The organism is Gabonibacter massiliensis (assembly GCA_001487125.1).
GTDB classification, from domain to species: domain Bacteria; phylum Bacteroidota; class Bacteroidia; order Bacteroidales; family Marinifilaceae; genus Gabonibacter; species Gabonibacter massiliensis.
In genome coordinates this window covers 1,095,757-1,211,099 of sequence record LN913013.1, presented here as the reverse complement: position 1 = coordinate 1,211,099, position 115,343 = coordinate 1,095,757, and the positions used below count along the sequence as shown (strand labels likewise).

At 42.6% G+C, this 115,343-nt stretch carries 103 protein-coding genes, 6 tRNA genes, 2 pseudogenes and 1 riboswitch (2 of these 112 only partly in view); of the genes and pseudogenes, 60 read left to right on the top strand and 51 right to left on the bottom strand.

Going from position 1 to position 115,343, the window contains the following annotated elements; all coding sequences use genetic code 11:
• Positions 1 to 923, bottom strand: partial view of a TolC family protein gene (locus BN3283_RS09410; protein ID WP_059026490.1) — the 5' portion only. The gene continues 403 nt to the left of window position 1, outside the view; 923 of the gene's 1,326 nt are visible here — the first part of the coding sequence; it begins with the start codon at positions 921 to 923; its stop codon lies off the left edge, out of view.
• Between the two features lie 157 nt (positions 924 to 1,080).
• Positions 1,081 to 1,154: transfer RNA gene (locus BN3283_RS09405), tRNA-Asn, on the bottom strand.
• Between the two features lie 703 nt (positions 1,155 to 1,857).
• Here BN3283_RS09405 and BN3283_RS09400 point away from each other — a divergent pair.
• The 8 genes from BN3283_RS09400 (at position 1,858) to BN3283_RS09365 (ending at position 11,682) form a co-directional block, all read left to right on the top strand.
• Positions 1,858 to 2,994: a FecR family protein gene (locus BN3283_RS09400; RefSeq protein WP_059026489.1), complete on the top strand. Its 1,137-nt coding sequence runs from the start codon at positions 1,858 to 1,860 to the stop codon at positions 2,992 to 2,994.
• Positions 2,995 to 3,264: 270 nt separating this feature from the next.
• On the top strand, positions 3,265 to 6,744 hold the full coding sequence (locus tag BN3283_RS09395) for a SusC/RagA family TonB-linked outer membrane protein (RefSeq protein ID WP_059026488.1): 3,480 nt from the start codon (positions 3,265 to 3,267) through the stop codon (positions 6,742 to 6,744).
• 4 nt (positions 6,745 to 6,748) lie between these two features.
• Entirely contained in the window at positions 6,749 to 8,266 is a 1,518-nt protein-coding gene (locus BN3283_RS09390; protein ID WP_059026487.1) for a RagB/SusD family nutrient uptake outer membrane protein, read from the top strand.
• Between the two features lies 1 nt (position 8,267).
• Positions 8,268 to 8,879, top strand: a complete 612-nt coding sequence (locus tag BN3283_RS09385) for a fasciclin domain-containing protein (RefSeq protein ID WP_070807498.1) — start codon at positions 8,268 to 8,270, stop codon at positions 8,877 to 8,879.
• A 20-nt stretch (positions 8,880 to 8,899) separates the two neighbouring features.
• Positions 8,900 to 9,340 carry a hypothetical protein gene (locus tag BN3283_RS09380; RefSeq protein WP_059026485.1) on the top strand — a complete coding sequence of 147 codons (441 nt, stop codon included), beginning with the start codon at positions 8,900 to 8,902 and terminating at the stop codon, positions 9,338 to 9,340.
• A gap of 1 nt (position 9,341) precedes the next feature.
• Positions 9,342 to 10,613, top strand: coding sequence for a thioredoxin family protein (locus tag BN3283_RS09375; protein WP_059026484.1), 1,272 nt, complete (start codon positions 9,342 to 9,344; stop codon positions 10,611 to 10,613).
• 89 nt (positions 10,614 to 10,702) lie between these two features.
• The gene (locus BN3283_RS09370; protein WP_059026483.1) at positions 10,703 to 11,128 is read left to right on the top strand and encodes a hypothetical protein; all 426 of its coding nucleotides are present in this window, start codon (positions 10,703 to 10,705) and stop codon (positions 11,126 to 11,128) included.
• Between the two features lie 14 nt (positions 11,129 to 11,142).
• Positions 11,143 to 11,682, top strand: coding sequence for a DUF6705 family protein (locus BN3283_RS09365; RefSeq protein WP_059026482.1), 540 nt, complete (start codon positions 11,143 to 11,145; stop codon positions 11,680 to 11,682).
• A gap of 91 nt (positions 11,683 to 11,773) precedes the next feature.
• Here the strand turns inward: BN3283_RS09365 and BN3283_RS09360 are convergent, their stop codons facing one another.
• Positions 11,774 to 12,313: an RNA polymerase sigma-70 factor gene (locus tag BN3283_RS09360; RefSeq protein ID WP_286137627.1), complete on the bottom strand. Its 540-nt coding sequence runs from the start codon at positions 12,311 to 12,313 to the stop codon at positions 11,774 to 11,776.
• 703 nt (positions 12,314 to 13,016) lie between these two features.
• On the opposite strand from BN3283_RS09360, the gene BN3283_RS09355 reads away from it, so the two are divergent.
• From BN3283_RS09355 to ribH, 9 genes are all read left to right on the top strand, one after another.
• Positions 13,017 to 15,113 carry an alpha-L-fucosidase gene (locus tag BN3283_RS09355; protein WP_059026480.1) on the top strand — a complete coding sequence of 699 codons (2,097 nt, stop codon included), beginning with the start codon at positions 13,017 to 13,019 and terminating at the stop codon, positions 15,111 to 15,113.
• A gap of 17 nt (positions 15,114 to 15,130) precedes the next feature.
• On the top strand, positions 15,131 to 15,448 hold the full coding sequence (locus tag BN3283_RS09350; protein ID WP_041504432.1) for a 50S ribosome-binding protein YggL: 318 nt from the start codon (positions 15,131 to 15,133) through the stop codon (positions 15,446 to 15,448).
• Between the two features lie 149 nt (positions 15,449 to 15,597).
• Positions 15,598 to 17,634 carry a M13 family metallopeptidase gene (locus BN3283_RS09345; RefSeq protein WP_059026479.1) on the top strand — a complete coding sequence of 679 codons (2,037 nt, stop codon included), beginning with the start codon at positions 15,598 to 15,600 and terminating at the stop codon, positions 17,632 to 17,634.
• 317 nt (positions 17,635 to 17,951) lie between these two features.
• Entirely contained in the window at positions 17,952 to 18,692 is a 741-nt protein-coding gene (locus BN3283_RS09340; protein ID WP_059026478.1) for a DUF169 domain-containing protein, read from the top strand.
• A gap of 6 nt (positions 18,693 to 18,698) precedes the next feature.
• Positions 18,699 to 20,510 carry a DUF3810 domain-containing protein gene (locus BN3283_RS09335; protein WP_059026477.1) on the top strand — a complete coding sequence of 604 codons (1,812 nt, stop codon included), beginning with the start codon at positions 18,699 to 18,701 and terminating at the stop codon, positions 20,508 to 20,510.
• A 54-nt stretch (positions 20,511 to 20,564) separates the two neighbouring features.
• A riboswitch (FMN riboswitch) is annotated at positions 20,565 to 20,686 on the top strand.
• Positions 20,687 to 20,723: 37 nt separating this feature from the next.
• Positions 20,724 to 21,872, top strand: coding sequence for a bifunctional diaminohydroxyphosphoribosylaminopyrimidine deaminase/5-amino-6-(5-phosphoribosylamino)uracil reductase RibD (ribD, locus tag BN3283_RS09330; protein ID WP_286137626.1), 1,149 nt, complete (start codon positions 20,724 to 20,726; stop codon positions 21,870 to 21,872).
• Between the two features lie 57 nt (positions 21,873 to 21,929).
• Entirely contained in the window at positions 21,930 to 22,580 is a 651-nt protein-coding gene (gene ribE, locus BN3283_RS09325) for a riboflavin synthase (protein ID WP_059026476.1), read from the top strand.
• 27 nt (positions 22,581 to 22,607) lie between these two features.
• Complete coding sequence (locus BN3283_RS09320) at positions 22,608 to 23,870, top strand: bifunctional 3,4-dihydroxy-2-butanone-4-phosphate synthase/GTP cyclohydrolase II (RefSeq protein ID WP_041504154.1); 1,263 nt, start codon at positions 22,608 to 22,610, stop codon at positions 23,868 to 23,870.
• Between the two features lie 15 nt (positions 23,871 to 23,885).
• Positions 23,886 to 24,347 carry a 6,7-dimethyl-8-ribityllumazine synthase gene (gene ribH, locus BN3283_RS09315; RefSeq protein ID WP_041504155.1) on the top strand — a complete coding sequence of 154 codons (462 nt, stop codon included), beginning with the start codon at positions 23,886 to 23,888 and terminating at the stop codon, positions 24,345 to 24,347.
• 77 nt (positions 24,348 to 24,424) lie between these two features.
• Here the strand turns inward: ribH and tpx are convergent, their stop codons facing one another.
• The 4 genes from tpx to BN3283_RS09295 all read right to left on the bottom strand — a co-directional run bounded on the left by tpx (position 24,425) and on the right by BN3283_RS09295 (position 30,609).
• Positions 24,425 to 24,934, bottom strand: a complete 510-nt coding sequence (tpx, locus tag BN3283_RS09310; RefSeq protein ID WP_041504156.1) for a thiol peroxidase — start codon at positions 24,932 to 24,934, stop codon at positions 24,425 to 24,427.
• 137 nt (positions 24,935 to 25,071) lie between these two features.
• A complete protein-coding gene (gene yidC / locus BN3283_RS09305; protein ID WP_059026475.1) occupies positions 25,072 to 26,916 on the bottom strand; it encodes a membrane protein insertase YidC in 1,845 nt (614 codons plus the stop codon).
• 55 nt (positions 26,917 to 26,971) lie between these two features.
• Positions 26,972 to 28,567 carry a CTP synthase gene (pyrG, locus tag BN3283_RS09300; protein ID WP_059026474.1) on the bottom strand — a complete coding sequence of 532 codons (1,596 nt, stop codon included), beginning with the start codon at positions 28,565 to 28,567 and terminating at the stop codon, positions 26,972 to 26,974.
• A gap of 182 nt (positions 28,568 to 28,749) precedes the next feature.
• Positions 28,750 to 30,609: a DUF349 domain-containing protein gene (locus BN3283_RS09295; protein WP_059026473.1), complete on the bottom strand. Its 1,860-nt coding sequence runs from the start codon at positions 30,607 to 30,609 to the stop codon at positions 28,750 to 28,752.
• Between the two features lie 212 nt (positions 30,610 to 30,821).
• Between BN3283_RS09295 and BN3283_RS09290 the strand changes: the two genes are divergently transcribed.
• The 10 genes and pseudogenes from BN3283_RS09290 to BN3283_RS14815 all read left to right on the top strand — a co-directional run.
• Positions 30,822 to 31,730 carry a lysophospholipid acyltransferase family protein gene (locus BN3283_RS09290; protein ID WP_059026472.1) on the top strand — a complete coding sequence of 303 codons (909 nt, stop codon included), beginning with the start codon at positions 30,822 to 30,824 and terminating at the stop codon, positions 31,728 to 31,730.
• 37 nt (positions 31,731 to 31,767) lie between these two features.
• Positions 31,768 to 32,772, top strand: a complete 1,005-nt coding sequence (locus BN3283_RS09285) for a glycosyltransferase family 2 protein (protein WP_059026471.1) — start codon at positions 31,768 to 31,770, stop codon at positions 32,770 to 32,772.
• Between the two features lie 76 nt (positions 32,773 to 32,848).
• The gene (locus tag BN3283_RS09280) at positions 32,849 to 33,412 is read left to right on the top strand and encodes an RNA polymerase sigma factor (protein WP_059026470.1); all 564 of its coding nucleotides are present in this window, start codon (positions 32,849 to 32,851) and stop codon (positions 33,410 to 33,412) included.
• A 21-nt stretch (positions 33,413 to 33,433) separates the two neighbouring features.
• A complete protein-coding gene (locus tag BN3283_RS09275) occupies positions 33,434 to 33,829 on the top strand; it encodes a hypothetical protein (RefSeq protein ID WP_059026469.1) in 396 nt (131 codons plus the stop codon).
• Positions 33,830 to 33,840: 11 nt separating this feature from the next.
• Positions 33,841 to 34,302, top strand: coding sequence for a hypothetical protein (locus tag BN3283_RS09270; protein WP_052634785.1), 462 nt, complete (start codon positions 33,841 to 33,843; stop codon positions 34,300 to 34,302).
• 90 nt (positions 34,303 to 34,392) lie between these two features.
• Positions 34,393 to 34,483, top strand: a tRNA-Ser gene (locus BN3283_RS09265).
• 100 nt (positions 34,484 to 34,583) lie between these two features.
• A tRNA-Pro gene (locus BN3283_RS09260) sits at positions 34,584 to 34,657 on the top strand.
• A 102-nt stretch (positions 34,658 to 34,759) separates the two neighbouring features.
• On the top strand, positions 34,760 to 35,062 hold the full coding sequence (locus BN3283_RS14765) for an Arm DNA-binding domain-containing protein (RefSeq protein ID WP_147625573.1): 303 nt from the start codon (positions 34,760 to 34,762) through the stop codon (positions 35,060 to 35,062).
• The gene (locus tag BN3283_RS14515) at positions 34,960 to 35,535 is read left to right on the top strand and encodes a site-specific integrase (RefSeq protein ID WP_059026468.1); all 576 of its coding nucleotides are present in this window, start codon (positions 34,960 to 34,962) and stop codon (positions 35,533 to 35,535) included. Before BN3283_RS14765 ends, BN3283_RS14515 begins: the two co-directional genes overlap by 103 nt.
• 295 nt (positions 35,536 to 35,830) lie before the next feature.
• Positions 35,831 to 35,992, top strand: a pseudogene (locus BN3283_RS14815) (PRTRC system ThiF family protein); the annotation flags it as partial.
• Positions 35,993 to 36,139: 147 nt separating this feature from the next.
• On the opposite strand, the gene BN3283_RS09250 reads toward BN3283_RS14815, so the two are convergent.
• Positions 36,140 to 37,006 (bottom strand): AraC family transcriptional regulator, encoded by an 867-nt coding sequence (locus BN3283_RS09250; protein ID WP_059026467.1) that lies wholly within the window; start codon positions 37,004 to 37,006, stop codon positions 36,140 to 36,142.
• Between the two features lie 130 nt (positions 37,007 to 37,136).
• Between BN3283_RS09250 and BN3283_RS09245 the strand changes: the two genes are divergently transcribed.
• The 7 genes and pseudogenes from BN3283_RS09245 (at position 37,137) to BN3283_RS09215 (ending at position 43,089) form a co-directional block, all read left to right on the top strand.
• Positions 37,137 to 37,763 (top strand): nitroreductase family protein, encoded by a 627-nt coding sequence (locus tag BN3283_RS09245; RefSeq protein WP_059026466.1) that lies wholly within the window; start codon positions 37,137 to 37,139, stop codon positions 37,761 to 37,763.
• Positions 37,764 to 37,771: 8 nt separating this feature from the next.
• Complete coding sequence (locus BN3283_RS09240; protein WP_082667091.1) at positions 37,772 to 38,695, top strand: DMT family transporter; 924 nt, start codon at positions 37,772 to 37,774, stop codon at positions 38,693 to 38,695.
• Between the two features lie 167 nt (positions 38,696 to 38,862).
• A complete protein-coding gene (locus BN3283_RS09235) occupies positions 38,863 to 39,804 on the top strand; it encodes an ADP-ribosylglycohydrolase family protein (RefSeq protein ID WP_059026465.1) in 942 nt (313 codons plus the stop codon).
• Positions 39,805 to 40,029: 225 nt separating this feature from the next.
• Positions 40,030 to 40,326 carry a nucleotidyltransferase family protein gene (locus tag BN3283_RS09230; RefSeq protein WP_013613503.1) on the top strand — a complete coding sequence of 99 codons (297 nt, stop codon included), beginning with the start codon at positions 40,030 to 40,032 and terminating at the stop codon, positions 40,324 to 40,326.
• A gap of 42 nt (positions 40,327 to 40,368) precedes the next feature.
• Positions 40,369 to 40,668 (top strand): nucleotidyltransferase family protein, encoded by a 300-nt coding sequence (locus tag BN3283_RS09225; protein ID WP_059026464.1) that lies wholly within the window; start codon positions 40,369 to 40,371, stop codon positions 40,666 to 40,668.
• Positions 40,661 to 41,001: pseudogene (locus BN3283_RS09220) on the top strand (HepT-like ribonuclease domain-containing protein). The gene BN3283_RS09225 and the pseudogene BN3283_RS09220 overlap by 8 nt, the downstream one beginning before the upstream one ends.
• Before the next feature lie 822 nt (positions 41,002 to 41,823).
• A complete protein-coding gene (locus tag BN3283_RS09215; protein ID WP_147625570.1) occupies positions 41,824 to 43,089 on the top strand; it encodes a hypothetical protein in 1,266 nt (421 codons plus the stop codon).
• Positions 43,090 to 43,150: 61 nt separating this feature from the next.
• Here the strand turns inward: BN3283_RS09215 and BN3283_RS09210 are convergent.
• The 14 genes from BN3283_RS09210 to BN3283_RS09145 all read right to left on the bottom strand — a co-directional run bounded on the left by BN3283_RS09210 (position 43,151) and on the right by BN3283_RS09145 (position 54,612).
• Positions 43,151 to 43,226 (bottom strand) — tRNA-Gly (locus BN3283_RS09210).
• Positions 43,227 to 43,422: 196 nt separating this feature from the next.
• Positions 43,423 to 43,504 (bottom strand) — tRNA-Tyr (locus BN3283_RS09205).
• Positions 43,505 to 43,734: 230 nt separating this feature from the next.
• Entirely contained in the window at positions 43,735 to 44,412 is a 678-nt protein-coding gene (locus BN3283_RS09200; RefSeq protein ID WP_059026462.1) for a NigD1/NigD2 family lipoprotein, read from the bottom strand.
• Positions 44,413 to 44,556: 144 nt separating this feature from the next.
• Positions 44,557 to 46,317 carry a sensor histidine kinase gene (gene phoR, locus BN3283_RS09195; RefSeq protein WP_059026461.1) on the bottom strand — a complete coding sequence of 587 codons (1,761 nt, stop codon included), beginning with the start codon at positions 46,315 to 46,317 and terminating at the stop codon, positions 44,557 to 44,559.
• A 20-nt stretch (positions 46,318 to 46,337) separates the two neighbouring features.
• The gene (gene phoB / locus BN3283_RS09190) at positions 46,338 to 47,009 is read right to left on the bottom strand and encodes a two-component system response regulator PhoB (protein ID WP_041504166.1); all 672 of its coding nucleotides are present in this window, start codon (positions 47,007 to 47,009) and stop codon (positions 46,338 to 46,340) included.
• Positions 47,010 to 47,013: 4 nt separating this feature from the next.
• Positions 47,014 to 47,718 (bottom strand): phosphate signaling complex PhoU family protein, encoded by a 705-nt coding sequence (locus BN3283_RS09185; protein WP_059026460.1) that lies wholly within the window; start codon positions 47,716 to 47,718, stop codon positions 47,014 to 47,016.
• A 36-nt stretch (positions 47,719 to 47,754) separates the two neighbouring features.
• The gene (pstB, locus tag BN3283_RS09180; RefSeq protein ID WP_041504168.1) at positions 47,755 to 48,525 is read right to left on the bottom strand and encodes a phosphate ABC transporter ATP-binding protein PstB; all 771 of its coding nucleotides are present in this window, start codon (positions 48,523 to 48,525) and stop codon (positions 47,755 to 47,757) included.
• 18 nt (positions 48,526 to 48,543) lie between these two features.
• The gene (gene pstA / locus BN3283_RS09175; RefSeq protein WP_059026459.1) at positions 48,544 to 49,407 is read right to left on the bottom strand and encodes a phosphate ABC transporter permease PstA; all 864 of its coding nucleotides are present in this window, start codon (positions 49,405 to 49,407) and stop codon (positions 48,544 to 48,546) included.
• 4 nt (positions 49,408 to 49,411) lie between these two features.
• Positions 49,412 to 50,263 (bottom strand): phosphate ABC transporter permease subunit PstC, encoded by an 852-nt coding sequence (gene pstC, locus BN3283_RS09170; RefSeq protein ID WP_041504170.1) that lies wholly within the window; start codon positions 50,261 to 50,263, stop codon positions 49,412 to 49,414.
• A gap of 57 nt (positions 50,264 to 50,320) precedes the next feature.
• Positions 50,321 to 51,337 (bottom strand): phosphate ABC transporter substrate-binding protein PstS, encoded by a 1,017-nt coding sequence (gene pstS / locus BN3283_RS09165; protein WP_286137692.1) that lies wholly within the window; start codon positions 51,335 to 51,337, stop codon positions 50,321 to 50,323.
• 162 nt (positions 51,338 to 51,499) lie between these two features.
• Positions 51,500 to 52,486, bottom strand: a complete 987-nt coding sequence (locus BN3283_RS09160) for a hypothetical protein (RefSeq protein WP_059026457.1) — start codon at positions 52,484 to 52,486, stop codon at positions 51,500 to 51,502.
• A gap of 95 nt (positions 52,487 to 52,581) precedes the next feature.
• Positions 52,582 to 53,118, bottom strand: coding sequence for an RsmD family RNA methyltransferase (locus BN3283_RS09155; RefSeq protein WP_059026456.1), 537 nt, complete (start codon positions 53,116 to 53,118; stop codon positions 52,582 to 52,584).
• A complete protein-coding gene (locus tag BN3283_RS09150; protein WP_059026455.1) occupies positions 53,106 to 53,948 on the bottom strand; it encodes a DUF3822 family protein in 843 nt (280 codons plus the stop codon). The genes BN3283_RS09155 and BN3283_RS09150 overlap by 13 nt, the downstream gene beginning before the upstream one ends.
• 19 nt (positions 53,949 to 53,967) lie before the next feature.
• Entirely contained in the window at positions 53,968 to 54,612 is a 645-nt protein-coding gene (locus tag BN3283_RS09145) for a hypothetical protein (protein ID WP_041504175.1), read from the bottom strand.
• Positions 54,613 to 54,793: 181 nt separating this feature from the next.
• On the opposite strand from BN3283_RS09145, the gene BN3283_RS09140 reads away from it, so the two are divergent.
• Positions 54,794 to 56,215 (top strand): ATP-dependent DNA helicase, encoded by a 1,422-nt coding sequence (locus BN3283_RS09140; RefSeq protein WP_059026454.1) that lies wholly within the window; start codon positions 54,794 to 54,796, stop codon positions 56,213 to 56,215.
• Between the two features lie 126 nt (positions 56,216 to 56,341).
• Here BN3283_RS09140 and BN3283_RS09135 read toward each other — a convergent pair whose 3' ends face one another.
• The 8 genes from BN3283_RS09135 to BN3283_RS09100 form a co-directional block, all read right to left on the bottom strand.
• Positions 56,342 to 58,087 carry a phospho-sugar mutase gene (locus tag BN3283_RS09135; RefSeq protein ID WP_041504177.1) on the bottom strand — a complete coding sequence of 582 codons (1,746 nt, stop codon included), beginning with the start codon at positions 58,085 to 58,087 and terminating at the stop codon, positions 56,342 to 56,344.
• 98 nt (positions 58,088 to 58,185) lie between these two features.
• The gene (gene rplS / locus BN3283_RS09130) at positions 58,186 to 58,539 is read right to left on the bottom strand and encodes a 50S ribosomal protein L19 (RefSeq protein WP_041504178.1); all 354 of its coding nucleotides are present in this window, start codon (positions 58,537 to 58,539) and stop codon (positions 58,186 to 58,188) included.
• A 172-nt stretch (positions 58,540 to 58,711) separates the two neighbouring features.
• A complete protein-coding gene (locus BN3283_RS09125; protein WP_059026453.1) occupies positions 58,712 to 60,409 on the bottom strand; it encodes a dipeptidase in 1,698 nt (565 codons plus the stop codon).
• Between the two features lie 27 nt (positions 60,410 to 60,436).
• Positions 60,437 to 60,892, bottom strand: a complete 456-nt coding sequence (locus tag BN3283_RS09120; RefSeq protein ID WP_041504180.1) for a DUF4293 domain-containing protein — start codon at positions 60,890 to 60,892, stop codon at positions 60,437 to 60,439.
• Between the two features lie 19 nt (positions 60,893 to 60,911).
• On the bottom strand, positions 60,912 to 61,790 hold the full coding sequence (locus BN3283_RS09115) for a nucleoside phosphorylase (protein ID WP_059026452.1): 879 nt from the start codon (positions 61,788 to 61,790) through the stop codon (positions 60,912 to 60,914).
• 167 nt (positions 61,791 to 61,957) lie between these two features.
• Positions 61,958 to 63,493, bottom strand: coding sequence for a ribonuclease Y (rny, locus tag BN3283_RS09110; protein WP_041504182.1), 1,536 nt, complete (start codon positions 63,491 to 63,493; stop codon positions 61,958 to 61,960).
• A gap of 269 nt (positions 63,494 to 63,762) precedes the next feature.
• Positions 63,763 to 64,050: a cell division protein ZapA gene (locus BN3283_RS09105; RefSeq protein ID WP_041504183.1), complete on the bottom strand. Its 288-nt coding sequence runs from the start codon at positions 64,048 to 64,050 to the stop codon at positions 63,763 to 63,765.
• A 2-nt stretch (positions 64,051 to 64,052) separates the two neighbouring features.
• Positions 64,053 to 64,343 (bottom strand): coiled-coil domain-containing protein, encoded by a 291-nt coding sequence (locus BN3283_RS09100; protein ID WP_041504184.1) that lies wholly within the window; start codon positions 64,341 to 64,343, stop codon positions 64,053 to 64,055.
• Between the two features lie 103 nt (positions 64,344 to 64,446).
• Here BN3283_RS09100 and BN3283_RS09095 point away from each other — a divergent pair, with 103 nt between their 5' ends.
• The 16 genes from BN3283_RS09095 to BN3283_RS09025 all read left to right on the top strand — a co-directional run bounded on the left by BN3283_RS09095 (position 64,447) and on the right by BN3283_RS09025 (position 81,340).
• A complete protein-coding gene (locus BN3283_RS09095; protein WP_059026451.1) occupies positions 64,447 to 66,105 on the top strand; it encodes a M23 family metallopeptidase in 1,659 nt (552 codons plus the stop codon).
• A 27-nt stretch (positions 66,106 to 66,132) separates the two neighbouring features.
• Complete coding sequence (locus BN3283_RS09090; protein WP_041504186.1) at positions 66,133 to 66,414, top strand: hypothetical protein; 282 nt, start codon at positions 66,133 to 66,135, stop codon at positions 66,412 to 66,414.
• 292 nt (positions 66,415 to 66,706) lie between these two features.
• Complete coding sequence (gene rpsU, locus BN3283_RS09085; protein WP_041504187.1) at positions 66,707 to 66,898, top strand: 30S ribosomal protein S21; 192 nt, start codon at positions 66,707 to 66,709, stop codon at positions 66,896 to 66,898.
• A 68-nt stretch (positions 66,899 to 66,966) separates the two neighbouring features.
• Positions 66,967 to 67,872 carry a tyrosine-type recombinase/integrase gene (locus BN3283_RS09080; protein WP_316929918.1) on the top strand — a complete coding sequence of 302 codons (906 nt, stop codon included), beginning with the start codon at positions 66,967 to 66,969 and terminating at the stop codon, positions 67,870 to 67,872.
• Positions 67,873 to 67,890: 18 nt separating this feature from the next.
• Positions 67,891 to 68,187, top strand: a complete 297-nt coding sequence (hpf, locus tag BN3283_RS09075; RefSeq protein WP_041504188.1) for a ribosome hibernation-promoting factor, HPF/YfiA family — start codon at positions 67,891 to 67,893, stop codon at positions 68,185 to 68,187.
• 173 nt (positions 68,188 to 68,360) lie between these two features.
• Complete coding sequence (tuf, locus tag BN3283_RS09070) at positions 68,361 to 69,548, top strand: elongation factor Tu (protein WP_041504189.1); 1,188 nt, start codon at positions 68,361 to 68,363, stop codon at positions 69,546 to 69,548.
• Positions 69,549 to 69,641: 93 nt separating this feature from the next.
• Positions 69,642 to 69,714 (top strand) — tRNA-Trp (locus BN3283_RS09065).
• Positions 69,715 to 69,736: 22 nt separating this feature from the next.
• Positions 69,737 to 69,928, top strand: a complete 192-nt coding sequence (secE, locus tag BN3283_RS14760) for a preprotein translocase subunit SecE (RefSeq protein WP_082027514.1) — start codon at positions 69,737 to 69,739, stop codon at positions 69,926 to 69,928.
• A gap of 20 nt (positions 69,929 to 69,948) precedes the next feature.
• Entirely contained in the window at positions 69,949 to 70,497 is a 549-nt protein-coding gene (nusG, locus tag BN3283_RS09060) for a transcription termination/antitermination protein NusG (protein WP_041504190.1), read from the top strand.
• 21 nt (positions 70,498 to 70,518) lie between these two features.
• Positions 70,519 to 70,956 carry a 50S ribosomal protein L11 gene (gene rplK / locus BN3283_RS09055; RefSeq protein ID WP_041504191.1) on the top strand — a complete coding sequence of 146 codons (438 nt, stop codon included), beginning with the start codon at positions 70,519 to 70,521 and terminating at the stop codon, positions 70,954 to 70,956.
• Between the two features lie 24 nt (positions 70,957 to 70,980).
• The gene (gene rplA, locus BN3283_RS09050) at positions 70,981 to 71,676 is read left to right on the top strand and encodes a 50S ribosomal protein L1 (protein WP_041504192.1); all 696 of its coding nucleotides are present in this window, start codon (positions 70,981 to 70,983) and stop codon (positions 71,674 to 71,676) included.
• A 30-nt stretch (positions 71,677 to 71,706) separates the two neighbouring features.
• Complete coding sequence (rplJ, locus tag BN3283_RS09045) at positions 71,707 to 72,225, top strand: 50S ribosomal protein L10 (protein ID WP_041504193.1); 519 nt, start codon at positions 71,707 to 71,709, stop codon at positions 72,223 to 72,225.
• Between the two features lie 42 nt (positions 72,226 to 72,267).
• Positions 72,268 to 72,645, top strand: a complete 378-nt coding sequence (rplL, locus tag BN3283_RS09040; protein WP_041504194.1) for a 50S ribosomal protein L7/L12 — start codon at positions 72,268 to 72,270, stop codon at positions 72,643 to 72,645.
• A gap of 94 nt (positions 72,646 to 72,739) precedes the next feature.
• On the top strand, positions 72,740 to 76,552 hold the full coding sequence (rpoB, locus tag BN3283_RS09035) for a DNA-directed RNA polymerase subunit beta (RefSeq protein WP_041504195.1): 3,813 nt from the start codon (positions 72,740 to 72,742) through the stop codon (positions 76,550 to 76,552).
• Between the two features lie 76 nt (positions 76,553 to 76,628).
• On the top strand, positions 76,629 to 80,879 hold the full coding sequence (rpoC, locus tag BN3283_RS09030; protein WP_059026450.1) for a DNA-directed RNA polymerase subunit beta': 4,251 nt from the start codon (positions 76,629 to 76,631) through the stop codon (positions 80,877 to 80,879).
• A gap of 146 nt (positions 80,880 to 81,025) precedes the next feature.
• Entirely contained in the window at positions 81,026 to 81,340 is a 315-nt protein-coding gene (locus BN3283_RS09025) for a DUF3467 domain-containing protein (RefSeq protein ID WP_041504197.1), read from the top strand.
• A gap of 200 nt (positions 81,341 to 81,540) precedes the next feature.
• Here BN3283_RS09025 and crcB read toward each other — a convergent pair whose 3' ends face one another.
• The 10 genes from crcB to BN3283_RS08975 form a co-directional block, all read right to left on the bottom strand.
• The gene (gene crcB, locus BN3283_RS09020; protein WP_059027225.1) at positions 81,541 to 81,918 is read right to left on the bottom strand and encodes a fluoride efflux transporter CrcB; all 378 of its coding nucleotides are present in this window, start codon (positions 81,916 to 81,918) and stop codon (positions 81,541 to 81,543) included.
• 38 nt (positions 81,919 to 81,956) lie between these two features.
• The gene (locus BN3283_RS09015; protein ID WP_286137621.1) at positions 81,957 to 83,336 is read right to left on the bottom strand and encodes an MFS transporter; all 1,380 of its coding nucleotides are present in this window, start codon (positions 83,334 to 83,336) and stop codon (positions 81,957 to 81,959) included.
• A 95-nt stretch (positions 83,337 to 83,431) separates the two neighbouring features.
• A complete protein-coding gene (yut, locus tag BN3283_RS09010; protein ID WP_059026449.1) occupies positions 83,432 to 84,403 on the bottom strand; it encodes an urea transporter in 972 nt (323 codons plus the stop codon).
• 18 nt (positions 84,404 to 84,421) lie between these two features.
• Positions 84,422 to 85,339 (bottom strand): urease accessory protein UreD, encoded by a 918-nt coding sequence (locus BN3283_RS09005; protein ID WP_041504200.1) that lies wholly within the window; start codon positions 85,337 to 85,339, stop codon positions 84,422 to 84,424.
• The gene (ureG, locus tag BN3283_RS09000) at positions 85,336 to 85,986 is read right to left on the bottom strand and encodes an urease accessory protein UreG (protein ID WP_059026448.1); all 651 of its coding nucleotides are present in this window, start codon (positions 85,984 to 85,986) and stop codon (positions 85,336 to 85,338) included. Before ureG ends, BN3283_RS09005 begins: the two co-directional genes overlap by 4 nt.
• A 19-nt stretch (positions 85,987 to 86,005) precedes the next feature.
• Positions 86,006 to 86,698 carry an urease accessory protein UreF gene (locus BN3283_RS08995; RefSeq protein WP_059026447.1) on the bottom strand — a complete coding sequence of 231 codons (693 nt, stop codon included), beginning with the start codon at positions 86,696 to 86,698 and terminating at the stop codon, positions 86,006 to 86,008.
• 12 nt (positions 86,699 to 86,710) lie between these two features.
• Positions 86,711 to 87,304, bottom strand: a complete 594-nt coding sequence (locus BN3283_RS08990) for an urease accessory protein UreE (RefSeq protein ID WP_059026446.1) — start codon at positions 87,302 to 87,304, stop codon at positions 86,711 to 86,713.
• An 81-nt stretch (positions 87,305 to 87,385) separates the two neighbouring features.
• Positions 87,386 to 89,104 carry an urease subunit alpha gene (locus BN3283_RS08985; RefSeq protein ID WP_041504204.1) on the bottom strand — a complete coding sequence of 573 codons (1,719 nt, stop codon included), beginning with the start codon at positions 89,102 to 89,104 and terminating at the stop codon, positions 87,386 to 87,388.
• Between the two features lie 6 nt (positions 89,105 to 89,110).
• The gene (locus BN3283_RS14810) at positions 89,111 to 89,614 is read right to left on the bottom strand and encodes an urease subunit beta (protein WP_059026445.1); all 504 of its coding nucleotides are present in this window, start codon (positions 89,612 to 89,614) and stop codon (positions 89,111 to 89,113) included.
• 6 nt (positions 89,615 to 89,620) lie between these two features.
• Positions 89,621 to 89,923, bottom strand: a complete 303-nt coding sequence (locus tag BN3283_RS08975; RefSeq protein ID WP_059026444.1) for an urease subunit gamma — start codon at positions 89,921 to 89,923, stop codon at positions 89,621 to 89,623.
• Positions 89,924 to 90,142: 219 nt separating this feature from the next.
• Here BN3283_RS08975 and BN3283_RS08970 point away from each other — a divergent pair, with 219 nt between their 5' ends.
• From BN3283_RS08970 to tsaA, 5 genes are read left to right on the top strand one after another with little or no spacing between them, the layout of a single operon-like run.
• Positions 90,143 to 92,185: a TonB-dependent receptor plug domain-containing protein gene (locus tag BN3283_RS08970; RefSeq protein WP_059026443.1), complete on the top strand. Its 2,043-nt coding sequence runs from the start codon at positions 90,143 to 90,145 to the stop codon at positions 92,183 to 92,185.
• Positions 92,182 to 93,264 carry an ABC transporter substrate-binding protein gene (locus BN3283_RS08965; protein ID WP_059026442.1) on the top strand — a complete coding sequence of 361 codons (1,083 nt, stop codon included), beginning with the start codon at positions 92,182 to 92,184 and terminating at the stop codon, positions 93,262 to 93,264. Before BN3283_RS08970 ends, BN3283_RS08965 begins: the two co-directional genes overlap by 4 nt.
• Positions 93,261 to 94,325 (top strand): FecCD family ABC transporter permease, encoded by a 1,065-nt coding sequence (locus BN3283_RS08960; RefSeq protein WP_059026441.1) that lies wholly within the window; start codon positions 93,261 to 93,263, stop codon positions 94,323 to 94,325. Before BN3283_RS08965 ends, BN3283_RS08960 begins: the two co-directional genes overlap by 4 nt.
• On the top strand, positions 94,316 to 95,074 hold the full coding sequence (locus BN3283_RS08955; RefSeq protein ID WP_059026440.1) for an ABC transporter ATP-binding protein: 759 nt from the start codon (positions 94,316 to 94,318) through the stop codon (positions 95,072 to 95,074). The genes BN3283_RS08960 and BN3283_RS08955 overlap by 10 nt, the downstream gene beginning before the upstream one ends.
• Positions 95,075 to 95,076: 2 nt before the next feature.
• The gene (gene tsaA / locus BN3283_RS08950; protein ID WP_059026439.1) at positions 95,077 to 95,967 is read left to right on the top strand and encodes a tRNA (N6-threonylcarbamoyladenosine(37)-N6)-methyltransferase TrmO; all 891 of its coding nucleotides are present in this window, start codon (positions 95,077 to 95,079) and stop codon (positions 95,965 to 95,967) included.
• Positions 95,968 to 96,182: 215 nt separating this feature from the next.
• Here tsaA and BN3283_RS08945 read toward each other — a convergent pair whose 3' ends face one another.
• Positions 96,183 to 97,190: a 2-oxoacid:ferredoxin oxidoreductase subunit beta gene (locus tag BN3283_RS08945; protein ID WP_041504211.1), complete on the bottom strand. Its 1,008-nt coding sequence runs from the start codon at positions 97,188 to 97,190 to the stop codon at positions 96,183 to 96,185.
• Positions 97,191 to 97,192: 2 nt separating this feature from the next.
• The gene (locus BN3283_RS08940) at positions 97,193 to 99,037 is read right to left on the bottom strand and encodes a 2-oxoacid:acceptor oxidoreductase subunit alpha (protein ID WP_059026438.1); all 1,845 of its coding nucleotides are present in this window, start codon (positions 99,035 to 99,037) and stop codon (positions 97,193 to 97,195) included.
• A 448-nt stretch (positions 99,038 to 99,485) separates the two neighbouring features.
• On the opposite strand from BN3283_RS08940, the gene BN3283_RS14680 reads away from it, so the two are divergent.
• The 4 genes from BN3283_RS14680 to BN3283_RS08925 all read left to right on the top strand — a co-directional run bounded on the left by BN3283_RS14680 (position 99,486) and on the right by BN3283_RS08925 (position 104,860).
• Positions 99,486 to 99,620 carry a hypothetical protein gene (locus tag BN3283_RS14680; RefSeq protein ID WP_286137620.1) on the top strand — a complete coding sequence of 45 codons (135 nt, stop codon included), beginning with the start codon at positions 99,486 to 99,488 and terminating at the stop codon, positions 99,618 to 99,620.
• 24 nt (positions 99,621 to 99,644) lie between these two features.
• The gene (locus tag BN3283_RS08935) at positions 99,645 to 101,144 is read left to right on the top strand and encodes a catalase (protein WP_059026437.1); all 1,500 of its coding nucleotides are present in this window, start codon (positions 99,645 to 99,647) and stop codon (positions 101,142 to 101,144) included.
• Positions 101,145 to 101,294: 150 nt separating this feature from the next.
• Entirely contained in the window at positions 101,295 to 102,356 is a 1,062-nt protein-coding gene (gene corA / locus BN3283_RS08930; protein ID WP_059026436.1) for a magnesium/cobalt transporter CorA, read from the top strand.
• 350 nt (positions 102,357 to 102,706) lie between these two features.
• Positions 102,707 to 104,860 carry a cation:proton antiporter gene (locus BN3283_RS08925; RefSeq protein ID WP_059026435.1) on the top strand — a complete coding sequence of 718 codons (2,154 nt, stop codon included), beginning with the start codon at positions 102,707 to 102,709 and terminating at the stop codon, positions 104,858 to 104,860.
• Positions 104,861 to 105,077: 217 nt separating this feature from the next.
• Here the strand turns inward: BN3283_RS08925 and BN3283_RS08920 are convergent, their stop codons facing one another.
• The 9 genes from BN3283_RS08920 to BN3283_RS08875 all read right to left on the bottom strand — a co-directional run.
• Positions 105,078 to 106,475 (bottom strand): monomeric [FeFe] hydrogenase, encoded by a 1,398-nt coding sequence (locus tag BN3283_RS08920; protein WP_286137619.1) that lies wholly within the window; start codon positions 106,473 to 106,475, stop codon positions 105,078 to 105,080.
• Between the two features lie 10 nt (positions 106,476 to 106,485).
• On the bottom strand, positions 106,486 to 106,740 hold the full coding sequence (locus BN3283_RS08915) for an NAD(P)H-dependent oxidoreductase subunit E (protein ID WP_059026433.1): 255 nt from the start codon (positions 106,738 to 106,740) through the stop codon (positions 106,486 to 106,488).
• 32 nt (positions 106,741 to 106,772) lie between these two features.
• Positions 106,773 to 107,957, bottom strand: a complete 1,185-nt coding sequence (locus BN3283_RS08910) for a SpoIIE family protein phosphatase (RefSeq protein WP_059026432.1) — start codon at positions 107,955 to 107,957, stop codon at positions 106,773 to 106,775.
• Between the two features lie 13 nt (positions 107,958 to 107,970).
• Positions 107,971 to 109,689, bottom strand: coding sequence for a [Fe-Fe] hydrogenase large subunit C-terminal domain-containing protein (locus tag BN3283_RS08905; protein WP_059026431.1), 1,719 nt, complete (start codon positions 109,687 to 109,689; stop codon positions 107,971 to 107,973).
• A complete protein-coding gene (locus BN3283_RS08900) occupies positions 109,680 to 109,928 on the bottom strand; it encodes a (2Fe-2S) ferredoxin domain-containing protein (RefSeq protein ID WP_041504220.1) in 249 nt (82 codons plus the stop codon). The genes BN3283_RS08905 and BN3283_RS08900 overlap by 10 nt, the downstream gene beginning before the upstream one ends.
• Before the next feature lie 236 nt (positions 109,929 to 110,164).
• Entirely contained in the window at positions 110,165 to 113,149 is a 2,985-nt protein-coding gene (secDF, locus tag BN3283_RS08895; RefSeq protein ID WP_059026430.1) for a protein translocase subunit SecDF, read from the bottom strand.
• Between the two features lie 96 nt (positions 113,150 to 113,245).
• On the bottom strand, positions 113,246 to 113,680 hold the full coding sequence (locus BN3283_RS08890) for a retropepsin-like aspartic protease (RefSeq protein WP_041504440.1): 435 nt from the start codon (positions 113,678 to 113,680) through the stop codon (positions 113,246 to 113,248).
• A 466-nt stretch (positions 113,681 to 114,146) separates the two neighbouring features.
• Positions 114,147 to 115,157: a Kelch repeat-containing protein gene (locus BN3283_RS08880; RefSeq protein WP_059026427.1), complete on the bottom strand. Its 1,011-nt coding sequence runs from the start codon at positions 115,155 to 115,157 to the stop codon at positions 114,147 to 114,149.
• Between the two features lie 2 nt (positions 115,158 to 115,159).
• Positions 115,160 to 115,343: the end of a hypothetical protein gene (locus tag BN3283_RS08875; RefSeq protein ID WP_059026426.1), read on the bottom strand. 953 nt of this gene lie beyond the right edge of the window; only the last 184 of its 1,137 coding nucleotides appear in the window; the start codon falls outside the window, past its right edge; its stop codon occupies positions 115,160 to 115,162.

Below are 115,343 nucleotides of genomic sequence, written 5' to 3'. Positions count from 1 at the left end.
TTCAGCTGTTTCCTGAAAGAGTAATCCGAGTCGGAATCGTGGTCGGTTCCCACCGAAGCATTAAACGTGATGCTGGGCAGGCGGTCGGCAGCTGCGATCTTTTCATCCAGATAAGCCGCATCAACGTTTAATTTGCTGCTTTTCATTTCCGGCATAACTTTCAACGCCGTTTCGTACACCTCTTTCAAAGAGGGAACGAGCGTAAGGACGTCGGCATCGGACAGCTCCGGAAAATGGATTTCAAAAGATTCTTCCAATTCTAATTCCAGTAATTGTTTTAATTGTAATTTCGCTAATGCTAACGTGTTTTCCGCTAACGTGACTTGGTATTGATCGTTACTGTATTGAGCCCTGATCTGAGAGCGGTCACTGACAGCGATAGAGCCTGCCTTGTATAATTCTTCGGCTCGGTCTAACTGTGCCTTGGACGTCTCGAGTGTTTGTCTGTTGGTTTTGAGAGCCTCGTTAGCATATAAAATCTGTAAATAACCTTCGGTTACGGAAATTTCAATATCGTTTTCGGCAACGGAAGTTTCATATTCCAATGCTTCTGCCGCAATCTTTTGTTTTTTCACGGAACGAGTCAGTTTACTTCCGTTATACAGGGTCATACCGGCATTTAACGAATAGCTTCCGGTATAAGCACTTCGAGAAGTGAATTTATTACCGGTGTCTTGTGTTTTTTGATGGGACCAACCTTGTGTGCTGGAAAAAACCAATGACGGGAATAATTGGGCTTTGGACTCTAACAAGTTGACAACTCCTGTTTGATTGTTGATGCGGGATGATTGCACCTGAATATTATTTTTTCTGGCATAGTCAATGCATTCCCGGAGAGTCCAAAGGGCCGGCCTTTCTTGGGTAAAGCCGGCCGTGGATGAAATGACTATGAAAAAAGTGGTAAATAATCGTATGTAATTCATGTTACTCCTACCTTAATTGTTTATTTCTGAGACGAATTTAGGTATGTCCGGAAAAGGAAACAACTGAATTAGACAGACGGGATGGTTTTGTCGACTACCAGACGTTATTTGCCGATGAAATAAAAAAGCCTTACAGTTCTGCTGTAAGGCTTGGGAGCTCCTCAGGTAGGACTTGAACCTACGACCTACGGATTAACAGTCCGCCGCTCTAACCAACTGAGCTACTAAGGAATTTTTCAAAAGCGATGCAAATATAGAAGTTAGTTCGAATTATACCAAATAAAAATGAAAGTTTTTCTTGAAAAACTATGATTAAACGAGGATGGACCTTTCTGTAAAATGTTTCTGGTATCTTTTAGATACAAGAGTTATTTTTTCAAGGATAATTTTCATTTGTCCTAAGATTTTTCATCCATTTGTTTGTGAATGATGTAAAGCAAAGCGTGTGTTAACTTGGATTTGTTGCAGGATCCGCGAGAGGGAAAAGAGACCGCGTTAAAGCAATTATATCTTTTATTCTTTCATGCGTCGTGTGCTTTCGGGACACATAAAAGGTTTTTCATTTAACCTTGATGGATGAATCCATTCAGGAAATCGCTGAAGCATTGAAAATCTTGGTTCGAAATCAATGGGGGTCGGGAAATCTTAAAATCCCGTTTGAAAGATAAAATGGCCTTATTGTTTCTATGAGTCGAACAGGGATTATTGGACGACAAGCTAACGATTATCAAAAGTTGTATACGTTTTTTCTAATTGCAAAAATATTTTTTTTATTGGCAGTCAGTCAGGTTTATACAAATGAAATAGAAAATATTGGCAGGTATAGATAAACGGATAGTCAATTCTATTTCAATTTCCATATGTTATTTTTTTATTGTTTCTCGTACCCTGTTTTCTTCCAATGTTGTCTTATATATAAAGATGATTAAAAAACATGGAGATAGATAAAATCAAACGGGTCGTTTCGGATAAAGCTTCGGGGGAGGAACGGGAAGAAGTGAGAGCGTGGATGGAAGGTGCGGAGGAACGGAAATGTTTTTTGGAAAATGCCAAGGCGTATTATCGGGAAGAGATTGCCTCGGATCGTATGGAAAACCAGTCATTGAAACGGATACGACAGCGTATACCGTTGTTTTGGAATAGACGGCACACGATCGGTTGGTACGAATGGTTTTCTGTGGTTGCGTGTGCGGCTATTGTGATATGGATATTTATCTGGTTGGTTCCGGCGGGGAAACAAGACGAACAAAGGCTTGTTCACTCGGCGATGCCGCCTCGATCTGCAGCCGTACAATTAATTTTGTCAGACGGAAGTTTGCATCGGTTGTCTTCGTTAGGGGCGGTACAGGCTCGGATTCCCGGTTTTAAGGTAGGACAAGGCGTTACGGTACAAGAAAGGCAATTCATCGATTCGTCCGTTGTGCGATCGTTATGCTATAATGAAATCATCGTGCCCTCGGGAGGAGAGTATTCCTTGTTACTTGCCGACGGTACAACGGTAATATTAAACTCGCAAACGAGGTTGAGATTTCCTGACTCTTTTACGGGAAAAGTGCGGAGAGTATATTTAAGCGGGGAGGCTTATTTTGACGTTGTCCGGAATGAAAACCATCCCTTTCTCGTTGAGTTTGAAGGGGGAAAAGTATGTGTTCTTGGGACCCGGTTCAACGTGAAGGCATATCGCGGAAAAAATACTTTTACCACCTTGGTTTCGGGGAAAGTGAAAGTCGCCTCTGCCAGGGATTCGGTCCTATTGCAACCCGGAGAGCTGTGTGAGATGGATGCGTCTGATTTTTCCCTTGCCGTGCGGGAAGCGGATATGATGGTAGAGTTAGCTTGGAAGAACGGGGAGTTTGTTTTTAAGAATGTGTCATTGGGACAAATTATGGATGAATTGGCTCGTTGGTATGATGCGGAGATAGAATACGATTCTTCTGAATTGCAAGGAATAAAGCTTCATGTGTATATGGATCGAACTAAAACTTTAGATGAAGCTTTGGAAATTATCGCCAAGCTGGGAAACATATCTTACGATAGGGAGGGAAAAAAGATTATGATTAAAAAGAGATAAAAGCAACGAGAGATGTTGGTCCATCTCTCGTTTACGGAGTCGCTGTATATTTCAACAGTCACATTAATAATTGCAAAAGTATGAAAAATAATCTACAAAACATCAAAGAAGTTCCTTGAAAAGATTTTCAGTGATTCTTGGAACTGATTCAATATGCTTCTCATAAGCGTATCCGGAAGATAAATAAACAATGGAATGGTAAAGGGATGTTGGTCCATCTCTTTAAGGGTGAATTGTTGTGTATAAATGTCACATTAATAACAGAATTTTATGAGAAAAAATCGGCAAAAATTTCTTAGGGATTCTCTCGGAACCGGGAGAAAAATATTCAAGTGGAGCGTCTGTTTACTGTCTGTATGTTTCTTTGAAATTACAACCCTTCAGGCGCAGACGGACGGAACGCCCAAAGTAAATATAGATGTTCAAAATACATCTTTGATAAAGATTATTGAAAATCTACGCGTACAGACTCGTTACAATTTTCTTTTTAATTCGGACGAATTGAGTCGATATACCGGAATTACGGTAAAATTCCAAAACATAACTCTGAAGCAGGTTCTCGATTCTTTATTGACCGGACGTAAAACGGGATTGGAGTATACGATTGAGGAAAAAACAGTGGTCATAAAGGGAACCCGGCAAAAAGTAAAAACGGTCACTCGAATTACCGGAATAGTTCTGGATGATAAAAAACAGGCTATGGCAGGGATAACTGTAAAAGTGGTAGGGACAACGTTAGGTACGGTCACGAATAACAAGGGAGAATTTTTATTGGTGTTACCGATAAAAGAGGGAAAATTGGAATTTTCGTTCGTGGGATTCAAAACGAAAAGCATACCGTTTACACCGGGAAAAAAGATGGTCGTGACCTTGGAAGAAAAGGTGTCTGATTTGGATGAGGTAACGGTTATTGCATATGGCGAGAGAAATAAAAGAGAGATGGTTAGTTCTGTCTCTTCGGTGAAAGGGGATGAGATCAAGGAGATTCCGACCAGTAGTTTTACAAGCCTGTTGCAGGGGCGTATGGCAGGAGTACAAATTACAAGTCAGTCGGGTTCTCCCGGCGGTGGAGGAAACTTTGTGGCTGTGCGCGGCTACAACTCGTTGATGGTATCCGGTGCCAGTGACGGACAACCGCTTTACGTGATTGACGGGGTTCCGATGCACTCTTTTACTTCCCCGATAACCGGAACGAACGCGTTAGCGGAGCTGGATCCTAATACGATTGCTTCCGTGGAAGTATTGAAAGATGCGGCTGCGGCAGCTATTTACGGTTCCCGTGCGGGAAATGGAGTTATATTGATTACCACGAAAAAAGGAAAACTGGGAAAAGCCGTTTTTTCAGCAAATGTATCCTATTCGGCATCAATCATGCCTAAATTCCCTTTTCAGTTGGGAGGACGCGAGGAACGTTGGTGGCGGATTTTACAAATGCGGAATGCTCGGGAAGCACAGTATGATTGGGATACGGAGTCAAGTTTTTATCCGCAGTCTTACCGGGAAGCCTATGAAAAAGGCGGACACTATGATTACTTTTGGAACGCGGGAATGAGAACCGAGACAAACCGTGTTCTACAAGACAGTTTGAACCCTTTTTATAATAACCAAACGAATTGGTGGAAACAAGTTTTCCGGGTAGGTAAGGTGTTGAATGCTAATATACAGGCTTCCGGAGGAAGGCCGGGAATTCGATATATGGTAGGAATGGGCTATTACACGGAAAACGGTATCATGTACGGCAGTGATTTCAAACGAGCGAATTTTATCGCTAATTTATCATTGCAACCTGCCAAACGGATTAGTTTCGATACTCGTTTTTATTTGGCTTATTCGGACAAAAGCCGGAATACGAAGGATAATTCTTTCCAAACTGCTCATAAAATTGAATCCATGACAGCCGATCCCATGAAGACGGAGACGCTGCTTCCGGCCGGAGGGGCGGTTGAAAGGCAGATATTAGAGCAATTAAATGGGACAGTTTCAAGGGATGACAGTTATCGTATGATGCTGAATGCGGTGCTTGGGATCGATATTATTAAAGGGTTACAATTCACGGCCTCATTGGGATTGGATTTTTCACAAAATAACACGAACGTTTTTGAACCTTCCTATTTGGATCGTGAGGGTGAAAATAAATCCACGGGATGGATAAACCGGAACATTGGTATTACTCAGGAGAATTTACTAAAGTATACCCGGAATATCAATGATATCCATCGGTTTGAGTTATTGGCTGGACTGACTTATACGGAAAATCAAGCTCATGAAATAAAAGGATACGCGAAAAGAGGTTCCAGCGATAACATTTATTACGTGGACGGGAATCATCCTTCGACGCATGATTATGGAACTCCGGATCGTCCTAATGTACAGGCTTTAAAAGAATATATGTCCTCCTACACCCAGCAAGTCATGATAAGTTATTTCGGACGGGTAGCTTATAACTATAAATTGAAATATTTGATGGAATTTACCTACCGGCGGGATGGATCGTCGGCTTTTGGTGAAGATGTTCGTTACGCGAATTTCCCGTCGGTAGCCGTCGGATGGAGTTTCGGCGAGGAGTCTTTTATCAAAAGTTGGGCGCATTGGTTGGATATGGGTAAATTCCGGGCAAGCTGGGGGACTTCCGGGCAGACATTAAGTGATCCTTATTTGGCTCACGGATTAATTAACAACGGACGATCTTTTATGGGAAACCAAGGGACGACAGCTCCTATGATCAACCGAAATTTGAGCTGGGAAAAATCGGATCAGTATGACTTCGGTTTAGATCTCGATGTATTTAATTATCGGTTGAAATTGAAAGCGGATTATTATTACAAGTACACCAAGTCATTGCTTTATAAAGTTTATCTGCCCGGAGATGTGCTGGGAAGCAGCGAACAATGGCAAAATGCCATGGAAGTGTCGAATGAAGGAATCGAGTTGGAGTTGATCGGCGATATTATTCGAAACAAGCGGGATTGGAGTTGGCGGACTCGGTTTAATATTTCCAGAAACTGGAACCGTTTTGAAAAAAGTTACTCGGGTATGGACGAGCAGGATCTAATTATTGGCAGACCTCTCCGCGGTATATATGTCTATGATGATTCCGGTTTTGTTCAAAACCAAAAAGATGTCCCTCGGTACAGTCGTCCGGATGGTACTGTTTATTATATGGAAACACCGGAATTCGGACAATACTATATCCCTGGAATGCGGCGAATCAAGGATGTCAACGGGGACGGCATGATAAGTACCAGCGATAAATATTACGCGGGTTCCACGTTGCCCGTGGCTCACGGGGGATGGGTACATGAAGTACGTTGGAAAAATTTCGATCTGAATCTTCTTTTTACCTATACTTTGGGACGGAAAATGATCAATGCTTATGCTCGAAATTCCTTGTATTACGGTGAACCGTTGCTAATGGATTATAAAAAACGGACATTCTGGCAAAAAGAAGGGGATAACCCGGATTTAGTGGCTATTGGTTTTGATGATAGCGATATCGTGCGTTCGAGGATTGAAAAGGTAAATTATTTACGGCTGAAAACGTTGAGTTTGGGATATAATGTTCCTGCACGTGTTTTGAAGCGTTCCGGTTTATCGGGTGTCCGGGTTTTCTTCACGGGTGAAAATCTTTTCTTATGGCACAATTATTCCGGATTGGATCCGGAGACCGTGAATTTGGCGGATGGAATCGACGGATTGAATAGCTATCCTTTGGATCGGAAATTTACATTGGGATTAACAGTTAATTTTTAGTGATATGAAACGATTTATAATATATCTTATCATGGTGCTTCAGCTGGTGGCGTGCGATGCTATGCTGGATGTCGAACCTGAGATTAAAACGACCTATACAAATTACTTTAAAGGAGAGAAAGATGCAGCAGCTTTATTGTATGATATTAATGCCAGTCTATTCAATAGCTTGTATAGTGAGGATCAACGTCATGAAATAATTGGCTTGAAAGCGGATAAAATAAATGCTTGGGATTATGATAACATACGTAATTTAGTGCCTGATGTTTATAAGAATGAATGTTCCTGGAGCCGATATTACGGGTTGATTTATTCTGCGAATGTTATTCTGGATAATGCTTATCGTTTCACGGATATTGATGAAGAACGATTGGAATACTATAAACGTCAGGCGTGTTTCGTGAAAGGATTTTCTTATTTTCAGGTTGCAAGGCAGTGGGGAGATGCTCCGATCGTACCCAACAGTACGATCGTGGCGGCGTTCCCGCGGGAGAAGGTTACGAAGGTATTGGAAGAGGCGATCCGGAATGCTGAAATCGCTTTGGAGTTACCGAGATTTGAAGATTTGGTAGATGAACACGGAGCGAAGATTACGGCAAAACAATATGGATGTAGAGGAGCCGCAACGGCATTGCTCGCCCATATATATGCTTGGCGCGCCGGATTGCTGGGTGATAATAAAGATTGGGAAAAGGCAGAACGATATTGTACGGAGATCATTGATGGAAAAGTAGGGAATTATAAGTTGGCGGAGAATCCGGCAGAAGTATGCAAAAGTGTTATGAAAGGGAATAGTGCGGAGGGCATATTTGAGGGAGAATATTATCTTCAGGGTGATAGGGTTTTCATGTATAAACCTTGTGTTGCGACAACGGTGTTCCTGACTTATCCTGTTAAAGCGGATGATTTACCCACTACTACAACAAGGTTTGAAATATACAAAACTACGGTTAAAGAGATATACAAGGAGGGCGACCGACGGCGGGATGCTTATTTCTTCAAAATTGACAGTGTGTACATGAATCCTTCGGGAGAAGAGATCCCGGTAAAAAAAGCTTTTCTGTATAAATGGAATTACTCTGTCTATCGATATGATAAGTATTCTCAAAAAGAGGTGTATAAGACACAGGACGTAAATCGGATTGTATGGCGATTGGCTGATATCGTGTTGTTGCGTGCGGAATGTCGGGCAAGATTGGGTGCAGGTAATGCCGCGGATGATTTGAACGAAATCCGAAAACGGGCATACGGTAATTATGATCATAACTATACGGCGGCCGAGGGAGATTTGCGTTACGTGATATTCAAGGAGAGGGAAAAAGAATTACTGTTCGAGGGGCATCGTTTTTATGATGTTATGCGGAATGGGTATTGGAAAACGGAATTGACCGGGGTCTATTCGCGTATGAGTGAGGCGGAATTTAATCTGGGTGCTCAGTATTACCCCGTGCATGGTAATGCTTTTGAGAAAAATGATTTGATGCGTCAGAATGAATATTGGCAATCTAAAGGTATTAAATGATATGAAAAAGATATATTGGGTAATGGGAATCGTGTTCCTGGTTATCGGAACCTCCTGCACGAAAAACGAGTTTCAGAAAACGGGCATTAGTTACGGTCGTTTTGACGGTACGATGTTGGAGTATATGAGGGCACACGGCTATGATTGGGATTCCACCGTGATCATGATAGAGCATGCGGGGTTGGAAAGCCTGTTTAACGGAAATGAAAAGATTACTTTTTTCGGACCGACGAACTTCTCCATTCTTCGCTATATGTTTGAGAATGGATTGGAACGGGTACGGGATATGGATCCGGATTTTTGTCGGCAGACATTACTCCGTCACGTGTTGAAAGGAAAAATAATGCGTACCGAGTTTAAGCTTGGTGTCGAGTCCACGGATGGCGAATTGATAGGCAAAGGAGGTGATACCTATACGATGATGGGAGGTAATGAGATTTGGGCATATACCTTTAAGCATGAATATAATAAAGTACCGGAAATGGGGCTTCTTCTGCTTCATATATCATCTGTCGATACCTATCAGAGAATCGAGATCGCCTCGAGCGATATCGAACCGGATAATGGAGTGGTTCATTCCCTGGCTTATAATTTCACTTTAGGAGAAATGTAGAATCTGAAAATTAGAGAAATATGAAACGATTGATAATAGTTGTTATAGGAATGTGTATCCTGGGATTACACGGGTGTCACGAGACCACGGTCGGATATCTGAAAACGAAGAATGCCGAGTATGCTCCGGATTCCATGCAAGTACGTCGGGTTTTGGATCCCGACAGGATCCCTGATGCGAATATGATTGTTACCGGTGCTGATTGGGTGTCCAATGAGATGGCAGGTGTTCTGGGGACGAATCCGTTAGTGTTCACCCTTGAAAACGTGACGGCGGCCGACGGGGGAAATGCCGAACTGTTCAAAGAACAGGTCCGAATTTTCGGTGGCGGACGGGTATATTTCCCCAGCAAGGATATTAAAGCCCCCAACGGGACTTACGTGCTTTCCATCCGGGTTTCGAATATCGGATACTCTGCCGTTGTAGAAGATGTGTTTACCGTAATTATAAAGGATCATTGATATGAAATATGCTTATTTGTTTTTAATTGTATTTTCTTTGAGCAGCCTGCGAGGGGTTGCTCAGGAAATGACTTTCCTGAATGAAGGTTACGAACAGGCTTTGTTAAAAGCCAAACAGGAAAATAAGCCGGTGTTTGTTGATTTTTTTGCCACTTGGTGCGGACCGTGTAAACAATTGGAAAAGACTGTTTTTATCGATCCTGAAGTGAAGGCTTATTATGACAAACATTTCGTGTGCGTACGAGTGGACGTGGACAAAGAACCGAAACTTGCTCAGAAGTATAGGGTTCAAAGCATTCCCACGTTGATCTTCCTGAATAGTAAGGGGAAAGAAATAAGGCGGGTGACGAGTTTGGTGAGTAAAGAGCGTTTTCTGCATATGGGACAAGAGATCACGGGAGAGCGTCCGACCTATCCGGAGTTGTATAAACAGTACATCGAAGGGAAGAAGGATACCGGTTTTATGCAAACATTACTGTTGGAAGCTCCCTCTCACGTGAGCGAAGTCGGAGGGACGGAAGGAATGAAGTGGAAAGACCGTGCTTTTAAGATTTATCAGGAATACCTCTCCTTGAAAGGATTGGATCGGATGATTAATAATGCTGATTTTCAGATTATCATGCTTTTTCAGGAAAATGCCAAGCGGAATGATCCCGTGCTGAATTTCGTGAACGAGCATCGCGAGGCGTTCGAAAAGGTGATCGAACCTCACGTGGTTTGGGAGTTTATTCTGTCGCGACAGAATGGTTTGATTAACTCGCTTGCCAGAAATGGGGACATGGCTTATCTGGAAGAGTTGAAACGTATCACCGGAGATATGCAGTACGTATATTCCAAGATAAAACACGAGAAGCTATCCGTGTATGATGCCATGAAAAACCAGGCCGACGGCAACTATGCCCTTTATGCCGAAAAAGACGAGAGTAAGTTTTTGGATTTGAAAGAAGCTTATTTTCAACAAGTCGGGGAATTGTTATCGTTCAATGATTATCAAAGTGCGATAGGAGAATTGGTGACCGCCCGTAACGGCATGTTGAAACCTGAATCGTACGAGCGTTGTTTAGTTTGGCTGGATCGGGCTTCACGATTAAACTTACAACCCCGTGAGCAGCTGGATATAAGTTGTTTGATGGGGAATTGTTTCCGGGGACTGGAGAATTTCAGAAAAGCAAGGGCGTGTTTCAATCAAGCTTATATCTTGGCGATGCAATTGGATGATGAACGTATGCAAGCCCAAATCAAAGCGGTATTGGAGCAATTACCTGAAGAGTAATCGTACGTGTTAAAGCTGATTACCTTTCTTTATAGGCTGGAGGAGATTTCTTGTGCGTGAGGAAATTATTTCTCCGGCCTTTTTTATACATGAAATACCTACCTTCTATTGACGGAATCATTCATACCCATAACAGGAACGGCTTACCCGTTTTTTCCGTGGACGACTTAATTGTCCCGTACAAGTTACATCAAGATGGAATGATCGTGGATGTTCAGCGTTTTACCATGGGGTTGATTACACCTAATACCACGTTATTCTTGTTTTTTGACGGAAGTGTGTATTTCGATTGGATGAGGGAAAATATTGGGAATATGACGGATTATTCAGATATGTATGAAAAAGTATACAGGATAACAAAGGATACCCCTTCCGATTTGGCAGTGGAATATTTTACGTCACTTTTAGACAGTTGGAAAATCGGAATTACTTTGATGGAAAAGGATCCCGAAAGTAATCGTTACAAACGTGTTGAGCGTAAAGGAGGAAAAGTGTTAAAAACAATATGTGAATAATTAAATTAAATATTATGAAACTGATTTTTTTATTAATGATATTTTTGATGATTAATGAAACTGCGTATTCGGGAATCAAAATAGATAGTTTAGCATTAAAAGATACGGTTATAAATGAATTTGATCGTTATAACGATAATTTTTTAGGAACTTGGATAGCAGTTCATGAAGAGGAAATTTATGAACTAAGGCTTGAAAAGCGAATGATCTATTATGTTCAAATAGACACATATACCATGATGATTTTAGGTTCAATAAAAAAAATATGTAATGGTAAGGTTATTTATGATCGAAAAATCCCTGATACCAATGTACGAAAAGATACTCATTTCCCTTTGTGTGGAAGTCCTTGGTCATCGAAAACTCTATCTATGATTTATGAAGAGCCTGGCGAAAACAAGGAGTTGGGTAAAGTTGAATTTACGTTGAGAGATGACAAGCAAACAGCGACGTGGAAATTGCGAGGAATGGCGGATTTTAAATTGAAAAAATATGAACGTTTCGAGATTCCTTACGAGATGATTTTTAAGCGGAAACGAGATCATGAGAAGTGATATGTAAAGTACCGGTAAAAGCTATTTAAAAATATTTTGAATATAAAACGGGTTGATTGTTAAATATTTATGCGATAAAATGGATTCGAAATCAAATCATTCTCTTCACAACTAAAAAGACATAGAGCAAAGGTACGGATTCACGTATGAATTTGTAGGCTCGTTTTACATGGGTATGGACGGAAAGTTCCGAAATAGCAAGCTCTCGGGCTATTTCTTTGTAACTCATTCCCTGAAATATCTTCAATTCCAGAACTCTTCGTTGTTGTTCCGGTAATTGTTGCAAATATTTTTGCACGTTATTAAACAGAGCATGATTATCCTCGTATTCCAATGTTCCGGAATAAATCAAAGCCTCTGTTAATTTGGTTTTGTTGGAATCCTCCACCTGAAGGTGCTTATAGTAGTTTAAGCATGCATTTTTCACGGAAGAATAAAGATAACTATTGATATTCGTGTTGTCCGGTAAGGATGAAGTCGCCGTCCATAGCTTCATAAACACATCCTGCACGATATCTTCGGCAGCATAAGTATTCATCAGGTAGGTTAGAGCAAATCTATATAATCTTGGACTCATAGTTCGGAATACTTGTTCAAAAACTTCTTGAGAATTCTCCTTTAATCCCTTCATCCAGCTTTTATCTGATATGTTACTCTCGTTAGACCTCATTTGTAAAGTAAGTATTTTCTCAAAAAATTAAAAAAAATAGATACACGGTAATTTCATACAAATAGCTGTTCATTCGTCGTTTGCTTGATGATTTGTTCGTGTATTCATGATTACCGATAAATAAATCTTATCAACAGACCCAAGCGATAGCTAATGATACAATATTAGATATTTTAAGTGACAAACGCAAACACTTTTTGATGGATATTTCGATATAATCTGTTATTTTTGCATTTAAAAGTAAATACCTTTTTCTTTGCCTTTACGAATCTAATTAAATAGGAATATTTGAAGAGATGAAAAATTTTGGGGCATTAATAATGGCGGTGTGCATACAGCAGAGGGGAGAGTAAAGGGGTGATACGATGAATACGGAGATGCGGGCTTTAGAAGGAAAAATTTACGAGAGTATAGGAATCGGGCCGGATGTGGAGAGTCTGCGGTAAGGGGTAGATACGCGATTGGAAAAGGCGATCGGGGAGATAAGAAAAGTCTCGGAATGAGGTAAAGCTGCGATCTTAAATTACATAAGCAGGAAAAATCGAGAAGATTCTATGCTTTGTCTCTATTGGCATGTAAATGGAGGTCAATAAAAATAATTTGTACAATCGATTTATATCCTGTATATTTATATGCTTAAAAATGTTGTAAATATTGGGGGATTATGTATAGATGTCTGTTGCTGTTATTGTTTGGTTTTCAGTTTGTTTGTGCGCAAGAGAAGCCGAATGCTGAATGGTTGAATCAGAAATTTTCCATGTTTATTCACTGGGGATTGTATTCGGAATTAGGAGGAGTATGGAAAGATCAGCCGGTGCTTACTGGGTATAGTGAACAAATCCAATCTTTCGCCTCTATTCCGGCGGATGAATACGAAGCTGTCGCCGCTCGTTTTAATCCTGAAAAATGGGATGCGGAGGCTGTTGTGCGGTTAGCCCGGTTGGCCGGGATGAAGTCTGTTATTTTTACTTCGAAGCATCATGACGGATTTTGCATGTATCATTCGAATTATACGGACTATAACGTGGTAGATGCCACTCCTTTCAATCGGGATGTCATGAAGGAGTTGTCTGAAGCTTGTAGGAAATTCGGGATAAAGTTCGGTGTATATTTTTCATTGATAGACTGGCACTTTCCCGGAACGAAAATATCTTCGCATAATGCAGACCCGATTTCACCGGAGCACCATGCTTTCAATTTGAAGCAAGTGGAAGAGATTCTGACCAACTACGGCCCCGTCTCGGAGCTTTGGTTCGATATGGGATCCTTGACGCCGGAACAGAGTAAGGAGTTATACGATTTGGTCAACCGTTTACAACCGGAATGTATGGTTAGCGGGCGTTTGGGAAATAATCAAGGCGATTTCTGCGTGATGGGAGATAATCAGTATCCGGATTATAAAATCGGGATTCCCTGGCAAACTCCCGCATCTTTCTTTCCGGAAACATGGGGATACCGTTCCTGGCAGGAGAGGGGAGATCTGGAGCAAAAAATAAATGAAAAGCTACTCGGATTGGTAAAGGTGGTCAGCCGGGGAGGAAATTATTTGTTAAATATCGGTCCCCGGGGGGATGGCTCTATCGTGGAGTACGAGCGGGATGCTTTGTTGAAGATGGGAAGATGGTTGAATAGATACGGTAGAGCTATTTACAATACGCGAGCCAATCCTTTTGAACATGCCGGAGAGTGGGGGGATATGACGATGAAAGGGAACAGGCTCTATTTATTCATCGAACGAATGCCGGACGATCGTTTGATTCGTTTGTCCGGAATTCAGGGAGAGGCCGTTAGGGCTGTTCTTGTCGGAAGGGAAGATCCGTTGCGATTGGATCAGCACGGGAATGACATAACTCTTTATATTCCGGAGACGGTATATCCCGACCGGCATATGATTGTGGCCGAAATCGCATTTGCAGAACCGTTTCAGGTTCTTCCTGTCCGTATGGTCCCTGCAGAGCGTTTAATCGCCTCGAATGCCGTTCCCGCGTACGGGTATTCCTGCATGGATTATTATTCCAGTTTCAGATGTATTGTCGGAAGATCATGGGGATTTCTGTTTGATAAAACATACGCGGAACCGGTTGTCGTTTATACCGATAACGATCGATATAAGACGATAAAATTAGCGATCGACAATATAGAGCAAGAGCTCCTTTTGCAAGGAGGAGAGGTAAAACATTTACAAGTTCAGCCGGGTTCGGTACGCTGGGAATCCGTTTATCAAACCAAAATTTTCGATGATCGTTTCGGGAGTTTTTGTTTGGGAGAAAATCATCGTGTTGATCCTGCCCGGGAAGAGAATGGGGTGATTTGGAAAAAAATACCTCGTTTCGGTTTCGGTACTCATTATGTTGTCGCGATGACTCCGAAACAATCTCTTTATTTGTTGTGTTTGATTGAGAGCGATACCGCTCAGTCGATTTTGGTTGAATTGTCTAACCCGGAAGGATTACAGGTCGTGTTAAATGGAAAAACGCTTCGTAAACAAATTTCTGTGGGGGATAAATTCAAGGAGCGGGAAATAGTGATGTTACCTTTGGATAAGGGTGATAATCAGTTAATCGTGAGGTATTATAATCGGAGTGGGGAAACCATGGAATATGGAGTTAACCCGGATGTTCCTCAAATAGTTTATCAGCTTCGATTGAAGCCGCTTCCCCTGTTACCGAGGGAGGTGCACTCTTGTGAACTCAGGTTGCTTAAACCGGAAAACCGGAATTGCGATATGGGATTACAGGATGTATGGATCAGCATGGATTAAATTGTAATGATAAAGAGATGAAAAAGAGATTGCGGAAAAAATTGCATAAAGCAGAATTTCAAGAGTTAGGATTTTCGTTTGAGATAAGATTTAAAGAGAAGGGAGAAGATGCAAAAACTTTTTTGAAGGAGTTTATCGAATTGTTGCGCAGCCATCATCTGGAAATGGGCGGCGGGTGGAATGCGGAAGTCTGCGGCGGATTTGTTACGAGGGAAAAAGGTAGTGTTACCTTGGAGGAATACCATGCGGTAAAGAGTTGGTTGGAGGCTAAAAGCTCCGATATTTACGGCTTTACGATAGGTGAACTGAGGGACGCCTGGTATGGATGGGCATAAGCATAGGAGTATAAGACAGATTCGTATTCGTTTGAAAAAGATATTTCCTATTTACGTTTTATATAAGGGGTAAAATATTAATTTTGCCGGTCTTCGCGCGAATGGAGTTCGACGGGAGTGAGTTATTTTAAAGAATTGATATATTACGTATGAGAACAAAATGTTATTTATCTTTTATTGCTTTAGCATTGATGATTACAGGTTGCAATAGTAAAAAAGAGACCGTACAAAAAGGAGGTATCGTTATCGCCAATCTTGATACGGCAGCAACGCCTAATGCTGATTTTTATCAGTATGCATGTGGCGGCTGGATGAAAAATCATCCTTTGACCGATGAATACGCCAGATTCGGTTCTTTTGACCTTTTGGCGGAGAATAACAGACAGCAGATAAAAGGTCTGATTGAAGAGTTGGCTGTACAGAAATCCGCTTCCGGAAGCATAGCCCAAAAGATAGGCGATTTATACAATATGGCGATGGATAGTATGCGGCGGAATGCAGACGGAATGAAACCGATTAAAGCCGAATTGGAAAGAATCGCTGCTATTAGGGACAGGGGAGAGTTATCGAAAACGATTGCCGAAATGCGTCGTGACGGTTTTGATCCCTTTTTCGGACTTTACGTGGGTTCCGACGATATGAACAGTGCCATGAATTTGATTATCCTGTATCAAAGCGGTATCAGTTTGGGAGAACGCGAGTATTATTTGGATGATGACGATCACACGAAAGAGATACGGGAAAAGTATCGGCAACACGTTGCCAAGATGTTTCAGTTAGCCGGTTTTTCTGCATCGGAGGCGAATAAGGCGGCTTCCGACGTTATGACCGTGGAAACACGCTTGGCCGAGAGTGCCAAGAGTGCTGTCGAATTGCGCGATCCGCATGCCAATTATAATAAGATGTCGTTAGCGGATTTGAAAAGAGAGATTCCCGGTATTCAATGGGATCTTTATTTCTCGACATTGGGACTGAAGGAGGTGGAGGAGCTGAATGTGGCGCAAATGGCTGCGGTTAAGGAGAGTGCCGATCTGATGAACGAGATGGATATGAATGTATTGAAGTCTTATTTGGAATGGAAGGTGATTGATGCGGCGGCAGCTTATTTGAGTGACGATTTTGTGGCCCAGAACTTTGAATTTTACGGGAAAACGCTTTCCGGTAAAAAAGAGATGCAACCTCGTTGGAAGAGTGCGGTAAGTGCGGTCAATGGCGTACTGGGAGAAGCCGTGGGACAAATGTACGTGGAAAAATATTTTCCGGCAGAGGCTAAAGAACGTATGTTGAAGCTGATTTCCAACTTGCAAAGTGCTTTAGGAGAACGGATTCAAAATCTGTCATGGATGAGTGATGAAACAAAAACGAAGGCCTTGGAAAAATTATCTACCATATACGTGAAAGTCGGTTATCCCGACAAGTGGAGGGATTATTCCGGTTTGGAGATTAAGAATGATTCCTATTGGAATAATATTGTACGTTCCAATAATTTTGATTACGATTACCTGCTTGCGAAAGCCGGAAAACCGGTCGACAAGGACGAGTGGCATATGACCCCTCAAACGGTAAATGCCTATTATAATCCGACGACGAATGAGATATGCTTTCCAGCCGGGATTCTTCAATATCCTTTCTTTGACATGAATGCTGACGATGCCTGCAATTATGGAGCTATCGGTGTGGTTATCGGTCATGAAATGACGCATGGGTTTGATGATCAGGGACGTCAGTTTGATAAAGATGGAAATCTAAAAGATTGGTGGACGGAAGAGGATGCTAAAAACTTTGAAGAGCGTGCTCAGGTTTTAGTGGATTATTTCGATGGTATCCAAGTATTACCCGATTTGAAAGGTAACGGGAAATTGACGTTAGGAGAAAATATTGCCGATCACGGAGGGCTACAAGTGGCCTATGCGGCTTTACAAAAAGCGATGAAAACCGACCCTCTTGGAGTAGATGCGTATGGTTTTACTCCGGCGCAACGTTTCTTCCTGTCTTACGCAAATGTTTGGGCGGGTAATATCCGCGACGAGCAGGTTCGTTTGCAGACAAAATCTGATCCTCATTCTTTGGGTCGCTGGAGAGTGAATGGGGCTCTTCCTCATATCTCAGCCTGGTACGAGGCTTTTAATGTGAAAGAGGGAGATCCTTTGTTCCTTCCGGTAGAAAAACGGGCTTCTATTTGGTAAAAAAGAGTTGTATTGTCATAAAAGGGCTGTCCGTCGATTTCGAGGATAGCCCTTTTGGCTGTAAATGGCGGGTCAATAGGATTCCGCGATTCCATGATTCAATTTTAATTCTGCAATCGCCAATCTTTCTATTGTAAATTTTAAATTGTAGATTTTAAATTGGACGTAGTTTTTTAATTTACAATCTACAATCTACAATCTACAATCTACAATCGTCAATCCCTTTTAATCTCTTAATCTCAAAATCATTTCACCTGTGCTATTGGTTTAATCGGAATAATCTGTAACTTTCGGAAAAATGGAGTAGAAATTGACCTATGGATGTTGTTAAGCGAGACCGATTTATAGCTCTTTGGCGTCGTTTTTTTAATGATGCGGAGTTACCGATTACTTTTTATTATTCGAAGGATAATTGCCGGATACCCTTAGTGCGGGAGGCAAAAGGACACACGTGTATCATTGCCCAATTGTTGAAAGTCCGTCGGGGAGAATCGCTCTGTTTTTCGGAGTCTTCTATCGGCTGTGGCGGGGGAAAACATTATTTGGGATATAAGGAAGTCGTAAATGGACGGTTTAATTATTTTTTGTCCCATGGAGAGGATGGGGAATATGGAGAGCGCTATAAGCGTACTCCGGGGCAAGTCGAGGCAATCATGAAAGAATTACCCTTGCTTCCTCGGGAAGGAGATTTTATTGTGTTTAAGCGATGGGATAGATTGGAAGAGGAAGATCGTCCGGAAGTCGTTGTTTTTATGGGTAATCCGGATGTGATTTCGGGGCTTTTTACCTGGGTTAACTTTGATAGTACGGTGTCGGATGCTGTCATTGCTCCTTTCGGAGCCGGGTGTACTTCCATAATATACCACCCGTATCGGGAACAGATAGAAGGGCGTAAACGGGCCGTGATCGGAATGTTTGATCCTTCGGCTAGAAAATGTATGGATGCCGATTTGCTTTCGTTAGCTATTCCGATGAACAAGTTTATGGAGATGATCGATCAGATGGATGAGAGTTTTTTGATTACGGATACCTGGATGAAAATACAGCGGCGTATTTAATATCGTATGATAAAAAAAAGTGTGAATAAAAAACGGATTATTAGATGGTCCGTATTGGTTTTGCTTATTGCCGGAATCGGATTGGTACGCGGAAATTCTTCTTGGGGGGAGTGGTATGCTCTTCATTTATATCCTGTTGTTTCGGCTTTTTTCTCTTTCTTTTCTTCATGCGTCCCGTTTTCTTTGGGGGATCTTTTTATTTTGCTGATTGTTTCGGGAGGAGTCGGTTATGCGGTATACGGTTTATGGAAAGGCAGGTCTGTAAAACTTATGTTTGTGCGCTTACTTGAGGGGGCGGGGTGGATATACGTGTGGTTTTATATGGCATGGGGAATGAATTATTTTCGTGAGGATTTTTATACTCGATCGGGTGTAGGGCAAGTGCGTTATAATCCCGCGAATTTTCAACAGTTTTTGGAAAACTACCTGACGGGTTTGAATGCGGCCTATGAGTCGGCCGGAGATACGGTGACTCTTTTTTATCCGACGATAGAGTTGCAGGAGGTTGCGGCAGAGATAAAGAAGGGCTATAGCGAGGTGGATTCTTGTTTCGGGTTACTTTCTCCTCGAGAGGAAATGTTACCTAAACCGATGTTGTTTAGCCGTTCCATGTCAAAGATGTCGATTCTGGGGTATATGGGACCTTTTTTCTCAGAATTTAACCTGAACACCGAATTGCCATTTATACAGTACCCTTCGTGTTATGCTCATGAATTGGCCCATCGATTGGGAATCGCGAGTGAAGCGGAAGCAAATTTATATGCTTATATGATCTGCATACGTTCATCTTCCCCGATAGTTCGTTTTAGCGGGTATTTCTCTCTATTGGGTTATGTAATGCAGAGTGCCCGGAATCTATTACCTGAATCAGAATTTCAAAAAGTGGTAAAGCAATTGAATCCCGGTATTGTCGCTTTATACAAAGAGGAGAGTGCTTATTGGCGTTCACGGTATAGTGCTTGGATCGGAAATGCGCAGGAATATCTGTATAATCTTTTTTTAAAGGGAAATCGAGTTCAAAGCGGGGTAAAGAATTATTCGGAGGTTATAGGATTATTAATCTCTTACGAACAATATCGAATCGGGGAAACCGGATACGCGGATCTGAGAAGATTAGAGAAGGAGTATTTGAAAGCAGTTGAAGATGCCCGGATGGTTGATTCTACAAAATTGTGGAATGGTTTGGTTCCTATTATAAGAAAACAGGGTGACTCTCGGATTCAATGGCGGGATCTGGATACGAATCAGATGTTACTGGTCGTATCTATGATGGGGAAGAACGAATTGAAGTACTGGCCCGAGGGGGATGAATTTAAGACTTCGTCTCATGTTAGCTGGGTCGTATTGCCTTTTGAATTGAAGCAGAGAATGGGGGCTCGGTTACTAAAAGATTCTTTGGAGGTTCGGATGCGAATGCTTCAACTTTTGGGGTTGCCACCGACCCGTTCGTATGACATGCTGGTATTCTTTTGGGTAAAAAAGGAGGGACTTCGCCGACCTTCCCGGGATCCTGAGATTGACGATACCGTGGCTTCTTTGGATTATACGATTCGTGCCGATAAAAATTACAGGGAATGGTTCGAGCAAAATAGGCTTCGTTCTTATACGGGTAATCCTCCTTATCCTTGGACGCAGATGGGATATACGTATGATTGGAATCGTTCTGCCGGTCGTTATGGAGTAAGCGAGTTTATTGTATGGCCGGGGTCATTGGTGAAGGTCGAGCAGATTTTAGGCTGCTGGCAATACTATAAACGATTGAGGCAGGAGGAGAGGGATAATTTGGGTGTTGTTGAAATTGCAGAAAAAAATCATTAATTACATCCGGTAAGTTTGTTATTTTTCGGAATAATCTGTACTTTTGTAAAGTAAATGTTTCTTCGGGGCAGGGTGCAATCCCCTACCGGCGGTAATAGTCCGCGACTCTCCTTTAGGAGACTGATTTGGTGCGATTCCAAAACCGACGGTTAAAGTCCGGATGATAGAAGAAATGTAGATTAGGATTATAATAAATTATAGTAATAATGATATATGCCCCGAATATACGATATTCGGGGTTTTTGTATGATGGGAAAAGAGGATTTGATTTATATGAGGCGGGCAATTGAGCTTGCGGATCGGGGATGCGGATTTGTGAATCCGAACCCGTTGGTAGGTGCTGTCATTGTAAAAAACGGAAAAGTGATAGGAGAAGGATGGCATGAGCGATTCGGACAATGGCATGCCGAACGAAATGCATTGCATGCTGCCGAAGAAGACACGACAGGAGCAACGCTGTATGTAACACTTGAACCCTGTTGTCATTACGGGAAAACTCCTCCTTGTACGGAAGCGATCATAGAACATAAGATTGCCAAAGTTGTTGTGGGCATTGCCGATCCCAATCCTTTGGTTGCGGGAAAGGGAATGGCGCTTCTCCGAGAAGCCGGTATCGAGGTCGTTTGCGGTGTGGAGGAAGAACGTATTCGGGAACAGAACCGGATATTTTTGAAATATATTGAAACAGGAATGCCTTGGGTCGTTTTAAAGACGGCATCGACTTTAGACGGGAAGATTGCTACCTATACGGGAGATTCAAAGTGGATCACGGGGGAGGAGTCCCGGGCGAAAGTACAGGAGATGCGGGCTTGCCTGATGGCTGTTGTGGTTGGTATCGGTACGGTTTTGACGGATGACCCCATGCTAAATTGCCGGATCGTCGACCGGGAGGTGCGGCAACCCGTCCGGATTATTGTGGATAGTAATGCCCGTGTTCCATTGAGTAGTAAGATTGTACGGACGGCAACGGTTTATCGGACTGTCGTGGCTCATACCCGATTTGCAAAGGAAGAACGATTGCGGCAATTGAGAGAGTGTGGTGTGGAGACTTTGTTGTGTGACGAGGAGAAAGGATTGGTACGGATAGGGGATTTATGTAGAAAATTGGGAAAATCAGGCATTGACTCTGTTCTGTTGGAAGGAGGCGGTTCGTTGAATTTTTCTTTTTTAGACGAGGGGCTTGTAGATGAGGTTTATGCTTTTATCGCTCCGAAAATGATAGGAGGAATGAATGCCAAAACAGGGGTTGAAGGAGAGGGAGTTCCCAGGATGGCCGATGCGGTCGATTTGAAGATAACCGATGTGCAGCATGTGGGGCAGGATGTGCTTTTGAAATTGAGAATAAACGGGAAAATAAGATAGATAATTGTAAAGGTGGTTATGATGCATCTAAGGTGCTAAATATAAATTGAAACTGCTATGTTTACTGGAATTATAGAAGAAATAGGCACGATAAAAGGGGTGAAAAGAGGAGATCGTAGCGTCGTACTCGAGGTGGAGGCGCGGAAGATATTGGAGGATGTAAAAATCGGGGATAGTATCGCCACGAACGGAGTTTGCTTGACAGTGGCTGCCATAAAGGGAGATCGTTTTTTTGCAGATGTTATGCCGGAGACCGTTACGAGGAGTAATCTGGGGTGTTTACGGGCCGGAGACCGGGTAAATCTGGAGCGGGCATTGTGCTTGAACGGTCGTTTGGGAGGGCATATTGTATCCGGACACATAGACGGTACCGGAAAGATTGTAAACCGGGAGAAGGATGAGAATGCGATCTGGATAACGATAGAGGCTTCCGCGGCTTTGTTGCGATATGTCGTGGATAAAGGTTCGATAACGATAGACGGGATCAGCTTGACGGTTGCCGGTGTGTCTGAAGACCGTTTTCAAGTGTCGATCATTCCTCATACGCGGGATGAGACTACTTTGGTCAAAAAGGCAATAGGCGAGGTTGTTAATTTAGAAAATGATATTGTTGCGAAATATATTGAGAAATTGTTAAAGCCGACCTCTCCCTCGGATGAAAGGAAGCCGGGATTGACATTGGACTTTTTGTTGGCTAATGGTTTTTAGAGGTGTAGTTTATTTACAGATAAAGATATGAAAGAATTTGAATTTAGTACGATTGAAGAGGCTGTCGCGGACCTGAGAGCCGGAAAGATGATTATTGCTGTTGATGATCCCGATCGGGAAAACGAAGGGGATTTGATATGTGCGGCTGAACATGCTACGTTGGAAAATGTAAATTTTATGGCTTCCTATGCCAAGGGGCTGATATGTATGCCGATGAGTCGTGAATTAACGACCAAACTGGGGTTAGAGCAGATGGTGGCTACGAACACGGACAATCACTGTACGGCTTTTACTGTTTCGATAGATCATGTTTCTACAACAACGGGAATTTCTGCATTGGAGCGTTCCGTGACGGCGATGAAATGTGTGGAGGAGGGGGCGAAACCGACTGATTTCCGTCGTCCCGGCCATATGTTCCCTTTGGAGGCAAAACCCGGAGGAGTGTTGGAACGTATGGGACACACGGAAGCGACAGTCGATCTGATGCGTATCGCCGGATTGAAAGAATGTGGATTGTGTTGCGAGATTATGCGGGAAGACGGGACTATGATGCGGACTCCCGAATTAAAAGAATTTGCCCGCAGGCATGATATGAAAATGATTACGGTATCGGATTTGATTACCTATCGCCGCCGGACTGAAATTTTGGTAGAACGGGTAACGGAAGCGGAAATGCCCACAAAATACGGTTACTTTAAGGCATACGGTTACGTGAATAAAATCAATGGAGAACATCATGTCGCCTTGGTTAAGGGAGACGTGACGGATGGCGAACCCGTGTTGTGCCGAGTACATTCGGAGTGTTTGACGGGAGACGTTTTCGGTTCTCTGCGTTGTGATTGTGGAGATCAGTTGGCTGAAGCTATGAGAAGAATAGCCGAGAATGGACGCGGAGTTTTATTGTACATGCGGCAAGAAGGAAGGGGTATAGGTTTGATCAATAAATTGAGAGCCTACCATCTGCAGGATGAGGGAATGGATACGGTAGAAGCAAATCTGGCACTCGGTTTCAAGGCCGATTTACGGGAGTATGGTACAGGAGCGGAGATTTTGGCCGATTTAGGTGTGAAAAAAATGATATTAATGACCAATAATCCGCAGAAAATTAGCGGACTGGAAGGATATGGCATTGAGATCGTCGGACGCGAGCCTATTGAGATGACTTGTAACGAGAAAAATGAATTTTACATGTACACGAAGTACAAGAAGATGGGACATATCCTTCATGTCCGCGGACGTGAAGAGGTCGAGAAATTGATACAGGAAAAGGAAAACGAAGTAAATAAATAATAAAAAATAGAGACAATGAACTTATTGGAAGGAAAATTATTGGCAGAAGGACAACGTATCGGTATCGTGGCCGGACGTTTTAATGAGTTTATCACCAGTAAATTGCTCGGTGGTGCGATTGATGCTTTTAATCGTCATGGCGGTGATGAGAAGAATATCGATTTGGCTTGGGTCCCCGGGGCGTTTGAGATTCCGTTAGTAGCTAAAAAAATGGCTGAGACTCACCGATACGATGCCGTTGTATGTATTGGAGCCGTCATACGCGGAGCTACACCGCATTTTGATATGGTTGCCAATGAAGCGACTAAAGGTATTGCTAACGTGGGACTTCAAACGGGAGTACCTGTTATTTTCGGAGTTTTAACGACCGACTCGATAGAACAAGCCGTTGAACGGGCCGGAACGAAAGCAGGAAATAAAGGTTTTGAAGCTATGACAACAGCTATTGAAATGATCAATTTATTAAAGCAACTGTAAGCTATTGAAGATTTTAATACAATAGGGTTTGAAAAGAGAAAATCGTTTCAAACCCTATTGTTTATAAGCAAAGCGAATCACTCTAAAAATTCGAGGGCTGCCAATAGTTTGTCGTAAGAGAGTTCCTGTGTGACCTCCGGAACGTATTCAACGTATTTTATTTTTCTCTCTTTACTTATGATAACGATTCCCTGGGTAAGTAAACGTAATTCGTCAATGAGAAAACCGTATTTCAAGCCGAAATCAATGTCTCTGTAATCGGATAACATGGTGATATTACGGATTCCCTCTATTTCACAAAAGCGTTCCTGTGCATACGGGAGATCGCAGGAGATCGCCACGATCATGAGATCTTTGCCTAAGCTTTTCGCTATGTTATCCAATCGATGTAACTGAGCAGCACATGCAGGAATATCAACCGACAGGAAAGAGGTAATAAGGACGTTTTTGTTTTTAAAATCTTCTAAACTAATGGTTTCCAATTGGCGGCCCATTCCGTAAAACCTCAATGCTTCTTCCCCTTTTCGGGTTGTTTTGCCGATTAGAGTAATCGGTTTTCCTTTCATTGTAACTGCTATTCTATTCATATCTTTTTTGTAGACATACGATAAGATAGGTTAAGGGGTTAACGTTTTTTACTATTTTCTACAAAAAAAGTTGTTCCTGATAACAGAAACAACTTTTTAGCATAGAAAGCCTTTTTTTAAAAGGGTACTGTAATCTTTTATTTTTTGTTTTGCCTCCTGTGTTGTTCTTGCTGCCGCTGCATTTCTTCTAATTTTTGTTGGAACCTGGATTTTTTCACAGGTTTTGCTTTGGCCATTTCGATTTGTTTTAAAAGCTTCTCGTCATTGACGAATTTGCGGATAACCCACGTTTGAACAATGGTGATCAAGGTCGCTATGAAGTAATAGTAACTCAATCCGGAGGAGTAGCTGTTAAAGATAAAAAGGAACATAACGGGCATAATGTACATCATCACCTGCATACCTTTCATTTGATCGTTTTGGGGCTGGTTTTTTTGATTCATGACCATATAGATGATGTTTGTGACAGTCATCAGCAAACAAAACAAGCTGACATGATTCCCGTAGAAGGGAATGTTAAAAGGTAATGTTGCGATGGAATCATAGGAAGCTAAGTCCGTAGCCCATAAAAAGCTTTTTTGTCTCAACTCGATTGCGCCGGGGAAGAAGTAGAAAAGAGCGATCAAAATAGGCATTTGTAATAACATGGGTAAACATCCTCCCATAGGATTCACTCCCGCCCGTTTATATAATTTCATCATGGCCTGTTGCCGTTCCATAGCCTTGTCTGCCGGAATCTTTTTATTGATCTCGTCGATTTGAGGTTTCAATACCCTCATCTTGGCTTGTGACATATAGGATTTATAGGTCAACGGGAAAAGAACCAATTTGATGATGAGAGTCAGTAAAAAGATAATTAATCCGTAATTGAGGGTTACGTGTGTTTCCAAAAAGTTGAAAATAGGAATTACCACGTAACGGTTGAACCAAGCGATCCATTTCCAGCCCAAGTCTACTAATTCGGGTAAGTCGATCTCTTTTCCGTATTCCCTTAAAATAGGATAAGAGTTGGGGCCGAAGAAGAAACGCATGTCGTATGCTTCGATAGCCTTGCCGGAATAGGGGAGAGGAATCTCCGCGTAAGCTGTTTTAAGATATCCGGGTGTGTTGTTGATGTTGGAGGATAACATTACGTTAGCGAACGCATCGTCAGCAATAAGTACCGATGAAAAGAACTGTTGCTTGTAAGCGACCCATTTGATTTTGGTCGGCAATTCCGTTTTTTCGTCACTCGAGGGAGAAAGGTGTTCCACGTCGTCGTCGGAGAAGTTGTAATAAACTCCCGTATACCTGTTCTCGAAATCTTTACTTTTTTCTAATTGAGGCATATCAACACCCCAGTATAGGGTCAGAAATGATGTATTTTGTGCGATAACTTCATTTAAGTTGTGCGTGTTGATGTTGAAATTCACCATGTAAGTATCCGGGGCTAATTTGTAAACAAACTCGAGGTATTTGTTGTCGTCGATGTAAGCCCTCATGCTTAATACTTGCTCTTGCCGGTCGGCAACCAATTTCTTTTGATCCGTATTGGGAGTGAAGATCAGCTCTTCCGTGTTGATCTGATGATTTTTTATATAGAAATTTAGCCCCAACGAGCTGGTTTGTGCCTGCCATAAGACCAGGGGTAAAGAATCGTGTGTGCGGTATCCTTTTAAATCGACGTAAGTGATTCGTCCTCCTTTACTATCGATGTGGAGTTTGATTTTATTATTTTCAAGGGTAAATTCTTCCGGAATCAGAGAATCCTGTTTGAATAAAGAAAATGGAGTTTCAGTTTTTGAACTGCTGTCCTGCTGGGAAAGAGCGAAGTCTTCTTTCTGCTGTTTTTCAATAGCTGCTAACCTTTGAGCTTCAACCCTTGCAATGGAATCCCGGACATGCATTTCCCGTAACTCCTCTTTTGACGGGCTCATAAAATAGGAATACCCAACTAATATTAAGGCAATGATAATTAAACCTGAGATTGAATTTTTATCCATAGGGTGATTTTAATTTTAATTTCGATTTCAAATTGATATTTCCAGGTTATTTATATTAAGATAAACAAGCTTTAATAAATGCCACGAATAGAGGATGGGGATTGGTTACCGTACTCTTGTATTCCGGATGGAATTGAGTTCCCACGAACCATTTCAGGGACGGGATCTCGATGATCTCCGTAAGTCCTGTTTCCGGGTTTATGCCTGTGGTGATCATGCCGGCTTTTTCGAACTGTTGGGTAAATTGTCCGTTGAATTCGTACCGGTGTCTATGTCTCTCCTCTATCTCTTTCACTCCATATGCCTCAAATGCTTTCGAGTTTTCTTTTAATACGCATTTGTAAGCTCCTAAACGCATGGTTCCCCCTTTGTTTGTAATCTCTTTTTGAGATTCCATCAGGTCGATTACGGGGTATTTGGTTTTGGGAGACATTTCGACAGAGTCCGCTCCTTCCAAATGGAGAACATTACGGGCGTATTCTATGACTGCCATTTGCATTCCCAAACATATGCCGAAGAACGGGATATTGTTGGTCCGGGCATATTCAATGGCTATTAATTTTCCTGTAATACCCCTGTTACCGAAACCGGGGGCGACCAAAATGCCGTCTACCCCTTTCATGGTCTCTTCTATGTTTTCTTTGGTTAAATTTTCACTATGTACCCATTTTACGTTGACTTTACAGTCATTGACCGCTCCCGCGTGTATAAAAGATTCCACGATAGATTTGTAAGCATCGTGCAGTTCAACGTATTTCCCTACCAAAGCGACGGTAATCTGGTGATTGTAGTTTTTGAATTTATATAGAAAACGCTCCCAAGATTCGAGATCCGGTTCGTGTTTCAGTGGTAATCCCAGTTGGGATAATACGATTTCATCTAATTTTTCGTCTCTCATTTTGATGGGCACCTCGTATATCGTGTCTACATCTATGGATTGAATGACGGCTTTCGGGTCTACGTTACAGAAAAGAGCCACTTTTCTCCTGAGATCGCTACTTAACTCGTGTTCCGTGCGTAATACCAAGATATCGGGTTGTACTCCTATTTCCAATAACGATTTTACGGAGTGCTGAGTCGGTTTGGTCTTTAATTCGCCGGATGCCGTTAAGTATGGAACTAATGTCAAGTGAATGAAAACGGATTTTTCTCCTAATTCCCAACGAAGTTGGCGAACGGCCTCGATAAACGGGAGAGATTCGATGTCTCCTACCGTTCCTCCTATTTCGGTAATAACTACGTCGTAATCGCCTTCTGCTCCCAGCAATTTGATATTACGCTTGATCTCATCCGTAATATGAGGAATGATTTGGACCGTTTTCCCTAAATAATCCCCCCGGCGTTCTTTATTAATAACATTTTGATATATTCTTCCGGTGGTTATGTTATTGGCTTGAGAGGTCGGACAGTTGGTGAAACGCTCGTAATGTCCCAGATCGAGGTCCGTTTCGGCTCCATCGTTTGTTACATAACATTCTCCGTGTTCATACGGGTTAAGAGTACCCGGATCGATATTAATGTACGGATCGAGTTTTTGATTCGCCACTTTATAACCTCTCGCTTGTAAAAGCTTTGCTAAAGAAGAAGCAATAATACCTTTTCCTAAAGAGGAGGCCACTCCTCCCGTAACGAAAACATATTTTGTTGACACGATATGTATAGTTTTATAATTATTTTTATTCTTTATTACAAATACCGAAAATCATTGTTACACAGAACTAAACAAAAATTTCCCCGGCAAATTAAAACTTAGACGCAAAAGTAAGAAAAAATATAATGTATCGCATAAAAAGAGGCGCTTTTTACAGCGCCTCTATATCATTTGCGTGCATGTCAGATCATGCTGTCTATTACTTTCAACTTTTCGTACATCAGGGATAACTTATGACGGGCAGCTTCTATTTTATTAGAAAATTCTTTGATTAATGAATCCGAGTTGCTTGATTTGGAGAAGAAACCGATGTTGTTTTCCCAAACGTGCAGATCCGTTTCGAGCTGTTTGATTTTGTTCACCAATTTTTCTCTTTCCTGGATGATTTTGGTGTCTTTATCTTCGCTGTTGTCGAACGTATTGACTTTCGACTTGAATTTCTCCAGGTTTTTATCAAATTCATTAATATCAAGTTGATCGAAATGAGAATTCAGCAAATTTCTGAATTCAGCCTGTATGGCATCTTTCTCTTTTATGGGAACGAAGCCGATTTCTACCCAACGGGCCTGGAAATTTTTAAGGGTTTCGATATTTGCTTCATTATTGTCACTTAACGTGAAGTTGCGAACTTCTTCTATCAACGCTTTTTTCATCTCCAGATTTTTTTGCTGGTCGGAATCTAAATTCTTTAAATGAGCGTTTTTATTGTTGAAGAAAAAGTCGCAGGCCGTTCTGAAGCGATTCCATACCTTGTTCGAGTATTTCTTGGGTGCGGGACCTATTTTTTTCCATTCCCGTTGATAAGCAATGATTTTATCGGTTGTAGTCCTCCATTCCGTGCTGTCCTGGATAGCTTCGACTTTTTCGCACAGAGCGATTTTTAATTCCAGATTCTTCTGTTGAACTTCCTGGGTCTGTTGATAAAATCTGCGTTTCTTTTCAAAAAAGGCATCACAGGCTGTTCTGAAACGTTTATAGATTTTGTTTCTCTCTTTTTGAGGAATGGTTCCCGAATGTCTCCACTCCTCTTGCAATTCGAGAATTGCTTTCGTCGCATCATTCCAAGAGGATAAATTATTGTATTCCCCCGTTGAAATATTTTCAGCCTTGATACATATTTCCTCTTTGATTTTCAGGTTGTTTTCCTGTTCTTTCTTTAAAGACTCGAAAAAGTTGTGATAGGCATCGTTTATTTTATTGGTAGCCTCTTTGAATCGATCCCAGATGGTCTCTTTTTGATCATTGGGGACGGGACCTATTTCCTTCCATTGCTGGTGGAGCTGTTGTAATTGTTTGAATGCGTTTCCTATATTATTCTCTTCGAGCAACTTCTCTGCTTGTTCGCATAAATTGATCTTGCTGTCCAAGTTCTTTTTAAGATCCAGATCCCTGAGTTCTTTGTTGATTTTTATGTAGTTGTAGAAATTCTCCACGTGCAGATGATAGGTCTCCAATAAGTCATTTACATTGGCTTGAGGGACCATCCCCGTGTTTCTCCATTTTTCCTGTAAAGATCTGAATTCTTGAAATGTTTTATTCAATGACTCTTCTTTTTGGACCAATTCCTTTAATTCTTCAATGATTTGAAGTTTGATTTTCAGATTCTCCTCTTTCTCCTCTTCCGTTTTTTTGTAGTATGCCGTTTTCTTTTCCCGGTATTGCCGGTATACACCGTAGAAACGTTCTTTAGAGTCATTCGGGTAATTGAATTCTTCGACGGGATGTCCTGCCTGAACAAATTCATTCCGAGCTTTTTCTTGCTCTTTTTCGTATTGCGTTTCGAATATCTGGGGAAGAGTTTCTAAAACTTTCAACTGGTATACGGGAAAGTTCGTGATCAGTTCTTTGGCATGGGAAATGATCTCTTCGGTGTTAAAACTGGAAAAATCCCATACCGGCGGTTCCTTTACGGTGATTTTCTCTATCGGTGCGGGTTGCCCCTGAACTGAAACCTCGTTTTCTGTTTCGATGTTCGAAGTTTCCGGGGATACGTTATTGTTAACGTTTAATTCCTCGGATTGTTGTAAGTTATCTTGCTCCATATCTATTCGTGTTTTTAACGCATTCAACTCACGAAAATAATTATTAATTCTGAGAATCACAATTAATAATTGAAAATTGAACGTGAGAAGTTTAAAAATAGGGTAAGATTTGAATGCAGGATAAGGTATTTCCGAAATAGGGACGCATCATAAATTCTTTTTTGGAATTCATGTCGAAAGGATTTATCTTTGGCAAGTAATAAAATGCAGCCATGTTTTCATATATCCTGTATGGTATCCTTTGGATCATGAGTTTTTTACCTTTTCCTATTTTGTATCTGATAGCGGATATGAATTACGGATTGCTTTATTATGTTTTTCATTACAGGCGTTCCGTGGTCAGGAAAAACCTTTGTCGTTCTTTTCCGGAGAAAACCGAAAAAGAGATCAGACAGATAGAACGGAAATTTTATAGACACTTGTCGGACCTGTCCATAGAGTTGTATAAATTATGGCATATGTCGGAAAAAACGATCCGGAAACGGTGTGTATTTCGCCATACCTCTATTCCTCGGAAGTATTTTCAGGAAGGTCGTAGTGTTATCGGTGTTTTGGGGCATTACGGAAATTGGGAGTGGATGTCCTCGTATAGTTTATGGAGTGATGGTGTCGATTTTTTGCCTTTGTACAAACCGATTCATGATCGGATCATGAACAAAATGACCCTTCGGATCCGTTCTCATTTTGGCGCCAAGCCGATTCCCAGAGAGGACGTTTTGCGGGTAATTAATCGTTATCGTTCTGAGAAACGTCTGTTTTTGGCTGGTTTTATAGGTGATCAGACGCCGAATCGACGTAATTTGAATTTTTGGATGAACTTTTTAAATCAGGATACTCCTATTTTATTAGGGACGGAAAAGATTGCCCGAAAGTATGATTTTCCGGTTGTTTCCGTGCATATGAGGAAGATTAAACGGGGATATTACGAGGTCGATTTTGTCGATTTGTGTAGTCATCCGGCTAATTTGGCTCCCGGAGAATTGACCGAGATGCATACTCGTTTGTTGGAATCTTTTATTCGGGAGACACCTGAGTATTGGCTTTGGTCGCATAGGAGATGGAAGCATACGAGGCCTGAAGGCACGGGGGAAGACAAACGGGATTCGGGACAGACGCGTTAATAACGGATGAAGATCAATGAATTTTAAAACATGCCGGATGTATAAGGTCGCAGTTATCATATTGAACTGGAACGGGGAAAAATTATTGCGGGAATTTCTTCCTTCCGTTATTCGTAATACTGACGTGGCGCTGGGAGAGATCATCGTCGCGGATAATTGTTCGACCGACGCCTCCGTGGAGTTATTGAAACGGGAGTTCCCTCGGGTGAAACGGATTTTGTTGGATCGTAATTATGGTTTCGCTGGGGGATATAACCGGGTCATCGAAAAGGTGGAGGCGGAATACGTCGTTCTATTGAATAGTGACGTGGCGGTTACAGAAGGATGGTTAGAGCCTTTGATTGACTTGTTGGATAAAGAACCGAATGTTGTCGGTGTTCAACCGAAAATTCGTTCCTATCGCCAAAAAAATCGGTTTGAATATGCCGGGGCTTGTGGCGGTTTTATCGATTGGTTAGGGTTTCCGTTTTGTCGGGGCCGTATATTGGATAGTGTAGAAGCTGATACCGGACAATACGATGAGGTAATGGAGGTTTTTTGGGCCACGGGTGCCGCTTTGTGTATTCGGCGGCAAGAGTATTTGGATGCAGGCGGATTGGACGAAACGTTCTTTGCCCATATGGAAGAGATCGATCTTTGCTGGCGTTTGAAAAACAAAGGATATCAGTTGAAAGTGATTCCAGATTCTGTCGTTTTTCATTTAGGCGGAGGGTCCTTACCTATGAATCATCCCCGTAAATTGTTCCTGAATTACCGCAATAATTTATTAATGCTGTATAAGAATCTGGGAAGCGGGCATAGATTAAAGGTTTTTACCGTTCGTTTTCTGTTCGATCTATTGGCTGCTTTTCTTTTTTTATTAAAAGGAGAATTTGCCAATGCCCGGTCGGTGTATCGGGCTTATATCGCTTACTATGGACTAAAATCGAAATATGTTCCGGAAAGAAAAAATGTAGTTTGTAAAGGCGTATACGGGAAAAGTATCGTGATAGGCTACTTCTTGTTCGGGAAAAAGAAATTTTCGGATTTGAGGTTAAAATAATCGGGAGATATAATAAACCTTCGAAGGTATCTGTTGTCTCAAATAAAAAAGCGTATAGATAATATAGTGTAGATTAATGAGTGATGAAGAGATAATAGAATTGTTCCATTCTGAACGTGGAGAGGATCAGGCATTTCGGATGCTGATAAAAGAGTACGGGGAAAGACTGTATTGGCATATCCGGAAAATCGTGATCAGCCATGAGGATAGCAATGATATTTTGCAAAATGTTTTTGTGAAAATCTGGAAAGGGATTGAGGAATTTCGTTATGAAGCTAAATTATTTACATGGATGTATAAGGTGGCTACCAATGAAGCGATTAATTTTTTAAATGAAAAACGAAGAAAACCTTACGGTAATTCCGAAGAGATAACAGTAATGCTGGAAAATCGGTTGGAAAGCGATCCTTATTTTGACGGAGATGATATACAACGGGAATTGCAGAAAGCCGTTTTAAGGTTGTCGGAACGCCAGCGCCTGATCTTTAATATGAAATATTATGATGATATGAAGTATGAAGACATGGCAGAGATTTTGAATGTTGCTGTCGGGACATTGAAAGCGACCTACCATATGGCGGTAAAGAAAATAGAAGAGAGTCTGAAAATTTCAGATACATTGCAGGAATTTGAATATTGAAACGACTTAAAATGAACGATCATGGATGATTTGAATGATAAATATAAGAAAAAGAATCCTTTCGCGGTTCCGGAGGGATACTTCGATACGTTGGAATCCCGGATCATGGATCGGGTGGAGGAAGAGAAGCATCCGGTGAAAACGAGTTATATACAGATGGTAAAACCCTACTTGGGGTTGACGGCAACATTCCTGTTTGCCATTTTCGTTGTCCAATGGATTTTTCCTCGTTTTGTGGATGAAAATAAAAGGTTGCTGAGGGAGGGGAACAGCATTGTAAAGACCGATGAAAGCGGTTTGCACGAAACCGAATTGGACGAAGATTTTAATCCGACCCAGGAAGAAATTATAGAGTATTTGGCACAAGAGGTGGATATGGGTAAATATTTTTTTGACGGTATCAGATTGAGTAACTAAAGGGAATGTTTATGAAAAAAGTAGGTTTGATTATAGGAATGTTGGGAATTACGTTCTCACTTTTTGCGCAAGGAAAATTAAGTGAGGAGAAAAGAAAGGAATTCGAGGCTCAGAAAGTGGCTTTTTTTACTCAAGAGATGAACCTGACTCCGGAAGAGGCCGTTAAGTTTTGGCCTTTGTATAACGAGATGCAAAAGAAAATTCGAGAAGCGGGAAATGTCATTCGTGATTTGGCAACGAAGTTTTCCGGGGACATAACGGAAAAAGAGGCACAAACCAATATCGAAACGATCTTGAAAGCGGAAGAGCGAATGCAAAGCCTTAAAAGGGACTATTATCAGAAAATCGTAAAAGAGCTATCTGCCCGTAAATTGTGGTTAATGATGGAAGCAGAGCGGAAATTCCATCGTCAGTTGTGGAAAAAGTTGGGAAAATGTCCGGGGAATAAACCGGAAAAAACGACTATGAAGTGAAATATTTAGCGATTAAATCGAAAAATATATAAAAAAGTCCCGTAAAAACTTGCGGGAACGGTAAAAAACGCTACTTTTGTCTCCGCAAATGGAGAGATGGGTGAGTGGCTGAAACCAACAGTTTGCTAAACTGTCGTACGGGATTACTGTACCGGGGGTTCGAATCCCCCTCTCTCCGCCACTGATTTTGAAATCGAATCTTAAGTAATTAAGATTTCTATCCGGGAAGGTCAGGGGACAATCCTCAGAGGATTTTATTTAGGGGCTACCCAAAATTGATTCGGGGCGTAGCGCAGTCCGGTAGCGCATCTGCTTTGGGAGCAGAGGGTCGCAGGTTCGAATCCTGTCACCCCGACGGAAAATGAGACAGTTACGAAAGTAGCTGTTTTTTTATTGTCGTGATTTTTGGGAGGTTTAGCTGGTAAAAGTAAACCGAGAGTTAAACCAGAAATTTAACATGAATGCTTCTGTATCAGTTGTTTGCTATAAATCTATAACACTTTCTAATGGGGAACACCCTTTGATGCTTCGAATATCTAAAGATAATCGTAAAAAATATCTAAGTTTAGGCGTATCTATTTTGCCAAAATATTGGGATATTGAAAAGAATAGACCTACCTCTAAATGTCCTAATAAAGAATTAATGAGAAGATTATTTTGGATAAGCAAGTTGAGTATCAGCGTCAGATACTGGAATTTATTGCGGAACAAAAAGAATATAGGGTATCTTCTCTGGTGGAGAGTAAAAGAGAAAAGTTGAAGAATAAGACTGTAGAGGAATTCAAGAAATATTATCCTTTCAATGAATTTAAAATTAGCAAGTTCGATACTTCAACAAAAAAGAGAGCGGTATCTAAAGAGGATGTGATGAAAATTGTCAAAGCTGGTTTGGAGCAAGCTACATACTGGAGAATTTTAGCCAGAGATGTATTTATGTTTTCCTATTTAAGTGGAGGTATTTCTTTTACTGATATTGCTAATTTGACAATGGATAATATTGATAGAGGTAGACTTTTATATTCTAGGCAAAAAACACATGGTGCAATAGATTTCAAGATAAATAGTAATGCTTTAGACTTAATTGATAAATATGCCTATCATAGAAAGAAAGCAATTTATCTTTTCCCAATATTAGATGCTAATGTGCATAAAACTCCTTTGCAAAAGAAGAATCGTATTCATAAAATATTAGGTAGAGTCAATAAAGAATTGAAAGCTTTAGCATTTGAGTAGGTATCGATTCTGATATTACAAGCTATGTTGCAAGACATTTAAGTCCTATTTTGTGGTTGATATAAGCTGATTATAGAATTTACTCTCTTTAATAGATAACGATTTAGAAACGAGCGAACCACACATATTCGCCGTATTTTGCATTAAGTCAGAAGAACACTTTATTGTTATACAAAGATAGTATCTTTTTATTTATCTGCTATTTTTTCTTACCACAGTTTCAATAGCTAACCTATATAAATCTTATAAGTCTCGATTTTTCTCTTCTTAATTATTGTAATGTTGTTCAGTAGATTCACTGGTAGAGGTATTGGAGAAACAAGACCTGTTGGTTAGTTCCATGTTGGTGCAACTCGAGTGCAATATTCTCTGGAAGATGTTTCGTAATGGTATGGTTGAGCATCACGGGTTATTCTTGAATTTGGAAACAATGAAAGTGAATCCTATTACGGTATGAATATGTTTTTTTAAGAGGGCGAACAACTATATTCCTAGTAACGTACAAATAATACGATAAACTTCAACAATAAAATGGGTAACCAACGTCAAAAAGCAGCTTGAACGATAAATTCAGGCGGCTTTTTCACTGATTTTCGAATTGTATTTAATTGTTTCCAACCTTGAATTGCTTTCTATACTTGGAAGGCGACATTCCAATTGTACTTGTAAAGACCCGCACGAAATGCGGCAGGTCGTTGAAGCCTACAAGATAGCATATTTCCGACACTCCTTTTTGCGAATGTTTCAGCAAATCGCAAGCCGTGTTCAAACGGTATTGCGTGACAAACTGCGAAAAGGTCATCCCCTTGCACCGCTTGAAATAGGAGCAGAACGCCGAACGGTTCATACCCACCTCCACCGCAATGTCGTCCAACGCGATGGAATGAACGTAGTGCTTCATCACGTATGCGCAAATCTGCTGCATACGCCGAACATCCTTCTCAATGCGCATCGGTTTCCCTGCAAATATATGATCGGACGAGGTAAAAATGACAGGAAGCAGACGGAACATTGCACTTAAACGTCCCAGTTCGTCCATACCGTTTATTTCGGATAATGCCTTGCGTATTGTCCGTGAGCTCTCCGGTCCGAACTTCAACGCATCAGTCGGAAACATCACGCCCGCCAGTCTGTTCCGCAATTCGGGAAATACTTCCATGCACCGCTCCACCAATGAATGGCTGAAAGCCACCATCAGATAACGGACACAACCGTCCTCGTCCACATTGTCGGCTGCGTATTCCCAGCGATGAAGCATCGACGGAGGAATCAACGCCACATCGCCTGTCGCAAAAGGCTGTAATGTGTCGCCTGCCATTCGGTTGCCCTGTCCATGAACGACATAGTACAATTCCCACGCATCGTGCCGGTGGAGCTTGGCTTCGAGGCTCGGCTCCACCCGTTGTTCGATGAAGAAAAACGAATGATTATCCGTTTCGGGCAGTTCGTATGGTATGGCTGTATCTTCCATAAATAATTGCTTTAATTTATGTAGTTGCAAATTTACGACAATTATATGAAACAATAAAACAAATTCAAAACAATGAAGCGACGTAACTTTGCAACCGGAAACAAGAAATGTAACTTAAAAACGTATTGTTATGGAATTATACGAAGTATTGGAGAAACGTCGCACGTATCGCGACTACTCCGAGCGTGAAGTAAGTGATGAAATCCTTAAAAGAGTAATCGGTGCGGCATTCAAAGCCCCGACGAACGATCACCTGCGCCAGCTTGAATTCATCGTGGTGCGCGGGCGTAAGAATATTGCCCAAGTGATAGAGCCGCTTGCCAAAAACATGGAAGCGTTCAAAAATTTGGTGCATGAAGTGGATGAATCGGGCGATAAGGACAAGATGGATATGTTCGCCGATGCCCTGCCCAAGCAACAGCGTATGCTGATGCAGAGCGGCCTGCTGATCCTTCCCTTCTTCCGCCAGAAACAAAGTCCGCTACTACAACCCAAAGAGCAAAGCTCGCTCAACTACTTCGCTTCGGCATGGTGCGCCGTGGAGAACATGCTGCTCGCCGCCACTGCCGAAGGATTGGGAACCGTGTTCCACATTCCCGTTGCCGACGAAGTGGAAAAAATCAAGGAGATTGTCGGTGCTCCCGAAGACTACGAGTTCACCTGTCTGCTTACGATGGGTTATCCCGCGGAAAACGCCTTTCTGCCCAAACAAAAAGAAATCGACGTCGAGGAGCGGATACATACGAACCTCTGGTAACCCGGAATATGAAAGGACATATTCTGATATTGTCGGCAAACATCCTGTTCGGTGTCAGTATGCCGGTATTCAAATACCTGCTGACCTCGGATGTGCCGCCGGAAGCGATTACCATCATGCGGGCGATTTTCGCCTGCATAATGTTCTGGTGCGTGTCCCTCTTCATGCCGAAAGAAAAAGTCCTGCCGAAAGATTTGATGACACTTTTCATCTGCGCCTTGTGCGGTGTGGGCATCAACCAATGGCTGTTTGTCGTCGGGTTGAAAAGTTCTTCGCCTGTCGATGCCTCCATTATCGCTACCGCAGTGCCTATTTTTGTGTTGTTGCTGGCAGCCGTTGTCCTCAAAGAACCTATTACGGCAAAAAAATCATTCGGCGTATTTCTTGGCGTAAGCGGAGGGCTGTTGCTCGTGTTCAGCTCCGTACATACCACCAACGGAACCAATAGCCTTTGGGGAGATGCTTTGATGCTACTGAACCAGTTGATGTATTCTGTCTATCTGGTCTTGTCCAAATCTTTGTCCCGACACTATTCGTCCGTGACAATGATGAAATGGATGTTTCTGTTCTCCGCATTGGTACTCGCTCCGTTTTGTTTCCCGCACGTGCAGCACGTCCCCATATTCCATCGGGAAACTTTCAACATGACGCAACTGTGCGCACTCTTTTATCTGCTGTTCGGAGCCACGTTCGTTGCGTTCATGATTATCCCGATGGCATTGAAACACATCCGTCCCACTACGGTCAGCATGTACAATTATGTGCAGCCCATTGTTGCGTCCGTAATCACCATTGCTGTCGGGCAGGACACACTCTCGATACAAAAACTGTTGTCTGCGGTTTTGGTATTTGCCGGTGTTTACTTGGTGACGAAGAGTAAGAAAAAGGAAGAGATAAAAAATTTAGCGATTATTTGCATCACGAAGAGGTAATCCAAAATCCTCGGAATAAGATTCTTGGAAAAATGAACTACTCCAGACCATCTGTAAAAAGTAAAACATAATTTGGGTAAGAAAATTCATTTGGGATTTATATATATTTATATTTATATTTATATTTATATTTATATCGTAAAATAGACTTCATAGACATATAGAGTATGAATAACTTAAATAAAGATATATTATTAGGAACAGCCATAGGTGATGCTTTGGGATTGCCAATTCAATTTTTAGATAGAGAAGTTGTAGCAAAAAATCCAATCACGACAATGGAAGGACCCGATCGGTTTAATGTACCAGCAGGTACATGGTCTGACAATACTTCTTTATCCTTTTGTCTAGCAGAATCCCTTTGTAATGGTTATGACCTAAATGATATTATCAACAAGTTCACGAAATGGATGTATGAAGACTATTGGACACCAGCTAACGAAACATTTGATATAAACTATATAAATTATTTTGCCATTGTAAATTTAAGGAATAATGGATCTCCACATGTAGCAGGGATAGATAATAAACGAGGTAACAGTGACGGATCACTCATGAGAATTCTTCCATTAGTACCTTATATCCTTAACAGGGAGGAAGAGGAAAGATTTAGGATAATAGGAGAAGTATCATCATTAACCCTCAGGCATCCAAGAAGTATTTTAGCCTGTATCGCATTATGTGAATTTGCCATGCAGTATATCAACCTCCAATCAGTAGAGAAAGCCTACCAAACCATGCAGCAAACAATATTACAACTCTTGAAAAGAGATATGTTTATTGAAGAAGGTATTCCTTTTGAAAGGTTAGTTGGTTTATCTTATGAAGAATTTAAAACTATTGAATTGAAGGATATTTATTCTACAGAATATGTTATAGATACATTGGAAGCCAGCTTGTGGTGTATCTTCAACACTACTAACTATAAAGATGCTGTTTTAAAAGCAGTGAATTTAGGAGATGATGCAAATACCGTGGGTGCTATTACAGGAGGATTGACAGGTATTATATACGGTTATGATACTATTCCTTCTGAATGGTTGGAGGTATTAGCAAAGAAAGACGATATTATTGAATTGGCTGATAAACTGGATTCAATAATGAAATAGAAGTTTCAATACAACTATATATAGGGTTTGCTTGGAGAGAGGCAAGCCCTTTTTTATTCTATGTGAGTTTGATGTGTAATATTTTAATAGGTGAGGAATTATAAAGTATTAAGTTTTATATGCCAGTTCTGAGGAAAAATCACCGACTCAAATATTTAACCATTAGTTGCTCGTAACATTATGGTTTTCTCCTCAACATTCACTATTTTTGCAAAAAGAGCGAATATGAAGCAAGCTATTATCAATAAACTAAGAGAGTTCTTCACGCTACAACCAGTTGAGAAAGCATGGGTGTTTGGTTCTTATTCTCGTGGAGAAGAATCAAGGGAGAGTGATATTGATATACTTGTACGCTTTGATAAAAATGCGAATGTTACTCTTTTCAAGTATATCGGTATCGTGAACGCTTTACAATCTCTTTTGCACAAGAAAATTGATTTGGTGGAAGAGGGACAGTTGAAAGATTTCGCCAAAGAATCGGCAGAACAGGATAAAATATTGATCTATGAGAGAGAAGCCTAAAGATATTAACCGCTATCCCTTATAATAAAAGAGAATAATTATATGAATTTAATAGAATTAAATATTGATAGAATAATTGCCTTGTGTAAAAAATATAAGGTGAATAAATTATTTGTCTTCGGTTCTATTCTTACCAACCGATTCAACAAGGAGAGCGATGTTGATTTTATCGTTAATTTTGACAAAGCACAAGTAACAGATTACTTTAGCAATTTCTTTGATCTGAAATATGCTTTGGAAGATGTTCTGGGGAGAGAAGTCGATTTACTGGAAGAACACGCCATTCGTAACCATTACTTGAGAGAAAACATAGAGCAAACCAAAGCGTTAATATATGGATAACTTTACCAAGAAGCACTTGCAAGATATACTTAATGCGATTGATGATATTGAAACGTTCTTTGACGGGCAACCGAAGTTGTTTGAAGAATTTTGTCGAGATATTCGTTTGCAAAGAGCGATAGAGAGGTGTATCGAAATTATAGGCGAGGCGATGAATAGAATTTTAAAAGAGAACAAAGATATTGCGATCACCAACGCTCGTAAGATTGTGGACGCTCGTAACTATATATAATACATGGTTACGATAGTCTTTCAGTAGATATTCTTTGGAGCATTGTTGTCAACCATTTACCCCTTTTGAAGATTGAAGTGGAACAATTACTACGGGAATAAGTAACATTAAATACAGAAATAGTATTAAGGCAATGGATTCACCTCTATTGCCTTTTTTATTTGGTGGAAAATTGTAGCTGATTTAGTTATATATACCCAACAGAAATATTATTCACCGACTTACGTATTTCAATTAGAGATATGAATTAAGTTGGAATTTAATGTATAACCAATTAATAACAGGAAGTATGTGTATAAAAATCATATCCCAACCACCATAATTTAGTGGTAAATTACTTGTATATAAGCTATATGTTGCTTATATTTGAGTTTAAATAAGAGTGAGTTCATTAATAGTATTAATCCTTCTTGATTTACGTGATAAGTAAACTCAGCGTTAAACCACGATAAAAGAGTAAAGGAATAAAGAAACAGAATAAGTTTATATGTAACTGTTAATCAGTTTTTACTGCTACATTGAGGATGCAAGTAAAAAAATTAAGCGCATCTGCTTTGGGAGCAGAGGGTCGCAGGTTCGAATCCTGTCACCCCGACAGTTGAAAAACAGGCAGTTGCATGTAAATGTGGCTGCTTTTTTTATTGAAAAACGATGGTTTATTCCCTTTTTTTTACGCGTTTTTATTGATTTTAGGGCGATTTTTTGCAAATCATTTGCAAAAAAGAGAGTGTTCCTTCAAATGTACAGGCGATTTTTCTATTATTTTTATAGATATATAAGTTGTATATAATGTAATGCTTAATTGCATATATTTTCAGGATTTGTTGACTCTATAGGAGGTGATAATTGGTATTTCCATTTGAATGTATTGAAATTCGGATATAATTTTTAACTTTGATGCATGTTTGTCAATGGAAGTTAATATGAGTGTTTTTTCAAGGAAAAGGAGTAGAGATTTTAGATTATTCGTGGGGCGTGTTATGTTGCTGTCGGTTACTGTGTTTTTGTCCGTCAGCGAGCTAGAGGCCCAAACATGGTATAAAAAGAGAGTCTGGTATGCTCAACAGGATAGTGTCCCCGTTTATGAAGATAAAAAAATCGGCTCTCGTGTTGTAACGTATATCGTGGGTAAAGGTCGTGTGATTGATCTAAGGCTTTCTTACGATAGTAAATGGCTTATTGTACCTAAAAGAAGTGGTTCCCCTGGAGGCTTTATTCCCGTATCTGTCCTGGGAACCTATTTGGAGGGAGTGCGTAATTATGAAGTTGTACTCGATTCTGTCGTGGGGACGGTGGAAGTTGTTTATAGCAGTTGGTATGAAGGTCTTCCGTTGTCTGTTTCCCAAACCTTTTATAAAGGAGATGTCATACGATTGAATCGAGCCTATCCGGATTATTATGCCAATTATTTTAGCGTTTCGCCCGCGGATATATCTTACGCTTTTTTGGGAAAGATCGATAAAGAAGCGTTGGTTCCCACGGAGGTGGGATCGACCGTAAAATTTACAGTGCCGAAAGAGATGGTAAAAACCATTCGGGAGCATCATAAGAAATATTACAAGGAACTTACTGCTGCTAAGAAAAACGTTGCCGGTACGTCGTGGGATATTCGGAGAATAATTATCGGTATCGTGTTGGGTTTTATCATTATTGTTTGTATTGTCGGTTTCTACTATTTGAATGTGCGGGTTCTTCGGCGTTATTTATTTGATCGTTCCAAAAGTAATGTTTCCATTAGTGGGGCAATGATGATAGGATCGGGGGTATTGATGTATATAGCGGGACAATGTCTGTGGATACTTGCCGACGGATTCCTGGCCTTTTTGTTGGTTGTTATCTGTGTGTTGCTGTTTTTTGCTGCCCTTTATCATACGGAGTCCCGTCTTCAAAGAAGGTGTGCCAAATGTAATATTTACAATGATTTGAGTTTTCTCGGAATGACTAAAGACGGGACCAAATGGGAGTACGATCATCAATCCGACAGTGTAACTACCCGTTATTGGGAAGGGGATACCCTTGTAGAAGAAAGGGTGGATCGCAATCAATGGTTCCGTCGCCAATACCAAATATATGCTTTTAATTACAAATGCCGGCAATGCGGTCATACCTGGAAAGTACGTTACAAGGGAGGATTGATTACTTCTGAAAAACGTACGTTGGAGGAGACGGAAGAGACACGTTTTAAATAGATGATTAGATCCTAAATGATTAAAAATAAAAAAAGCACTTACTTTTGTAAGTGCTTTTTCGTGGAGCGGAAAACGGGACTCAAACCCGCGACCCCCAGCTTGGAAGGCTAGTGCTCTATCGACTGAGCTATTTCCGCAAATATAAGTTCCTCTCCCGTGTGGATGGCCTCACTTCGTTCGGCGATCCTGAGGGGGGCGACCTTACTAATTTTTAATACCGAAAAGATATGCTTTTCTTGTTGATTGAAAAATATTTAACCTTCCAAAAGCGGACTTTTGACGGTAAACTTTTTTCAATCACGGATGCTTTCAGCATCCGCTATTAAAAATTCGTGGGCAGTGATGGATTCGAACCACCGAAGGCTAAGCCAGCTGAGTTACAGTCAGCCCCATTTGGCCACTCTGGTAACTGCCCTTGTTCAAAGAACGTTTGCTTGTCGTTAGCGGGTACAAAGATAAGTAGTTTTTCGGATAATCCAAATGAATAAAAGGAAAAATTACAAATGGACGATCATGAAATGTTTCCGAATGGATGGTTTTACGGGTCTTGTAAATGTCGGGATGTCATGTTATTTATTGTAGAGGAGAATAGAAGAGCCGCCCGGAATGTCGGACGGCGTATGCACCTTTTCGTCAATTATGAGTTTATTTTCGGGGACGATAGGTTATATCGAAATGTTCTTCTCCGTCAAAACCTTTATACCGTACGCGAAGCTGGACGGAGTCGCCCGTCTCGTTGAAAATCTTGTTTAAGGGAAATGCAACGGCGCTATTGAGTTTATAACAATCCGGATCGTTATTGGCATTGTGATGAAATTCTAACAGTACTTTCCCGTCTTTCGTCAATCCCTGATGTTGCGTTAAGTTGATCAGGTGTTGCACAAGCCCTCCGGCGAAAAAAAATTCGATCGTGAGAAAATCTTGAGCGATCCAATAATCGTTCACGATAACGGGATCATTTCCTAAGCTATCTAAAATCTCTTCCGAATAGGGAAGTATATTTTTTGTTAAAATCCGTTCAATTCCATTGATCCTTACATAATAATCAAATTTGCTGCCGGGTATCGCATCCTGAAGAATAGTGAAATCAACCAATAAACGCGTGCTGTCCTGTAAATTTTGGGTCGGAACATCGGAGTAGGACGGATATATAACAGAACCGTTATCCAATTTTACGGTATAGCTATCCTCGGCTGATTTATGGATAACTCCATAACTAATCGAAAACTTGCTCAGGCTGTACCCATCGTCATCACAAGAAGCAACGACGAGAACGGCAATGATAAATAGTACGGTCAGACGTAATATTCTTTCGATTTTCATATCCTGTTTACTTGTCGGTTTATTCTGTTTTCTGTTTAATAGATGAGTGGGGAAATAAAAGGTTGCGTGTGTAAATCTTAAAATATAAAAAGGAAGTCTGAAAAATCAAAACTTCCTTTTTGCTTCGAGGCACATACGTGGGATTCAGAAGAGTTTTTTCCGTAAGGAGAAGAGGAATTCCAAACCTCCTTCTTTTCTGTTTTTGGCTGATATTTCTCCTTTATGGAATAACACGGCGTTCTTTACGATAGAAAGTCCTAAGCCCGATCCTCCCGTTTGGCGGCTTCTTCCTTCGCATACGCGGTAGAAACGTTCGAAGAGTCTGTGCAAGTGCATTTCGTCGACTCCTTGTCCTGTGTCATAATAAGAGAAATAACAAAATTCCTGATCGTTTGTATAGTTATCGATAACAATGATAATGTGATCTCCCGCGTAGTTGATGGAGTTGTCCATTAAGTTACGGAATATGGCGTAAATCAAGGTTTTGTTTCCTTCGATAAACAAATCTTCTTTGATATGGTTTTGTACGGTGATACTATGGGAGGTAAGTGCATCGTTCAGGTCTGCGATAACCTCTTGTACGGTCGTGTATACGTTAACTTCTTCTTTTTGGAAAAGCTCCGAAGCTTCTTCCGTTTTGGTGATTAAAGCGATATCCCGGATCAGGTCGGAAAGCCTGACGACTTGGGAATAGGTTCGCTCCAGGAAGAAATGTTGTTTGTCGGGAGTAATGTCCGGTTGTTCCAATAGGGTTTCGATATAGCCCCGAATGCTGCTTACGGGAGTTTTCAGTTCGTGTGCGATATTATTTGTCATCTCCTGTTTGAGTAATCTGTTTTTTTCATTGTCGGAGATGTTGTTCAGGGTAATCTCGTAACTGTTATCCGTAAACAAGAGTAATTTGAGGGCAAAATGTTTTCCTCCTTTGGAAAGTTTGCATTGAAACACGGGTATGGTATGTGCGTTCGGATTGACAGGCGTGTTGTTCTTTAAGAATTCGTTCAGTTTTATGAAATCGGGTTGCTCCAGAATCCCTTCGAGGCGGAATGTAGGTTCGTCCAATAAGGTGTTCAGGTATTGAATAAAGTGGGTATTGGCGTATATTTTTTCTCCGTTAGCAGCGAATATGGCGATCCCTTCATCCGAATAATGGAAATGGCGCAGCAGTTTATCCCGTTCGACATTAATTTGGCGGTTACTCTCTTCAAGCAATTGGTAGTTGCGAATGATTTTATTTCCGATCTCTCCGAGTTCCGTATGGGGGAAATGGATATGGTTGTAATCCACCTTGTGATGGTCTGCCGAAACGATGAAATCCTTTAAACCGGAGATGGCTTTTCCAAATCTGTCCGATAGGTAAATGAGGGAAATCAGGGCGATGAAAAACAGTAACGTGATGAAATACAGAAAAATATTATCTGTTTTTAGAAAATTCTGAACTTCAATATCATAGGGTAGTGCGACGCGAATAAAAAAATGAGGATACGCTTTTGCATAGTAGTAGTATTCTATGCCCAAGGTGGTCGAGTGGCGAACGGCAGCTCCCGTGGAGTGTATTAACGCTGCCTGGATCTCGGGACGTTGCAAATGGTTTTCGATCTCTTTATCCTGCTCTATGCTATTGTCGAATAATACTTTTCCCGTGCGATTAAGCAAGGTTACCCGTAGATTATGGGGAAGAATTTGTAATATATTCTGGATGGAATCGATACGATGATCCCGTACCAGCTGCTTCGTGTCGGCATATTGGGCAAGAATCGTCGCGTAGTCGTTGAGTGTCGTGCGTAAATTTTCTGTTTTATACGCTTTTTCTCTTTTTTGTTGGAAAAAAATAATTCCTATCGTGAAGATGGAAAATACGACAAAGAAATATAAAAATAATTTTTGTTTATAAGAGAGTTTCATCGAATGATGTTTTTAATGAGTTAAATTTCAATACAATACCCATAACCGGAACGGTTCACGATATAGTGTCCTTGTTCCCCGAGTTTTTTTCTCAGGCGCGTGATGTGTACATCTACCGTACGCTCTAAAACATAACCGTCATCGGCCCATACGTTACGGAGGATAGCTTCCCTCGAAAAGATTCGTCCGGGGGCTTTGGCTAACATATACAATATTTCGAACTCTTTTTTGGTAAGTGGAACGGATTGCTTGTTGACAATAACTTGTTTGGTCACCGCGTTGATAAGAATCTCGCCGATCTCTATCTGTTGTTCCGGGGTAGCGGCCACTCGCTTCAGAACGGCTTTTACCCGTGCGCATACCTCTTTGATGGAAAATGGTTTTGCAATGTAATCGTCTCCGCCGATACTGAACCCGGTAAGCATGTCATTTTCCGTATCCTTGGCTGTAAGGAAAATGATAGGTGTCGTGTTGTGAAGTTCTTTACGAAGCCTTTCCGCCATTTTAAATCCGGAGATTCCCGTCATCATGACATCTAACAAGATCAATTCGTGTTCTTTCGTTAATATTTTTAAGGCCTGTTCCGCTGATTCGGCCGTATCGACCATATAACCCTCGTTTTCCAAGTTGAATTGCAGGATTTCTCGTAAGTCCGCTTCGTCGTCGACGACTAAAATTCGTTTCTTTTCCATAGTTTTATTCGATTGGGAGTTCCGGAGTATCTTCGTTTTTATGTAAATGTTTTGCATTCTTCCCTTCCATTAAATAGATTGCCGCTTCTGCGATATTCGTCGCGTTATCTCCTATCCTTTCTATATTATAGGACATACCGCTTATGGAAAGAGCATCTAACATATCCTGTTCGTTGATCGTCTTACCGACAAAGCAAACCGGAATACCGTGGATGATTTCTTTGTGATGGAAATCCACCCTGTCATCCGTTTGAATGACTTCTTTTGCCAGTTCGGTATCTTCACAGGTGAAAGCAAAGATAGCATTTTGTGTCATTTTTTTTACTATGGCGAGTTGTTCCCGTATTATTTTTTCATGGGTCAGGAAACATTTGCCGTTTCGATCGGTCTCTTTTAAAAAATCGGCAATGTTGAGAATGAGATCTCCGATTCGTTCCAGATAGGCTGTCATATCGTGGTAGGACATGATCTTTCGGGAATCGGTAGCTCTCGGGGAATAAAGGACGATAGAACGAATCACTTCATCTCTGATTTTTATTTCCATGCCGTCGATGATCGTTTCGTTATGTTCTATTTCCGCGTGTATTTCGGGATTTTTATTATCTGCCGTAAGTCGGTTGATATAATCCATTTGAAGGAATACGATTTTGGAGAGTACTTCAAAATCTTCTCTTATTTTTTCTAAATAGTTTTCTCTGATGGTATTCATGTCGTAATGATTAAATGGTCTGACTCTTCTGATTGATTAACCGAATTGCCCGGTGAGATATTCTTCGGTCCGTTTGTCTTGCGGGGCGGTGAACATCTTTTGTGTTTCATCGTACTCGATTAATTCCCCCAAATACATAAACATGGAGTAATCGGAAATTCGGGCAGCCTGCGACATATTGTGAGTAACGATCAGGATCGTAAATTCTTTTTTAAGTTCCAAAAGTAACTCTTCAATCCGGTTGGTGGCGATGGGATCCAATGCGGAAGTCGGTTCGTCCATTAACAAAATTTGCGGTTTTAAAGCCAACGCCCTGGCGATACACAGGCGTTGTTGCTGTCCGCCGGAAAGGAAGGTTCCTTTTTTATAGAGAGCGTCTTTGACCTCTTCCCATAATCCGACATTTTGCAGGCTTTGTTCGACGATCTGATCTTTTTCTTTACGAGGTAAACGAATTCCGTTTAGTTTATAACCGGCAATGACATTATCATATATGCTCATGGTCGGAAATGGATTGGGCCTTTGAAAGACCATGCCAGCCATGCGCCTGACTTCCATGGGGTTCGTCTTTAATATGTTTTTCCCGTTTAAAAGGATTTCACCCGTAATGCGGATATCCGGATAGAGTTCGTGCATTCGGTTTATGGCTCGTAAAAGAGTACTTTTCCCGCAGCCGGAGGGCCCCATGATGGCCGTGATCTTTTTTTCTTCGATACGGGCATTCACGCGATTGACGGCGTTTTTGCCGGGGGTGTAGGAGATCGAAACCTCTTGTAGTTGTAATATGGGATTTGCTGTAGATACCATAGGTCGTTATTGATTATATTATTGATTTCTCCATTTATTGGCTATATGTTTGGCTATTAGATTGAGCGATAATATGAGTAACAGGAGGAAAAGCGAGGAACTCCAGATCATATCGATCAGGTTGGGATCGTTATAAAATTCCCAAATTAAAAGGGGAACGGCACTGGTCGGAGCTGTGACATCCCAATTGATGACCGTGCTTCCGAGGGCTGTCAGCATCAATGGAGCTGTTTCTCCCATTACACGGGAAACTGCTAACAATATACCTGTGAACAAACCTCCGAAAGCAGACGGGAGTAGTAGTTTTAAAATTACGCTCGTATAAGAGGCTCCGAGTGCGAGTCCGGCTTCTTTTAACGAACCCGGTAGCATTTTTAATGTCTCTTCGGTGGATCTTATGATCAGGGGGAGCATCATGATGCTTAAAGCGACGCTGCCTGCTAAGGCAGAGTAGCTGCTCAGCGGCTTTACGATCCAGCTGTAAGCGATAATACCGATAACGATAGAGGGACTTCCTTGAATCAGGTCGGTAAAGAAGCGGGTAGTGTTTGAAAATAGGGTTCTGGGTTTTTCCGAAAGGTGAATTCCGGCCATAATACCAACCGGTATGGCAATAACGGTAGCCATTCCTACCATGAGCAAGGTTCCGGTGATTCCGTTGGCGATACCCCCGGGAATGATTTCTCCCGTGCCTTTGGCGAGCATGGCGTCTAAGGTGCTGGGGGCTGTTTCGGTAAAGAAATTCCAGTTGATCTGTTTGTATCCTTTTTTTATCAATTCCCCGATGATCATAAATAGGGGGATGACGGTCAGGGAGGCTAATGAATAGATGGTATAGAAAAATATCCTGTCTTTGATCGTTCTGTATCTTATGGATGCCATCTTGTTAATGAAGTTTTTTGATGATGAGTTTGGCTATCATGTTGATGATAGCGGTAATTAAGAATAGTAATAAGCCGATGGCGATGAGGGAGCTGAGTTTGATTCCGTCGGCTTCCCCGAATTGATTGGCGATGATACTCGCCATCGTGTTTCCCGTGTCTCCCAACGAAAGGGGAACGTTGTTGGTATTTCCGATCAGCATGGTCACGGCCATGGTCTCTCCGAGGGCTCTTCCGAGTGCTAAAATGTAGCTTGCGAAAATACCGGAACCGGCAGCCGGGAACGTGACTGTCCGGATAACGTCATAGCGTGTCGCTCCTAAACTGTATGCCGCTTCTTTCAGTTCGTTGGGGACCATAGCAATAAATTCCCCGCTGAGGGAAGAGGCGTAGGGAATGATCATGATCGCTAATACGATGGAAGAGGTGAGGATACCGAATCCCTGTGAATTGATCCCCCATTCTACCATCAGCGGACGAAGGGTATAAAATCCCCATAGACCGTAGACGATGGAAGGAATCCCCGCTAATAGATCAATGGTGGAGCTGATGAAGACGGCTATTCTTTTGCCTTTGAAATATTCTCCGGTAAAAAGGGCTACGGGCAAAGAAAACGGGATGCAGAACAGTAACGCTAAAAATGAAGTAAGCAAGGTTCCTATAATAAAGGATAAAGCTCCGTAAGTTTCGTTGTCTGGATGAGGATTCCAGTCGGCCGTACCGATAAAGTTGAGGAATCCGTAATGATGAAAGGCAGGGAAGGCTCCGCTAACGAGGGAATAGACCATTCCCGCACATATTAAAAGTATGAAAATACAGCAGATGATTAGTAGACGTTTGAATAGATAGTCCGACATATCATTATGTTTAATGTAAGTCTTGTGGCGATAATACATCGCCACAAGATTTTAGTATTACTTCATTGTTTTTCCGTTGAACGTGACGGATTTTAAAAGGGCTTGTGCATTTTTAACGGCAGATGCAGGAAGGGGAGAGTAGTGTACTTTTGTGGTTAAGGCCTGTGCCTCGTCGCTTAGCATCCAGCTCAACAGATCGACGGTGGCTTGTGCTTGTTCTATTTTCCTGTCGTTGTAAGATTGTTCTTTATAGAGAATAATCCAGGTGAAACAACTGATAGGATAGGCATCGACGGCGGGAGAGTTGGTGATCATAGTGCGGGTGTCGGCAGGTATATCTCCGGAAGCGGCCGCGGAAATGCTTTCCGTTGTCGGACTGACGTAATTGCCGGCCTTGTTTTGTAATTGGGCCATGGGGATTTTAAGAGAGAAAGCATACTCCGATCCCACGTAACCGATAGACCCTGCCGTTTGACTGATCACTCCGGCTACTCCGGGATTTCCCTTGGCGGCAATGCCTGCCGGCCATTTCAACGATTTGCCGGTTCCTACTTGTTCTTTCCAGTCATTACTGATTTTTGTCAGGTAATCGCTGAATACGAATGTAGTACCGCTACCGTCGGAACGATACACCGGGGTGAGCTCTTTGTCGGGAAGAGCGACTCCCGGATTAGCGGCTTGTATCCGACGGTCGTTCCATTTCTTGATTTTTCCTAAGTAGATATCGGCAATGATTTCACCCGTAAGTTTCAAATCTTTTACTTCCGGTAGGTTATAAGCCATTACCACGGCTCCCATACAGGTAGGAATATGAATCGTTTCATAAGGCATCTCTTTCAGCTCTTTTTCGGAAAGAAAAGCATCTGTCCCGCCGAAATCTACGATTCTATCTTTTAGACTTCTGATTCCTCCTCCGCTGCCGATTCCTCCGTAGGTGACAGTCGTCCCGTTTTTTTGCTGATAAGTTTTAAATGCCAGGTTATAAAACGGAAGAGGGAAGGTGGCTCCGGCTCCCGTAACCTTTTCTTTTTTGTTTGATGCGGCATCTGCGGGGGTTGCATTGCCGGAGAGCATCGTGGAAATGATAAGAATACTGATGAGTAATAGATTTTTCATGTTTTTCAAATTATGTTTAACACATACTGTACTTTTTTAGACTTTACAATATTACGTTGATGTTATGACACGTTTGTTACGCGTTTGTTACATTTTTGTTAAGCCTGAACGGAGAAGTCGTTATAGTTTAAATTCGATATTCAAATAGCCGAAGGCCGTTGATTTTCCGGAATAAGGATTCCATGACGTGAAATTGGGAGCGATCTTTAAATATTTGATCGGGGAATACTGAATGCCGGCAAGTATTCTTTGGCCGTCGGCATTGCTCCAGTCGTCTTTGGATGTCAGGTTGTCGTATCTTCCGAAGAGGTCGAATTTGGAAGCCAATTTAACAGAGGTATAGATGGAATAACCGGATTGGTCCCGGTCTTTCTTAAATTTCGTGTTATACATTTTGTTGTATTCGGCTCCTAAGGAAAAATGCTCGTGTTTATAACCGGCGAAAAGAGCTAAGTTCTGTTGGTCTTTGGTCCCTTCGCCTTCGATGTTCTTGTTAGATATGTCAAAATATCCTCTGATCGTTAATGATTTGACCGGATTGAGAGTGACTCCCAAGCCATAGCGGTACTTATTGTCGTTGTTCAGTTTCTTGTACCCCTCTCCGTTGATAAAGGTAATGTCGGCCCGGAGCCAGTCGGTAAATTTGTATTTTCCGATGATTCCCATGTCTGCACTGGATCCGAACTTGTACTCGTCCTGGAAAGATTTCATAATGTAACGGTATCCCCAAAATTTCTCCTGAACATTGAATTGTTCGAGGCCGATCAGACCGAAATCGAGAGTGAGGTCTCCGGTTTTCCAGCTTAACATCGCGTTCTTCACGTAAGCGACTCTTTCCAGATCTGAACCCGAAACTTTAGTCGATCCGATATCGAATACCAATTTCCCGCTTAATTTCGGAGATAAGTTGAATTGGTAGCCGAGATAGGAACGGTCCAGAGCGAATCCGGATTCCTTGTTCGCACGCCCTAAGCCCACATGATAGTTTGCAAAAACGGTAACAATCGGTGAACCCGTGATTTTTAATTTGTTTTCTTTTTTTTCTTCTTGTGCAAAACTGCCGATAGATAAAGCAGTTAAAACGATAATAAATAAAATCCTTTTCATCTTGTCTAATTTTAAGGTTCTTTTTTTCGAAAGCGAAAGTAGACTGAAAAGGTTTCTTGAATATTAACGTTTAGTGACGAAATTGTTAAGGATGGTTATTTTCTGAAAAGGGAAAAATTTACACTACCGTATTGCCTATGTTCGAGGAAACGCGGGAAAGAAGAAAAGTCCACCGTTGCGGGGTGTTCTATGACAGCAATGCCGTCGGGGGAAAGTAGGTCGTTATCGAAAATAGCCGCGGGGATCTCTGTGATATTGGGTAGATCATAGGGGGGATCGGCAAAAATAAGTCCGAAATGTTGTCCTTTCAATTTTTTGCAAGCTATAAATGCGTCTGTTTTATATATGGCGATATTTTTGAATCCTAATTGTAGGGCTGTTCTTTTAATGAAAGAGAAGTGATTGTAATTTGCTTCTACAGAAACGATCTTTTCAGCACCGCGGGAAGCTAATTCGTAGCTGATGCTGCCGGTTCCGGAAAATAGGTCTAAGGCTCGAATGTTTTCAATATCGATATAGTTGTTGAGCACGTTAAACAAATTCTCTTTAGCGAAGTCCGTGGTCGGTCTGGCCTTAAAGTTTTTATCCGGGAATAGTTGTTTCCCTTTGTGTGTACCGCTTATAATCCGCATCTATGAAAGTTTAACAAGTGAATGAAATAAGAGTTATTGAATTCCTTATCCTGGAGAAGAGTGTTTAAGATCGGCTCCTGCGGGTAATAGATATGCGGGATATAACTTTCGAGTACCCCTCTGAATTTTTGATCCTTTACGGGTAAACCTGAAATGGAGAGGTGTACGTTGTCTTTTTCCGCACCGGATTCTCTAAGCACATTCAGGATAAAGTAAACGATATCTGTCTGGTGCTGGTAATGAAACGAATTGAAGAGCAGCAATCGGGTATCGCGAAACAAAAGGAGGTCGAAATAGCGGTCCTGAATGTCAACGAATAGTTGCTCCATCTGGCGAAGAGTTTTGGCACTCGCCTGTCTTATGAGATTATAGGCGCTATTGGCTATCTCTATTGCGGGATAATGTTCTCGAAGAAATTGATGAAACTTGTACGGGATACCCTCTACCAAGTAAGCATCGATGCGTTCGATATGATGATATATAAGCTCCTCTTCCGGATTCGTTTCCTGTTGGATCCGGTAGAGTAAACTTAGTTTATCTGTTTGGAAAAAATCGGAAGGGATCAGACTTTTGGCTTTGCTGCAAGGAATGACATAAACCTGTTTGAATTTTAAATTTAGGATGCGGTCGTTGACTATGTAGTTTTCCACTTTTGCCAGGACTGCGTCCGAAGAATCGACTTGAAAAGGCTGGTGAGCGAAAACAACCAACTGGTCTTTTTCGTCATGAACGCAAAATGAAAATCCATCCGTTGCATAACGGATGGATAATATCGATTTTACAGAAGATTCGTAAATATAATTTTTGTCTGTATAATAAACTCCTTGCATGGAATTAAGATTTTACGGATTATTCCCAATTCCCTACGTTATTGTTAGCCTCTTTTACACTTCCTACTTTTAATCCGGGGTATTTATGTAATCTGATTCTTTCACCGTTTTCTTCTAAAACTGCATCTCTAAAATCTTCCATTTTGTCGTCAAAAATAGTCATGTTGGAAGTACTGGCTTCAAAAACAGGGACATCCACGCCTGCTTCTGTCGGAATGATATCCGCTTTTAGAGAAAATTCATATTTTCTGTTGGTGAAGGGAACGTAACGAATGTCGTCGATAGGATAATTTTCTCCGAAGAGCTCCTGTAAGGCGGCTACTCTGATGGTATCACGGATAATAAGGCCTTTTTTCAACGCCTCTTGTTCGGTTATTCCTGCTTCAAGCTGATCGTCTGTCAGTTCGCCGATAGCGCGAACAGTCTTCAGGGAGTCGTGTTTCACAAAATAAATGAGGGTATCGAAACTACCTGTATATCTACCGTAAAGATTCTTATAAGATTCCTGAGCGGTTCTGATATCTTTCAGACGTTGAATGATTCTACTATATCTCTGGTCTTTTAACTTTTGGAATTCCAAAGGATTGTTTACGCTTTCGTAGCATTTGTATGCTAAAAAAATCGCTACAAGAGCTAAAATGACTTGAATAATAATCTTTTTCATTTTTTTTCGTCAGTATATTATTAATACGTTAAACAAGTTAGTTCTTTCTGTTTATGATGACGTTTTTATCTATCTTTGCATAGTTAAAAACGGCACAACACCTACACGATGAATGCGGTAGTGTCCGCAAATATAAGAAAAAAAAGATTCGTAGCCCATTTTTATACATTGAAATTTTGCTATGATCGCAAAACATTTTGAAAACATTGTATTAGAGAAGTTTGGGTTTGATTTTTCCCCGACTCAACAGCAGGCGATGGACTGTTTTCTCTCTTTTTTCTTTTCTCGGGAAGAAGAGAGTTTGTTTTTGCTGAAGGGATTTGCCGGTACCGGGAAAACGTCATTGGTTGCCGCGATCGTGAATACGTTATTGCAGTTGAAGTGTCAGGTGGTTTTGTTGGCCCCGACCGGAAGGGCGGCAAAGGTATTTTCGAGTTATTCGGGGCAGCCTGCTTTTACGATCCATAAAAAGATTTACCGGCAAAAATCAGCCCAGGAAGGAATCGGGTATTTTAATTTGGGATTTAACCCGAATGCCAATACTCTTTTTTTTGTGGATGAGGCTTCTATGATCTCTACCGCTTCTTCGGACAGTAATTTCGGTTCGGGTTCCTTGTTGGATGATTTGTTCGAGTACGTGTATAACGGTCGGAATAATCGCTTGGTTTTGATAGGTGATACGGCACAGTTGCCCCCGATCGGTTCGAGTGTCAGTCCCGCCTTGGAAGCGGAACTGCTGGGCCGTCAGTACGGGGTGAATGTATATGAGGCTCGTTTGACCGATATCATGCGGCAATCTGAAGCATCCGGAATATTGTATAACGCAACGCGAGTCCGGGAGATGATAGGTGCTGCTGGAAAATTTTTTTTGCTGAAGGTCGGCGGATTCCCGGATGTCATTCGAATAAGCGGGGGGAATCTGTTGGAGGAGCTGGATAGCTGTTACGGTCGTTACGGGGTGGATGAGACGATGGTTATTTGCCGTTCCAACAAAAGAGCCAACCGGTTTAACGAGGGAATCAGAGCCCGCATCCTTTATCGAGAGGAAGCTTTTACCGGGGGGGACAAGATCATGATCGTGAAGAATAACTATTTTTGGGGGGCGGAGTACGATCATGTCGATTTTATTGCTAACGGTGATATTGCCACCGTGGAACGAATCGGTAAACACAAGGAGTTGTATGGTTTTCATTTTGCGGAGGCTCGTTTGAGTATTTACGGGTACGAGGAGGAGATTACGGCATGGGTTATGCTGGATACGTTGACTTCGGAACAGCCTGCCTTGAGTTATGAAGAGCATAAACGGTTATACGCGGCGATAGAAGAAGATTATATGAATGATATCCCTTCCAAGCAAAAACGTTTTAAGAAGATTCGTGAAAATGAATTTTTTAATGCCTTGCAAATTAAATTCGCCTATGCGGTGACAGGGCACAAAGCGCAAGGAGGGCAATGGGATGCCGTGTTTGTCGATCCGGGGTGGATAACGGACGAATTGCCCGACGACGAGTATTGGCGCTGGCTCTATACGGCTATCACGAGGGCAAGGCAAAAAGTTTTCCTGATCAATTTCAGGGACGATTGGTTCGAGACAAGAGGATAAATGGGGGTGAATTGAAATCGGAAACAGACGCTTTTTCGGTTGCTATATTTGTAATAACAAAATAAGGAGATTGAATGATTCCATTAAATTCAATCTCCTCATCTTTTCGTTGACCATTGTAGCTTGTCAATCGTTCTTTGTCAGTTCTTTTGCGATCTCGTCTATTCTTGCGTTTGCCTGTTGCTGTGCTTTCTCGAAATCGTGAATATCCTTCATCTGTACTTTCGCTTCAAAATAGAACTTGATTTTGGGTTCGGTACCTGAGGGACGGACTGAAATTTTACTACCGTCGGCTAAAAAGAATTGGAGGACGTCGCTCGTCGTGCTGAAATCCAGGTGTGTTTTTTCCCCGCTACGGAGATCAGTTGCTTCTAAGGTAAGGTAATCTTTTTTAATCACGATATCGCTACCCGCGATTTGTTTCGGGGTATGATGACGCAACTTTTCCATCATAGCTTGGATCTCTTGAGCTCCGGATAATCCTTTGCGAACGATGTAAATCATTTTTTCCTGTGAGAAGCCGTATTTCGCGTAAATCTCTTTCAGGAAAGCGTAGAGAGATAATCCGTTCATTTTCGTCCAGGCGGCGATTTCTGCCATAAGAGAGGTTGCGGAAACGCCGTCTTTGTCTCTGGTGAACGAACCCGGCATAAATCCGAAAGACTCTTCTCCGCCTCCGATGAATTTTCCGGCATCTTTTTTCCGGATCATATCGGCAATCCATTTGAACCCGGTATATACATCGTAACACTCGATGTCGTTTCTTTCGGCAATTTCTTTGATCAATTCCGTGCTTACGATCGTTTTAATAGTATATTCTCCTCCTTTCAGAAGCCCTGATTCTCTTTTTCGACGGATGATGTATTCCGTGAAAATGATATTGGTCTGGTTCCCGTTTAACAAGATCCACTCTTCCCGATCGTTTTTTACGGCAATACCGATACGGTCTCCGTCCGGATCGCAGGCCATAGCCAGATCGGCATCGACTTTTCTTGCTAAATCAAGAGCCATTTTAAAGGCGGCGGGTTCTTCCGGGTTAGCGGAGGCTACAGTCGGAAAATCTCCGTTCGGAATGCTTTGCTCGGGTACGGGGTGGATGTTGGTAAATCCCCAGTTCCGGAGAGATTCCGGTACTAATTTGTAAGTGGTTCCGTGGAGAGGGGTAAAAACGATCTTCAAATCGTGTTCTTTCCGGATGGCTTCCGGTGAAAGACTTAAAGTTTTTACCTTGTCCAGGTAAATACGGTCGAAATCTTCGCCGAGTATTTTAATCTTTTCGGTGACTTTATCGAATTTGATGTCACCGACCTTTACTTTTTGGACTTCTCGAATCACGTTTTTGTCGTGGGGAGGAACTAATTGGGAACCATCGTTCCAGTATGCTTTGTACCCGTTGTACTCTTTGGGGTTGTGAGATGCGGTAATGATGACTCCCCCTTTGCATCCTAACTCGCGTATGGCGAACGATATTTCGGGTGTGGGGCGCAGGTCTTCGAAAAGATAGACGTAAATACCGTTGGCCGAAAAAATATGGGCGACGGTTTCTGCGAAATAGCGGGAGTTGTGGCGGCAATCGTGTCCGATACATACCGATTTTTCCTCGTTCGGGAAAGCCTGATTGATGTAGTTGGCAAATCCCTGGGTGGCGGCACCGACGGTATATATGTTCATCCGGTTACTTCCGACCCCCATAATTCCTCGCAATCCTCCGGTTCCGAATTCCAAGTCGTTGTAAAACGAATCGATCAGTTCGGCGGGATTTGTATCGTTTAGCATGCGGGAAACTTCGGTGCGAGTCGTTTCGTCGTAGTTTCGGTCCAACCATTTTTCTGCTTTTTCTTTTGCCGTTTTTATGATATCCTTGTTGTTCATATCGTCATTGTTTTTGGTTCAGATAACAAAGTTATGATATTTTGCGTTAATAAAAAAGGCCTTGCATTGCAAGGCCTTTTTTATTCCGTAAGCATGAATTAAAATCTCTTTTCTTTAATTTTTGCTTTCTTACCGGTAAGTTTCCGGAAATAGAATATTCTGGACTGTCTTACGGCACCTCTCTTGTTTACTTCAATCTCTTTGATATAAGGAGAGTTCAGAGGGATAATACGTTCAACTCCGACGTTACCGGACATTTTTCTCACGGTAAAAGTTTTCGTGGAACCCGTTCCGCTGATTTGGATAACGATTCCTTTGAATACCTGTACACGCTCTTTGTTTCCTTCGATAATTTTATAGTGTACGCTGATGGTATCACCTGTGTTGAATGAAGGAATTTCTACTCTGTTTTCATTTGCAAAAGCTTCCTCTGCAATTTTAATTAAATTCATCGTTTTAATTTTATAAAGTTCATTTATCGAACGCAGTATTACGACCAGAGTCTTTTTTGTAAGAGACTACGTACGTTTTTAATTCGAGCTGCAAATGTAAGGAAAAAAATAAACTCTGCAAATAATTCGAGGTTTATCCTTCGTAAAACAATTCAAGCTCCGATTTATAATTTTATTCAATCACTTCCAGTTTGTTTCCGGTCTGTTTGATCAACATGCGCAAGAACCAATCCGGAAGAGGTTTGTTTTCCACTTTGGGATTTTTTTCTCCCGGAACGGCTGTTTTAATGTTACCATCCATGTATTTGCAGAACAGATAACCGTAGAATTTTCTCCATTGGTCGACTAAACTGTTTCCCGTGTTGCAGGAGAAGTCCGTCAGGAATTGGACTGCTGTCGCTTTGTCTTTGGCCAACATCTCTTTGGCTCCGGCATCCGCGATCTGAACAAAGTTTTGATATTGCATTTCCAAGCCTTTTTGTTTTTCCCGGATTTCAGGATGAATCAGGTCGTAGCGTGTGTAGGCAAAATTGCTGACCTGACTGAATACCCAAAAGGCTGCTTCGTTCGTGAACTCCATCATGCTTCCGTTTCCTACGGCATAGGCTTCCGGAACGGCTGTAGAAGAGGTGTACATCGGGAAATAAACGGTATTGGCCGCATCGTCCACGGCAAACCAGAGTATGCCTCCGATTTCGTCCGGTAACCAGCTACGGCTTTGGGTTACGAACGTGAATCCGGTTTGTTGAGTAGCTGTCGTTCTCTCGTGTACGTACTCTTTTCCGTCTACTTTCCACTGCATGGGACGCCATCTGTAAGGACACCCGTAAGGACCGGCACCCAAATCCTTGCTCATATCCAATTCCGTGCCTTCCAAATGGTCACGCATGAAATCCATGGCATCCAGAACGTCTAATTTGCGATTAGGCTTAATCCATAACGGCATGCGGTTGGTTGCGTAACCTTTGGAGTCTTTCATGATGTTTCTTCCGGTAGCGTAGTCCCAGTATTGGGCCATGTCCGAGCTTACGGCATTGAAGAAGGCCCATACCCGGATTTCACAGAAACGGGCGGCACCGAAATCCACCGGAGCGTAACTGTCGGAAAAACTGAAATCGGAATTTTTAGCATCTTTGGGGTAAAATCCTTTTTCTTTGGCAAAAGAGATTACGTCTTTTGAATAGACGGTAGTTACTTCCGGATTGTAAATCTTATTCATTTTATCGGAAGAGATGGATGTTTTCCCTTCTAACGGGAAAGTGGTAATACGAGCTTGATTAGCATGAGCGGATACATATCCGTCCGGAACCATCCGGGCTACCCAAACGGCACCTTTTTCTCCTTCCCCTTTGCCGATAATCTCTAAGATCCAGACTTCATTGGGATCGCTGATAGAGATGGATTCTCCGGAACTGGCCCAACCGTATCGGGTGAAAAGGTCGGTCATAACCACGATAGCTTCGCGTGCGGTTTTGGCCCGTTGGAGGGTCAGATAGATGGCACTGCCGTAGTCGATGATAGCTCCGCTTTGGGTCTCTAACTCTTTACGTCCTCCGAAAGTCGTTTCGGAGATAGCCAACTGGTGTTCGTTCATGTTACCTACGACATTATAAGTATGGGCTACCTGGGGAATTTTTCCCAAAAATTTGCCGGTATCCCACTCGTAAACGTCCACCATGCTACCGGCGGGCCAATCTTGAGCGGGCCAATGGTAGAGCTCTCCGTACAATACGTGTGAGTCGGCGGAATAAGTGATCATGGTTGAACCGTCTTTGGTAGCTCCTTTCGTGAATAGAAAGTTCGTACAAGCCATAGTGTATGACGTGCAGCATAAAAATACTAACGTGACAAGTAGGTGAATTTTTCTCATATTCGTTTTATTTATTTTGTGAAAGAATTAACGGATCCGATCGTAAGATTTTAAAAGCTTTATATCTTTTACGATGCCTCGTATGGCCATGTAGGTGAAAATGATGCATACGACAGGAAGAATAAAGCTGAATTTATACAATACCGTTGCATCAGCTCCGAATTGCCGGATGTGATACCACATCAGAATGCCGGACCCGATCAACAGAACGATCTCTACGATGCAAAGCCTTACTTGTAAAAAGCGTTTTTTATACAGAAAGATCGTGATCAAAGGCAATAAAATGGTGAACAGGCTTAAAATGAACAACGCCCAGTAATAACTTACGAAGGAAGTTTCTGCGCTTTTTTCTACTATACCGTACGCGAAAAAGTCGTAATTCGTATCGTTGGGAACCACGACCCGGGCAATGGGAACACATAGGGGCAATACCATCAAAATGCCTATTACAAACAGGTATACGGATTGAATTCTTTGTATCATATCAAATGGCTGATTAATATTAACGTGTCAGTTTATCTAAAGTGTAGTTTACTAATTTTTCCATGTAAGGTTTATAGTCGGGAGAGGCGTCGCCTGTGGCCCGGTTGGCAATGATCAGGCAGATGGTGGCCGCATGGTGTCCCATGAGGGCAGACAGGCCGGCAATAGCAGCGCTCTCCATCTCGTAGTTTACGATTTTACGACCGTTGTAACGAAAATGGGCGATTCGGTCGTTTATTCCCGGCATTTGCAGCGGCAAACGGAGTACGCGTCCCTGGGGACCGTAAAATCCGTTGGCTGTCAATGTTACTCCCTTTACGGTCGTGCCTTCCGAGTGTAATTTGTTGACCATCTCCGGAGATGAGCTTACGGCATACGGGCGGGCGGCTTGCGGGGCCCATTGGCATTGATTGACGAATGCGTCTTCGAATGCCGCGTCGCATATTTTTTCGTTATCCTGATAAAAACGCAGAACCCCGTCAATACCCACGCTCATTTCCGAGATAACGAAGGCGTGTACGGGAACATCTGCCTGTACGGAACCGGAAGTGCCGATCCGTACTATATTCAATGCTTTTTTCTCCGGTTTGATTTGTTTGGTTTCCAGATCTATGTTGGCTAAAGCGTCCAATTCGTTCACTACAATATCAATATTGTCCGTACCGATTCCCGTTGAAATAACGGAGAAGCGTTTTTGGCGGTAGGTCCCGGTAATCGTATGAAATTCCCGATTCCCGCGTGTCAGTTCGATCGAGTCAAAACGGGAAGCGATCATCTCTACTCGAGAAGGATCGCCGACAAGTACCACGTTATCCGCTAAATCTTCAGCGTGCAGGTGAAGATGGAAAATCGTTCCGTCTTCGTTCGTGATGAGTTCCGATGATTTAATAGCATTCATAACCTTAATTTTGAGCTACCAAAAATAGTGATATTCATGGTATAAACCAATAAAGCTCCGGCAAAAAGTAAAATAAAAACGATTAATCTGCGGTTATAAAAAAACGAACCGGAATTTCCGGTTCGTTTTAGAGTGATTTATGCTTGGATCTGTTTTGGGCAGATCGGTTATTTCGCGTAGTTGATGGCCCGGGTTTCCCGGATAACGGTTACTTTTACCTGTCCGGGGTAGGTCATCTCGTCCTGGATGCGTTTGGCGATATCGTAAGAGATCTTTTCTGCTTCCGTGTCTGAAATTTTTTCGCTACCCACGACTACCCGAAGTTCGCGTCCGGCCTGGATGGCATAGGTCTTAACAACTCCGTTGTAGGAGAGAGCCAAATCTTCCATCTCTTTCAAGCGTTTGATATAAGATTCCACAACCTCTCTTCTGGCTCCCGGACGTGCACCTGAAATAGCATCGCAGGCTTGTACGATCGGCGCGATAAGGGTTGTCATCTCTACCTCTTCGTGGTGAGCGCCGATAGCATTGCAAATATCCGGTTTTTCCTTGTATTTCTCCGCTAATCGCATTCCCAATATAGCATGCGGCAGTTCCGGTTCATCATCGGGTACCTTACCGATATCGTGCAAGAGTCCGGCCCGTTTGGCTTTCTTCACGTTGAGTCCCAGTTCTGCAGCCATGATCGCACATAGATTGGCTGTTTCACGGGCATGTTGCAATAAGTTCTGTCCGTAAGAAGAACGGTATTTCATCTTACCTACCAAACGGATCAATTCCGGATGCAAGCCGTGAATACCCAAGTCTATGGTGGTACGTTTCCCGGTTTCTATGATCTCCTCTTCGATCTGTTTTTTTACTTTGTTAACGACCTCTTCGATGCGTGCCGGGTGAATGCGTCCGTCCGTTACCAATTGGTGTAGGGAGAGACGTGCGATTTCGCGGCGTACCGGATCGAAACCGGATAATACGATGGCTTCCGGAGTATCGTCTACGATGATTTCTACTCCCGTCGCAGCTTCCAATGCCCGAATGTTCCGGCCCTCGCGACCGATGATTCGTCCTTTTATTTCGTCCGAGTCGATGTGGAAGATGGAAACTGCATTTTCCGTTGCCGTTTCTGTCGCGACCCGTTGAATGGTTTTGATGACTACTTTTTTAGCCTCCATGTTGGCTGTCATTTTAGCCTCTTCCATGATTTCATTCACGTAAGAGATCGCTTCCGTTTCAGCTTCCTCTTTCAGGGAGTTGATTAATTTTTCTTTGGCCTGATCGGCAGACATTCCGGATATGGCTTCAAGCTGCTCTATCTGTTGTTTCTTTAATTTTTCTAACTCGGCATGTTTCTTTTCCCACAGCTCTTTTTGTCCTTCGAGAGTCTCCTGTTGGGTTTCGGCCTCTTTGATTTTCCGTTGGCACTCCTCTATCTTACGAGCTAATTCGGCATCCCGTTGTTTGAGTTTGTTCTCGGCAAGTAAAATTTTGCTGTTTCTGGCGTTGACTTGCTTTTCGTGTTCCGCTTTTATTTGTAAGAATTTTTCTTTGGCTTGAAGGATTTTATCCTTTTTGATCACTTCCGCTTCTGCTTCTGCTTCTTTGATGATATTCTTGCTTCTGTATTTAAGGGTCATGTTGATCAGTAAATATCCGATCGCCAATCCGACCAACAAAGCAATAACACCCGTAACTATTGTTGTTATCATATTTCGATAATTAGATTTGATGTTAATTATATATTGATTGGTTTTCTATTTTCATAATAAAAAACCCGCACTATTTCTCTTTAAAAAACCCCTGTTAGACACGGGTAGAGCTGCCGTCGGATTCAGATGTCCACCGTCCCGAAGGAACTCCGAAGAGTTGAGGCCTATCTTGTGCCAACTAAGCTTTGCTCTAATTGGTTAAGTGTTGAGTTTTCCAGTTAAATACGAAATAATGCGGGTATATCTATTTCTTTTCAAAGAACGCTTTTTCACTCTTTTACGAATTCGTCTAACCTTTTGTTCGCTTTTTCTATTTCATTCAATATCGGTTCGACATCATTCCGTTGCTCGGCTTCCAACATTTTGGCTGTAAATTGCAGGGCCGTGGCGACTAAAAAATCCATGGGGTCAATATTTGAATATTTTTCCCTATATTGAGAAATCTTACCATTAATCAACTGTGCCGCTTTTCTGATTTGCTCCTCTTCCTCTCTCTCTATCGTCAACGTGCAAATCCGTCCTGCAATGTTCACATTAATCGTAAGTTTATCATTCATATTTAGTTATTCAAAAGAGCAATACATTTGTCAATCTCCCGCACCAGTTGGCTGATTCTTATTTTGGCCTCAGAGCTTCCATCTCCGGTCGAAATAGCATTAGCCACTTTCAAAGCTTTTATGTTCTCGTTTAATCTGCTGTTCTCGCCTTTCAGCTGCTCAATCCGGTTTCTGAGAGCTTGGATCTCCGCTTCCAGATTTTTGTTTTTGTCCAGCGAGGATATATATCGTTTTATTAGTTGTTCAATTTTTAAGTTTAGCTCTTTTATTATGTTTTCTTCTTTTTCTGTCATAACCTAAACTTTACACCACAAAGATAGGACAATTTCTTTTAAATACCAAGAGTGTTGTTATTTTTGCAACGGTTTTGTCATTTTTAGTAGCCGATATAATATTATGAAAAAAGGAACGGTCATGATTGCGGGAGTTTTACTCCTTTTAACGTCAGCCGCTTGGGGACAATCGTCCGGGTGGCTAAATCCTTTACGCATCAAGCCCTTGTTGAGTGGTAATTTCGGAGAATTGAGAGATTCGCATTTTCATTCCGGATTGGATTATAAAACGGAGGGCCGGGAAGGATTGCCGGTAATATGCGTGAAAGACGGGGTGTTGGCCCGGGTTAAGGTTTCAGCGACGGGTTACGGAAATGCATTGTATATCGAACATGCTGACGGATACACGACGGTTTACGGGCACCTGCAACGTTTTGTCCCCCGGGTGGAGGAGATCGTTCGGGATATGCAATACGCGAAAGAGTCATTCGCTATCGACGAAAATTTAGAAGCGGAAGCGATTGTTTTCAAAGCGGGGGATACTATTGCTTATAGTGGAAACAGCGGTTCTTCCATGGGACCTCATTTGCATTTCGAGGTGAGAAGTTCTCGGGACGAACGCCCGTTGAATCCGTTGCTTTTCCTGAAAATAGAGGATACCATGGGACCGACTCTCCGGGCTCTTTATCTTTATGGGTTTACAGAGGAGGGGGTGTTGTCTGGGCGTAGTCGCGTCGCGGTAAAGAATACGGGAAACAGAAATTACAGTGCCGGGAGAGTACGGTTTCCTGCCGGAAAAGTCGGTATCGGCATACAGGCTGATGATTACATGAACGGATCATGGAATAAATTGGGATTGTACGAGTTGAAGTTGTGGGTCGGAGGGCGGTTGATATCCCGAATGAAGATGGATACCACCTCTTTCGATCAAAACGTTTTGGTGAACGAGGTAAAGGATTTTCAACTTTATAGGGAGAATAAGGTCGTCTACACGACGTTTGGAAATTACCGGGATGAATTACCGGGAGTTTTTACCTCGCTCGCTCGCGGGTTTATTACGTTGTATCCGGATACTATCCGGCAAATCCGTTTGGAGTTGCGGGATATGAACGGTAATGTTTCCCGGCTCTCCTTTGAGTTGATCGGGAGAGAGAGGGAACGTGAGGTTGAAAGTTCGGAGAACGTGATTTGGGATAACCGGAAAGGACATCGGATGGTTTGTGAAAATTATGTGCTGGAGTTGGAACCGGATGCGTTACAGTATCCGATATCGGGTAAACCGCAACTCGTTTCTTGTCATAAAGACAGCACAGAAACGATGGAGGTGTTTTGTTTGGCAAGTGAGGAGTGGCCTTTGTTAAAGAAAGGAAAATTGCAGGTGACGGGTCCATTTCCGGAGAAAAGCGTGCTATGTATGGTAGGAAAAGGGAATAAGTTATTGCCGATGAAAACTTGGCGGTCGGAAACGGGGCTTTGGGCTTATCCCCGCGTGTTGGGACGTTATACGGTGAGCCGGGATACGGTAGCTCCTCAAATCGATTATTTGGGAAAGGTTGCCGGGAAAAGCGTGCGTTTTAAAATAAAGGATGAATTGACGGGTATTGCTTCTTACCGGGTTGAGGTGAACGGGAGATGGTGTCTGTTCTCTTATGATGCCAAAAAGAATATCTTGGAGGGGCGTTTAAGCGAGCCTGCTTTTACGAAGGGGAAAAACAGGCTCGTGTTAAAGGTGACGGATGGTGTGGGAAATATTGCTACCTTTGAAACCCATATTGTAAAATAGGAGTATTAGTTATAAAAAGTATATGATATGCATACGATAATAGCAAAAGCCAGGGAGCTGGCAAAAGAGAAGAAAACGGAAGAGGCTGTTGCCTTATTGGAAGAACAGGTGGTCGGAGAAAAAGAGGGGCCGGAAGAGATATTGATGGAGTTGGGAATTATTTATAACGGCAAGGCTGATTTTACTCGGGCTTTGAACTATTTCAATGCGGTGTTGCGTTTGAACCCGGATAACGGTAAAGCTCGTACTTACGTGAACATGATCAACGGTATTTTGGATTATTATTGCAAGGATCTGTTGAATCCCTGATTGTGTCGCGTGAAAAAAAACAGGGAGGGGATAACACGGATACGGTAAGATGGGTAAAGACAGGTTCTTAAAGTAGATTTTTATTTCGTGCGTTGTAATTCTCGATTAATTCATTTACCTTTGCGGCAGTTTTCGAATTGTTAAATTTACGTTTCAATCCGCTTGAAAGGGGGTGGTCGATTATTTTTGAGATAAATAAATGATATAATATTCAATAGGAAAGAGGACACGCGATGGTGTCGTCGGTTATTTTTTTAGTAATTAAATTATTCATTTTTAAAAATAAAAGATCATGATTATAGTTCCATTAAAAGAAGGCGAGAATATTGAAAGAGCGTTGAAAAAATTCAAAAGAAAGTTCGAAAAAACCGGTGTTATTAAAGAATTGAGAGACCGTCAGGCTTTTACCAAACCTTCCGTGAGAAATCGGATGGCTCGCATGAAAGCTGCTTACCGTCAATCTTTACAGCAAGCAGAAGAATAAAAGACTTACATAATGTTGTTTTTCAAAAACAAAAAGCGTAATTTAGTTACGTCTTTAAAATTTTGAAAATGATGCAACTCCAGGCTTTTTTGAATTATCTCGGTCGTGTAAAAAGATATTCTCCTCGCACGATAAAAGCATACCAAATGGATTTGCGTCAATTTTTTGATTATTGTAAGTTGAGCGATTCGGAGGAGGATATTTTAAAAATAACTACCAAGTTAGTGAGGGGATGGCTTATGGCGGAGATGAGCGGGAGTATGCGGAAAGTAGAGACCGGGGAGAAACTGAAGGGCACTTCCGGGAAGCGAAAGTTGAGCAGCTTAAAAGCTTTTTTTCGTTTTTTACTGAAAGAGGGAGTGTTGGAGGTGAATCCGGCGGAGGGAATTAGCGGTCCTAAAACGGCTAAGCGGTTGCCTGTTTTCGTGAAGGAGGAAGAGATGGCCGCGGTGTTGAATGTGGAAAAGGAGGATTTTCCTTGCCTGCGCGATTGGTTGATTTTGTTGATGGCCTATGACACGGGGATGAGGCGTTCGGAAATAGTAGGGTTGAAGGTGTCGGATGTCGATTTTTCCCGGCGGTGTATTCGGGTGACGGGAAAAGGGAACAAGCAACGGGAGATTCCGGTCGTGAACGAGTTGGAGAAAGCGATGGCGCATTATTTGGAGAGGAGGCGGGAGGTCGTTATTCAGGAACACGGTTTTTTTTTCGTGACTGACAAGGGGTTGCCTATTTACGATAAATTTGTTTATCGGCTGGTTACCGCAAAGTTGTCGAATGATACCACTTTGTCCAAGAGAAGTCCGCATGTGTTGCGTCACTCTTTTGCGACTCATTTGTTGAATAACGGGGCGTCCATAGAGGGGATACGGGAGCTTTTAGGGCATTCGAGTTTAGCTGCCACCCAGGTCTACACGCACAACTCGGTAGAGAGTATGTTGAAGATTTTTAAACAAGCTCACCCACGAGCATAAATTATAGGAGGAAACGGTATGGAAATTAGAATTAATCCTGTAGGTTTTTCAGTAAATCCGGTTTTGGAAGAGTTGATCAATAAAAAATTCTCGAAACTGGAAAGGTATCACGACGGCATTATCGCGATTGTGGTGACGTTGAAATTGGAAAAGGATGACAATCTTGAAAACAAATTGATGGAGGTGAACGTTGACGTGAAGGGACAGGATGTTTTCGTAAAGAAGAATGCTAAAACTTTTGAGGAGACGGTGGATGAGTTGTATGACGTGTTGAAGCGTCAGTTGACGAAGGCGAAGGAAAAGAGAGAAAATTAAAAAAATGATCTCATTTATTGTGAGATATGATTTTTAATTTGTACATTTGCAAGCCAAATTAAATGGATTTTTCTCGTTTGGACTGGTTAACATTCAGTCGTTCAGAGAATTTTCTATGGTATGTTATAGAGTTTTTGTGATAAATTGTTTAATAATAAAATTGTTTTAGAGTTATGGCTAAAGAACATTTTGACAGGTCAAAACCACACGTAAATATTGGTACTATTGGTCACGTTGACCACGGTAAAACAACCTTGACTGCTGCGATTACGACAGTTTTGGCAAAAAAAGGTCTTTCTGAATTGCGTTCATTCGATTCTATCGATAACGCTCCGGAAGAGAAAGAGAGAGGTATTACCATCAATACTTCGCACGTAGAATATGAAACTGCAAATCGCCACTATGCGCACGTTGACTGTCCGGGACACGCCGACTATGTAAAGAACATGGTTACCGGTGCCGCTCAGATGGACGGTGCTATTCTGGTTTGTGCCGCTACAGACGGTCCGATGCCCCAAACACGTGAGCACATCCTTTTGGCTCGTCAGGTAAACGTACCGAGAATGGTCGTTTTCTTGAACAAAGTGGATATGGTGGATGACCCTGAAATGTTGGAATTGGTTGAGATGGAGATGAGAGAGTTGTTGTCTTTCTACGGATACGATGGAGACAATACTCCTATTATTTTAGGTTCTGCCCTCGGTGCTTTAAACGGAGAACCGAAATGGGAAGAGAAAGTAATGGAGTTGATGGATGCAGTGGATTCTTGGATTGAACTTCCGGAACGTGCTGTAGACAAACCGTTCCTGATGCCTGTTGAGGACGTATTCTCTATTACCGGTCGTGGTACTGTTGCTACCGGTCGTATTGAGACGGGTACCGTTCACGTGGGTGATGAGTTGGAAATGATCGGTTTGGGTGCTGACGGGAAAAAGACCGTTTGTACCGGAGTTGAGATGTTCCGTAAGATTCTGGATGACGGAGAAGCCGGTGATAACGTAGGTTTGTTGCTTCGCGGTGTCGATAAAAACGAAATCAAGCGTGGTATGGTTTTGGCAAAACCGAAATCAGTAACCCCGCATACGAAATTCAAAGCCGAGGTTTATATCCTGAAAAAAGAAGAAGGTGGTCGTCACACTCCGTTCCACAACAGATACAGACCGCAATTCTATATCCGTACATTGGACGTTACCGGAGAGATCACTTTACCGGAAGGACGCGAGATGGTAATGCCTGGTGATAACTTGACCATCACGGTTGATTTGATCACCCCGGTTGCTTGTTCGTTAGGTTTGCGTTTCGCTATCCGTGAGGGTGGTAGAACCGTGGGTGCCGGACAGATTACCGAAATCTTAGGCTAAGATGATTGCAGGTTTATGATTTGGTCGATTCGCTCTGGAATCGCTCGATCGTGAATCCAAGATAAATGGAGTTGACTTCGGTCAACTCCACATACGGGAGTGGCTCAGTTGGTAGAGCATCGGTCTCCAAAACCGAGGGTCGGGAGTTCGAACCTCTCCTCCCGTGCAATTTAAAAAGAAAGAAACAGATGAGAATTAAGAGTTATATATCAGACGTTTACAACGAACTGGTAAATAAAGTATCCTGGCCCACATGGTCTGAACTCCAGAGCAGTGCAACGATTGTGATGATTGCTTCCGTTATCATAGCTCTTTGTATATTTGCGATGGACTTCTCGTTCAGACACATAATGACAGGTATATATAGTTTGTTTTATTAAAAATCTTGGAGGTCTGACACATGGCTGAAATAAAAAAAAGATGGTATGTACTTCGAACAATTGGAGGCAAGGAGAAAAAGGTAAAGGAGTACATCGAAAATGAAATTGCCAGTTTAGGGCTTCAGGACTATGTTTCACAGGTTTTGGTGCCGGCCGAGAAGGTTTATCAAGTACGTAACGGGAAAAAATTCAGTAGTGAACGGAATCTATACCCGGGTTATGTATTGATAGAGGCTGCTCTCGTTGGTGAAATTCCCCACATGCTTCGTGATATTACGAACGTGATTGGCTTCCTGGGGGAGACCAAGGGTGGAGATCCTGTGCCGATGCGTCAAGCGGAGGTAAACCGGATTTTAGGTACGGTGGATGAACTCGCGGAACAACCAGAAGAAATAAGTGTCCCTTATTTCGTGGGCGAGTCGGTTAAAGTGACCGACGGGCCTTTTAACGGTTTTACCGGCGTGATAGAGGAGGTGAATTCGGATAAGAAGAGATTAAAAGTAATTGTTAAGATCTTCGGACGGAAAACGCCACTTGAACTAAGTTTCATGCAGGTAGAAAAAGAATAACAATTATTGATTAAAAAAATCATGGCAAAAGAAGTTGAAGCAATTATCAAGCTACAAATTAAAGCCGGAGCAGCAAATCCTTCTCCTCCAGTAGGTCCTGCGTTAGGTTCAAAAGGGGTCAATATCATGGACTTCTGCAAGCAATTCAACGCAAGAACTCAGGATCAGGCAGGAAAGATTATCCCGGTGATTATTCAGGTGTACGGTGATAAGTCATTTGATTTTATCACGAAACAACCTCCTGTTGCGGTTCAGCTTTTGGAAGTAGCCAAATTGAAATCCGGATCTGCTGAGCCTAACCGTAAAAAGGTGGCTTCTATTACTTGGGCTCAAGTAAAAGAGATTGCAGAGTCTAAGATGAAAGATTTGAATGCTTTTGAAGTAGAAAAAGCGATGAGTATGGTAGCTGGTACTGCCAGAAGTATGGGTATCACCGTTGATGGTGAAAGACCTTTTTAATGAATTTGTAATACTTCAAACGTAATGAGTAGACTGACAAAAAATAAGAAGTTAGCTTTAGAAAAGATCGAAGGTGGAAAAGTGTATTCTATCGACGAGGCTGCACAACTTGTAAAAGAGATTACTTTTACCAAGTTTGATGCGTCAGTAGACCTGGACGTTCGATTAGGAGTGGATCCGCGTAAAGCCAATCAAATGGTTCGCGGTGTATGTACTTTACCTCATGGTACCGGAAAAGAAGTAAAAGTGTTGGTTTTGTGTACGCCTGACAAGGAGGATGAAGCTAAGGCTGCCGGTGCGGATTACGTGGGATTGGATGATTATATCGAGAAGATCAAAGGCGGTTGGACCGATATAGATATCATCATTACGATGCCTTCCGTAATGGGTAAAGTGGGTGCTCTTGGTAGAATATTGGGTCCTCGTGGATTGATGCCTAACCCGAAAAGCGGTACGGTAACTCCGGAAATCGGAAAAGCTGTTACTGAAGTAAAGCAAGGTAAGATCGACTTTAAGGTTGACAAATTTGGTATTATTCACGCCTCTATAGGTAAGGTATCATTTGATGCCGTTAAGATTTTAGAAAACGCGAGAGAATTCTTGAACGTGATCAACAAATTGAAACCGGCAGCCGCGAAAGGAACCTATGTTAAGAGTGTGTATCTGTCAAGTACGATGAGTCCCGGTATTCAAGTAGAACCAAAGTCATTACTTGATTAATTTTGTAACCTTAAAAAGGACCTCAGTAGTATGAAAAAAGAAGAGAAAAAAGTCATTATAGACAGCTTGACGGAGCAGGTTAACGAATATAAGCATCTTTATGTAACCGATATTGCGGGTCTGGATGCAGTCGCCACTCAGGCGTTGCGTAGGGCTTGTTTCGATGCTAACATAAAGCTTATACAGGTTAAAAATACCTTGTTGAAAAAGGCTCTTGAGAACGCAAACAACAATTACGAGGAGATCTTCGTTTCTTTGAAAGGAAGTAGTGCCGTAATGTTGTGCGAGACAGGTAATGCGCCTGCCAAATTGATCAAAGAGTTCCGTAAAGATAAGGATAAACCTGCATTTAAAGCCGCTTTTGTTGAGGAATGCGCTTATGTAGGCGAAAATCAATTAGACGCGTTGATCAATATTAAGTCTAAGGAAGAGTTGATTGGAGATATCATCCTGATGCTTCAGTCTCCGATGCAGAACGTTATTTCTGCTTTGCAATCCGGACAAAATACGATCGCCGGTGTTGTTAAGACACTGTCTGAAAAAGAATAATTTTTTAAGTTAAGTAACAAACAATTTTAAATTAGTATAGAAATGGCAGATTTGAAAAAACTTGCAGAAGAGCTAGTAAACCTTACCGTAAAAGACGTAAAAGAATTAGCTGATATTTTAAAAGAAGAGTACGGAATTGAACCTGCAGCTGCTGCTGTGGCTGTGGCTGCTCCTGCTGCTGGTGGCGCCGGTGCCGCTGCTGCTGAGCAAACGGAATTCGATGTAGTTCTTAAATCAGCTGGTGCCTCTAAATTGGCTGTTGTTAAGTTGGTAAAAGAGCTGACCGGTCTTGGTTTGAAAGAAGCTAAAGAATTAGTTGACAAAGCTCCGGCTCCATTGAAAGAGAAAGTTTCTAAAGAAGAAGCTAACAGCTTAAAAACTCAACTTGAAGAAGCAGGAGCTGAAGTTGAACTTAAATAAAGAATAAAACCGGTAGGTTTTGGGGGTTAAGAGTCTCATGTGGACTCTTAACCATTTTGTTGTTATGATTGTTTAGGTTCAAAAAAATTAATAGATGTCTTCATATAATTCAAACAATAGAATAAGCTTTGCGTCGATAAAAAATCAATTGGATTATCCTGATTTTTTGGAGGTGCAATTAAAGTCGTTCAAAGACTTTTTTCAATTAGGTACCACGCCTGAGAACAGAAAAAATGAAGGCCTTTACACGGTTTTCAAGGAGAATTTTCCTATAACAGATACACGTAATAACTTTGTTTTAGAATTTTTGGACTACTTTATAGATCCGCCGCGCTATACCATTGACGAGTGTTTAAGTCAGGGATTGACGTACGGAGCTCCGCTGAAAGCGAAGTTAAAGTTATACTGTACTGATCCGGAGCATGAAGATTTTGATACGGTTATTGAGGATGTGTATTTAGGGAATGTTCCTTATATGACTCCGAAAGGTACTTTCGTGATCAATGGAGCAGAGCGTGTCGTCGTTTCTCAGTTACACAGGTCTCCCGGTGTATTCTTCGGACAGAGTATTCACGCGAATGGTACGAAGCTTTATTCAGCCAGAATTATTCCGTTTAAGGGGTCCTGGATCGAATTTGCCACGGATATCAATAACGTGATGTACGCGTACATCGACCGTAAAAAGAAATTGCCCGTGACAACCCTGTTGAGAGCCATCGGTTTTGAAACGGATAAAGATATTCTCGAAATTTTCGGGTTGGCAGATGAAGTGAATGTTTCCCGTACGGGATTGAAGAAAGTCATTGGTCGTCGTTTAGCTGCTCGTGTTTTGAAATCTTGGGTAGAAGATTTCGTGGATGAAGATACCGGAGAAGTCGTTTCCATCGAACGTAACGAGATTATCGTGGATCGGGAAACTGTATTGGAACCTGAGCATATAGATGCGATCGTTGAATCGGGTGCGAAAACGATCCTTCTTCACAAGGAGATTCAAAATTTGGCGGATTATGCCATTATATATAATACGTTACAGAAAGACCCCTGTAATTCGGAGAAAGAGGCCGTTATGCATATTTACAGGCAATTGCGTAGTTCGGAACCACCAGACGAAGCAACTGCCCGCGATGTAATCGATAAGCTTTTCTTCTCGGATAAACGTTACGATTTGGGTGACGTGGGGCGTTACAAATTAAACAAGAAGTTGAATCTTTCCACGGATCCGGATATTCGGGTTTTAACGAAAGAGGATATTATCGAGATTATCAAGTATTTGATTCGTTTGCTGAACGCCCGTACGGATGTGGATGATATCGACCATTTGAGTAACCGTCGCGTTCGTACGGTAGGCGAACAATTATATAATCAGTTCGGAGTGGGACTTGCCCGTATGGCCCGTACGATCCGGGAACGGATGAATGTTCGGGACAACGAGGTGTTTACTCCGGTGGATTTGATCAATTCGAAGATTTTGTCTTCCGTGATCAACTCTTTCTTCGGAACCAATGCTTTATCTCAGTTTATGGATCAAACGAATCCGTTGGCCGAGATCACGCACAAAAGACGTATGTCTGCTTTGGGACCCGGAGGTTTGTCCAGGGATCGTGCCGGATTTGAGGTTCGGGATGTGCACTACACGCATTATGGCCGTTTGTGTCCGATCGAAACCCCGGAAGGTCCGAATATCGGTTTGATCTCTTCTCTTTGCGTTTATGCTAAAATCAATGACCTCGGATTTATCGAGACTCCTTACCGGAAGGTAAATGACGGGGTGGTGGATTTGTCCGACGAGGGGGTGAGGTATTATTCGGCAGAGGAGGAAGAGGGATTGGTTATAGCACAAGCCAGTTCTCCGATAAACGACGAAGGTTTATTCCTGGATAAACGGGTAAAAGCCAGACAAGATGCGGATTTTCCGATGGCAGAGGGAGAGAGCGTGGATCTGATCGATGTGGCGCCGAATCAAATTGCCTCTATTGCCGCTTCTTTGATTCCTTTCTTGGAACATGATGATGCTAACCGCGCTTTGATGGGATCCAACATGATGCGTCAGGCTGTGCCTATAATTTGTCCGGAGTCTCCGATCGTGGGTACCGGTTTGGAGGCAAACCTGATCAAGGATTCCAGAACTCAGATCGTTGCGGAAGGACCGGGAGTCGTGGATTATGTGGACGGTCGTAAGATCGTGATCAAATACGATCGTACGGAGGAGGAGGCTTATGTGAGCTTTGACAATGATACGAAAGAGTATTATCTGCCTAAATATAAACGTACGAACCAGAGTACGACCATGACCTTGAAACCTATCGTGAGAAAAGGCGATCGGGTGGAAGAAGGCCAGATATTGACGGAGGGCTATTCTTCCGAGAAGGGAGAGTTAGCTTTGGGACGTAACTTGAAAGTGGCTTTCATGCCGTGGAAGGGTTATAACTACGAGGATGCCATCGTTATTTCGGAGAATATCGTGCGCAACGACGTGTTTACTTCCGTGCACGTGGATGAGTATTCGTTGGAAGTGCGGGAAACCAAGCGCGGTTTGGAAGAGTTGACCGCCGATATTCCGAACGTTAGCGAGGAAGCTACCCGCGATCTGGATGAAAACGGTATTATCCGCATAGGAGCCCGTATTAAACCGGGCGATATCATGATCGGTAAGATTACCCCGAAAGGAGAATCGGATCCGAGTCCGGAGGAGAAATTGTTACGGGCTATTTTCGGAGATAAGGCCGGAGACGTGAAAGATGCTTCGTTGAAAGCTTCTCCTTCGTTGAGCGGAGTTATTATCGACAAGAAGTTGTACCAACGCACGGTAGGGGATCGCAAATCCAAAGCTGCAGGAAAGAATCTGTTGGCAGAATTTGACGAACAATTCCAACGTAAAGTGGGTGATTTGACCTCTCTGCTGATCGACAAACTGTTCGAGTTAGTGAACGGGAAGACCTCTCAGGGCGTGAAAAATTATCTGAACGAGGATATTGTTCCGAAAGGGGTGAAATTCTCTTACAAGATGCTCCAGAATATGGATTTCTTGCAGATCAACCCGAACAAATGGACGACCGATAAGCAGAAAAACGATATGATCCGCGACTTGTTGCATAATTACATCATCAAGTATAAAGAGATCGAAGGTCAAATCAAACGTAAGAAATATAATGCTACCGTCGGTGACGAGTTACCTTCCGGAATTATCAAGATGGCAAAGGTATACGTGGCTAAAAAACGTAAATTGCAGATCGGGGATAAGATGGCGGGACGTCACGGTAACAAAGGTATCGTATCCCGCGTAGTAAGAGTGGAGGATATGCCCTTCCTGGAAGACGGAACTCCGGTGGATATTTGTTTGAATCCGTTAGGTGTACCTTCCCGTATGAACCTGGGACAGGTATTCGAAACCGTACTGGGTTGGGCCGGGAAAAAATTGGGAGTAAAATTTGCGACTCCGATTTTTGACGGGGCTACCTTGGAGGAGATAAACGGGTATACGGATAAGGCCGGATTGCCGAGAAACGGTACTACCTACCTGTATGACGGGGGAACCGGAGAGCGTTTCGACCAGCCTGCCACCGTGGGAGTGATCTATATGTTGAAGTTGGGTCACATGGTAGATGACAAGATGCATGCCCGTTCTATCGGACCGTATTCTTTGATTACTCAGCAACCTCTTGGAGGTAAGGCTCAGTTCGGAGGACAACGTTTCGGAGAGATGGAGGTTTGGGCATTGGAAGCTTTCGGGGCTTCTCATATCTTACAGGAGATTCTGACCGTGAAGTCGGACGATGTAATGGGTAGAACCAAGACGTATGAACACATCGTGAAGGGAGAACCGTTACCTACACCGGGTATACCGGAATCCTTCAATGTATTGTTACATGAGTTGAGAGGTTTGGGATTGAGCGTTAACTTGATATAATTTTTGATTTACGATTTCGGATTTGGGACGGGTTGCATTGCCGGGGTCTAAAATCTGAAATCTAAAATTCATAAATATGGCATTCAGAAAAGAGAATAAAACAAAAACTAGTTTTACAAAGATTGCTATTGGTTTGGCTTCTCCGGAAGAGATTCTGGAGCGTTCCAGTGGTGTGGTGTTAAAACCGGAGACCATAAACTATCGTACCTATAAACCTGAACGGGATGGTTTGTTCTGTGAACGAATCTTCGGGCCGGTGAAAGATTACGAATGTCATTGCGGTAAATACAAACGTATTCGCTATAAAGGGATTGTGTGTGACCGATGCGGTGTTGAGGTGACGGAGAAAAAGGTTCGTCGTGAGCGGATGGGACATATTCAATTGGTTGTTCCCGTGGCACACATTTGGTATTTCAAATCCCTACCGAATAAAATCGGTTATTTGTTGGGATTGCCTTCCAAAAAATTGGATGCGGTCATTTATTACGAGAGATATGTCGTGGTAAACCCGGGAGTTATGGCCGAGTCCGGAATTAAAACACTGGATTTCCTTACGGAGGAGGAGTACCTTGATATTTTAGATAAGCTTCCGAACGAGAATCAGTATTTGGATGACGATGATCCCAATAAGTTCATCGCCAAGATGGGTGCAGAAGCTATCTCCATGTTGTTGGAACGTTTGGATTTGGATGATTTGTCTTACGAATTGAGAAATAAAGCCAATACCGAGACGTCTCAACAGCGGAAAAATGAAGCTTTAAAACGTCTTCAGGTGGTTGAGGCTTTCCGGGAAAGTAAAGATATCAATAAACCGGAATGGATGATCGTGAAGGTGGTTTCCGTGATCCCTCCCGAATTGCGTCCTTTGGTTCCGTTGGATGGTGGTCGTTTTGCCACGTCCGATTTGAACGATCTTTACCGGAGGGTAATTATCCGTAACAATCGTTTGAAACGTTTGATTGAGATTAAGGCTCCGGATGTGATTTTGCGGAATGAAAAACGTATGTTGCAGGAAGCTGTTGACTCGTTGTTCGACAATTCCCGTAAATCCAATGCGGTGAAAATCGAAAACAACCGGCCGTTGAAGTCTCTTTCCGACAGTTTGAAGGGTAAGCAAGGACGTTTCCGTCAGAATTTGTTAGGAAAGCGTGTCGATTATTCGGCTCGTTCGGTTATTGTCGTGGGACCCGATTTGAAGATGCACGAATGCGGTCTTCCCAAGGATATGGCGGCAGAACTTTATATGCCGTTTATCATCCGGAAATTGATTGAACGGGGTATCGTGAAGACGGTGAAGAGTGCCAAAAAGATCGTGGATCGCCGTGATCCGATCGTGTGGGATATCCTGGAAAACGTGTTGAAAGGTCATCCGGTTTTGTTAAACCGTGCTCCGACCCTGCACCGTTTAGGTATTCAGGCATTCCAGCCGAAATTGATCGAAGGAAAAGCTATCCGTTTGCATCCCTTGGCTTGTACCGGATTTAATGCCGACTTCGACGGCGACCAGATGGCAGTTCATTTGCCTTTGGGTAATGAAGCTATTTTGGAAGCTCAGATTCTGATGTTGTGTTCCCACAATATATTGAATCCTGCTAACGGAGCCCCTATTACGGTTCCTTCTCAGGATATGGTATTGGGGTTGTATTATATCACTAAACCCAGAAAAGGCGCCCGGGGAGAAGGATTGAAATTTTATTCTCCGGAGGAGGTTATTATTGCCTTTAACGAAAGGGCGGTTGATTTACACGCAGAGATCAAAGTGAAGATCGACGACGTGGATCAAGAAGGGAACCCTATCCGTCACACGATAGATACGACTGTCGGTCGGGTATTATTGAATCAATATACTCCGAAGAACTACCCGTATATCAATACGTTGATTACGAAAAAAGCTTTACGTGACATCATCGGGGACGTGTTCAAGCGTTGCGGCGTGGATGTAACGGCCAAGTTCTTGGACGATATTAAGGATTTGGGATATCGGAAAGCGTTTGAGGGTGGTTTGTCCTTTAATTTGGGAGACGTCATCATTCCGGAAGAGAAACAATCTCTGTTGGAAGAAGGTTACAATCAGGTAGACGAGGTAATGTCGAACTATAACATGGGATTCATTACCAATAACGAACGTTACAATCAGATTATCGATATTTGGACGCACGTGAATGCTAATTTGACGGCTACTTTGATGAAGCAGTTGGCTTCCGATGATCAGGGATTCAATTCCATCTATATGATGTTGGATTCGGGAGCCCGCGGTTCTCGCGAACAGATCCGTCAGTTGGGAGGTATGCGTGGATTGATGGCTAAACCCCAGAAATCAGGCGCAACCGGCGGACAGATTATTGAAAACCCGATTTTAGCTAACTTTAAAGAGGGATTGTCCGTGTTGGAGTACTTCATTTCAACTCACGGTGCTCGTAAAGGTTTGGCCGATACGGCGTTGAAAACGGCAGATGCCGGTTACTTGACTCGTCGTTTGGTCGATGTGGCCAATGATATTACGATTACGGAAGAGGATTGCGGTACGTTGCGCGGTATTACCATTTCGGCGATTAAGAATAACGAAGAGGTGGTTGCTTCTTTGTCCGAGCGAATCCTTGGACGTGTTTCCGTACATGATATTTATCATCCGAATACGGGTGAGTTGATCGTTGCTTCCGGGGAGGAAATTACGGAAGTCATTGCCGATATTATCGAAAAATCACCGATCGAACGCGTAGAGGTTCGTTCCGTATTGACTTGTGAGGCGAAAAAAGGAGTTTGTGCCAAATGTTACGGACGTAATTTGGCCACGAGCCGGATGGTGGAGAAAGGTGAAGCTGTCGGAGTTATTGCGGCACAATCCATTGGAGAGCCCGGTACGCAGTTGACCTTGAGAACGTTCCACGTGGGAGGTACTGCCGGAAATATTTCCAGCGAGAACTCTCTGAAGGCAAAATACGAAGGTTATGTGGAGTTTGAAGAGTTACGTTCCGTGGAACATGCTTTGGACAACGGAACCGTGTGCGATGTTGTGGTAGGACGTTTGACAGAATTACGCATTGTCGATAAGAATACCAATATTATATTGGTTTCTCATGCAATTCCTTACGGAGCGAAGCTGTTCGTAAAGGATGGTCAGGAAGTGAACAAGGGTGATTTACTTTGTGAGTGGGACCCGTTCAATGCATTGATTATCACCGAATATTCCGGAACGATAGGATTGGAAAATCTGATCGAAGGAGAGACTTATAAGGAGGAGTCGGATGAGACTACCGGATTCCGGGAGATGATCATCATTGAATTCCGGGATAAAACTAAAGCTCCTGCTTTATGTATTAAAGATGCGGGAGATAATGTCGTGAAGAGTTATAACTTACCGGTAGGTGCTCACATCGTGGTGAAAGAGGGGGCACAGGTAACTGCCGGTAGCACGATTGCCAAAATTCCGAGAGCTGTCGGTAAGGCCGGTGATATCACGGGAGGTCTTCCGCGTGTTACCGAGCTATTCGAAGCCCGTAATCCGTCGAATCCTGCGGTTGTGTCGGAAATTGACGGAGAGGTGACCTATGGCAAGATCAAACGCGGTAATCGAGAGATCATCGTTACTTCTAAGGCCGGAGAGGTGAAGAAATATTTGGTTTCTTTGTCTAAGCAGATATTGGTTCAGGAAAACGATTATGTGCGTGCGGGAACCCCGTTATCCGACGGAGCGATTACTCCGACCGATATATTGAATATCGAGGGACCGATAAAGGTACAGGAATATATCGTAAATGAGGTGCAGGATGTATACCGGATGCAGGGAGTGAAGATCAATGATAAGCATTTTGAGATCATTGTTCATCAGATGATGCGTAAGGTATTGATTCAGGATGCCGGTGATACCAAATTCTTGGAGAGCCAAATCGTGGATAAATCCGAATTTATGGAAGAGAACGACGCCATGTACGGTAAGAAAGTCGTTCTGGATCCGGGTGATTCTGACCGGGTGAAAGCGGGACAGATTATTACCGTGCGTATGCTTCGGGATATTAATTCCCAATTGAAACGTCGTGATATGAAAGTCGTGGAGGCCCGTGATGCCGTACCTGCAACCTCTGCACAGGTGCTTCAAGGAATCACGAGAGCTGCTCTACAGACTGCCAGCTTCATTTCGGCTGCTTCTTTCCAGGAGACGACCAAGGTATTGAACGAGGCGGCTATTCACGGAAAAGTAGATCCTTTGGAGGGATTGAAAGAGAACGTGATTTGCGGTCACTTGATACCGGTAGGAACCGGAATGAAGGAGTTCAGAAGTTTGATCGTCGGTTCGAAAGCGGACTTCGAAAAAATAGAGAATAAATAAAAGAAAAAGGACCATCGGTTTTCCGGTGGTCTTTTTTTTGTTCGATTCGGCAAGGCGATGATTGCGATAAGTTTTTAGTAGTTCTGAGATTGTAATTTCTGTTAATCATTATCTTTGCTTTCGAACTTAAACGCAAACGAAAAGTTATGGAAGAGAAAAAAAATCAGTTGGATATAGAATTAAGTCATGAAGTGGCTCAGGGAACTTATGCTAATTTGGCGATTATTTCCCATTCGAGTTCGGAGTTTATCGTGGATTTTATCCGGATTATGCCGGGAGTGCCGAAAGCGGATGTGAAAAGTAGGATTATTCTTACTCCTGAACACGCGAAACGCTTGATGTTGGCGCTTCAGGATAATATCCGGAAATTCGAGCAGGGGTATGGCCGTATAAATATTCCGGAAGGAGAGCCCATGGGGCCGATGTTTCCCATGGATGTGGAACCGAAAGGACAAGCTTAATTATTGATTAAAGGATTTTGTGATTCTGTGATTGGGGATTTCGGATTTTTGATTGACGATTTTGAGATGACAAGATCGGAATTGAATCTGATCCAATTTACAATTAAACGGTTTTGGTGGCCGGAAGATTGTAAATAACATCCGGGGACGGGTGCAACGGGTTATTCAGAAAGTACGCGACTTTCTGAATAATTTTTTTGTTATGCTGCCTTGATAAGACTGCGTCCCAGCCAAACCAGAATAATACCTAAAATAATACTTAAGCCGAGATAAAGGGAGAAATAGAGCCAATGTCTATTCTGGATCAGTAAAAACATATCGTCGGCAAAGGAGGAGAACGTGGTAAATCCCCCACAGAAACCTGTGATTAAGAAGACATTCATGTTGGATGAAATCAGGTGGGTTTTTTCTGCCAACCCGAAGAAAATACCGATTACAAAACTGCCGATAATGTTTACTGCAAACGTACCCCACGGAAAAGGTGAAGTTGTAACAAAATGACATAATTTCCCTACTAAGAAACGCAGGCAGGTACCGATAAAGCCTCCTATTCCTGCAATAATCATCGCTTTGAACATAGTTTTCCTAATTTTAATTGTTAGACATATTTCCATACTTATTTCGGAAGTTGTTTGAATACCATCGGACCGACAATTGCGGTAATTATTCCTCCCAATATCAGGGTTCCGATGGCAACCATCAACACTAATTTTCCTCCTCCTAAGTTCAGGAGAAGGGGTATAATAAAGGTGGCAATGATGGCTCCGAGTTTGCCCAGGGCAGAGGCTACCCCTTCGCCGCTGGCTCTCGTCTGAAGATCGTAAATTCGGCTGGGTAGTATGAAGGTCATCATGTGTGGCCCGGCATTTAAGGCTATTTCGAAAAGCATAAACCCGACAAGGATAACCCAGGCGGATGAATGGTATATATAGCCTAAGAGAACAATGAATAATCCGATGGCACTTACAAAAAATCCTAAGGACTGGTCTCTGATCGGGTTAATCTTGTTGATAAAGCTGATACCCAGTATAAAGCCGGAAATAACGGCAAAGTTAATATATAGCGTGATTTTCAGTGCATCTGTTACCTGGTCGAAGGGAAGTGTTTCCGGGGGAATGAATCCCAGAGAAAGCAAGAGGATCGGAGTGAATATTCCGATTCCGTATACGCCCATTCCCTCGCATCCCCAGGGAATTCCGCTTAAAATAATTTTTTTGATATTTCCCCGTACGAAAAGTTCCTTCCATGAGCTTTGAGGCTGATGCCTTATTTTAGATTTGTTCGCTAATTCTCCGATGTAGACATCGTTCCCCAAAAAGAAACGGACACTTTTTTCTGCTTCCTGAATTTTACCGTGAATAGCTAACCATTCGGGGCTTTCGGCAAAATGAATGCGGGAAAGAAAAGTAACTGCTGCAAAAATAGAGATGAATAGAAAAAGTTTGTTCCAAATTTCGGGATTGGCGGTGTTTTTCAGTACGAAGTAAGCGACGATAATCATTATTATGTTACCGAGAGCCGAGGTAGCCTTGGATATTCCTAACATTTGTCTTTTCCATTTCTTGGGCATTGTTTCCGATACATAAGAAGGATCGAGAGCGTAACCTCCTCCGATTCCGAATCCGATGATCAGTAAACATATCGTCAGGACAAGTATGGATTGAGAGAAAAAAATCCATAAAGAGGCAAATAAAATGAGTAACGGGCATAGTCGGAAAAAAAAGAGGTAGCCGTACCGGTCGCTGAAATGACCGAAAAATAGAGATCCTACGGTGATACCTGTTAAGCCTGATGAGAAAACAAGACCTTGTAGCCAAGAGGAGAGTTCCGGATGATGGGTAATTGCTATGAGCGGAGCGATTACTCCGATGAGAACGGCTAATACTCCTCCGAAAAATTGTCCGGCCGATGCTATTACAAGTATACGAATATGTCCCCATCGCAGGGGCATCGTATCCATATTTACCATTTTATCTGGTGTCCTGTTTCCTGTCATATCGTTTATCATTAAGTTTCAATCGGGTTAACATCCTCTCTGTCGTCCCCGAAACAATCGTGACAACAGAGAGTGTATGAAAATTGTGTAATAGGTTATCCTGCTTGTAGTATTTTCTTATCCAGGTTGAGATGAGGCCAGAGGAATAACCAGGTGGCCACGCAGAACGGGCCTGTAAGCGTGGGTAATCCGAAAGGGGTAAATAGGGTATCCATACCGGCTTGAATAAACACGGTGGCGAAAATGCCGACGAGACTCCATATGACAGTTCGCCAATTGACCTGATAAAACGTGATGCCTAAGGCGATACCTGTCAATACGGGGCTGAAACCGAATAATCCGTTTGCGATATCGGCGCCGTTGCATTGATATAGGATGGCTGTCGCTAATGATAGAGCCGAGGCGATGGCCGCCCAGATAGCCGCCCATTTGTTACTGATCGCCAATCCGATTAAGAAGAGTATACCAGTTACCCATGAATTGATCAAAAATACCTGACTGATCCCTGTCAACCAATAAATTACGAGATGGGAAAAGCCGGTGTCGAATGTCGAAGAGAAATTACCCGGTAATTCGGGTGAACTTAAACCAGAATCCGGTAAGCCGTGCATGATTCGGGCCGCTAATAAAACGAACCAGGTAATCAAGACGAAGGGAAACGTGAAAGAACTGACCTTGTATGGGACCAATAGATGGTTCAGGCCTACCATGACCCAGGTGGTCATGGACGAAAAGATGATTAAGGCTAACCACATCAAAGGAACGTTTCCCAGAAATGTAGGCAGAGCACATCCTACCAGTATTCCGTTAAATCCCCACAAGCCGATCGATCCTTTTTCAGCGGGATACTTCAACAGATATCCGGTGAGGGTGGATACGACGGTCCCTACAATAGCCCCCCAGGCTACGGCCGGATTCCCTGTTGCATAAGATCCGTAAAATATTCCGGCCAGAAAAAACAGCCCCGTCCAGGCGTTGCCTTGGAACATGACTTGTCCGGCTCCTTTTAGTACCACTTTAATGAAACCAAAAGAAAAAATTCTTGGCATAGTAATTTCTGTTTCCATAATATATTCGAAGTTTAGTTATCTCCATACAAATTCGACCGGTACGGGTTTATTCTTTATCTGCATACGGACGACGGAACAAAATTCCCGGATGAAACGTTTTACGGGTTGTGTTTCTTTACCTAATACTTTTAAAATTAATCCGCACTTCTCCGGCAAATGAGTTATACCTGCAGCAAGTTTTCGATGTTTATCCAAAAAAGCCCCGGTGTTTTTATAGATTTGTTCGGCATCTTTTTCCGGAGTTAATACCAGAACGTTGGCAAATACGTCGTAGTCGTGCATTATGCCGATACGACAAAGGGGGTTTTCTTTCGGGGTCGCAACTAATTTTTCTCGAAAAAGAGGAGTGCCGTCCGGTCGATGAGCCCGGGTACAGACGGATAATAGATCGTATTCAAATGATTCGCCCTCACCGTAATACTTGCGTCCGCCCGTGTATATCTCCGAATAAAATAGAGTGGCGGTAGCATCAATTACAATATCCGTATCTGTAATGTAGCGGCTATTTCTGCATGGAATAGTCGGTTCCGGGATGTATTCCAGGTATGCGTTTTCTTCCAGCACAAAAGATTGTTTTAAACCGGAAAAGTTATAAACCATTTCGGCAATTTTTGTTGCCGCTCCGGTAGATAGGTGGGCGTATGCGTTTTTACATACCTTGAATTTGTTTACATAGCGGTCTCCGTCGATATTAGGGCCGCCTGAAGAAAGAATGTATACACAAGGCATTTCCGGCATTCCTTCGTCGAAATAGAGTTCTTGCTGTACGATCAGAGGAGCGCGTCTGTCCCAATGACGCATGATGGATTTTCCGTTTTTGTCCAGCTCAAAAACGAGATCCAAAAGCCCGCATTTTCCCGGAGCTCCGACATGCATTGCCCGGGGTTCTGCCAGATAAGGGCGTAGCTCCCGGTTTTGTGAAAACTCTTTCATATTTTCATATCCTCCACCTCTTTTTGTGAAACGCGGTCGAACAGAGCCATATTCCGTATTAATCCGATTAACTCTTTGATTCCTTCTCCCGTCATGCAATTGGTAAAAACAAATGGTTTTCCGGGGCGCATGATTTCGGAGTCCTGTCTCATTACTTCCAAGTCGGCGTGGACATAAGGGGCGAGATCGGTTTTGTTGATGACTAAAATGTCGGAATAGGTTATTCCCGGCCCGTCTTTTCGCGGAATTTTATCTCCGGCAGCCACATCGATGACGTAAATGAAAAAGTCTACCAATGCCGGACTAAAGGTTAAAGTCAGGTTGTCGCCTCCCGATTCGATCAAAACGATATCGCTATCCGGAAATTTCGCTTCCATCTCCTCCACGGCTGCAATATTCATGGAGGGGTCCTCGCGTACGGCGGTATGAGGGCAAGCTCCTGTCTCAACGCCGATTATACGGTCTTCCGCTAAATATCCTTTAAGCATTTTGCGGACATGTTTAGCATCTTCTGTTGTAACGATGTCGTTGGTAATGATTAAAACTTGTAAGCCTAATTTTAATAAATGGGGGGTTAGTGCCTCTATAAGTGCCGTTTTCCCAGATCCTACGGGACCACCGACACCGATTCTGCATGTGTTACTCATATGGGTATATTTTTATTCGTTAATTCATAAACATTCTCATTTTTCCTTTTTCATGTAATGAAGCCATGATGTCCATTTCCGGTGCAAATGTTCTCATATCGTCGAAAGTCATCTCTTTTATATTCTCATAATCCGAAGCGGCCATGGAACAAAGCCGGTATAGAATGGATTGGGTTTCGTAATGGGATACTTTTACACATCGTAAAGCCGCATTCAGTATCATATTTATGATGCCGTACTCGATAGAGACGAAGAGATCCTTTTCATGCAATCCGTTTTGCTGGAAAAAGATGGCTTGTGCAATCGGATAGGTGCCGGGAACCTTTTGATCAAATATGTCTTTTAACCATTGATTCATGAGAGGAGTTTCGGCGATCTGAATACTTATTTCCGCCATTTTTTTCCCCATTCGGGTAAGCATTAAGCGAGCTTCTTCATTCATTTTGCACCACATGATCTGTTGATCCGCCTCTTTTACGAGTGCGTAGTCGTTTTCGGCGGTTGCCCGAAAGGCGATGAGTGCGGCGATGGCATCGCTATATATGGTTTGTTGGACAGCCGTGCGCGTATATTGTTCGAGACTGTAAGCATCGGATACGATATTTTCAAAGGCAGCTGTTTCCAATCCGTTGGAAAAAGAGAAGGTACCGACGGGAAATGCGGAGTCCGAAAATTCGAGAATTCGCATCAACCTGGTAATTTCGTCAATCATAGTATTGAATTTTCAATGTAAAACTTCATGCGAATGACCTGTGTGTCCGTGTTCGTGATGATGATGTGGTATTTCTTGTGTACTTCCTCCGAAAAGTTGGCGAATTTCGTGAGGTGCGAGGAATGGAATCACCTCTTTACCCGGTTGGAATTCATAGGTGATGTCTTCGAAATGATGGGTATCCATAACACTGGTCATTACTTTTTTGTCTACCGTTAACGGTACGTATAATTTATCTTTTTTGACAATGGCCGGCCAGTGTTGGTTACCGATGGCGTGTCCTATTTCGATACATTTACGTATGATTTCTTCCGGTTTTTTCTGTGCTATTTTTTTCAATTCTATGACAAGGACAGGTTTGAGGTCGATTCGAATTACGACAGCGCTATTGCTTTCCGGGTTGTACTCCAGAACATCCCCATTTTCAATTTGGGAGTGACGTTTCAGGGCGACTGCATATTCGGCATGGTCGCTTTTAGCGATAAAACGACTTTTTTGAGCTGTCCATTGGTCCAAATCGAGGTAGGTTATTGCGCTATTTTTGAGTTTTTCCGCCCAAGTAGGGTCGGATATCATGTTTCCGATAACTTCAGAGAATATTTGCATACGAGTATAATTAGTAAAGAAGGTTGCCTTACAAGTTTTCGGACGGAAGACTTAAAGGCAACCTATCGATGAATTTAAATGTTAACTAAACCAATATAATTGTGCCAGCGGGAATTTCTTGGCGGTTGGGATGTAAGCACTTTTACCGTCCACAAGTACCTCGAACGTTTCCGGATTGATATCGATTTTAGGCATGTTCCCGTTGAGTACCATATGGGGTTTGCCGATTTGCCGGCAACCGTGCACGGGGTATACGATTCTTTGGAGTCCGTATTTTTCCTTGATACCCGCATCGTGGGAAGCTCGTGAAACGAATGAGATGCAGCTATTGGGCATAGCTGAACCGAAACTTCCGTACATCGGTCGGTAATACACCGGTTGAGGAGTCGGTAACGAGGCATTCGGATCTCCCATAATTGCCCAGTTAATCATACCTCCCTTGAGAACTAATTTGGGTTTGGTACCGAAGAATTGAGGTTCCCACAGTACGAGGTCGGCCATTTTTCCTTTCTCGATAGATCCTAAAATATCTGAGAATCCGTATGTGATAGCCGGATTGATGGTCAGCTTGGCTAAATAACGTAATACCCGGAAGTTGTCATTCTCTGCGGAATCTTCGCTGAGTTTACCTCTTACCTGTTTCATGTAACTTGCCATCTGGAAGGCTCTCATGAAATTTTCTCCTACACGTCCCATTGCTTGCGAATCGGAAGAGATCATGGAGATTACGCCCAAATCGTGCAGCACGTTTTCGGCTGCTTGTGTTTCCGGACGAACACGGCTTTCCGCAAAAGATACGTCAGACGGAATCTTGGGGTTCAGATTATGACATACCATGATCATATCGAACAATTCGGCCTGTGAGTTGATACCGAACGGTAGTGTCGGGTTTGTTGAAGAGGGTAACACGTTGGCTAAGGAAGCTACTTTCAGCAAGTCCGGAGCATGTCCTCCTCCGGCTCCTTCCGTGTGATAGGTATGGATAGTTCTACCGTCGATAGCAGCGATCGTGTCTTCAACGAAGCCGCTTTCGTTTAAGGTATCGGTATGAATCGCGACTTGTACGTCGAACTCGTCAGCTACTCCCATGGTCTCCCGAATGGCGGCGGGTGTACTTCCCCAATCTTCGTGAATCTTGAAACCGCATGCTCCAGCTAACATCTGTTCGACTAATGGACGACGTACCGAACAGTTGCCTTTCCCGAGGAACCCGTAGTTTACGGGGAGCCCGTCAATGGCCTGTAGCATCCTTTTCATATTCCAGGTACCGGAAGTTATGGTTGTCCCGTTCGTTCCGTCTGTCGGACCGACACCACCGCCGACGAGGGTCGTAACTCCATTGCTCAAACAATGGTAAGCTTGCTGCGGAGCGATCATGTGTACGTGCCCGTCAATAGCAGCGGCTGTCAAAATAAGGTGCTCTCCCGAAATGGCGTCCGTGGCGGCTCCTGTAACCAATTCCGGGGTTACCCCTTGCATGATATTCGGATTCCCGGCTTTGCCGATTCCGGCGATTTTTCCGTCTTTGATGCCGACGTCGGCTTTGATGACTCCTAATTTCGGATCGATAATCGTTACATTGGTGATGACAAGATCAAGGGTTCCTCCTTCGGAAGTTAAGGTATTTGCCAGTCCCATGCCGTCGCGCAAGGTTTTTCCTCCCCCGTAGATCACTTCATCCCCGTATACGCAAAGGTCTTTTTCGATTTCCACGTAGAGATCTGTATCGCCTAAACGGATTTTATCCCCTACGGTCGGGCCGTAAAGATCATTATATTGTTGTCTCGTTATCTGTGCCATATTACGTTATTTTTTGGGTTGTTTTTTTAGATTTGCTTCGGCGGTCGTTTCATCTATAACTTTGAAGCCTAACCTTCTGACATTTTCTGTCGCCTGCATTCTCCTCGGGTAATAAGTAGGAGCATCTTCACTTCCGGTATATCCTTGCACGAGTCCGTTAAAGCCTATCACGTATTGTTTACCGGAGTAAGCAACGACTTCTACCTCTTTTTCGTCTCCCGGTTCGAAACGAATGGCAGTCGTGGCAGGAATATTCAAATGGCATCCGAATGCAGCGGCCCGGTCGAATTCCAGATAACGGTTCACCTCGAAAAAATGAAAATGAGAGCCCACTTGAATAGGACGGTCTCCAGTATTATGAACGATTAATTTTGCCGTATATCTGCCTTCATTATACACGATGGGGTCAGTAGATAAGATTTCTCCTCCGACGGGAACATACTGTTTAGGTGTAAATCCCGGTGTAATCTCTTTAGGTGCGGGAGCACCCTTTTGTTTTTTATCCTCCATGATTTTCTACTTGATAGGTTGATGAATACTAACCAGACGGCTACCGTCGGTAAAAACCGCCTCTACCTGTATCAGAGAGATCATATCGGCAACTCCCTCCATTACATCGTCTTTCGTTAAAACTTTAGTGGAGTCGGTCATTACTTCCTCTAATGTTTTGCCTTCTCTTGCCCCCTCCAAAGCTGCTGAACTGATGTAGGCAACAGCTTCCGGATAATTCAATTTAAGCCCTTTTTCTTTACGCCGTCCGGCAATAGCTCCAAGTGATAATAGCATTAGCTTATCAATTTCTTTTGGCGTTAAATGCATACTCTTTTACTTTTAGTGAATAAAATTGATTAAAACTCTCTGATTCATGAAGTTTATACCTCAATGAACTCCACTGTTCATATACGCTTGGGATAAAGTCATGTTTCAAATATCATCAGAAATAATTATAAACATGATTCGGGTTTACGAGATCGTTGTTCGAACATTTAGGATTTGTATGCCGTATGAGCAGGGATAGTCAAATCAAAATTATGTGACATGAAGAAATTTATTTTCGTTCCGTTTCTGTTGTTTGTAGTAAGCGTGTTTGCCCAAAAAGAAAAGGTGGATACCGTATTGAATTTGCAAGAGGTTATTGTGACCGGATCACGGGCTGAACGTCCATTGACTCAGAGTCCGGGTCGTATTGATGTTATTACGCCGTTGGTATTGAGGCATAGTCCGGCCTTGAGTGTCGATGACATCCTTTCTATGCTTTCCGGGGTAAACACAACTCGTTCGAACGGTATGAGCACGATGCACACGAATGTCAGTGTCCGGGGATTGGCGGGGGATGAACAGGGACGGACTTTGGTATTGTTTGACGGAATTCCTATCAATACTTCTGACGAGGGGTCCGTGAACTGGAATAGTCTTCCTGTGGACAATATCGAGAGAATAGAGGTGTTCAAAGGCCCCGGTTCTTCTTTATACGGGAATAATGCAATGGGAGGAGTGATAAATATTATAAGTAAAAAAGCGGAACGTCCTTTTTTAGTGAATGCATCCGTGTCTTACGGCTCATTGGCAACCTGGCTTTATCATTTGGGAATATCGAGCAAGATCAATGATCGGTTTTCGCTCTTTGTCTCTGGGTATTACAATAGAAGTAGCGGATTTAATAACGTTCCGGACAGTTTGCGGACCGATCCTGATTACAGTGTAGCTCGCTTTATGAAAGAAGGAGGTTTTTACGGTAAGGTTTTATATACTCCTTCCGAATGGTTTAAAGTGGATGTATCCTATGATTTGTATAAAGATAAGCGTGGGGAAGGGGAAAAAATAAAGGCTCCTGACGGAGAGTATCGCCACTTTAATCATAACCGGTTTCAAGGGAGATTTTACGGGGGGGAGAAATCGTTCACCTATAATGTGGCTTTGTATTTCCAGAGACAAGACTATTTTAAGCTGGATGAGCGGATCACGAAAGATTCCTACCAGCGCTTTGATGTAAAATCGCACCGGGATGACTGGGGAGCTATCCTGCATGTGACTTTTTCCGGCAAGAACAATCATTTCAGCATAGGTGCGGAATATAAAAACGGAAGTGTCGATGGAGGAGATTATTACGTGACTTCTACGGATAAGGTACTGAATAGGGGTACCATGACTTTTCTTTCGGCTTTCGTGCAGGAAGAGCTTCAGTTTTTTAACAATAAATTCTGGTTGCAGGTAGCATTGCGTTACGATAACGCTTATTTTCACAAAGGACGATTTGAAGCGATAGGTGATAACGTGGCTGATTTTAACACGTACAACGGTAATCTGAAAAACAATCGTTGGGAGAATTTTTCTCCTCGTTTGGCTTTACGTTATAATCCGATGGAAAACCTCTCTGCTTATGTCTCTTACTCGAAAGGATTCAGAGCTTCTATCCTCGATGATTTATGCCGTTCCGGTTGGATGTGGGTCGGTCCGAAAATTGCCAATCCCGACCTGGGACCGGAAAAATTGGATAATTACGAAATCGGGGGAACATTCCGCTTTTTAGGAAATTTTTCTTTTTCTCCGTCGTTCTACTATGCCCGGGGAAAAGATTTTTTATACTATATCGCTACCGGAGAAAAGATGTGGGGGAAAAGAGATATTTATCAACGTCAGAATATATCCAAGGTTCACGTGAAAGGATTAGAGATGGATTTGAATTATTCCCTGCCGATAGGATTGCGAATGAATGTAAATTATTCCTATAATGAATCCAAGATAAAACAATTTGATGAAAAACCGGAGCTTAATGATAAGGTGTTGACGTATGCTCCCGAACATCAGGTTAAGGGTACCGTCATGTGGACCGGGCGGATCGTAAACGCAACGATTCGGGGGCGTTATAAAACCAAGCAATACACGACGGAGGACAATCTGTCTTTTATTCCCGGTTTTGCCGTTTGGGACGTGCAATTGTCGAAATGGTTTTTTGACCGTCGGATTTACGTGGGAGGAGAGGTTATGAATATTTTCAACAATCGCCATATGAATACGAAGGATTATATCTCGGCCGGAAGGCTTTTTAATGTTAAACTTGCTGTAAACCTGATGAGATGAATAGATTAGTGTATTTTTTCTGTTTTTGTTTGTTAATATCTTGTGGAGGAGCATCGAAAAAGAGCGGGAAAAAAGCGGTCCGTTCGTTCACGGATGCTTTGCAGCGTGAAGTTGAAGTACCGGATACTGTACGGAAGATCGTCTGTATTCGGGCTTCCGCTATACGTTTGGTGACCTATGCGGGCGGAGTGCCTTTTATTTGTGGAGTCGAAGAGCAGGAGACCAGAGACAATGAATTCACTCATCTTTTCGCTCATCCGGAATTGAGAGAAAAAGCGATCATCGGTCCTTCCATGGGCGGGGATCCCGAATTAATAATGGGGGTTCAACCGGATGTGATCTTTATGTCTACCACTACTGCCGGGGATGCCGACGATTTACAAAGACGTACCGGAATACCCGTATTTACCATCGAGTACGGGGATATCGGAAAAAGGCGGGATGTTTTTTATCATTCTCTTCGGTTGATCGGTAAGGTACTCCGGACGGAAAACCAGGTCGATTCGTTGATACGTTTTGTAGATCGGCAGATTGAAGAACTCGGAAGAAGAACACAAGAGACAGATAAATCTAAGCGCGTATACGTGGGAGCTATTTCTTACAAGGGACAAAAGGGGATTACCTCGACGGATCCCTATTATGCCGCATTTGAATTCTTAGGAGTTGATAATGTCGCCTCCCGGATTGATTCGGCATATACCTCTCCCATTACCGGAACCTACATCGATTGGGAGCAACTGGCGGAGTGGGATCCTGAAGTGATATTTCTGGATGTATCGGGTTGGCCTTTAGTACAGGAAGATTTTAACCGTCGGAAAGAATTGAATGAGCTGCTTACGGCATATAAGGAGAAACGGATCTATATGTTGTGGCCTTATAATAATAACCATACTAATTTTGAAGTGATGTTGATTAATGCCTGGTATGCTGGAAAGGTGCTTTTTCCCGACCGGTTTAAAGATATTTCCATTTCCGGCAAGGCAAATGAGATTTTAACCCGTTTCGTGGGAAAACCTGTGGGTACCGTTTTGCGTAAACATTGGGGAGATTATCAGAATATATTCGATAAAGAGCGATGAATCCAAATGTTTTGAAGCAATATAAAGGATACCGGAACAGGAATAAGAAATTTATCTTTTTCCTGTTTGTTTTACTGATTCTCATCGGGGGAATAGCTATGATTGCCGGGGCTCATCGGATAGGTTGGGAAGATATTGTAGCTTTACTACGGGGGGAAGGGACTTCGCTTAATCGGCAAATTTTGATTAATATCCGTTTACCGAGAATTTTGGCTGCTGTGATTACCGGGATTATTCTTTCTATGTCGGGAGCGATCATGCAGATTTTACTGAGGAATCCGTTGGCATCCCCTTATACTTTGGGAATATCGAATGCGGCAGCTTTTGGAGCCTCTTTCGGAATTGTTTTTTTAGAGGCAGGTAGTGAAATTGCCCGTTCTTCGGATCTATTTTTGATTAGCAATCCTTACACGATTACTTTTTCGGCTTTTTTAGGAAGCCTTTTGGGTTTAGCCATTATATTACTTTTGGCCCAAATAAAAAGGGCTTCCGTAGAGACCATTATTCTTTCGGGGGTCATTATCAACTCTCTGTTCGGAGCAGGTATCGCCGTGATGCAATATTTGGCGAATAATGTTCAACTGGCTTCTATCGTTTTTTGGAGTTTTGGAGATTTAGGACGGGGGGATTGGTATAAACTGATTTTCATGACAGCGGCTTTGATTCCTGCCCTTCTTTACTTTTATTTAAAGCGATGGGATTACAAAGTTTTGAGATCAGGGGATGATTATGCCCGAAGTATGGGGGTGCAGCCCCAAAAAATCCGGATTGTCGGATTAGTGGTCACGTCTCTATGTACGGCTGTCGCTGTTTCGTTTTTCGGTGTTATTGCTTTCGTGGGCCTTGTCGTCCCCCATATCGTGAGAAAGTGCATAGGCAATAACGAGGAGTTTCTGATCACCGGTTCTGCCGTATTCGGAGGTGTATTTCTATTGTTATGTGACACGGTCGCCCGTACGATCATTTCTCCTGTTATTTTACCGGTCGGGATATTGACTTCATTTCTGGGGGTTCCTTTGTTTTTATTTCTATTAATCCGGAGGAGAACGTCATGCGAATAGAAACAAAAAATATATCGTTTCATTATAATGGCGTATGGGCTTTGAGGAATGTGACTTTCGACGTGGATTCGGGAGATATGATTGCTATTATAGGTCAGAACGGTTCGGGCAAGAGTACTTTGCTGAAATGCCTGAATGGAATATTAAAAGTGGATGAGGGCAAGATAGAGATAGGAGGACGGTCTTTAGCTCGGATCTCTTCTCGTGAATTGTCCCGACTGATGGCCTATATTCCTCAGTCCGAAGAGAACACCATGGGAATAAATGTTTTTGATACCGTATTGTTGGGTAGGAAACCTTATATCAAGGGAAGACCCTCTTCCGGTGATCTGGAGATCGTTGCCGGTCTGCTTTCCCGTTTGGAACTGGAACCGATAGCGATGAGAAATATGGATACGTTGAGCGGCGGACAGCAACAACGCGTATTCATTGCCAGAGCCTTGGCACAGCAGCCTTCCATTTTGCTGCTGGATGAACCGATCGCCAATCTGGATATTAATCACCAGATGAAAGTGATGAATCTTTTGCAACAACTCTCGGCAGAAGGAATAACAGTTGTCATTACCATTCACGATGTGAATATGGCCGCTCGTTTTTGTAATAAAGCGTTGATGTTGAAACGGGGGACTGTGTTCGCTTTTGGTCCAAAATCCGTGTATACGCCGAAGAACATTGAGAATCTGTATGATATTCAGGTTGAAGTACTCCATCATAAAGATTGTATTTGTATTATACCGCAAAATAGTTAATTATGTCGAATTTATTAATGTTTATACTTATGATTGTGTTACAACCGATTGGTTACGTGTCCAATAAATGCACGACGGATCAGGTTCCTGAGCAAATAAAACAGGAGGCTTCCGTCATCGAGATTCTTCCGGAATACGGGGATGGGTTAGATAAAATTGAAACTTGCCGTTACTTAGATATCGTTTTTTACTTTCATCAGAATCATGATATTCATCTAACGGGTAAAATACGGACGGGAGAAACAAAGGGAGTATTTGCCAGTCGTTCGCCTAATCGTCCGAACCATCTGGGAGTAACGACAGTAAAACTTATGAAACGTGAAGGGAATAGGCTGTATATAGAAGGAATAGATGCTTTAAACGGTTCTCCCGTGGTTGACATCAAATCTTGTGATACTTCTGTCTATGATCAGGAAAATATACATAAAACCATACGGGTTGATTCTCCCCGCATTGATATCGTTCGTAACATTATGAGTAATAATTTAAAGGAATTGCTTTTGCAATCGGCTCAATTACATGGACATATCTGTCCCGGATTAGCCCTCGGGGTTATGGGGGCCGCAAGAATCATGCAGCAGTTATATGATAGGCAGCAGGATATAGTTCGTTATACATTGACGGCCGGGATGGAGAATTGTTTGGTTGATGGATTTATGTTTGTCACGGGTTGCACGCCGGGAACACGCCGTTTCCGAACGGGAGATAAAAACGATATGTGTTTTTATTTGAGGGATGAATCCGGGAAAGGATGGAGGATAAAACTCAAAGAATCGAACCGGGATTACATGAAAAAGCATATTCCGGAGTCGTTCTCTCCCGCGGAAAAAGCTTTTGCTGTTTTTGAGCTCGATTTTGATGAACTTTTTGAAATAGAAGCGATTAATAATTGAAGATTGTAGATTGAGAGATATAATGATTAAGGGATTAAAAAGATTGACGATTGTAGATTGTAAATTGTAGATTTAAGAAAATGCGTTCGATTTACAATTAGGAGATTCGAATTAAATCACGGAGATTAAAAGAGAACAAGATCCGAATTCAATAATTCAACTAAAAAGCGCTGCCGATTTTTTCGGCAGCGCTTTTTAAAACGGTTTTATTTCGATTATTTTACTTCCCAAGTATCGCCGCTATTCAGTAAATCGGTAACCGAACGAATATTGGATTTGGCTTTTACCTCTTCAATCTGGGCCTCCAAGGCATCGTTATAAGTATCTCCTTCCACATCCCGGATAACACCTAAAGCGACGGGATATTCAGGAGCCTTCATATGTACCAGCATCCAATGAATAGAAGGATTCAAGGAATGGGCATCATGAACCAGAATATCAGCCTCTGTGATCCCGTTCTTACCGATCTCGACCACCTTCAATCCGGTGTTAGTCAACATAAGTCCCTTGTCCCGGTTTTTACCGAAGATCATCGGCTCGCCATGTCTTAAAATCAACTGACGATCTTCTTTGTTCTCCTTATCGGTGATAGCAGCATGAGCTCCATCAGCAAAAATCACGCAGTTTTGCAGTACCTCGATAACAGAAGTACCCTTATGCCGAACTCCGGCTTCGATTACCTCTGCCGTCAAATTGATATTCATATCCAACGAACGGGCGAAGAACTTGCCTTGTGCACCAATAACCAACTCTCCCGGATTAAACGGGGTTTCGATCGTTCCATAAGGAGAGGTCTTGGTTTTTGTTCCCAATTTGGTGGTCGGAGAATACTGACCTTTGGTCAATCCGTAAATTTCATTGTTAAAAACCAACGTGGTAATATCGATATTTCTACGAATAGAATGGATAAAGTGATTACCTCCGATAGCCAACGCATCACCGTCACCGGAAACTTGCAGGATATTAACGTTCGGATTAGCACTTTTTGCACCTGAAGCAATAGCAGCTGCACGTCCATGAATCGTATGGAACCCGAACGTATTCATATAATAGGGAAAACGGGAAGAACAACCGATACCGGATATGACAGCCCACGATTCTTTCGGATATCCCAATTCTGCCATCGCCTTTTGCACGGCATTAATAATTCCGTGGTCACCACAACCCGGACACCACCGGATTTCCTGATTACTCTTAAAATCTTTTGCTGTATATTGTGCCATGATTATTTCGATAATAATTCAAATACTTTTTCTTTTAACTCTGTCACTGTAAAGGGTAATCCGGCTACTTTATTGTATTGGTAATAAGTAAAGTGAGGATATTTACCCCGTAAATATTGTGCGAACTGTCCCAAGTTCAATTCACAAACCAATATTTTCTTAAACTTGGACAATACCTCTTCCGTGTTTTTCGGAAGCGGATTGATGTAATTGAAATGAGCCAAACTGACGTCCTTACCCTCTTTTCTTAACTCGTTGACCGTGGACAAGAGGTGTCCGTATGTTCCACCCCAACCGACAACCAATAATTCTCCCCCGTTTTGGTTTCCAATAATCTCTTGATTTGGAATATAATCGGCAATTTTAGCTACTTTGGCAGCACGTAAATCCGTCATTACCTGATGGTTCTCCGGAACGTAACTGATCTCTCCGGTTATATTTACTTTTTCCAAACCGCCGATTCGGTGTTCCAATCCTTTTGTTCCCGGAACAGCCCATGTCCTGGCCAAAGTTTCCGGATCGCGCGCATACGGCTTGTAGTCGTCACCTTCCTTGGCCAATCTCGGGGTGATCGAAGGATAGGTGTTCAGGTCTGGAATTCTCCATGGCTGAGCGCCATTTCCCAAATAACCGTCCGTTAACAGAACGACTGGAGTCATATGTTCAATAGCTATTTTACCTGCCATGAAAGCAAAATCAAAACAATTTCCAGGAGTACTGGCAGCTACAACAGGCATGGGACTTTCCCCGTTTCTTCCGTAAAGAGCTTGCAATAAATCGGATTGTTCCGTCTTCGTGGGCAGACCCGTAGAAGGACCTCCTCGCTGTACATCAACAATAACCAAAGGTAATTCAGCCATCACGGCCAAACCGGCAGCCTCACTTTTTAAAGCCAAACCGGGACCGGAGGTCGTCGTCACGGCAAAATTCCCGACGTAACTCGCTCCGATTGACGTACAAATACCGGCGATTTCATCCTCTGCCTGATATGTTTTAGCGCCTAAATCCCTTCTTAATGCCAACTCCTGAAGGATATCGGTAGCCGGGGTGATAGGATAAGAGCCACAGAACAACGGAAGTCCGGCTTTTTCTGCTGCAGCTAAAAGTCCCCAAGCTGTTGCCTTATTACCGGTAATTGTCCGATAACGGCCTTTTTCAATCTCGGCGGGAGCCACGTTAAAATGAGTTGCCAAAGCATGTACGTTTCCGGCATAATTGAATCCGGCTTCCAATACTTTTTTATTGGCAGCGGCAATTTCCGGTTTTTTACCGAACTTCTGGTTAATAAAAGCAACCGTATGTTCCACGGAACGGTCGAACATCCAATAGATCATACCCAACGCAAACATGTTTTTACATTTCACGATAGATTTCTGATCTAACCCGCTATCTTTCAGCGTCTCTTCGGTCAGGGTGGTTACCTTGACCGGAACAACATTATAATCTTGTAAAAGAGCATCTTCCAACGGATTTATCTGGTAACCCGCCTTCTCGATGTTCTTTTCGTTAAACGCATCCAAATTCACGATGATCGTAGCTCCTTTTTTAGCCCAGCGTAAATTGGCTTTCAAGGCGGCCGGATTCATGGCAACCAACACATCGGCAAAATCCCCGGGAGTCTTTACCGGATTATCTCCGATATGTACCTGAAAGCCTGAAACTCCTCCAACAGTTCCTTGCGGAGCGCGAATTTCAGCTGGATAATCAGGAAATGTCGATACACCGTTTCCAAATAAAGCGGCAGCATCTGAGAATTGCTGGCCAGTTAATTGCATTCCGTCTCCCGAATCTCCGGAGAAACGAATGACAATATTACTCTTTTCGATAACTTTTGTCTTTTCACCCATGACTTAGTTACTTATATTTATTTATTACATTAAAAAAATACACGTTTAACTCCACATTTTATGTTGTAAAACATGCGTAAAGGTAGCCAATACTTATATCTAAACAAGTTTGTATCAGGATTTTTTTCTCGTGAGATATGATATTGACAATCAATTATAAACTTGTTGAAAAACATGTTTTTCAGCAGAAATAAAATAAAAACAATCTAAACAAGGACAGCTTTCACGTCATTTTTCCTATCGTTTCTTGTTTCAATTAAACATTTCCGCCCCCCTTTGTTCTTACAATATAAAACAAATACATCCCTTAAACAGTATAAATAAAATCCAGTGTCTCGTTATCCGGACCGGATACCCTATGCCAATTCTGAAGACACGGGTTAAAGCAAATGATAATCCGTTACGGATAGAAATCCGTATCATTTAACTTGAAAACGATTGTTGAGAAATGGAGACAAGTGATAAAATAAAAGCTATAAAACAAGAGGCAACGCTTCAACGTCTACACGTTTGCGAAGTGATACAAGAATTTCGTCATGACGGATCTTTGCAAAAAGAGAAAGCCTTTATCCAGGACATATAATCACTAAATTAAAATTAAGCAAAAATGGAAAAGAAAAGATTGACGTCAGAAAACGGTCGTCCGATAGCGGATAACCAAAACATTCAAACTGCCGGCCCGCGGGGTCCGGTTATGTTACAGGATCCATGGTACATTGAAAAACTAGCACACTTCGACCGCGAGGTAATTCCCGAACGGCGAATGCATGCAAAAGGTTCCGGAGCGTACGGAACTTTTACCGTTACGCACGATATTACCCGGTATACCCGAGCCTCGATCTTTGCCGAAATAGGTAAAAAAACAGATTGCTTCGTCCGATTCTCAACCGTAGCCGGCGAACGGGGTGCGGCCGATGCAGAACGAGATCTCCGGGGATTTGCCATGAAATTTTACACGGACGAAGGCAACTGGGATTTGGTCGGAAACAATACGCCCGTCTTTTTTATGCGCGATCCGTTAAAATTTCCCGACCTGAACCACGCCATTAAACGGGACCCGCGCACCAACATGCGCAGTGTCAACAATAATTGGGATTTCTGGACCCTATTACCCGAAGCGTTACATCAGGTAACGATCACCATGAGTGACCGAGGTATTCCCGCCTCCTACCGTCACATGCATGGTTTCAGCAGTCATACCTATAGTTTTTACGACAAAAATAACAAACGAACATGGGTAAAATTTCACCTGCAAACATTACAAGGTATAAAAAACTTGACCGATGCGGAAGCAGAGGCTATCGTAGCTAAAGACAGGGAATCGCATCAGAGAGATCTGTTCGAGGCTATCGAACAGGGTCGTTTCCCGCGCTGGAAAATGCAGGTACAGCTGATGACCGAAGAAGAAGCAAATACCTATGCGATCAATCCGTTTGACCTGACAAAGGTGTGGTATCACAAAGATTTTCCTTTACATGACGTGGGCATTCTGGAGCTAAACCGCAATCCGGAAAATTATTACGCCGAAGTAGAGCAATCGGCGTTCAATCCGATGAATATAGTAGAGGGTATCGGTTTCTCTCCGGACAAAATGCTACAGGGACGTCTGTTCTCTTACGGAGATGCCCAACGTTATCGTTTGGGTGTAAATTATAACGAAATTCCTGTGAATAAGCTGCGTTGTCCTTTCCATGCTTTCCACCGCGACGGCATGATGCGGACGGACGGCAATTACGGCGGTGCGAAAGGTTATGAACCCAATAGTTACGGCGAGTGGCAGGACGATCCCACCAAAAAGGAACCGCCCCTGAAATTGACAGGAGACATATTTAACTACGACGAACGCGAATACGACGACGACTATTTCACTCAGCCCGGATTGCTGTTCAGGTTGATGACACCGGAGCAACAACTGGTTTTATTCGAAAATACGGCTCGGGCAATGGGAGATGCGGAACTGTTCATTAAACAACGCCATGTACGTAACTGCTCTTATGCTGACGAAAGGTATGGTCGCGGCGTAGCCAAAGCTCTCGGAATCTCTTTCGACGAAGCGATGATAGCTGAGGATCCGGCGCATCCGGCATGGGACCCGAGGAATAAATAATTGCCGCTTTCAAGAAGGTAATCTTGAGTTACCTTCTTGTTTGTCACGTTCCCATTTCTTCTGAATTACCGCTATGACTCCCTTTTCCACGTAACCCTATCTAACGTTTTTTACGTATCTTTGTGTAATTAACTTCTTAACTCTAACAAAATGGCACGTTTCCTCAAAGATCGTAAAAAGGCGCAAGGGGCAGCCCCGGGCTCTCTGATTTTTATCGGAAAACAGAAAATGGATCGAAATTCCATTCAGGTATTACAATACTCTCCCGAAGGATTAAAAGAGTATTTTCCTGAAAACATAGAGAAAATCAAAGAGAGCATATCCAACGATCACATGACCTGGATCGGAATCAGCGGCCTGCACAACACCCAGTTGATCGCCGACTTGGGAAAAGTATTTACGATCTCTCCTTTGATTCTGGAGGATATCCTGAACACGGACCAACGTCCTCGTTTCAGCGAAGAAACAGATCATCTCTATGTTATCATCAAATCGTTCTATATCGGAACGGAAGACCAGGCCGTACATATGGAACAAATTTCCATGATCGTGGGAGACCATTACCTGCTCACCATACAAGAGACGGAAACCGATTACTTCAAAGCCGTAAAAAAACGGTTGTATGATTCTCAAAGTAAGATACGAAATTTCGGTCCGGACTATCTCTGTTACGCTTTGTTGGATACCTTGGTAGACAATTATATCATCAATATCGAAAGACTTGGAGTCGCTATTGAAGAGCAGGAAAAAAGAATCTTCTCTTCGGAAATCGAAAACGTGGAAGAGATCTATCATTTCAGAACCGAACTCTCCTACATACGAAAAAACGTGCGTCCCGTAAAAGAACTGATGAACCGTTTTACCGGCTGCGATTCTCCTTTGATAGACAAACGCACTTACTCCTACCTTCACGATCTGGACGATCTGGTCGTACAAGTACAAGAAGCCATCGAAATATACTATACCATGACTTCCGACCAGCTGAACCTTTATCAAACAAGCATCAGCAACAGGGTAAACGACGTCATGAAAATATTGACCATATTTTCGGCCATCTTTATCCCTCTTACCTTTATTGCCGGAATCTACGGAATGAATTTCGAATACATGCCGGAACTACATCACCGTTACGCCTATTTCATCCTTTGGGGTATCATGATTGCAGTCACTATTGTCATGCTTCTTTTTTTCAAACGAAAAAAATGGCTTTAATTAATTATAGATCTTTAATGGTTTAGTGATTCTGTGATTTAGTGATTCTGTGATTAGGTGATTCGAATTTAATCCTTTAACCATCAATTTTTCTATTGTAAATTTTAAATTGGACGTAATTTTTAATCTATAATCTACAATTTACAATCGTCAATCTCTTAATCATTATATCTCTCAATCCCTTCATCCGCTCCTCTTCCGAACTGTCGATTACAATTGGCTCCTCTCCTTATTCAGGTGTCAATTTCTTCAGTTGATTTCCCTTTTTGTCCGGTGATGTTCTAATTTTTCAGTAGAAATTAGTAATTTTGTTGAGGAAAACGGAATTCCATTTAATTAATATAATAATTATGCAGATTCAGATATTGTTGGGGATTACTTTGCCGTTGAATAATCCGGTGCTGATTTTTTCTGTCATTTTGTTTATTATTTTGCTGGCTCCTATTTTGTTGCATCGGTTAAAGATTCCTGATCTGATCGGTTTGATTCTTGCCGGGGCTTTGATCGGTCCCAACGGACTTCATATCATGGATAGGGACAGCAGTATTATTCTTTTCGGAACGGTGGGGTTGTTATATATCATGTTTATGGCCGGATTGGAGATCGATATGGCTGATTTTAAGAAAAACAGCGTCCGTGGCTTGACTTTCGGTTTATATACTTTTTTGATTCCCATGTTAATGGGTACGGCTGCCGGCGTCTATTTGTTGGATTTTTCCTATCCGACCTCGATTTTGTTAGCCAGTATGTTTGCCTCCCATACGTTGATTACTTACCCGATCGTGAGTAAATACGGGGTGACGAAAAACCGGGCTGTAAACGTGACGATCGGAGCGACTATCGTTACTTGTATTTTGGCATTGCTGGTACTGGCTGTTATCGTCGGAATGTCCAACGGAGTTCTTTCTCATGAATTCTGGATTCGGTTAAGTGTTTCTACTATACTCTTTGCTGCTGTCGTAATTTTTATTTTTCCTATTGTAGGACGTTGGTTTTTTAAGCGTTATGATGATAAGATCGGGCAATATATTTTTATTTTAGGATTGGTTTTTCTTGCTTCTTTTTTGGCAGAGGCTGCCGGATTGGAGGCAATTATCGGGGCATTTTTAGCCGGGTTGGCGTTGAATAATCTGATCCCTAACACTTCTGCCCTGATGAATCGAATTGAATTTGTGGGGAATGCTTTTTTTATTCCTATTTTCTTGATCGGAGTGGGAATGTTGGTCGATTTTCATGTGTTCGTAGCAGATTGGACGACAGTCTGGGTTGCCGCCGTTATGGTTGTGGTGGCAACACTTGCGAAATACGTGTCTGCTTGGCTTGCCTGTAAAAGTTTTCGTTATACCAAATCGGAGTTTGTCTTGATGTTCGGGTTAACGAATGCCCAGGCAGCGGCAACGTTAGCTGCGGTATTAGTAGGCTATCAGGTTATCATAGGGACGGATGCGAACGGGGATCCGATTCGTTTATTGAACGAAAGCGTGTTAAACGGTACGATTGTAATGATATTGGTAACTTGTATCATTGCTTCCTTCGCTACCCAAAAAGGCGCACAGGAAGTGGCTTTGGCGGATTTGGCGGAAGAGGAGATTGTGGATAGTGATGATACGGAAGATCGTATTTTGATTCCTTTGAGTAATATCGAGAACGTGGAAGAGTTGATCAATCTGGGAGTTACCGTAAAATCGAAAAAAGGAAAAGCCTCTTTGACGGCTTTGAGTATTATTCAATCGGATAATGCGGATTCCTCGGCTGAAAAGCGATCGAATCTATTATTGGAAAAAGCCACGAAAACCGCCGCGGCGACCGATAATTTGTTGACAACCTTATTGCGGTATGATTATGATGTGGCCAACGGTATTAAAAATGCCGTGAAGGAACATAAAATTACGGATATTGTATTAGGACTCCGTAAGGAGGGACAGATCTCAGATACTTTTTTAGGTAATCTGACGGATCGGGTGTTGAGTAAATGTGCGACGACGACTTTTGTCTATCGTCCTTCCCAACCCTTCTCAACCTTGAAACGTTGTATTGTGGTTATACCTTTTCACGCGGAACGGGAGATCGGTTTCCCTTATTGGCTGGTCAGGATATGGAATATCGGAAAAAACACGGGAAATAAAATGGTGTTTTACGCTTCTTCTTCCGTTCTTTCCGTTTTGAAGGAGACCCATGCGAAACATCCGATAGATGCTATTTTCAACGAATTTGATAATTGGGATGATTTTTTGATTATATCCCGGGATATAAGAGATAACGATGCCTTGATGATTGTCATGAGCCGTAAGAATTATCCTTCTTATGCTAAGAATATGACACAGGTTCCGACTTATCTTAATAAATATTTCTTTCAGAATAATTGTATTTTGGTTTATCCTATGCAAATGGGAGTTGGAGAGCAGGAGGTGGGAGTATTCAAGAGTATTCCTCATGCCGAACCTTTCGAAAATCTGGAAGATATGGGAAAGGTCCTGGGAAAGTTATTCAAGAAAAATAAATGATTTAATTGTAGATTGACGATTGTAAATTGTAGATTTAGAGGATTAAGTGATTGGGTGATTCTGTGATTAAATGATGGGGTGATTGAAATTGAATCATTCAACCGTTTAAGCGATAATCATGGAATCCTTCTGATTTGCAATTTGAATAGGCTTCGGCCTATTGATATACTAAAAAAGAGCCATCAAATGACGGCTCTTTTCATTATTTTATTCGGATTTATTTTTCTAATGCTTTTTTGATCTGACGTTTGGCAAGAGTTAGCGGAGCTAAAGAACAAGGTCCGTTAACACAACCTCCATCACAAGCCATTACCTCGACGAATTGGGCTTCCGGCTTTTTCGCCATCATCTTTAAGCTGTTCTGGTTCTTTTTGTCCAGCCCTTCTATAGATAGGGTGGTGTAACCGTTCCCCACGGCATTTACGATGGCATCCCGAACACCTCCGGCTTGAGCGTATCCCCGGCTGAATTTAGTCACTTCCGGGTTAAGCGGCAATTCTTCACAGTTTTCCACGTTGATATCGTAGGCTACCATAAAAGCTCCCAGCTCTTCGAAGCTCATCACGTAGTCGACTTCGGGTACGGATTCGGCCTCGTAACGTTTGGCCAAACACGGTCCGATAAATACCACTTCAGCATCCGGATATTGAGCCTTTACCCGGCGTGCCGCGTAAACCATAGGACTGCGGGTATCGGAAACGAAGGGTTTCAACATCGGCGCATGTTTGTTTACCCATCCCACGTAAGCCGGACAACAAGAGGTTGTCATAAAGGGTTTACCCTCATGCATCCGTTCCAAAAATTCTGCCGATTCGTTATTTGAAGTATCTTCTGCTCCTAACGCAACTTCGACGACCTCGTCAAAACCGATTTGTTTGATGGCATTCAGTATTTGTCCCGGACTTGCGTTGAATTGACCGTATATGGCCGGGGCGGGAATGGCAATGATCTTTTTCTCCGGGTTGGAAATGCTCTTGTATACATCGATAACCTTGGAACGTTCCATGATTGCCCCGTAAGGACAAGTCTGCATACATTTTCCGCAATAAATACATTTATCCTTATCGATGTGTTCCACTCCGTCCGGGCCTTTGGTGATGGCTTTCACCGGGCATACGTCCTCGCAGGGAACCGGAGTGTAGACAATAGCGTGGTAAGGACAGACTTTGGAACAAAGTCCGCAACTCACGCAATCCTCCTGGGTAATGGTTGCCTTACCTCCCTTGAAAGAGATGGCGGCTTTCGGACAGTTCATCAGACAGGGACGTCCCTCACAACCGCGACACATGTTGGTCACGAAATATTGCGATTGCATACAAGCACTGCATGCCTCGTGTACTACCGAGAGTATGTTCTCTTTCGTGTTTTTATTGTCTAACGCTTTTTGGGCAAAATCACTCAATGGAATGAGGTCGATCTCTTCGTCTGTGATTTCGAAACCGAGAATGGAGATCACTTTGTGTTTCAAAATGTACCGGTCTTTATGCACGCAACATTTGATCGGCTTTTTGTTCCTGGGTCTCATTTCCACCGGGATATATTTAACCCCGTCAACTAAATTTTTTTCTTTTAATAGCTTTACGATTCTAATCAGCAGCTCACGTTTCGTGAGCATTGCAAAATTATCATACAACATCTCTTACTTCTTCTTTAACTATTTGTATCAAATTAACTTTACTAACACCTGCTATTATTTGCCCGTTTAATTCGATAAACGGCGGTTCCTGCTTTTCCGTGCAACAACCGAGACATGGAGAATAGCTAATGTTTAAATGTTCTTTGATGTGTTGGGGAAGAGAATCGATAGCATCTTTTAACTCGGCTCCTCCCATTACGTAACACATGGTACCCATGCATATTTTCAAATCGATTTTTTTCATAGCCCTTGTAGATTATTTAGAGATTTTACACGCTAAATATACATAATCTCCACGTCTTTTAAATATTTTGTTTCTAATAAATATTTTATTTTTTTTACTACATTTCTTCTGATTTCCAATTCAACCGGCAGATTGGGGTCTTGGTGTGCCGTGTTGATTCTTGTTCCTACTAAAAGTGTGATTTTATCACTATCCAATAAATATTTTACTAACATTTCAGCCGGGCCGTACTCTTTGGGATGTTCATTTTCATTCGCGGTGAGTATGCGTTCCACCTTGCTCAGCGTCAAGATTCCTTCGGTTACCAAATCCACTCCTTCCATCCTGGAAATGGGAGGAAGGTTCTTGTCCACGATGTTCATGTCGATTTCCATCTTTGCCCCGAGTTCCCTGGAAACAATGGTGGCTGTCGTCCCCCCGCAAAGGATCTTCTTCCCTTGAAATTCACGTACTCTGCTGGCCAGGTACTTATCATTCTTTTCGTCGTAGGGAGGACCTGTACAAATTAGGAGATTGCGGGGCTTTCTCATGTAGATGACACAGCAACTCGTGTCATCTTTTAATTTGTAACCGTCGTTTTTTTCGGCTTGAATGACAATCTTGTGAGCCAATTCTTTGGCTGAAATATCGTTTTTTTGTTCTACCAATTTGGCAATATACTCTTTTGCCCCGTCTTCCCATCCGAAAGGCATCCTGTTGGTTCCCATTCCCGACTGGCTGACTCCGTCGCTGAAGAATATAATCCGGTCTTCTTTCTCTAAATTGAATTCCGAAATCCAAAGATAGGTATTGTCCAGATCTTCTCGTTCAACGGGGATCTTTTGTTTGGGGACTTCTACAAATACTCCTTTCCGGTATAGATAGAAGGAGGGAGATTCGTATTCGATGATTTTGACATACCCAAAGCAATCGATGTCGCAGATACAAAAGGTGGAGTAACTGATCTTTCGGACCATATCCCGGGGGAGGGTATTCATGATAGAGGTAGATGTTTTGAGGATACTTTCGTTCATAGCCGTAAAACGCATGGCCATAGTGGCTGTCATGGTCGAAAGAACACATGCCTTAATGCCGCTACCCAATCCGTCCGATAATACGCTGATAACCCTTCCTTCCCCTTTCAATTTTTGAGACATAAAACAATCTCCGCAGACGACGTTGCCTGCTTTATTCTTTTGAAAGAACTCGACCTCTATGAAATTACCGTTGTTTCTCAAGGGATATTGTTTTTTAAAGGGTTGTCAGATCATCTTGCTTTTTATAGGCTTCCATGACTGTCCTCAAGGTGGCATCCGTGAATGCTGCATTTTCTCCTAACAGGCAGGCCACTTGCTGCACGGTCTCCATGTGTTTTTTTATCACTTCCTGCGTCTTTTCGAGCATCCACTCCTTTTGTACGCCAGGCTCTCTCAAGTCTTGCAATAGACCGAATACCAACCGATGAGGCTGTATGTTGTAAATGGACAAGATCCAGGTTTTGTCGTCCTCCCGGATCTGACGTTCCGTGATCTCTTTGCCCGTGGTGAGAACAGCTCTGAACAGGTCCTCGAAAGAACATATATTTTTTAAATCCACTCCGTATAAACCGGGGTCCACTTCATAAATGGAAGCGATATCTTCCCCCATCAGTGCGGCACACCTTTGATTCATGTCCATCACTTTCAGCTCCGCGTTGACGAGCAGAACTCCGGCAGGGATTTTTTGTAAAAGCACTGTCGCCTTATCATGGGCGATTTTTCGCATGTAGGAGACACACATGTTCTCTTCGGCCCGTCCTTCCAACATGGCGATGGCAAAATCCCGGCATGAATCGTAACCGCAACCGCTGCAATTCAGCTCGTCTTCCGGCCCGTTCTTCCCCACGACGGCCATAGCCTGTTTAATCTCTTCTTCCGTGTATCGGTGCTCTACAATATGAGGGTCTTTACAGAACAGAATTTGTAAGTCGATGTCTTTGAAGTCTTCTTTCGGATTACCTAAGTCGGCTTTATGTATGATTTCATACCGTTTTAAAGCGGGAGACACGTGGCTCAATTTGGCCGGTCCGTTGATACAGCCGCCTTTACAAGCCAACAATTCCAAAAAGATAGAGTCTTCCTTACGCTGAGAATCCAAATGTTTGAGGACGTCTTTTATCGTGGATAAATCGGAAAAGGCCATGTTGTGGACGGGCTTTTTCGGTTTATGCATTCCTTGTAACATACCTCCTTCAATCGGATAATAGGCTCCGAGACCGGAACGGTAAGGAACGAATTTTTCTTCGGATTGCTCTAAAACCTTATCTTTTAAGTTGATTTCCGCTTTCTCCAACCATTCTTTCAAATCTTTGAATGTGATTACAACATCCACTAAGTTGTTGAAGTAGTCGGCTTCTAATTTTTTACAGATACAGGGTCCCGCGAAGACGATTTTTATATCTTCTCCGTATAGCTTTTTTAAAATTTTAGCGTGGGCCAGCATCGGGGAAACGATGGGGGTGATATTCCGCACATGCTCGGAAGAGTATTTGCGAATGTACTCGACGACCACGGGACAGGCAGAAGAGATATAAACACCGTTTTCGGCCTGTTCCAAGAATTTTTCCGTCCGGTCGGAAACAATTTCAGCTCCCAAAGCGGTTTCTGAAACGGCCGTAAACCCCAAACGCTTGATGGCGGCAATAAGGACATTGGAGGCGATGCCTTCAAATTCACTCACGTATGACGGGGCCAGGGACAGAATGACCTTGGGATACTTCTCCAATGTCAGCTTTGCCCGGGTAAGTCCGTCCCGTACTTTTTTCGCTCCGGTCGGGCATACTTGTGTACAGTGCCCGCAATAAATACAACGGTCTTCGATGATAGAAGCTTTATTGTCTTCGATGCGGATTGCCTTTACGGGACATTCCCGGATACATTTATAACAATCCTGACAGTTGTCCGGTACGGTGTAAATAGGTCTTAGTTGCATGGGAACTCCTCTTGTAAGATTTTATATAAACGGGAGAGATTAACCTCTTCATACACTTTATCGTCTATCCTGATAATCGGTCCTTTACTGCATAGTTCTTCACAGAGATGACCGCAGAAATCGATTTCTGCCTCCAAATGATTCTCGCTCAGGTATTTTTTTATGATTCCCAGATTCGTGTTGTTTCCTCTGGAAAAGCAAGAACTACCTAAACAAATTCTGATTTGACGCTTTGCCATAATTGTAAAACTTTGATTATCGAATAGATGCCATCCACGCTACAAAAGTATAATTCTTTTTGTAATAAAACCAATTATCTTGTAATTTTAATATGATTTCCCTTGATTTGGTTTCAGATTGTAAGTTTTTCCCCCTATCAAGAGAAATTAAGGGTAAAATTACCGGATGTTTTTAAAAAGGAAAGGTACTGTCCTTTTTCATGGGACAGTACCTTTTGTATTTCGTTTATAAGTACTTATTCTTTTCCTTTTATCTCTTTTTTATCGAACTTCCGGCTCAAATCGAAAGAGATGGGAGTGGCGATAAACAAAGAAGAGTAAGTTCCGACAATGATACCGATTAACAGGGCGAATATGAATCCTTTAATAGATGCACCGCCGAAGATGAAAATCGCTAACAATACGACGATGGTAGATAATGAGGTACTGAATGTACGACGTAAAGTCGAATTCAATGCATCGTTAACCACGATTTCGTCGTCCCGTTTCGGGTATAGTTTCCGGTATTCGCGGATACGGTCGAACACGACTACCGTGTCGTTGATGGAATAACCTACTACCGTTAGAATTGCCGCGATAAATGCCTGGTCTACCTCCAATGAGAAGGGAAGAATACCGGCAAACAGGGAGAACATACCGATAACGATAATGGTATTGTGTGCCAAGCCGACGACAGCTCCTGCACCGTATTGCCATTTAGAGAACCGGATCATAATGTAAAGGAATATTCCGATCAGTGCGAATAGAACGGACCAGATAGCGGCTCTTGTCATGTCTTCGGCAACGGCCGGTCCGATCTTCTGTGACATCTGTAAATTGACATCGCGGAAAGTCGGGTAGTCTGTTCCGGCGGGTATGTATTCCTGTAACCCCACGTATAGAAGTGAATCTACTTCCGCATCTACATCCGCACCGTTCTCGTCGATTTTGTATTTGGTCGTAATCTTTACCTGATTGGCCGTACCGAATGTTTTTACCTCCGGAGCACTTCCGTATACTTTCTCTAAGCTGGAAGCGACATCATCGACCCGTACGCTTTCATTGAAGCTGACGGTATAAGTTCTACCTCCCACGAAGTCGATACCCTTGTCCAATCCCCTCGTGAACAGAGATATGAAGCAGATTAAGATAACGATTCCGGATAATGTATAGCTGATCTTCCGTTTGCTCAGGAAAGGGAATTTCGTGTCTCTCAACCAATTGGCCGTAGCGCTTGTGGTGAAGGTTACGTTATCGCTCTTTGATGCGGCCCTTTCGAGTATCAGACGGGTGATAAAGATAGCTGTGAACAAAGAAGAGAGAATACCGATGATCAATGTCGTGGCGAAACCTTTAATAGGACCTTCTCCGAAATAATAAAGGATAAAACCGGTCAACAAAGTGGTCAGGTTACCGTCAATAATGGCAGAGTAGGCGTTGTTGTAACCCTCTTTGATGGCTAACTTCAATCCCTTGCCCGAACGTAGCTCTTCCTGTATGCGTTCATATATCAATACGTTGGCATCTACCGCCATACCCATCGTCAATACGATACCGGCAATACCCGGTAACGTTAATACGGCCCCGATAGAAGCCAAGATACCGAACAAGAAGAATAGGTTGGCGAAAAGAGCGATATCTGCAGCCCAACCCGCGTTCTTGCTGTAGAAGAATAACATGTAAGCCAATACCAGTGTGAAGGCGATGATGAATGACCACATACCGGATTGGATGGCTTCCTGTCCCAAAGACGGTCCGACTACTTCGTCGGCTATGATACGGGCTGGAGCGGGTAATTTACCGGATTTTAAGATGTTGGCCAAGTCCTCCGCTTCTTTTACGTCGAAACGGCCTGAAATTTGAGAACTACCGCCTTTGATTTCGTCGTTTACATTAGGAGAGGAAGCCACTAAACCGTCCAAAACAATAGCGATACAATGTCCGATGTTTTCTTTTGTCAGTCTGGCCCAGGTTTTGGTTCCTTCTCCGTTCATATTCATGGAGACAACGGGAGCTCCCGATTGGTCGAAATCTTTGCGGGCATCAACGATAGCATCACCTTCCAACGGGGCTTTTCCGTTACGGGTGGTGATTTTTATAGCGTGCAAGGCGACCGCTCCGTTTACACTTTTCATTTCCCACAAAAGTCGGGAATTACGAGGTAACATGGCTCTTACCTGCGGCATTGCCAGGTATTTGTTCACTTTGGAGGTATCTTTTACTAAGGCATAACCTACCGTAGATCCGTTGCCGGGACCTTGTTGGGTGATGTTGGGTTGAAGAACGGCGAACAAAGGATTGTTTTTAAAGAATTCGCTTTCTGACGTGTTGGCCAAAGAGTCTTGTCCCTCTTTCAAGGCACTTAAAATGGCTGATTCCTTGTCTTCGCTTTTTGCTTGATCCGCCTCTGTTTTTTCCGGGGTAGCTGTTGCGCTTTCGGTCAATGCTCCTTGAGCTTCTAATACTTCCCGCAATTTGTCGTTGGCTGCTACTAAATATTGATAATATTCAGGATTGTCATAGGTTTCATAAAATTCAAGGGCAGCGGTTCCCTGCAATAACTCCCTTACCCGTTGCGGATCTTTAATACCCGGTAACTCGATAACGATTCTTCCGGATATATCGGCTTTCCGAATATTCGGTTGAGCTACGCCGAAACGGTCGATACGGGTACGTAAGATGTTGAATGTGTTATCTATCGCTCCGTCCGCTTCTTTTCTGATGATGTCCAGCACCTCTTTATTCGTGGCTCCGATTTTGATTTTTTCTTTCATTTCGTGCGTACCGAATATAGCCGGAGATGCCAGTTGTGCTCCCGGGGCAATTTTTTCGAAAGCCTCACCGAAAAGAGTTACGAAATCTTTCGGGCTGGAAACCCTCATCTTAATAGCTTCGTTGATAGCCTGATTAAACGCGGGATCCGCACTATGGTTGGCTAAACTTCTTACCACGTCAGCCACATCGACTTCCATGGTCACGTTCATACCGCCTTTTAAGTCCAAACCTAAATTTAATTCCAGCTCTTTACACTCTTTGTAAGTGAATTTGGCTATTCCCAAAAAATTGTAAACAGGTTGATTCGCAATGGAATCCAAATAGGCTTTTTCTTTGCCCGGGTCTCCCTGTGCAAATACTCTTGCCGCCTTCTCTACCTGGTTTGTTTTATAAGTAAAAAACAACTGATAAAGACTCACCAATGCCAAGGCAACAGCGAGTAATGTGATCGCTCCTTTATTCTGCATTTGTTTAATAATTTTATAATTACTTAAGCTCCAATAATTCTTTTAACTGTTATTTAGTGCGCAAAAGTATAACATTTTTTTTAAATATCGGCACACTTAGACAGATACTTTTAATGTTAATACCTTATTTTCATAATCGATGACCGCATTGTATTTCACACAAAAATCGCAACCTAATAGCCCGGCAACTCTTCGCTGGAGGTGTTTTTCGTATAAAGAATTCACGTATTGCAGGTCTATCAGGGCCATATGAACATTTTCAAGGGTATGATCGCCGATTTGCAATGCGGCAATGTTTACCAACTGAACCTCGTTGATTTCTCCGTTTACTCCTCCGGAATTTATTTCCGAAGCATCTTCTACCGGTTCGTAATTGAAAGGGGTGTATTTGTCTATAACCGAGACGGAAGCACCTGTATCAATAATAAAATCTCCCTCTAAACTGCCGATCTGCAACACGGTGATGATATGAAAGCTGTTCTCTTCCAATTCTACCACCTCTATCGGTACTTTTACTTCATATCTTTTCATTAACACAAACATAAACATTTTCGGCGAAATCCGAAAAATCAAGATGTTAATTTCAAAAAGAAATAGTTATGAAGATAAAAGAGGATAATTGACTTTCCCGGATTCGTAAAATAATAGTAATTAGAACGGTTGTAAAAAATAGGGTGAAATTCGTATCGTTATGACCGTTATCTGCCTTACGGTAATGAATCTACTTCGCTTTGTCTTGTCCTGATAAAGTAATATCCGAGTTTATTCTGTCGTATTTCGTATTTTCCCGGATGATGTACGGGAAGAAAAGAGCGGCAATGATTTCGGTAAGGTATCCTTGGAATAGTTTGTGGTGTTTTATCTTTTGCGGTTTGATACGGTTCTTTTTTCATTTCCTTAGCGTTATGAGTGGTCGTGATATCGGCTTTGAAATAGATTTCCGGACACGAAAACGGAGGAGTACCCGGAAATCGAAGATGGAATTGTCGGATTTAATTTAGTGGGTGACAAATTCCCAAGTTTGCATGGAGTCTTCCTCCAAGGATAGAATAAATCCTATTCCTTCTTTGGTAAACCCTATCCCTTTACTGACAGGATGCGGAAATGAGGCGACCTTTACCCAAGTTTCTATTTTGGGATCTAAGCCCCAGCAGTCGGATAACGGTTTGTATTCGGTCGGAGTATCGGTTTTTGCCCCTCCCGCGATATAGGGATAGTCGGTGCCGTTTTGCCGGATGACGAAAGAGGCGGCGTTTATGCACATCGGGCCTTCTTCCGTGGCAACCGTCGTGAAAATGCCTTTCCAGGTTTTGGTTTCCGGAATGAATTTAGTTACATGACGGATATAACCGTTCTCTGTTTTTCCGAGGCAGACGTATGCCGTTCCGTTGGCAACGAATGCGGTGGCTCCGTAACGTCTTTCGTCGATATCGGCAATACGTTTCCAGCCCGTTGGGGGATCGAATTCGTAAAAATCTCCCAAGATTTTACGCTCTGCCGACAGTCCGCTCCCCACGTACCCCTTCCCGTTCAGGCTAAAGGCGACTGCCTGTTGGCGGGGAACTCCCGGAAAATCATAGGGCAACCGTGTCCAGGTCTTTTCCTGACTGTCGTATACCCAAAAATCCGTAAAATATCCTGCTGAAGGATCGTCTGTCGAGTAAAAAGTATAGCCTAAACCCACGTAGGCTTTATGCCCGATGGTAAAGGCAACAGCTCCTCCTCTGCCTTTACCGGGAAAAGGCGGAAGGTGTTTGTTGGGGTTCCAGCCCGACTTCAGATCGAAATTTACGAATTGATTGAAGTGTTGTGGCCAAAGGGCATTATAATGTCCTAATCCCAGGCAAATCTCCTCGTTTACGGTGAAGATAACAGGTTCGTTCCTTGCTTCTATCGAGGGCGCTCTTCCTTTTTCCCAGTTTCCCTGGGGAACGGATGGTTTTATCTCTTCTTTATCGCATGCGATAAGAAAGAGGAAGAAAAACATGTGAAAAAAATATTGAGGCATGATTAATTAGGTATTTCTGTAAAGTCTTTAACTTCATAAGTTGAAGTGGTTCCACGTTCAATATTTCTGAAAAAAACGTCCGAAATGGAAGATCTTGTGAAACCAAGCATGCTAAAAGCTACTGGATCAGTTAACTCTAAATATGGATAGGCGGTTAAAACATATGTATACGGTTCATTTGTTGTT

Excerpts from the sequence above, each read along its gene's own strand:
- ribE (WP_059026476.1), top strand. The coding sequence starts at position 21,930 with ATGTTTACTGGAATTATAGAAGAAATAGGCACGATAAAAGGGGTGAAA.
- corA (WP_059026436.1), top strand. The coding sequence starts at position 101,295 with ATGGCACGTTTCCTCAAAGATCGTAAAAAGGCGCAAGGGGCAGCCCCG.
- BN3283_RS08960 (WP_059026441.1), top strand. The coding sequence starts at position 93,261 with ATGAATCCAAATGTTTTGAAGCAATATAAAGGATACCGGAACAGGAAT.
- BN3283_RS09345 (WP_059026479.1), top strand. The coding sequence starts at position 15,598 with ATGAGAACAAAATGTTATTTATCTTTTATTGCTTTAGCATTGATGATT.
- BN3283_RS09135 (WP_041504177.1), bottom strand. The coding sequence starts at position 58,087 with ATGAACAACAAGGATATCATAAAAACGGCAAAAGAAAAAGCAGAAAAA.
- BN3283_RS09160 (WP_059026457.1), bottom strand. The coding sequence starts at position 52,486 with ATGAAAAGGATTTTATTTATTATCGTTTTAACTGCTTTATCTATCGGC.
- yidC (WP_059026475.1), bottom strand. The coding sequence starts at position 26,916 with ATGGATAAAAATTCAATCTCAGGTTTAATTATCATTGCCTTAATATTA.
- BN3283_RS09280 (WP_059026470.1), top strand. The coding sequence starts at position 32,849 with ATGAGTGATGAAGAGATAATAGAATTGTTCCATTCTGAACGTGGAGAG.
- rplA (WP_041504192.1), top strand. The coding sequence starts at position 70,981 with ATGAGTAGACTGACAAAAAATAAGAAGTTAGCTTTAGAAAAGATCGAA.
- BN3283_RS09095 (WP_059026451.1), top strand. The coding sequence starts at position 64,447 with ATGAAAAAAGGAACGGTCATGATTGCGGGAGTTTTACTCCTTTTAACG.
- BN3283_RS09400 (WP_059026489.1), top strand. The coding sequence starts at position 1,858 with ATGGAGATAGATAAAATCAAACGGGTCGTTTCGGATAAAGCTTCGGGG.
- BN3283_RS09320 (WP_041504154.1), top strand. The coding sequence starts at position 22,608 with ATGAAAGAATTTGAATTTAGTACGATTGAAGAGGCTGTCGCGGACCTG.
- pstB (WP_041504168.1), bottom strand. The coding sequence starts at position 48,525 with ATGGTATCTACAGCAAATCCCATATTACAACTACAAGAGGTTTCGATC.
- BN3283_RS09080 (WP_316929918.1), top strand. The coding sequence starts at position 66,967 with ATGATGCAACTCCAGGCTTTTTTGAATTATCTCGGTCGTGTAAAAAGA.
- BN3283_RS09375 (WP_059026484.1), top strand. The coding sequence starts at position 9,342 with ATGAAATATGCTTATTTGTTTTTAATTGTATTTTCTTTGAGCAGCCTG.
- BN3283_RS09025 (WP_041504197.1), top strand. The coding sequence starts at position 81,026 with ATGGAAGAGAAAAAAAATCAGTTGGATATAGAATTAAGTCATGAAGTG.
- BN3283_RS09230 (WP_013613503.1), top strand. The coding sequence starts at position 40,030 with ATGAAGCAAGCTATTATCAATAAACTAAGAGAGTTCTTCACGCTACAA.
- BN3283_RS09225 (WP_059026464.1), top strand. The coding sequence starts at position 40,369 with ATGAATTTAATAGAATTAAATATTGATAGAATAATTGCCTTGTGTAAA.
- BN3283_RS09115 (WP_059026452.1), bottom strand. The coding sequence starts at position 61,790 with ATGAATGCTATTAAATCATCGGAACTCATCACGAACGAAGACGGAACG.
- crcB (WP_059027225.1), bottom strand. The coding sequence starts at position 81,918 with ATGTTCAAAGCGATGATTATTGCAGGAATAGGAGGCTTTATCGGTACC.
- pstC (WP_041504170.1), bottom strand. The coding sequence starts at position 50,263 with ATGTCGGACTATCTATTCAAACGTCTACTAATCATCTGCTGTATTTTC.
- BN3283_RS09090 (WP_041504186.1), top strand. The coding sequence starts at position 66,133 with ATGCATACGATAATAGCAAAAGCCAGGGAGCTGGCAAAAGAGAAGAAA.
- rplL (WP_041504194.1), top strand. The coding sequence starts at position 72,268 with ATGGCAGATTTGAAAAAACTTGCAGAAGAGCTAGTAAACCTTACCGTA.
- BN3283_RS08880 (WP_059026427.1), bottom strand. The coding sequence starts at position 115,157 with ATGCCTCAATATTTTTTTCACATGTTTTTCTTCCTCTTTCTTATCGCA.
- rplJ (WP_041504193.1), top strand. The coding sequence starts at position 71,707 with ATGAAAAAAGAAGAGAAAAAAGTCATTATAGACAGCTTGACGGAGCAG.
- BN3283_RS09105 (WP_041504183.1), bottom strand. The coding sequence starts at position 64,050 with ATGAATGATAAACTTACGATTAATGTGAACATTGCAGGACGGATTTGC.
- BN3283_RS14680 (WP_286137620.1), top strand. The coding sequence starts at position 99,486 with ATGGAGACAAGTGATAAAATAAAAGCTATAAAACAAGAGGCAACGCTT.
- nusG (WP_041504190.1), top strand. The coding sequence starts at position 69,949 with ATGGCTGAAATAAAAAAAAGATGGTATGTACTTCGAACAATTGGAGGC.
- BN3283_RS08985 (WP_041504204.1), bottom strand. The coding sequence starts at position 89,104 with ATGGCACAGATAACGAGACAACAATATAATGATCTTTACGGCCCGACC.
- BN3283_RS09270 (WP_052634785.1), top strand. The coding sequence starts at position 33,841 with ATGAAAAAAGTAGGTTTGATTATAGGAATGTTGGGAATTACGTTCTCA.
- phoR (WP_059026461.1), bottom strand. The coding sequence starts at position 46,317 with ATGAAACTCTCTTATAAACAAAAATTATTTTTATATTTCTTTGTCGTA.
- BN3283_RS08955 (WP_059026440.1), top strand. The coding sequence starts at position 94,316 with ATGCGAATAGAAACAAAAAATATATCGTTTCATTATAATGGCGTATGG.
- pstS (WP_286137692.1), bottom strand. The coding sequence starts at position 51,337 with ATGCTCTCCGGCAATGCAACCCCCGCAGATGCCGCATCAAACAAAAAA.
- hpf (WP_041504188.1), top strand. The coding sequence starts at position 67,891 with ATGGAAATTAGAATTAATCCTGTAGGTTTTTCAGTAAATCCGGTTTTG.
- BN3283_RS09335 (WP_059026477.1), top strand. The coding sequence starts at position 18,699 with ATGATAAAAAAAAGTGTGAATAAAAAACGGATTATTAGATGGTCCGTA.
- BN3283_RS09275 (WP_059026469.1), top strand. The coding sequence starts at position 33,434 with ATGGATGATTTGAATGATAAATATAAGAAAAAGAATCCTTTCGCGGTT.
- BN3283_RS09185 (WP_059026460.1), bottom strand. The coding sequence starts at position 47,718 with ATGAATACCATCAGAGAAAACTATTTAGAAAAAATAAGAGAAGATTTT.
- BN3283_RS09285 (WP_059026471.1), top strand. The coding sequence starts at position 31,768 with ATGTATAAGGTCGCAGTTATCATATTGAACTGGAACGGGGAAAAATTA.
- BN3283_RS08890 (WP_041504440.1), bottom strand. The coding sequence starts at position 113,680 with ATGAAAAGATATGAAGTAAAAGTACCGATAGAGGTGGTAGAATTGGAA.
- BN3283_RS08940 (WP_059026438.1), bottom strand. The coding sequence starts at position 99,037 with ATGGGTGAAAAGACAAAAGTTATCGAAAAGAGTAATATTGTCATTCGT.
- BN3283_RS09125 (WP_059026453.1), bottom strand. The coding sequence starts at position 60,409 with ATGAGAAAAATTCACCTACTTGTCACGTTAGTATTTTTATGCTGCACG.
- BN3283_RS08965 (WP_059026442.1), top strand. The coding sequence starts at position 92,182 with ATGAATAGATTAGTGTATTTTTTCTGTTTTTGTTTGTTAATATCTTGT.
- BN3283_RS09015 (WP_286137621.1), bottom strand. The coding sequence starts at position 83,336 with ATGACAGGAAACAGGACACCAGATAAAATGGTAAATATGGATACGATG.
- BN3283_RS08935 (WP_059026437.1), top strand. The coding sequence starts at position 99,645 with ATGGAAAAGAAAAGATTGACGTCAGAAAACGGTCGTCCGATAGCGGAT.
- BN3283_RS08995 (WP_059026447.1), bottom strand. The coding sequence starts at position 86,698 with ATGATTGACGAAATTACCAGGTTGATGCGAATTCTCGAATTTTCGGAC.
- BN3283_RS08975 (WP_059026444.1), bottom strand. The coding sequence starts at position 89,923 with ATGCATTTAACGCCAAAAGAAATTGATAAGCTAATGCTATTATCACTT.
- BN3283_RS09200 (WP_059026462.1), bottom strand. The coding sequence starts at position 44,412 with ATGAAAATCGAAAGAATATTACGTCTGACCGTACTATTTATCATTGCC.
- tpx (WP_041504156.1), bottom strand. The coding sequence starts at position 24,934 with ATGAATAGAATAGCAGTTACAATGAAAGGAAAACCGATTACTCTAATC.
- BN3283_RS09365 (WP_059026482.1), top strand. The coding sequence starts at position 11,143 with ATGAAACTGATTTTTTTATTAATGATATTTTTGATGATTAATGAAACT.
- BN3283_RS08970 (WP_059026443.1), top strand. The coding sequence starts at position 90,143 with ATGAAGAAATTTATTTTCGTTCCGTTTCTGTTGTTTGTAGTAAGCGTG.
- BN3283_RS09245 (WP_059026466.1), top strand. The coding sequence starts at position 37,137 with ATGGAATTATACGAAGTATTGGAGAAACGTCGCACGTATCGCGACTAC.
- rplS (WP_041504178.1), bottom strand. The coding sequence starts at position 58,539 with ATGAATTTAATTAAAATTGCAGAGGAAGCTTTTGCAAATGAAAACAGA.
- rpoC (WP_059026450.1), top strand. The coding sequence starts at position 76,629 with ATGGCATTCAGAAAAGAGAATAAAACAAAAACTAGTTTTACAAAGATT.
- BN3283_RS09350 (WP_041504432.1), top strand. The coding sequence starts at position 15,131 with ATGAAAAAGAGATTGCGGAAAAAATTGCATAAAGCAGAATTTCAAGAG.
- BN3283_RS09295 (WP_059026473.1), bottom strand. The coding sequence starts at position 30,609 with ATGGAGCAAGATAACTTACAACAATCCGAGGAATTAAACGTTAACAAT.
- BN3283_RS09235 (WP_059026465.1), top strand. The coding sequence starts at position 38,863 with ATGAATAACTTAAATAAAGATATATTATTAGGAACAGCCATAGGTGAT.
- BN3283_RS09250 (WP_059026467.1), bottom strand. The coding sequence starts at position 37,006 with ATGGAAGATACAGCCATACCATACGAACTGCCCGAAACGGATAATCAT.
- secDF (WP_059026430.1), bottom strand. The coding sequence starts at position 113,149 with ATGCAGAATAAAGGAGCGATCACATTACTCGCTGTTGCCTTGGCATTG.
- tsaA (WP_059026439.1), top strand. The coding sequence starts at position 95,077 with ATGTCGAATTTATTAATGTTTATACTTATGATTGTGTTACAACCGATT.
- rplK (WP_041504191.1), top strand. The coding sequence starts at position 70,519 with ATGGCAAAAGAAGTTGAAGCAATTATCAAGCTACAAATTAAAGCCGGA.
- BN3283_RS09290 (WP_059026472.1), top strand. The coding sequence starts at position 30,822 with ATGTTTTCATATATCCTGTATGGTATCCTTTGGATCATGAGTTTTTTA.
- BN3283_RS14810 (WP_059026445.1), bottom strand. The coding sequence starts at position 89,614 with ATGGAGGATAAAAAACAAAAGGGTGCTCCCGCACCTAAAGAGATTACA.
- BN3283_RS08945 (WP_041504211.1), bottom strand. The coding sequence starts at position 97,190 with ATGGCACAATATACAGCAAAAGATTTTAAGAGTAATCAGGAAATCCGG.
- BN3283_RS09100 (WP_041504184.1), bottom strand. The coding sequence starts at position 64,343 with ATGACAGAAAAAGAAGAAAACATAATAAAAGAGCTAAACTTAAAAATT.
- BN3283_RS09145 (WP_041504175.1), bottom strand. The coding sequence starts at position 54,612 with ATGAAAAAGATTATTATTCAAGTCATTTTAGCTCTTGTAGCGATTTTT.
- ribD (WP_286137626.1), top strand. The coding sequence starts at position 20,724 with ATGCCCCGAATATACGATATTCGGGGTTTTTGTATGATGGGAAAAGAG.
- BN3283_RS08990 (WP_059026446.1), bottom strand. The coding sequence starts at position 87,304 with ATGCAAATATTCTCTGAAGTTATCGGAAACATGATATCCGACCCTACT.
- ribH (WP_041504155.1), top strand. The coding sequence starts at position 23,886 with ATGAACTTATTGGAAGGAAAATTATTGGCAGAAGGACAACGTATCGGT.
- BN3283_RS09215 (WP_147625570.1), top strand. The coding sequence starts at position 41,824 with ATGAGTGTTTTTTCAAGGAAAAGGAGTAGAGATTTTAGATTATTCGTG.
- pstA (WP_059026459.1), bottom strand. The coding sequence starts at position 49,407 with ATGGCATCCATAAGATACAGAACGATCAAAGACAGGATATTTTTCTAT.
- BN3283_RS09380 (WP_059026485.1), top strand. The coding sequence starts at position 8,900 with ATGAAACGATTGATAATAGTTGTTATAGGAATGTGTATCCTGGGATTA.
- rpsU (WP_041504187.1), top strand. The coding sequence starts at position 66,707 with ATGATTATAGTTCCATTAAAAGAAGGCGAGAATATTGAAAGAGCGTTG.
- BN3283_RS08915 (WP_059026433.1), bottom strand. The coding sequence starts at position 106,740 with ATGAAAAAAATCGATTTGAAAATATGCATGGGTACCATGTGTTACGTA.
- yut (WP_059026449.1), bottom strand. The coding sequence starts at position 84,403 with ATGGAAACAGAAATTACTATGCCAAGAATTTTTTCTTTTGGTTTCATT.
- BN3283_RS08905 (WP_059026431.1), bottom strand. The coding sequence starts at position 109,689 with ATGCAACTAAGACCTATTTACACCGTACCGGACAACTGTCAGGATTGT.
- BN3283_RS08900 (WP_041504220.1), bottom strand. The coding sequence starts at position 109,928 with ATGGCAAAGCGTCAAATCAGAATTTGTTTAGGTAGTTCTTGCTTTTCC.
- BN3283_RS09150 (WP_059026455.1), bottom strand. The coding sequence starts at position 53,948 with ATGCAAGGAGTTTATTATACAGACAAAAATTATATTTACGAATCTTCT.
- ureG (WP_059026448.1), bottom strand. The coding sequence starts at position 85,986 with ATGAGTAACACATGCAGAATCGGTGTCGGTGGTCCCGTAGGATCTGGG.
- BN3283_RS09240 (WP_082667091.1), top strand. The coding sequence starts at position 37,772 with ATGAAAGGACATATTCTGATATTGTCGGCAAACATCCTGTTCGGTGTC.
- BN3283_RS09385 (WP_070807498.1), top strand. The coding sequence starts at position 8,268 with ATGAAAAAGATATATTGGGTAATGGGAATCGTGTTCCTGGTTATCGGA.
- BN3283_RS09120 (WP_041504180.1), bottom strand. The coding sequence starts at position 60,892 with ATGATACAAAGAATTCAATCCGTATACCTGTTTGTAATAGGCATTTTG.
- phoB (WP_041504166.1), bottom strand. The coding sequence starts at position 47,009 with ATGGAAAAGAAACGAATTTTAGTCGTCGACGACGAAGCGGACTTACGA.
- BN3283_RS14765 (WP_147625573.1), top strand. The coding sequence starts at position 34,760 with ATGAATGCTTCTGTATCAGTTGTTTGCTATAAATCTATAACACTTTCT.
- BN3283_RS09390 (WP_059026487.1), top strand. The coding sequence starts at position 6,749 with ATGAAACGATTTATAATATATCTTATCATGGTGCTTCAGCTGGTGGCG.
- BN3283_RS08925 (WP_059026435.1), top strand. The coding sequence starts at position 102,707 with ATGCAGATTCAGATATTGTTGGGGATTACTTTGCCGTTGAATAATCCG.
- BN3283_RS08920 (WP_286137619.1), bottom strand. The coding sequence starts at position 106,475 with ATGCTCACGAAACGTGAGCTGCTGATTAGAATCGTAAAGCTATTAAAA.
- rpoB (WP_041504195.1), top strand. The coding sequence starts at position 72,740 with ATGTCTTCATATAATTCAAACAATAGAATAAGCTTTGCGTCGATAAAA.
- tuf (WP_041504189.1), top strand. The coding sequence starts at position 68,361 with ATGGCTAAAGAACATTTTGACAGGTCAAAACCACACGTAAATATTGGT.
- BN3283_RS09140 (WP_059026454.1), top strand. The coding sequence starts at position 54,794 with ATGATCGCAAAACATTTTGAAAACATTGTATTAGAGAAGTTTGGGTTT.
- BN3283_RS09360 (WP_286137627.1), bottom strand. The coding sequence starts at position 12,313 with ATGAAGGGATTAAAGGAGAATTCTCAAGAAGTTTTTGAACAAGTATTC.
- secE (WP_082027514.1), top strand. The coding sequence starts at position 69,737 with ATGAGAATTAAGAGTTATATATCAGACGTTTACAACGAACTGGTAAAT.
- BN3283_RS09355 (WP_059026480.1), top strand. The coding sequence starts at position 13,017 with ATGTATAGATGTCTGTTGCTGTTATTGTTTGGTTTTCAGTTTGTTTGT.
- rny (WP_041504182.1), bottom strand. The coding sequence starts at position 63,493 with ATGATAACAACAATAGTTACGGGTGTTATTGCTTTGTTGGTCGGATTG.
- BN3283_RS09005 (WP_041504200.1), bottom strand. The coding sequence starts at position 85,339 with ATGAAAGAGTTTTCACAAAACCGGGAGCTACGCCCTTATCTGGCAGAA.
- BN3283_RS09155 (WP_059026456.1), bottom strand. The coding sequence starts at position 53,118 with ATGCGGATTATAAGCGGTACACACAAAGGGAAACAACTATTCCCGGAT.
- BN3283_RS09340 (WP_059026478.1), top strand. The coding sequence starts at position 17,952 with ATGGATGTTGTTAAGCGAGACCGATTTATAGCTCTTTGGCGTCGTTTT.
- BN3283_RS09370 (WP_059026483.1), top strand. The coding sequence starts at position 10,703 with ATGAAATACCTACCTTCTATTGACGGAATCATTCATACCCATAACAGG.
- BN3283_RS09395 (WP_059026488.1), top strand. The coding sequence starts at position 3,265 with ATGAGAAAAAATCGGCAAAAATTTCTTAGGGATTCTCTCGGAACCGGG.